Raw genomic sequence first — 84060 nt, 5'->3', positions numbered from 1 at the left:
GCCGCACCCAGTCGAGGGCCTCCTCCCCGTTCATGTGGTGCATGCCTTCTTCGAAGGTGCGGTAGGGCGGGTGGATCGACTCGATGGTCTGCTCGACGTACATGTTGACGCCGCCGAGCGCGTCCACGACCTCGACCAGGCCGGCGAAGTCGATCTCCACGACGTGGTCGATGCGCACGTCGGTCAGTTCCTCGACGGTCCGGACCACGAGGTTCGCCCCGCCCCACGAGTAGGCGGAGTTGAACTTCGCCTCGGTGCCGGTGTACTCGGGGTAGTAGAGCGCGTTGGGATCCTCGGGGATGTAGACGTACAGGTCGCGCGGAATCGAGATGCCGTAGGCCTCGGTGCCGGCCTCGTTGACGTGCAGGATGATCGCGGTGTCCGCGCGCGCGTCGGCCTCGTCGTTGCCCTCGCGGTGATCCGAGCCGAGCACGAGCACGTTGATCGCGCCGGTGCTCTTGTCGGGGCGGTCTTCGATCGAGTCCAGGTTGAAAGCGCGCTCGAGGTCGTCGTTGGCGCCGTTGGCGGTCGTCCACACGGCGGCACCGCCGCCCGCCGCGGCCAGTGACGCCACCAGGCCCACGGCCGAGCCGATCAGTCCGCGCCGGGTGGGCCCGCCGGCCGCCGCGGAGGCGACGCGAGCGCCGCCGCCACCGGAGGGCACCGAGGCGTTGCCCCGGTAATTGGAACCGGAATACGTCATGCCGACAGCTTACGCGGCGGGCGCACGCTAGTGCTGACCACGCACGCGCGCCTGCGGATCGGAGGTGGCGAAGTAGTCGATGGTCGCCTTGAGGCCGGCCTCGTAGGGCACCTGCGGGTGGTAGCCGAGGAGCTCCCTGGCCGCCGTCAGGTCGGGGCGGCGGCGCTCGGGGTCGTCGGAGGGCCGGTCGGTGTACTCGATGACCGACGCCGAGCCGGTGAGGCCGATGATGATCTCGGCGGTCTCGCGCACGGTCAGCTCGTATTCGGCGCCGAGGTTGATCGGCCCGTACTCCCCCGATTCGAGGAGCATGATCAGCCCGCGGACCAGGTCGTCGACGAAGCACAGCGAGCGGGTCTGCGAGCCGTCGCCGTGGACGGTCAGCGGCTTCCCCGCGAGCGCCTGCGTGATGAAGGTGGGGACGAAGCGGCCGTCGTCCGGCCGCATGCGCGGCCCGTAGGTGTTGAAGATCCGCACGATCGCCGCGTCCAGGCCCTTGTGGCGGTGGTAGGCGGCCACGGCGGCCTCGCTGAAGCGCTTGGCCTCGTCGTAGCAGGAGCGCACCCCGATCGGGTTCACATTCCCCCAGTACGACTCGGGCTGCGGGTGGATGAGCGGGTCGCCGTAGACCTCGGAGGTGGACGCCATCAGGAAGCGCGCGCCGTCGCCCAGCGCGCGGTCGAGCGCGTGCAGGGTGCCCACGGAGTCGACGCGGAGGATCTCGACCGGAAGGGTCTCGAAGTCCACGGGGCTGGCGGGGCAGGCGAAGTGCAGCACCGCGTCGAAGGGCTCGTCTCCTACCGGGAGGCCTTCGGTGACGTCGGCTTCGACCAAGGTGAGGTTCGGGTGGTCGGACAGGTTGTCTCGGGACCCGGTTGCGAAGTTGTCGACGGCCGTCACGTCGCAGCCTCGTTCCAGGAAGGCGTCGACGAGGTGCGAGCCCACCAGGCCCGCCCCGCCCGTCACGAGGATCCGGCTGCCAGTTCCGTAAGAAGTCATCAATTCCCCAGATTATCAGGGTTCCCCCGGCGTTTACCTGGGCGTAAGCGGTCAGTAAGCGCCTTTTCGCCGCAACACTACCGCCACGGTGCGGAAGAGGATCTGCAGGTCGGTCGTGAGGGACCAGTTGTCGACGTAGTAGAGGTCGAGCCGGACGGCATCGTCCCAGGACAGATCGCTGCGGCCGGACACCTGCCACAGTCCGGTGATGCCGGGCCGCACCAGCAGGCGGCGACGAACATCACCGAGGAAGTCGCCGTTCTCGGCGGGCAGGGGGCGGGGGCCGACGAGGCTCATCTCGCCCCTGACGACATTGATGAGCTGGGCGAACTCGTCGATGGAGGTGCGGCGAAGGAACTTGCCGACGCGCGTGATGCGCGGGTCGTCCTTCATCTTGAACAGCAGACCGTCGGTCTCGTTGTGCATCATGAGCGCCGCCTGTCGCTCCTCCGCGTCGATGTACATCGTACGGAATTTCCAGCAGCGGAAGGTCTCGCCGTCGCGGCCGACGCGCGCCTGGCGGAAGAACACCGGGCCGGGGCTGTCGACCTTGATGGCGATGGCCACGGCCAGGAACAGCGGCGACAGGATGACCAGGCCGAGCACCGAGGAGGAGATGTCGAGGATGTTCTTGATGAGCCAGCCGATGCCGGAGATCTTGGGCTCTTCGACGTGGAGCAGCGGCAGGCCCTCGACGGGCCTGATGTGCACCCGGGGCCCGGCGATGTCGGTGAGCTGGGGCGCGACGACGAGATCGCGGCCGGTGCCCTCGAGCTGCCAGGCGAGGCGGCGCAGGTCGGAGGCGTCGGCCGAGGCCGTGCCGCACACGGCGAGGGTGTCGGCGCGGAGCTGCTCGGCGCAGGTGACGACGTCGGTGCCGGCGAAGACCGGCACCGGGGTGTCCAGGTTGCGCACCGAGGAGGCGCCCTCGGTGACGTATATGCCGACGGGCACGAGCCCGGCGGCCGGGGCGCGGCGCACCGTCCGGTAGACCTCGAGGGTCTCGGGGTAGGAGCCGATGAGCAGCACGCGCTGGACGGCGCGGCCGACCTTGCGCATCTTGTGCAGGGCCATGCGGGCGGCGTAGCGGCAGGCGGCGATGAGGATCGCGCCCGCGGCGAGGATGACGGCCACCGAGGCGCGCGAGACGTCGGCCTTCAAGGTGAGCGCGAGGAAGGAGACCAGGGCCAGCATGAACATCGAGGCGCGGATGACGCGCTTGAACTCGTCGTTGCCCAGGCCGAGGTAGCGGCGGTCGTAGGAGCCGGTGCCCCAGAGGGTGAGGATCCATGCCAGCGGGAGCAGCAGCCAGACGACGAGGTGGAACAGGGGCATCTGTCCGTCGGTGAAGCCGGCGTCGGCGTGCGGGGTGAGGTTGACGGCGATGGCCGAAGCGGTCAGTGCGGCCGCGAAGTCGACGCCCACCAGCGCGGCCTGGTAGGAGCGGTGCCAGTTGGACGCGCGGACCAGCCGGCGCCACGCCGAGCGGGTGACTCCGTTCGTAACGAGCTTCGGATCACCGTCCTTCTGCGTGCCAGCCACGTGCGTTCCCGTCCGTTCGTACTTCCCGGCTGGGTATTGCTTTGCTGGGCGTTCCAGGCTCGTAGCCACTGCACATCCCTGCGGTCGTCAGCTTACGGTGGAGGTGAGTGTCCGCGGGGGAGATCGAAGTCACCGATCGCTACCGGGCGGCCCGCCGACACGGTACCCGACAACCTACACCTATTCAGCGCCTGAGGTATCTTCGGCCGAGCTGAAAGCCGTGCGCGCCACCCGGAGGCCATGTGAAAATCGTCATCGCCCATAACCGCTACGCATCGGCGCAGCCGTCGGGCGAGAACGTGATCGTCGACTACGAGATCGGCGCGCTGCGGGACGCCGGCGTGGACGTGGTGCCGTTCCTGCGATCCTCCGATGAGATCGGTGGCCTTGCCCCGCATCAGAAGGCGGCGCTCGTGGTCTCGCCGGTGCATGCCGCCCGGACGCAGCGGGACCTCGCGGCGGTGCTCGAGCGGGAGCGGGCGGACGTGCTGCACCTCCATAATCCCTATCCGCTGCTGTCACCCTCGGTGGTCAACACGGCGCACCGTGCGGGAGTGAAAGTGGTGCAGACCATTCACAATTACCGGCACGACTGCGTCAACGGACTGTATTTCAGGGACGGCCACGACTGCACGGACTGCCACGGTCGGCGCTGGAACGCACCGGGCGTGTTGCACGCCTGCTACCGCGGCTCGCGCGCGCAGAGCGCGGTGATGGCGGTGGCACTGGGCGCGCACCAGCGGACGTGGAAGACGGTGGACCGGTTCGTCGCACTGACGGACGCGATCGCGGACTTCTTGCGCGGCACCGGCATCGGGGACGAGCAGATCCGCGTCAAGCCGAACGCCATCGCCGACCCCGGGCCGGTGCCGCTCGGCGAGGGCTTCCTGTTCGGGGCGCGGCTGGTGCCCGAGAAGGGCGTGGAACTGCTGCTGGACGCCTGGCGCCGGGCGGACCTGCCGGGGCGGCGGCTGCGGATCGCGGGCGACGGGCCGCTGCGGCCCCTCGTCGAGGAGGCGGCCGCAAGAGAAGAAGGTATCGAATACCTCGGGCAGCTCGATGCCGACGGCATGCGTGCGGCGCTGGCGGCGTCAGCGGCCGTGGTGATCCCGTCGGTCTGGCGGGACGTGTTGCCGACCACCGGACTGGAGGCGCTGGCGAGCGGGCGCGCGATCGTGGCGACGCGGATGGGCGGGGCGCCGTTCGTCGCGGGCGCCGATGCGGCAGCGCCGGCCGGCGTGGCGGTGGAGCCGAACGCGCAGGCCCTGGCGCGGGGCCTCGAGACGGTGGCGAAGGACCCGGCCTATGCGGCCAATGCGAGGGCCCGCTACGAGTCGACCTTCTCCCCCGATGTGGTCTTGCGCCAATTGATCGGCATCTACGAGGAGCTGCTCGAGGAGGAGGCCCTCAAGTGAACGCCGTTGTAGGGCGACGGCTTCACAAGTAGGCCTCCTGCTCGTGACCGCAGCTAGCAGCCGCAGATGACGATGCCGGGCTCGAAGGCCGCGTTGCGGTCTCGCGGCTCTTCGCCGTGGCCCCAGCCGTCGGTGTGCGCCTTCTCGTGCGCGCCGACCCGGTCCCAGTCCGACTGGCCGGCACCGTAGCGCTCCATTTCGCACTTGTCGTAGACGATGTACCAGTCGCCCTCGGACCACCAGGTCGCGTAGGCCAGGACGCCGTCGTGGCAGTCACCGCCGTAGAAGGTCGGCACGTTGCCGTCGTGGTCGGGCGGGTAGGTGTGCCCCTTGTCGCCGTGGTCGAGGGTGGAGAACTGCTCGGACTCGGCGGCGGCCTCCTGTTCGGGGGTTGGGTCGGTGATGACGGTGAGGGTCAGGATGTTGTCGGCGTGGGCATGCGCATGGTCGTCGGCCGATGCGGCGGGCGGCGCATCGAACGACAGCGTGAACATGACGGCGAGTGCGCCGGCGGCGGCGAGCAGGGCCTTCAAGGGCATATGCGCTCCTTCTGGTTGCGAGGGAAGCAGTGCGATCTTCTCGCCACTGCTTTTATTAAGGTTTGCATACAGATAGCGACATGTCAATGAATTCATACCGATTTGCGATGGTCTGCGGCCTCCGTGGAACGCCCGCGGTCGCTCCAAGATCGACTACGCACTTGCGGCCGAATGATCCGATCCCCTTGATATCGGCGCGTCGACCCCTACGGTGGAAGTGAGGGTCGAGGCTCCTCGCCTGGGAGGGACCGGCCCCGGCTTGTCGCACCGGCCCGGCTTGTCGCACCGGCCCCGCGGCACCGCCGTCGAGACCGCCGACGACCAATGCGGCGGCAGCGGACAAGTCGACGACGTCGTGGCCACGGCCGCGTCGACCGACGACGCGGTCGAGCAGGCCCCGCCGGGCAAGTCCGGTGCGCTGGAGAGGACCGTCACCGACACGGAGGGCAGCCGCTGGGAGACGTGCGCATGATCGTCGAAGGCGGCGTCGTCCGCCGGCTACGAGACCGTCACGGTCGAGCCCGACTCCGCGGCGACGGTCGAGGTGCCGCCGGGACCCGAGTGATCGGCTCCCGGATACGAATCCGGCCTCCCGCCGTTCAGCGGAGCGACGCGCGGGCGGCGGCGGCGATGCTCGCCAGGAGGAACAGGGCGTTGACCCCGCCGAAGAACAGCATGACCGCGGCCATCGCCTCGGGCCAGGCGAGGGCCAAGGCGATGACGACGATGACGAAGCCGTAGTCGCGGACGAGCTTGATCGAGCGGACGACGATGTTGCCCGACTTCACCAGCGAGACGCCGCTGTCCCCCTTGGCCATCACCGAGGTGACGAGGTTGGTCATCCACAGTGCCGCGAAGGCCGCGCCTACCCAGGCCGGAACGCCCGGCGTGTACGCGTCGACGACCGCGACCACGACCGCGACCACCGAGGCCTGGATCGCCACGTCCGTCAGGATGTCGACGCGCGCGCCGGCCTCGGAGCCCGTCTCGGTGGCGCGGGCGAGCTGCCCGTCGGCGCAGTCGAGCATGTAGGCGACCTGCCACAGCACGAGCGCGGCGAGCGCGACCGGCCACCATGGAGCGCCGTCCCGCGCGAGCGGAATGTAGGCGATCACGCCCGCCGACGTGCCCAGCCCGATGATCAGGTTCAGCAGCGTCAGGTGGGTCGGTTTGAGGCCCGTCCGCCATGCGAGGTGGGCGAAGAGGGAAGCGCCCCTCTGGTCGAGCATCGTGAACATGCCGCCGCCTCGGAGGGCGGCATGGAAGTCGGCCGGGCCGAGCCGATGAGCGCGCTGTTCGGTCACGCGCCGATCCTACTTGGTGCGCGGTAACGCACCCACGGTTGCCAAGTGAGACCCGCTTGTGTCAACCTTTTGACACCACTGTCGGTAGTCGATCCCTAATATGTGCGTGAAGTACATCATTTGGGGCGAAACAACATCTCCCTTGGTAGCCATGAAGTGACCTACCGTCTTAAGGTTGATAAACCATCGATTCCTGGGGAGGAAACATGGGCGACGAGGTGAGCGGTTCTGCCTTGGCGCATTGGGATCAATCCGCATACCAAGCGAAACTCCAAGCAGGACGAGAGGCCCTCGCGCAACTCCTGGCCGACCGGCGACTCGACGGCAACCGGCCGCTCACCGGCGTCGAACTGGAACTCGATCTCCTCGAGCACAACGGGGATCCGGCCTTCGCGAACGAGGCCGTCCTGCAATACCTGCACACCGCCGGCGATGAGGAGGCCCTCTACAGCGCCCAGCACGAGCTCGGCGCGTTCAATCTCGAACTGAACCTGCCCCCCAGGATGCTCGACGGGGCCGGGATCTCTTGGTACGAAAGCGATCTGGCCGCCGTCCTCGCCGAGGTCCGCGAGGCCGCCGGCAAGGCCGGTGTCTACTGCTGCCCCATCGGCACGATGCCCACGCTCCTCACCGACCACATGGAAGTGGAGACGCTGTCGAGCGCCAAGCGCTACCGGCTCCTCAACGAGGAGATCATGGCCGCGCGCGGCGAAGACGTCCACATTGACATCTCAGGGGCCGAGTCGGTCCGCTATTCCTGTTCCAATATCGCTCCCGAAACCGCCAATACCTCCGTCCAATTCCACCTCCAGGTCTCCCCCGAGGCATTTCCCCGCTACTGGAACACCGCCCAAGCCCTCGCAGGAGTCCAGGTCGCGCTGGGCGCCAATTCCCCCTATCTGTTCGGGCGCCAGTTGTGGGCGGAGACCCGCATCGCGCTGTTCGAACAGGGCACCGACACGCGCCAGCCCTCCCAGCGCGACGCGGGGGCGATGCCGCGCGCCTGGTTCGGGGAGCGCTGGATCGACAGCGTCCTGGACCTGTTCGACGAGAACTACAAGCACTTCGCGCCGCTATTACCGCTTTGCGGCCCCGAGGACCCGATCGAGGTCGTCGCCGACGGCGGCGTCCCGATCCTGCGCGAGCTGCGGTACCACAACGGCACCATCTACCGCTGGAACCGCCCGGTCTACGACATCCGCTCCGGCCGCCCGCATCTGCGCGTGGAGAACCGGGTCCTGCCCGCCGGGCCGACGCCGGCCGACATCTGCGCGAACATGGCGCTGTTCTACGGGCTCGCGGCGCACTTCGCCGAAGGCGAGACGCAGCTGAGCGACCGACTCGACTTCGAGTCGGCGACGTCGAACTTCCTCGCCGCGGCCCGGCACGGCATCCAGGCCGACCAGGTCTGGCCCGGCCGGGGCCTGGTGCCGGTGCGCAAGCTCGTGCTCGAGGAACTGCTGCCGCTCGCGTCGGACGGGCTCGCCTCGCTGGGCGTGTCGGCCCGCGACGCCGACCGCTTCCTCGACGTCATCGAGCAGCGGTGCCGCCGCGGGGTCAACGGCGCCTCCTGGCAGGTCGCCAGGGTGCAGGTGGCCGAGCACCGGCAGCGCCTTGAGCGGTTCGACGCGCTCCGGGCGATGGTGCTCGACTACGCCGCCCAGTCGGCCGACGGCCGACCGGTCCACGAGTGGGAGGTCTAAGACTCCGAGTCCGAGGAGTCGGAGGAGTCCGCGGAGTCCGAAGCGGCGTCGGGCTCGGCGTCACCGAGCTTGCGCCGGGTGCGCTTCGAAGCCTTGCGGGTGCGCTTGGGCTTGGGCGCGGGCTTCGGATCGGTCCCGGTGTCCTTGTCGGCGGTGAGGGTGCCGCCCTCGCCGACCGGCTTGAGCTCTTGGACCCAGTCGACGTCCGGGTCCGCCGCCTCGGCTTCGGCCGGTCTGCCCGGCATCGACTTGGTCTTGCCGTCGTTCGTGTCGTCGAAGGCCGAGCCGGGCGCCTGCGGGACGGTCCAGCCGGGAGCGGACTCGACGAGCGCGTCGTCGCGTTCGGCCGGCTTGCCGGGCAGGTCGTCGTCGACTTGGCTGCCGGCGCGCGGGATCGCGGTGACGACGAGCGATCCGAGGAGGCCGGCGATGGCCGCGTACGGGCCGACGAGGAAGACCGCCATCGACTCGGGGCTGTCGGCCAGCGGAGGGCCGGCGACCAGGTGCGCGACGGTGACGATGAGCGGCCCGGCGATGCCCGAGGCCGCGGCGATCCGGTAGCCGGAGCTGGTGATCTGCTTGCGGCGCGCCAGGATGGCGACGATCGCGCCGATGAGCGCGGAGCCGACCACGAACGGCACGGCGATGGACAGGCCGCGCTGCCCGAGCGCCGAATCGGGGTCGCCCCACGAACCCCAGACGGCCAGTTCCGTCACCTCGGAGGTGGACTCGCCGATCTCCACGAACGTCGCGAGGATGGCGAGCAGCCAGATCAGCCCGATCGAGGCGCCGACGTTGACCGCGACCGAGCGTGAGCCCAGGCCGATGAGGGTGAGCACGAAGCCGACGGCCGAGCCGACGGCGGCGGCCATGAGCGGGTCCGGCGGGAAGGAGTCGGACACGGCGCTCTGCTGGGCCGACAGCGCCACGAGGGGCCCGACGGCGAACGCGCCTACGGCGGAGGCGGCCACTGCGGCGACGCGGACGGCGGGCGAGCCGGAGACCTCGCCGCGTCCGCCGATGACCCCGGAGGCCAGGCCTCCGACGACACAGGAGGCGGCGGCGAACCACACGACCCAGGCGAGGTTCGCGTTCCAGCGATGGTCGAGGACGGGGTCCGCGGAACCGGGCGCAGCCTCGGCCCAGGACAGCAGCCCGAAGCCGTACGCGAGCCCGAGCTGGGCCAGCGCCGCCATCGCGGCTACCGCGAATCCCACACCGATCGCGTTGGTTGCGGTTTTAGGTGACATACATCGCACCGTACTGCGTGTACGCAATGGAGTCTCGAACGCCCGGATGAGTGACAGGGGAAGGACGCCGCCGGTCACAGTGCCCGAAACGCAGCTGAGCGGGGCCGGGGGCGGCGGTTATGCTCGTGGGGTCAAGGCCACCTGCCCGGTCGCCGTGCTCAGACCATGCCGATCGACAAGGAGCATAAATGACTGACGCCTATGAGGCCCTCACCGCGAACCTCGCGGCCGCCGACCCGGAGATCGAGCGGCTCATCGAGGCCGAGGGACGCCGGGAGTCAGAGAAGATCCGGCTCATCGCCTCCGAGAACTACGTCTCCGAGGCGGTCATGGAGGCCACCGGGTCCATCCTGACGAACAAGTACTCCGAGGGCTACGCGCGCAAGCGCTACTACGAGGGCCAGCAGCTCATCGACGAGGTCGAGGAGGTGGCGATCGCCCGCGCCAAGGAGCTGTTCGGCGTCGACCACGCCAACGTGCAGCCCTACTCGGGGAGCCCCGCGAACCTCGCCGTCTACCTGGCGTTCCTGAACCCCGGCGACACCGTCATGGGCATGGGCCTGCCGATGGGCGGGCACCTGACCCACGGCTGGAGCGTCTCGGCCACGGGCAAGTGGTTCAACGCCGTGCACTACGGGGTCCGCAAGGACACCGGCCGGATCGACCTCGACGAGGTCGCCGAGATCGCCCGCAAGGAGCGCCCGAAGCTCATGATCTGCGGCGGGACCGCGATCCCCCGCACGATCGACTTCGAGGGCTTCGCGAAGATCGCCGCCGAGGTCGACGCGGTCCTCATGGCCGACATCGCCCACATCGCCGGCCTCGTCGCCGGCGGGGCGCACCCGAGCCCGGTGGGCCACGCCCCGGTCATCACGACCACGACCCACAAGACGCTGCGCGGTCCGCGCGGCGCGATGATCATGACCGACGCCGACCACGCGAAGGCGATCGACAAGGCGGTCTTCCCCGGTCTCCAGGGCGGCCCGCACAACCACACCACCGCCGCGATCGCGGTGGCGCTGCGCGAGGCGGCCCGCGAGTCGTTCAAGGCCTATGCCGCGCAGATCGTCAAGAACGCGAAGGCGCTGGCCGCCGCGCTGAGCGACCGCGGTTACGACCTGGTCTCGGGCGGCACGGACAACCACCTGATCCTGGTCGACCTCAGCAGCAAGGAGATCGGTGGGAAGCCCGCGGCGAAGGCCCTCGACGTGGCCGGCATCGAGCTGAACTTCAATACGGTGCCGTACGACCAGCGCAAGCCGTTCGACCCGTCGGGTCTGCGCATCGGCACCTCCGCGGTGACCACGCGCGGCATGACCGAGGGCGACATGGCATTGGTGGCGAACTGGATCGACCGCGCCATCAGCGCCGCGAAGGCCGAGAAGGACGGGGAGCTCGACGCGATCGCCGGCGAGATCCGCGAGTTCACCAAGGCCTACCCGATCCCGGGCTGGCACGCCTAGACCGTTGAGCAGCAAGGGGGTCGGCCCGCACGGGCCGGCCCCCTTTCGCATGCCTCGCTCAGCTCCAGGTGGCGAGCTCGCCGCCCGGCATGCACACCATGCGTTGGCCCGCCGGACCCGTGAGGCTCCAAGCCTCGAAGTCGGGATCGGGCCCGGCAGTCAACTGAGGCCCTGCCGCGAAGTCGATCTCGAGTGTGCCGCCGTGGGCGGCGGCCGTTCGAATGGTCAATCCGTGCAGACGCGCGGCCAGCGCGCGTACCGAATCGGGCTCGTCGCCCTGGAACTCCTGCGGGGCTTCGTCCTCGCCGGCCTCCAGGCTGGATTCGATGGTGATGACCCAACCTCCGCTGGTGCGCAGGGTGAGCGGGGCTTGATCCGAGACCGCCACAGTCTGGCCGGCCAATTCAGTCTCCATCATGTTGCCATCCTTGTGGCTGATCGAAGGTGCCATCCTCGCGGATGGGGATATGGGTGTGCGCCCTTGATCCGGGTCTGCCGTCCAAGCCGACGGGCTGCCCGTGCTGATTGTAGAACCGCACGTATCCGTGGGGATAACGCTCGGTGCCGTCCATGACACGGACCATGTCGGTGTTTCCATCGGCTCCCGGCCGCTGCCAAACGGAGCCCTTGGCATTGTCCGCGGTCCGCGGCGACCAGCTTTCAGGGACGCCCGGCGGGGGTTGGACGTGCCGCTGAGCCTTTCGGGGTGCGCCCGTGCCGCGTTCTCCGCGCGGTTCCGGAACGGTTGCCGGCGCAGCCCCAGTGTGGGCGCTACCCGTGTTGCGAAGGGCCTGCGCTTGCGCCTGTATTCGCTCGGCAGCGTTGACAAGTGCTACCAGTGCGGATCGAAGGCCCTCCAGTTCCGTGCGGATCCGTCCGGCTTCAGTTACTTTGCCTTCGGCACCGAGCGACTGGAGCCGATGTGACAGTTGCTCAGCCTTGTCGATGGCACCGCCAGAGTCCGCGGCGGCCTCTTCGATGGCGGCTTTGGCGGACTCGATCGCCGCGCTCAGGTCGTCGATGGACATCGGGAAGAGTCTCCTCCATGCGCGCTGGCGACAGCGAGGCACGTGGAGTCTCGGCGAGGGGCGGAGGTTCGCAGGATCACAGTGCTGGCAACGGCGGCTGCGGTCCCCGGAGTCCTCGGTACTGATGGCCATCTCATAAGCACCTTGCCGCCGGCTTGGCAGGGGGACCAGGCGACACGTGAGCCGGAGGGAAGGTGCAGCGCGGGCAGGGCCTCCGGGTGCGCCGCGGCTCGTCCGGCCGATCGCCCGCCATGAGAGAGGCCTCTTGAAGCGGCCCGAGCATGACGAAACGCGCTGGCCATTGTCGGCTCAGCGCGTCACGCGTGTGTGTTCTTGAGTTTGCAGTCTTGGCGCGCACCTCGTGGGTGCGTCTAAGCCATTGCCCTACTAGGCGGCGCGGGTCAGCGAACCGCGCTCGACCCGGTCGGCCATCCGGCGCAGGACGCCGGCGGTCGAGAAGCGCACCTTCTCCTGGGCCGTGGCACCAGCGATGTACGGCTTGTTCGCGCGGCCGTCGTCGACGACCGGAGCGTTGGGGAGCGCCGAGGTGGCGGTGGTGTTGGCGGCGTCGACTGCGAGGTATGCACCTACGAACTCGTTCATGATTCTTCCTTCCCGGCATGGTGTGCCGGATAGTGGATTTCTCAGGGATGAACCACTCGTCGATGACGCCTTTGTCGACGGCGGCGGGCCAATGCTGTGGCATTGGGACCGGGAGTTCGAGCTTCAGATCGGGATTGCCGCTTCGTTGCCTTGGCTCCCGGCTTCGATGTCAATCGTATGACTCGTGCGGCTAGGAAATCCAGGGATTTCGCGTGGGTCACATGTATCCCACACCACTGTCCACAGAGATCTAAGTTACCGTTTGGTTATCTTCGCTGACGACCGAGTCGACTCCCGTGGGCGGTAGTCTGTCGATATGTGGGACATGGGGGTTCGGGTCGGCCATTGGACGGGCGAGCGCACCGGCTGCACGGTGCTGCTGTTCCCGACCGCGACACTGGCCTCGGGCGAAGTGCGCGGCGGCGCCCCGGCGAGCCGCGAGATCGAGCTGCTCGACCCGATCAGGTCGAACGCCGGGATCGACGCCGTCCTGCTCACCGGGGGCTCGGCGTTCGGGCTGGCCGCCGCCGACGGGGTCATGCGCTGGCTCGCCGAACGCGGGCACGGCGTCGCCACGCCCGGCGGCGTGGTGCCGATCGTGCCGACGCTCGCGCTATACGACCTCGACGGCTCGGGCGTCGTTCCGGGCCCGGCCGAGGGCTACGCGGCCTGCGAGGCCGCCGACGCCGAAGCGCCGCTGGAAGGCCCGGTCGGCGCCGGGCGGGGCGCGACGGTCGGGCAGTGGCGCGGCGCGGTGCTGCCCTCGGGGCTGGCCGCGGCGACGCTGCGCAGCGGCGACCTGGTCGTGAGCGCCCTGACGGCGGTGAACGCCTTCGGCGAACCGGGGCCGCTCGACCGCAGCCTCCTCAGGCCGGAGGGCTTCCCGGTGGCGTTCGGGCGGAACACGACGATCGGGGTGGTCGCGACGAACGCGCGGCTCACCAAGGTCGAGTGCAAACTGCTCGCGCAGGGCGCGCACGACGGGCTGGCGCGAGCCGTCAGCCCGGTGCACACCCGCATGGACGGCGACGCGTTCATCGCCGCCGCGACCGGCGCGGTGGAGGCCTCGGCCGACGTGGCGAGGGCGCTCGCGGTGGAGGCGGTCGCCGAGGCGATAGGCGGTGGGCGGTCGGCCCGCCGAACATGAGCCGAATCCGGGCCGCGCTCGCGGCCACCGCGTTCCTCGCCGCCGGCTGCGCCGCGCCCGCCGGGACCGACGCTCGCGGCGAGGCGGAGGAGTGGATCTACCAGCTCACCGACTACGACGACGGCGGCCTCGGCGCGATCGCCGACACCTCGTTCGACGTCGCGGTCATCGACCTGGCACGCGACGGCGGCGAGGACTACTTCACCGCCGAGGAGATCGGCGCGCTCCGCGAGGCGGGCAAGACCGTCTACGCCTACTTCACCATCGGCTCGATCGAGACGTACCGGCCCGAGTACCCGGCGGTCGCCGCGACCGACATGGTCCTCAACCGGTGGGAGGCGTGGCCCGACGAGCACTTCGTGGCGTACTGGGACGAGCGGTGGTGGGACCTGGTGATGCGCCCGCGCCTCGACCAGGCGCTGGCGGCCGGCTTCGACGGGGTGTACCTGGACGTGCCGAACGCCTACGAGGAGATCGACCTGGAGCTGGTGCCCGGGAAGGACCGCGAGCGCCTGGCGCTCGAGATGGTCGAGCTGATCGTGAGGGCCAAGGACCACCTGGCGGCGAGGCGGCCGGGCTTCGAGGTGCTGCCGCAGAACGCCCCGGAGCTGCGCGAATTCCCCGGGTACATGGAGGCGATCGACGGGATCGGCGTCGAGGAGCTGTTCTTCCTCGCCACCGACGAACCGTGCGGGCGCGACTGGTGCGCCGAGAACCTCGAGCACGTGCGCGCGATCGCCGAGGCCGGCAAGCGCGTCCTGGCCGTCGACTACGCCGTCGAGGAGGACCACCGGGCCGCGGCCTGCGAGCGGTACGCCGAAGAGGGCTTCACGGGGGCCGTCGCCGGAGTGGACCTGGACGGGATATACCGGCCGTGCGCATGACGTTCAGTGTCACAATGACCTCGTAGTGTTCAATGGAAGCCCGGCTGCCCGTTTTGCGGGGCCACACCCGGATCCGGACTGGCATAGGTTGCAATCCCGTATCGGTGAACGATGCCCGAATCGACGCCGCTTCACCGGATGTCCCGTTCGGGAGGCGGTTGGGAAACACCCAGGCGGGTATAGAAGTCGATATATCGGTAGCGGAGACTCGCCTGGGTGATGATTTCAAGGGTTCTTATGCGATGAGAGCCACTGTATGATCAGCGCCATTGCCCGAAAACCTTCGATTGCGAGGTACTCACATGGTCGATCTATCGGCTCCGATCCTCACGACCTTCATCGCCTATCTGCTCGTCATGGTCCTCATCGGCGTCTGGGTCTACCGGCGGACCAAGACCCTCTCCGACTTCGCCCTCGGCGGGCGCTCCCTCAACGCCCCCACCGCCGCCCTCTCGGCGCAGGCCTCGGACATGTCCGGCTGGCTCCTGCTCGGCCTGCCCGGCGCCATCTACGCCTTCGGTCTCGGTGAGGCCTGGATCGCCGTCGGCCTCGCGATCGGCACGTACCTCAACTGGCTGTTCGTCGCCCCGCGCCTGCGCACCTACACCGAGCGCGCCCACAACTCCATCAGCCTGTCCGCCTACCTCGAATCGCGCTTCGAGGACCGGACCCACCTGCTGCGGATCGTCTCGGCGCTCATCATCGGCGTGTTCTTCACCGTCTACGTCGCCTCCGGCCTGGTCGCCGGCGGCCTGCTGTTCGAGACCATCTTCGACGTCGACCCCACGCTCGCCATCACCGTGGCCGTCATCGTGATCGTCGTCTACACGTTCCTCGGCGGCTTCCTGGCCGTGTCCTTCACCGACTTCATCCAGGGCGTCCTCATGTTCGTGGCGCTGGTCGTGGTCCCGCTCATTGTCGTCGGCACGCTCGGCGGCTTCGACGCCCTGTTCGGCGACGTCGAGCGCACCCACCCGGACCTGCTCAACTGGTTCGACGAGGCCAGCTTCGCCGACGGCGCCTGGACCGACGGCTCCAGCCTGTCCTTCGTGTACATCGCGGGCCTGCTCGCGTGGGGCCTCGGCTACTTCGGCCAACCGCACATCCTCGCGCGCTTCATGGGCATCCGCTCGGCAGGGGACGTCCCGGTCGCCCGCCGCATCGGCACCTCCTGGGTGCTGGTGACGCTCGCCGCCGCCGTGTTCATCGGCCTGGCCGGCATCGCCTACTTCGACGAGCCGCTCGAGAACCCCGAGACCGTGTTCCTCGCGCTCACGCAGGACCTGTTCAACCCGTGGATCGCCGGCATCGTCCTCGCCGCGGTCCTCGCCGCGATCATGTCGACCGCCGACTCCCAGCTCCTGGTCGCCTCGACCGCCGTCACCGAGGACTTCTACCGCCGCTACATGCGCCGCCAGGCCCGCGACGCCGAGCTGGTGTGGATCGGGCGCGGCGCCGTCGTCGTGGTCGCCGTCATCGCCTACGTCCTCGCGCTCCAAGGCGGCACGGTGCTCGACATCGTCGCCTACGCCTGGGCCGGGTTCGGCTCGGCGTTCGGCCCGATCATCATCCTGTCGCTGTACTGGTCGCGCATGACCTGGCTCGGCGCCCTCGCCGGCATGATCGTCGGCGCCGGAACGGTCTTCACCTGGGAGGCGCTCGACTCCCCCGGCGGCGTGTACTCGCTGCTGCCCGGCTTCGCGGCCGGCCTCATCGCCGCCTGGGCCTTCGGCCTGGTCGGTCGCAGGCCCGACCGCGAGTGGATCGGCAAGTACGCGAGCGTCAAGGAGGAGGCCGAGCCCGCGGCTCAGTAGGACTTCCGCGACCGCTTCATCTGGTACATCGCCTGGTCGGCGGCCCACAGCGTCTGCGCGGGGTTGCCGCCGGGCACCAGGCGGGCCCAACCGATCGAGACGTCGACCGGCGTGCCGGGGACTGAGTACTCCCAGTTCTCGGCCGCCACGGCCACACGGATCCGCTCCGAGACCGCGTCGGCGTCGAACTCGGTGGCGCCCGGCAGGACGAGGATGAACTCATCGCCTCCGGTGCGCGCCAGCAGGTCCCCCGAGCGCACCACACTGGACAGCAGCGCGGCCACGCGCTGCAGTATCGCATCGCCCGCCTGGTGGCCGTGCGTGTCGTTGACGGCCTTGAAGCCGTCGAGGTCGAGCACCGCGATCATCCCGTCGCCGACGACCTCGGCGAGGAAGGCGTCGAGCTTGCGCCGGTTCGGCAGCCCTGTCAGGTCGTCGGTGTTCGCCCGGTCGGCCCAGCCCGCGGCGGCCCGCCGCAGCTGGTCGTGGTCGACCAGTGCCGCGGCCGAGTCCAGGTAGATAGTGTGGAACTCGTTGATCTGCTTGTACAGCGCGTACGTCGTCTGGTGCGCGGCCAGGATCGACTCGGCGTGGTCGCCCGTCGCCACCAGCGCCAGCGAGCGCAGGTGCTCGGGCTCCATCACCCCGATCGTCTCGTCCCCGATCTCGCGCGCCTCCAGTGTCGCCAGTGCCTCGGGACCGCGGCCCTGGGCGATGAGCCGGGAGGCGCGGGCCAGGGCCCGCAGGTCGAGGGCCTCGGCCGAAGAGGTCGTCGCAGGCAGCAGCTGCTCGACCGACCACTGTTCGGAGAAGCCGAGGAGGCTCAGACGGCCCAGCGCGTAGTGAATCCATTCAATCTCGCGCGTGTCCAAGTCGTGCAGATGCGGTTTGACGCGGCGCAGCTCCCTGCGCAGCAAGCCGATGCAGGCGTGCGGGTCGCCGGTGTAGTAGGCCAGGAGCGCCTCGCGGACGCGGATCTCGACCCCTTCGACCGAGGGTCTGGGGATGCCGATGCGCTCGGCGAGCATGTGGCACTCGTCGAGCGCCGCGGAGGACTGCTGCTGGTAGCCGCAGTTGCTCATGACCACCGCCAGGTCGTACCAGGCGTCGACCGCGGCCTGGCTGGCCTCGTTCATGGAGCGCAGGGCGCGGGAGGCGAGCACGAGATGCTGCGCGGTGAAGTGGAGGGACTTGACGTGATGGTGGTGGTACCAGGCGGCGAGCGCGTGGAACTTGCCGGTGAGGCGGTAGTCGCGGCAGCGCCGCACGGCCGAGTCGGACTGGTCGAGCGTGTTGGGGATCTCGGCGATGGCCCGCTGGCTGATCTGCCCCTGGAGAATGAAGAGCCACGCTTGGGCACGCCGCTGCGCCGTCGGTGCATTGTAGGCGATCGTGGTGGCGTTGTCGACGGCCTCGGCTACCCGGCCCGATCCCATCAGCGCGCGCAGGCGCCGATACTCCTCGGCATAATCACGCGCAGGTGTGGTCTCCTTCCGTGGCGTCACAGCCCTATCCTGCCACCCCCAAGCGGATATATCTAGTGGCGGTTACCGCCTTCGCACCCCGCCCGCGGGCCGATGCGTTTGAGCCCGAAGCGGTCTCCACGCAGGTGGGATGGCGAACGCGTGGGGCCGGTGGGGCGCGGGCCCGTGGTGGGAACCCGCGATATGCGGTTGCGCACTAGAGTGGAGTCGACCCTGATCTGAAGAAAGGTGTGGAGGCCTTGTTCTCGAAACTCCGCGGTGAATTCGTCGACATCATCGAATGGCTGGACGACTCGCGCGACACCATGGTCTGGCGGTTCCCGCGTTACGACAACGAGATCAAGATGGGGGCGCGGCTCATCGTCCGCGAGTCCCAGACGGCCGCGTTCATCAACGAGGGGCAACTCGCCGACGTGTTCGGGCCGGGCACCTACACCCTCGAGACGCAGAACCTGCCGATCCTGTCGACCCTCAAGGGCTGGCGGCACGGGTTCAGCTCGCCGTTCAAGGCCGAGGTGTACTTCGTCAACTCCCGGCAGTTCACCGACTTCAAATGGGGCACCAAGAACCCGGTGATGGTCCGCGACCCCGAGTTCGGGCCCGTGCGCATCCGCGCCTTCGGCGCCTACAGCGTCCGGGTCGTCGACCCGGCGAAGCTGCTGCGCGAGGCCGCGGGCACCGACGCGCAGTTCCGCACCGAGGAGATCGAGAGCTGGCTGCGCGAGAAGGTCGTGGCGGCGTTCGCGCCCGCGATCGCCTCGGCCGGCATCCCGATCCTCGACATGGCCGTCCACCAAGACCAGATCGGCGAGCAGCTCCGGGGCACGGTCGCCAAGCAGCTGTCGACGCTGGGCCTGGACGTCCCCTCGTTCACGATCTCGAACATCTCGCTGCCCAAGGAGGTCGAGGAGGCGCTCGACAAGCGCACCTCGATCGGCCTGGTCGGCGACCTGAACTCCTACACCCAGTTCCAGGCGGCGAACGCCCTCGAAACGTCCGCGCAGCACGGCGGCGGCGCCGCCGACGGCCTCGGCCTGGGCGCCGGCATGGCCGTCGGGCAGCAGATGGCGCAGAACATGAACAACCAGCGGCCCCAGCCCCAGTCGGCGCCTGCCGCGCCGCCGCCGCTGCCGAACGCCGCACAGTGGTACCTGGGCCTCGGCGGCAGCCAGGCCGGGCCGTTCGACGAGGCGGCGCTGCGGCAGAAGGCCGCCACCGGCGAACTGACGCGCGAGACGCTCGCGTGGAAGGCCGGACAGGCCAGCTGGCTTCCAGCCGGACAGATCCCCGAACTCGCGAGCGTCTTCGGGGCGACGCCCCCGCCCCTGCCCCCGCAATAGGAGCCCTCCGTGACCGAACAGACGACCGGCCAGACCTACCCCTGCACGACTTGCGGCGCCCAGCTCGCGTTCAAGCCCGGCTCGAGCTCGCTCGGCTGCCCGTACTGCGGCACCGAGGTGCACATCGAGCTGGAGCGCCGGCGCGTGGTCGACCGCGACTGGGAGTCGCTGGCCGCCAAGCCGCGCCGCCCCAGGAACCAGGTCCCGGCGCACCTCTTCGTGTGCACCCAGTGCGGTGCGCACACCGAGTCGGACACGTGGTCGGACGTGTGCCAGTTCTGCGACGCGCCGGTCGTGGTCGACACGTTCGATCCGGACCTGGTGCCGCCCGAGGGCGTGCTGCCGTTCCAGGTGGACCGCTCGGCCGCGCGCGAGCGCCTGCGCGAATGGGTGCGCAGCCGCTGGTTCGCGCCGAACAAGTTCAAGCACGTCGACGAGGCCGAGTCGCTCAAGAGCACCTACCTGCCGCACTGGACGTGGGACGCCGAGACGTACTCGCGCTACACCGGTCAGCGCGGCGAGCACTACTACGTGGAAGACGACAAGGGCAACCGTTCCAGGCGCACCCGCTGGTATCCGGCGCGGGGCTCGGTATCGCGCTCCTTCGACGACGTGGTCGTGCCGGCCACCAACCACGTCTCCCGCAAGCACCTGAACGCCTTGAGCGAGGACTGGCCGACGAACGAGGCGCTGGCGTACCAGCCGGAGTTCCTCTCGGGCCACCACACGCAGCGCTACGACGTCGAGCCGGAGGAGGGGCTGGCGCACGCCAAGGAGAAGATGGCGCGCGTCATCGAGCAGGACGTGCGCCGGGACATCGGCGGCGACGAGCAGCGGGTGCATTCGGTCGACACGACGTACACCGGCATCAAGTACAAGCTCCTGCTGCTGCCGGTGTGGCTCGTGGTGTACCTGTTCGGCGGCAAGTCGTGGCAGGTGCTCGTGAGCGGCCAGACCGGGCGGGTCACCGGCGAGCGCCCGTGGAGCGCGTGGAAGATCGCGATCGCGGTCACGATCGGCGTTATCATTGCGGCAGTCGTGCTGTACTTCTGGATTACGTCCGGTTCGTCCGGGGCATCCTCCACCCCAACCGGAGGCTCAGGAGGCTACTGAGAGCGAGTGTTCTATCGTGCTGAGGACGCAACCCCACCTGAGTCCTGCGCGTGTTAGGTGGCAGGAGCGGATCACTCCGCCGCGGCAAAGCGTGCGAGCCGTCACAGAGCACTGGGAGCAGTAGTGAGCGAGCCGATGAAGCATGCGGCCCGAGCGTCGTCGCCCTGGTGGGCGAAGACGATGGTCGTCGTGGGCGCGATGGTCATGGTGGTCTCCGGCGGCGCGGCGATCGCCACGCAGGTGAGCGTGAACCTGGTCAACAACTCGGTCCAGACGGACGACCTGCTAGGCGACCAGCGCGTGGAGTCCGAGGGCGAGGACATCGAGGGCCCGCTGAACTTCCTGGTCCTGGGCACCGACGAGCGGGTGGGCGCCGAGGGGCTGGCCCGCACGGACGCGGACATCATCGTCCACATCAACGAGGACCTCACGGAGATCAGCCTCATCTCGCTGCCGCGCGACCTGCTGGTGGAGATCCCCAGCGGCGTCCCGGCCAACCAGACGAAGCTCACCGAGGCGTTCGCCTTCTCCGAGGACTGGGGCGAGTCGTTCCAGAACACCGCCGAGACGATCACCCACCTCACGGGCGTGAGCTTCGACGGCGGGGCGATCGCGAACTTCGAGGGCTTCCTGGACCTGGTCGAAGAGCTGGGGACGATCGAGCTGTGCCTGTGGCACGAGATCACCTCGATCCACACGGACGTGACCTATCCCGGCGGCTGCGGACGCTACGACAAGGACGAGGCGCTCGATATCGTCCGCCAGCGGTACGTCTGGGACTGGGACGAGGACTACGAGAACGGCACGTGGGGCGACTTCGGGCGCCAGAAGATGCAGCAGCACGCGATCAAGCAGCTGCTGGTCGAGGCCAAGGCGCAGGGCTACCACACGAACCCGACGAAGGCCGTGGAGCTGCTCGAGGGCTTCGGCGAATCGCTCACGATCGACCTGGGCGGCTACCAGCTCACGGACATGATCACGCAGATGGCCGACATCGACCCGAACTCGATGATCTCGATCGGCGTGCCGTCCTCGGCCGAGGACATCAACGGGACCTCCTACGTGGTGACGCACGAGGGCACCGAGCAGATCGCGGCCGAGGCGCTGTACCAGGCGATCCAGAACGACACGATCGCCCAGTGGATCTGCCAGTACCCCGAGTGGACCAGCGGCGACACGAAGCCCGACTGCGGCGGAGGCACCGCCGGCGGCGAGGAGCCCACCGGCGAGACCTCCGAGACCGCGTCGACGAACTGACCCGGGTGAGTCGAGACCGACGCTCGAGCAGACCTAGAGCTGCTTGAGCATCTCCTCGGCCGCCGGCGCCGACGAGGCCGGGTTCTGGCCCGAGACGAGATTGTCGTCGACCTCGACGTGCGAGGCGTACGGCTCGCCGACCTCGACGTTCAGGCCCGCCTCGACCAGGCGGTCCTCCAGCAGCCACGGGGCCTGCTCCGCCAGGCCGCCCATCTTCTCCTCGGCGTTGGTGAACGCGGTGACGCGCCGCCCGGCGAAGACGTTGGCCCCGTCCTCGCCGGCGGCGCTCAGCAGTGCGGCCGCGCCGTGACAGACCACGCCGACCGGCTTGCCGCTCCGGTACGCCTCGGTCACGAGCCGCCCGCAGTGTTCATCGGACGCCACGTCCTCCATGGGGCCGTGGCCGCCGGGCACATAGACCGCGTCGAAGTCCTCCATGCGCACGTCGGCGACCGCGACCGGTTCCTGGAACTGGTGGTGTCCGATGATCGAGTGGATCTTCTCGGCGTACTCCTCGCCGTCGACGGCCTTCAGGCTCGCCGGGTCCACCGGCGGGACCGCGCCGCCGGGCGTGGCGACGGTGATCTCGTGCCCGGCGTGCTGGAAGGCCTCGAACGGAACGGCGGCCTCCTCGGCCCAGAAGCCGGTGCGGTGGCGCGAGCCGTCGGCCAGGGTCCAATGGTCGGCGGCCGTCACGATGAACAGGATCTTCTTCGGCATGGCGTCTCCTTGTCGGTGCTGTCGGTCCTCACCGGCAGGCGTACCCCATCGCGGCCCGGACGACCCGCCTCATCCTGGATCGGCGTCGCTCACCTAGCGAGCAGCGAGCGGATCGCGGCGGCGACTTCGGCGGGGGCCTCCTCGGCCATGAAGTGGCCGGCGGCGGTGGTGCGGTGGTCGAGGTCGGGAGCCCAAGCGCCCCACAGGCCCGCGGCGTCGTAGCCGAGGGCGGCGCCCCAGTCCTGCTGGACGACGGTGACGGGCATGGCGAGCGTGCGGCCCGCGTCCCGGTCGGCCCGGTCGTGCTCGACGTCGACGCCGGCCGAGGCGCGGTAGTCGGCCACGATCGAGTCGACGGCCGACGCCGACGCCCGCAGGTACTCGGCTCGGACGTCGGCGGGGATCGCGTCCGGGTCGCGGACCCAGGCGTCGAGGAAGTGCGTGAAGAACTCGTCGGCGGCCCCGGCGATCATCCGCTCGGGCAGGCCGGGCGGCTGCGCCATGAGGTAGAGGTGCCAGGCGACGGCGGCGCCGGCTCCGTGGAGGACCTCCCACATGTCGAGTGTCGGCAGCACGTCCAAGACGGCCAGGTGCGTGACCGCCTCGGGGTGGTCGAGCCCGGCGCGGAAGGCGACCAGGGCGCCGCGGTCGTGCCCGGCCAGGGCGAAACGCGAGAAGCCGAGACGGGCGGCGAGGGCGACGACGTCGGCGGCCATAGTGCGCTTGGAGTAGGTGTCCGGGTCCTGTTCGGCGGGCTTGTCGCTGACGCCGTAGCCGCGCAGGTCGGGGCAGATGACGGTGTGGTCGGCGGCGAGGTCGGCGGCGACGTGCCGCCACATCAGGTGCGTCTGCGGGAAGCCGTGCAGCAGCACGACGGGGCTGCCGGCGCCGCCGACCGCCGCGTGCAGCGACACGCCTTCGGCGACCTCGATGCGCCGGTGCTCGAATCCGGGAATGGCGATGGACATGAAGGCTCCTTCTCGTCTCGGTTGACCCGTCGAGCGTGCCGACGGCCGATGAGCGTTCGATGAGCGCGATAGTTTGATCCCGAAGGAGGCGCCGTGGAGGTCGGATTCGAAGTGCTGGGGCCGGTGGCCGCCAGGGACGGCGCGGGGCGGCCGATCGGCCTGCGCGGGCCGCGGCACCGGGCGGTGCTGGCGCGGCTCATCGCCGCCCGCGGGCGCGTCGTCTCCGTCGACCGGCTCGCCGACGACCTGTGGGAACAGCCCCCGGACGGCGCGGTGGGCGCAATCCGCACCTTCGTCGCGGCACTGCGGCGCGCGATCGAACCGGACCGCGCGCCGCGCGCCCCGGCACGCCTGCTCGTCACCGAGGGCCCGGGCTATGCGCTGCGGGCCGCGCCGGAAGCGGTGGACGCGTGGCGGTTCGAGGCCGCCCTCGCCGAGGCGGCCACGGCCGCGCCCAGCACGGCGGCGGCCGTCCTCGACGAGGCACTCGGATGGTGGCGCGGGGCCGCGTACGCCGACTTCGACGAGCCGTGGGCGCGCGCCGAGCGCGGCCGGCTCGAGGAACTGCGGCTGACCGCCGTCGAGCGCCTCGGCGGGGCGCGGCTGTCGCTCGGGCGCGCCGCCGAGGCGGTGCCCGATCTCGACGCGCACGCGAGCGCGCATCCGTGGCGGGAGGAGGCCTGGCGGCTGCTGGCCCTGGCGCTGTACCGGAGCGGGAGGCGGCGCGAGGCGCTCGCGGTCGTGCGGCACGCCGGGGCGATGCTGCGCGAGCAGTTGGGGCTCGACCCGGGACCGCGCTTGCGGGACCTGGAGACGGACCTGCTGCGCGGCACCGGCGAGGCCGATGAGGCCGAGCAGTTGTGGTCACGCGCCGCGGCGGCGTTCGAGCAGACCGTCGACGCGAGCTCGCGCTCCCGGCTCGAGTCGACGGCCACGCTGCTGCGCGGCCTGGCCGTGACCGGGGCAGGCGGCCTCGAAGCGGCACGGGCGCAACGGATCGCAGCAGTGGAGGCGGCCGAGCAGCTCGGCGATCCCCACCTCACCGCGCGCGTCATCGGCGCCTGGGACGTCCCGGCGATCTGGACGCGGTCGGACGACCCGGCGCTGGCCTCACGCATCGTCGCCGCGGCCGAGCGGACGCTGGCCGCACTCGGTCCGGCGGCGAGCGAGGCGGTGCGGGCGCGGCTGCTGGCCACCGTCGCGGTCGAGTCGCGCGGCACCAGGGGCGCTCGCGGCCCCGAGGCGGCGCGGGAGGCCGAGCGGATCGCGCGGGATCTCGGCGACCCGACACTGCTCGCGTTCGCGCTCAACGGGCGGTACATGCAGGCCTTCGACCGCGCCGGGCTCGCGCCCGAGCGCGATGCGATCGGCGATGAGCTGGTCGCGCTGGCCCAGCGGCACGACCTGCCGGAGTTCGGCATCCTCGGGCACCTCGTGCGACTCCAGGCGCAATGCGCGCTCGCGGACTTCGCGACGGCGGACGCGCACGCGGCGGCGGCCGAGGCGCTGGCCGAGCGGCACGAGCGTCCGCTCGTGGGCGTCTTCACGGCCTGGTACCGGGCGTTGCGCCTCGCCGCGAACGGTGCGGCTCTCCCGGCAGCGGAGGCCGCGTATCGCGAGGCGGCGTCCCGCCTGCGAGGCGCGGGCATGCCCGGTGTCGAGCGCGGACTGGCGCCGCTCGCGCTGCTGTGCCTGCGCCTCCAGCACGGTGCAGCGCTCAATGTCGGCGACGGCACCGACTGGGGCCCTTACGAGCCGTGGGTGCGGCCGTTGCTCCTCGCTTCGCGTGGGCTTCGCGACGAGGCGGTGGCGGCGCTGCGACGGGCTCCCGAGCCGCCGCGCGACCTGCTCATGGAGGCACTGTGGACGGTTGTGGCGAGGGCGGCCGTCGCAGCGGGCGACGTGCCGGCGATGCGGCGCGCCAGAGAGGCGCTCGCCCCGGCCGCGAAGGAGCTGGCCGGGGCCGGCAGCGGGATGCTCACCGCCGGCCCCGTCGCGCACTGGCTGGACGCGCTCGATCAGTCCATGAGGCCGTAGCACCTCTGACAGACGTCCTTGGCGGTGAGCTCGGACGCGATCGTGCTGCCCGCCAGGAGATGACGATGCAGTGGATCTGGCGGGGTACGGGTCCGGACACGGGTTGCCGATCTCGCGGGAGTGGTCCGCGACGAGCGCGCCGGTCCGGAGTTCACAGGCCTTGATGTCGAACTGGTCGCCGAGGAAGGCGGCGGTGGTGATCGCCCCGTCCGACGACCGATACCGGCAGCTCTCGTGGAAGTCGCCCACTTCGGGGCCTTCGAGGCACCCCACCAGGACTCCCGCGTCGGTCGTGGCCCCCGAGGCTAGAACATGGAGTCCTCGGTGACGACGAGGATCTTGCTGGCGCTGAGCGCGCCCGACGCGAGGTTCGCGAAGGCGGTCGGCCCTTCCTCGAAGCGGGAACGGCCGTCGATGAGCTGCTCGATGCCGTCGGGGCGGGTGGCGACCCAGCGGGCGGTCTCTCGGAACTCGGCCGAGGGGTAGCAGAACGTGCCGATGAGGGCGCGCTCGTCGGTGCTGACGGCGTAGGCCGGGAGCGTGATCTCGGGGGCGTTCATGCCGACCAGCACGACCCGCGCGCCGCGCCCGGACGCTTCGAAGGCGCCGGCGAGGCTGCCGCTGCTGCCGACCGCGTCCAAGACGACGGTGGCCGGGCCGCCGAGGCGGTTCGTCACGAGCTCGCCGAACTCGCCGGAATCGGGTGCGACGGTCGGAAAGCCGATGGCCTCCACCAGCTCCCGCCTGCCTGCGCCGGGCTCGCTGACGACGACGCGATCGGCCCCCAGTCGCCGAGCGGCCAGCGCGCAGGCCTGCCCGATCGGCCCGCCGCCGACGACGAGGACCCGGTCGTCCGGCGCGACCGCGCCGCGCACGGCGGCGTGGTAGCCGACGGCCAGCGGCTCGACGAGCGCGCCGTACTCGACGGGGAGGTCGTCGGGCAGGGCGATGACATTGCGAGCGGGGACGGTCATGTAGTCGGCGAAGGCCGATTGCAGCGTCGGGTCGACACCGATGACGCGGCGCCTGGGGCAGTGCTGCTCGGTGCCCACCGCGCACTGGCGGCAGTCGCCGCAGCCGATGACGGGGTTCACCGTGGCCACCGCGCCGACGGCCAGGCCCTCCTCGGCCTGCACCGAGTCGCCGAGGGCGGCGATGCGGCCGACGGTCTCGTGGCCCATGATCTGGCCGGGGTGCCGGCGGCCGTTCGCGCCGGTGTAGCCGTGCAGATCGGAACCGCAGATGCCGGTGGCGAGGACCTTGAGCAGGACTTCGTCTGCACCCGGGACAGGGTCGGGCACCCGCTCGACGCGCATGTCGCCGGGTCCGTGGAAGACGAGGGCTCGCATCGATTGCTCCTTGTGTCCTGTCGCGTTTGGTCCGAGCGAGATGATGCTAGGCAAGATCAATGTACGCGTCAATATGACCAAGGTCCCGTCCACGCAGGACTTCGAAGCGAACGCTGCGAGGCTGCGCATTTGGCGATCCCGCCGATGCCGGCCAGGAGTAGGCCGTGGCGTCCTCTCGAATGAAGCCACGTCACCCGCACAGGATGCCGCACACACACCTGGCGTGACTGTTCTCCTCCGACGAGGGCGGCCCAATCGAAGTGCGGTGCCCTGTCCTTCGGCGACCGCGTGACCGGTCAAACCGAAGGAGAGAACGTCGTCAGTCCGCGGCTTCGACCGTCGAGCGGTCGGGTTCCCAGCGGAGCAGGTCGCCGGGCTGGCATTCGAGGACCTCGCACAGCGCTTCAAGGGTGGTGAAGCGGACGGCCTTGGCGCGGCCGTTCTTGAGCACGGCCAGGTTGGCGGGGGTGATGCCGACGCGTTCGGCGAGCGTGCCGACGGACATCTTGCGCTTGGCCAGCATCACGTCGATGTCGACGATGATCGGCATCAGATCACCTCGTCCAGCTCAGATTTGAGGTGGCGCGCCTCAGCGTCGCGGGCGACGGCCTGCGTGAGGAGCATCCGAAGGACCAGGACGATGAGCGCGATGCCGGCGGCCATCAATGCCGCCACGCAGATGAGCAGGACCAGTCCCGGCGCGACCGGGGTCGGCGCGAGGATGACGGCGAAGGCGAAGGTGAGCACCGCGGCAGCGGCGAACGCTCCGATGATGATGTCGACGTACCGGAAGGCGGCGTGGGAGAACACGGTGCCCCTCCGCACCATCGTCAGCAGCCGCCAGACGCACACGGCGGTGACCTGGATCGTCACGACGCCGAGTTCGAGGACCGCGGCGATCATGACGCGCAGGGTGTAGGGGCCGCCGGCCTCGGCGATGTCGACGATCAAGAGTGGAATCAACATGGCCTGTACCCACAGCGTGCCGGCGAGTCCTACCGCGAGCACGATGCGCAGCGCGAGGACGGTCAATTTACCCATCGGATCTCCTTCAATCGAGTCACGATAAGAATATATCGATAATCGATAGATGTGGCAAGCGGGTCCGGCGGGCAGCGAAAAACCGGGCCGCCCCGAACGTGCCATCGAGGCGACCCGGCTGGGGTGTGGACTCAGGTGATGGTGATCGTGCCGGTCGCCTCCACGTCGTTGACGGTCGCGGTCAGCTCGACCTCGCCGCCGCGCCAAGCCAGGAGTTCGTTCGTCTCCGGGTCGAACCAGGCGTCGTAGCGCCACCAGTGCAGCGGACCGGGCGGGTTCGCGCCGACGTACAGGTCGCGCGATCCGGTCCATTCGACGCTCATCGGGTAGCCGACCGGCATCACCGTCTCGCCCTGGGTCAGGGAGGCGTCGATCGCGATCGTCTCGCCGGGCTGGAGGCTCGCCGCCTCGACGGTCAGGGCGTCGACCTGCGGGCGGACCTGGGCGGAGAGCCACTGCTCCTGGTGGCCCCAGCGCCAGGGCGAGCCGGACTCGTTCACTCCGAACTCGGTCCAGCCGATGAATCCGCCCTCTTCGGCGCTGCCGTGCGGGGCCTTCCCGGAGTTGCCGTTGACCCAGTACGCGACGCCGTCGGTGTGGTCGGCGGCGAAGTAGCCGGCGTGCGCGCCGATGTAGGCCGCCTCCTTGCCGCTGTCGGCCTCGAAGCCGCTGAGCCACCGCTCGACGACGGCGACTTCGAGCCGGTCGCCGAGTTGGCTGGCCTGCTGGGGGCTGGTGTCGTGCGGCGGCACGTGCGCGACCACCGCGACCGAGTGGATGTCAGGGTCGTCGGCGGCCTCGTCGAGCGCCTGGCGGAGCATGACGATCTGCTCCCAGCCGCCCTCGGCGATGGTCAGCCCCGAGGTGTCGAGCGTGACGAACCTGGTGCCGCCGTGGTCGAAGGTCTGGTAGGCGGGACCGAAGAGCGCCGACCACTGGTCGAGGTCGCAGCCCATCACCTCGTGGTTGCCGGGCACGTAGACCCAGTCCATCGCGTCGCCGAGCTCCTCGTCGAGGATCCGCTCGGCCAAGGCGAGGTCTTCGCTCTCGCACTCGTCGACCAGGTCGCCGTTGATGACGAGGAAGTCGGCCTCGGAGTCCTTGATCTCGCGCAGGGTGCGGCGGGCGGATTCGACGATGGCGCTGTCGGGGTTCTCGCCGACGAACTGCGCGTCGGACATGACCGCGAAGGTCCAGTCGGCGCCGTCGAGGTCGTCGGTGATGAGCGGGTCGGGCCGGTGCTCGGCGGCGGGCAGCTCGACGTCGGGCGCCACATACGCCACGAGGCCGCTGATGGTGATCTCGCCGTGGTAGGAGGCGGTCGGTCCGGTCTCGGCGACGTAGAAGCGGTAGACCTCGACGGGGTAGCTGGTGCCTTCGGGCACCTCGAATTCGACCCAGCGCCAGCCTTCCCATGTCAGGTAGTCGCCGCGCAGGACCACGTTGGCGCCGGTGGCGTCCTTGAGGTGGAGTGAGGGCCATTCGCCGTTGCCCTGCGAGTGGATCCACATGCCGAACCGCTGCGGTTGGCCCTCGACCGCGATGCTCGCCGCGGGCCAGGCGTAGGCGGCGCGGGTGGCGGTGGACTGCGTGAAGTCGTAGCTCATGGTGAGCCCGTCACCGTCGTGTCCTTCGCCGGGCGCGACCAATCCGGTGGCGCGGGCGGCCGTGAACGTCCACTGCTCGGCGTCGGCGAAGTCGCTGACGAGCTGCTCGGTGAGCCCGACGGTGACGGCGAGGCTCGTGGTGTGGCGGCCGACGGTGAGCGTCACGGTGCCCGATCCGCTGTCGGTCTTCGCGGTGACGGTGTAGCCGCCGAGGCCGTCAGGTTCGATCGCGAACAGGCTCTCGTCGTATTCGAGGTCGACGTCGGCCGGGTCGATGGGCGCGGTGAAACCGGCCGCGTCGGCGCCGATGAGCTGGAGCGCGGTCGTGGCGTCCGCGCCGGGCAGGGACAGGAGCCGCTGCGAGGGCTCGATCTGGGCGAGCGGGTCGAGGACCGTCATCTCGGTCGATCCGTCGGCCCACCCGGATCGGGCGGTCACGGTGACGGTCCCGGAGTGGTGGCCGGCGTGGAAGACGGCGTCGGAGTCGACGTAGCCCGACCACGACGGCGTGGTCCGCCAGCGTGGCGTGGCCTCGGCGGGCGCGTACGTGGCGTCGTGGGCGGCGGCCGACAGGGGCCGGCTCAGACCGGGGAAGACGCGGCTGTAGTCGGCTGGGGCGATCGCGCCGGGGTTGAACGGTGCCTGCGGCTCGACCGCGAAACCGGTGGCCTTGCCGTCGCCGGCGGGGACGGTGAGCGCGAGGCCGTTGCCGACCGAGCGCTGGTGGCCGTCGGAGGGGCTGTTCACGGCGATGAGCTCGTCGGTGCCGGGGGCGCGGGCGAGCAGGGTGGAGGAGCCGCCGCCGTCGAGGTTGAGCGCGCTGTGGGCGCCCATCGCGTGGAGCTGCTCGGCGACCTCGGTGAGGGTGTAGCCGCCGCTGGAGGCCTGGCGGCCGTCGAAGGTGACCACGTACATGGTCTGGCCGTCCTCGGAGAAGCCGACGGCGGTGCGCGGGTGGCGGGCCTGGTCGCTGTGGCCGACGACCTCGCCGTCCTCGATGAGCACCTGGCGGCCCGAGACCGCGGTCTCGGGGACCGCCCCGTCGATGACCGGGGCGTAGTCGATCGTGACGGCGTCGCCGATCGCGAGCGCGGCGAGCGACGCGGCGCCGGCCTCGCGTCCGAAGAGGATGACGCTGCCTTCGGCGATGGCGCCCTCCTCGGGCGCGTCGGTCACGGCGGTGACGACGCCGTCGACCACGGTGACCGCGGTGACCTGCGCCGCGCCGTCGGCGACGCGGTCCAGGTCGGCGCTGCCCCATTCGGGCGTGTACAGGCCGATCCGGCCGGCCGGAAGCTTGGTCGTGTTGACGCCGTGCAGCTCGAGCGCGCCGGAGTCCGTGGTGGCCGTGCCGGTGAAGCCGATCGAGCGGACCGATCCGCGGCCCTCGGCGTCGAAGGCGACGGTGTTGGCGGTGCCGGTGTCGGCGGATTTGACGAGCTCGCCGGCTTCGATGACGACGCCTTCCGGGCCGCCGGTGTCGTTGATGTCGAAGAAGTCGGCGTTGAAGGCGAGGACCACGTCCTCATGGCCTTCGATCTGCTCGCGGATCGGGGCGGCGTCGGCGATCGAGCCGGGGGAAAGGTATTCGGGCCGCACGTCGGCGGTGAGGTCGACCGTGGCGGCGTCGGCGCGCAGCCAGCCCTGGTCCTCCCACCGGTCGAAGGACTCGAGGGTGATGCCGGGGGCGAGGGCCGTGCTCTCGCTGTCGACGGTGATGGCGTCGGCGGCCGCGTCCTGGGCCGTCGCGGGTGCGGGAAGGAGCGTCGCGACCAGGGCGGCGGCCGCGAGGATCCAGGGGGTCGTGCGCACGATGGGACCTAGCCTTCGGGGGGTCGTCGGCCGTCGCCCTGGGGGCAGGGCGCCGAGCCGCTGTTCGTCGTCCCACACAAGATCCCATGAAAAAACGCTTCATGGATAGGTCAGAATGCGAAAATATTCTCCAAACTCTGTGCGAACCCGAGCTTGCCGGGCGTCGCTCACGCGCGGCCGACGTAGATGAGCGACTTGAGCACGTGGTGGCCCGGCTGCAGGACCCCTCTGAGGACCGGGAGCACCGTCATCGGCCAGTACAGGTGGGTCCCTTCCCTCGGGCTGATCACCTCGGCCACGCGGCCCCCGTCGCTGTCGATGATCTCGCTGCGGATGCCGCCGCCGCTCACGGCCACGCGGCCCTCGCCGCGCTCGGCGGTGTGGCCCGGCCTCGGCACGCACCAGCCGCCCTCGCCTGTGTGCAGGGTCCGGTCGGTCTGGACGACGTGGACGCGGGCGTGCCACCCGTCCATCGTGCCCTCCAGGGAGGTCGTCACCGCCACGTCGTCCCAGGGCTGCCAGTCGACCGTCAGCACTCCGTTCTCATCGATCATCCCGTCCGCGAAATCCTCGCGGCCCCGCCAGCGGTGGCCGTCGTCGGAGAGCAGCAGCGCGCCGTCCGGCACGGCGCTCTCCAGGTCGAGGCCGGGCGCGGTGTGGGAGAACCCGGCGAGCGTCGAGTAGGCGAGCTTCGCGTACGTCTCCTGGCCGCCGCGGAACAGGCGATTCGCGGCCTGGCCGTTGAGCCTGGTGACATTGCCGCCGGTATCTCTGATGTGGACGGCTCGGGCGGCCTGGTGCGGCTCGATGACCGGGCCGGGCTCGGCGGCCTCCTCGGTCCAGAACGGGTGCGTCGACTCGGCGAGCAGGCCGGTGAAGATCTTCATGGCCCACCAGGGCGATCCGGCGCTCAGGTACTGCTCGACCAGGGCGTCGTTCGGATAGGCGTAGCCGACGGTGAGGCGGCCCTCCGGATCGAGGATCGGCTTGTCCCACCACCAGTCGAGGTGGCGGCGCGCGAAGCCGGCGGCCTCGCCCCACGGCACGGCCTCGATGTCGGCGGCGGCCAGCGCGCCCCACAGCGATCCCTGCGCGAAGCGGTAGCCGAGGCTGCGGCCGTAGGGGACGGCGGCGCCGTCGGCGGCGAACCAGGAGCGGAACCGGCGGGCGAAGGCGGCGGCGTCGGCCACGAAGCGGTCGTCGCCGCCGAGCTTGTAGTGCAGGAGCGCGTAGGTGTGGAAGGCGAAGGGGTTGTAGTAGTCGACGCGACCGCCGACGCCGTCTTCGAATACGGCGTCGTCGAGCCGGAACTCGCCGATGCGCTCCAGGTGCGCCTCGGCGATCGAGCGGTCGCGCTGGACGCCGATCCGGTCGAGGCCGTGCCCGGCGAACACCGGGAAGTAGTGCCAGTTGTTGTCGATCACGCCCGTGGTGTACGCCTGCGACAGCCAGGCGGCGACATGGTCTTTGGCCCTGGGGGCCAGCGGTTCCCACAGGTGCTCGGGCGCGTTGGCGAGGCCCCAGCCGACGGCGGCGGCCTCGACGCGGCGCTGGTTGCCGTCGCGGATGTCGCCGATGTACCACTCGTCGTCGGGATCGAGGGCGCGAGCGAGGGCTTCGGCGAGCTGGGCCCAGAGGTCGCCGGGGACGGCGGCCTTGGCGGGCGCCAGACCCCACAGCGGCCTGGTGAGCAGTTCGAACCAGTTCTCGGCGTGCGAGTGGTTGGACATGGTCACCGGCATCATCTCGGGACCCCGGGCCGCCAGCGCGACCGCAGGGCCGCCGATCGCCAGCGCGGCGGACTGCCAGCCGCTATAGGTCTGTTGCAGCGGCCCGAACACGCGAAGCGGAGAAGTCACAAGGGCTGACGCTATCAACGCCCGCCGCCGAGCTCAAGCCCGAACGCGATACCGAGGCGCCCACGTCAAGCGACGCAGAATTCGTTGCCCTCGGGGTCCGCCATGGTCACATGATGGCGGGGGTACTCCGAGAGCACGGTGGCGCCGGCGGCGGTCAGCCGCTCGACTTCGGCAGTGATGCGTGTCCACCGCTCCTCCGGGCTACCCTGTCCGCCCACGCGGATGTCGAGGTGGAGCCGGTTCTTCACCGTCTTCGGCTCGGGCACGCCGAGGATCGACAGGCGCGGACCCGCACCGTCCGGATCGCAGAGCCAGGCGCCGTCGTCCCACTCCTCCTGCGGCACCTCGTGGTGCCGCAGCCACTCCTCGCGGGTGGCGAACGGCTCGGGAGGCGGCTCGTCGACATACCCGAGCGCCAGCTTCCAGAACTCGCCCAGCCGCTTCGCGTCCGAGCAGTCAAGCGTCAAATCGATCCGCGCCGACACGTTCCGGCCCCTTTCAGTAGACGATCCGACCGTACCGATCCGGTGCGACCAGGCCTGGAAGACGCGAAACGAGGTTCGCGCGCGAGCGTTAAGGTTGTCGCATCCGATGATCGAACAGCAAGGAGTCGAGATGGCCGCCCGGTTCATTCTCGATTGCGACACCGGCTCGGACGACGCGATCGCGATCTTCGCCGCCACGGCGCATCCCGCGCTGGACCTGATCGGCGTCACGACCGTCAATGGAAACGTCGCCCTCGAACACGTCACCGACAACACGCTGCGGGCGCTCGATCACGTCGGCGCCAAGGTGCCGGTGTACGCGGGTGCCTCCCGGCCGCTCACGCGGCCCGATTTTCCGATTCCACGCGCAGTGCTCAACGCGGACAGCGGCTTCCAGAAGTCCAACCTCGACTTCCCCGAAGCGGTGTCGGTGGCCGAGCGGGAATCCGCGGTCTCGTTCCTGGTCAGCGCGTACATGGACGACTCGTACACCGATGTCGCGCTCGTGGCGACCGGGCCGCTGACCAACGTCGCGCTCGCACTCGAGGCGGAGCCGCGCCTCGCCGAGCGCATCCCCCGGCTCGTCATCATGGGAGGGGCGCACGGCAATGGCAATGTCACGGCGTCCGCCGAGTTCAACTTCTGGGTCGACCCGGAGGCGGCCGACGCGGTGCTCGGCGCCGGGATTCGCGACGTCGTCATCGTCCCGCTCGACGCCACGCACAGCGCGCCGCTCTCCGATCGCGACTGCGAGGAGTTCGACAAGATCGGTACTCCTGCGGCGCAAGGGACCGCGATGCTCATCCGCCACCGCATCGCACACGACCAGGCGGCCGTCGAAGGCGCCGCAGAACTGTCCGCGCCCGTCCACGACCCGATGTGCATCGCCTACCTGGTGCGGCCGGACATCGTCACCGAGGACGTCCGTGCCTCCGTGAGCGTCGAGACCACCGGCGGCCGGACGCTTGGAGAGCTGATTGTGGACACCCGTCCGTGGCGCCCCGAGCCGCCGAACGCGACCGTGGCGCTCCGGGCGTCGGCCGAGGCCTACCGGGACTTCCTTCGAGAGGCGTTCTCCTCTCCACGGTTTGTTAGCGATTGTCGGCGGCCGGGCATATATTCACGGCCATGAACGACAATGACGATTGCTGGTGGGAGCCTCCACTGGCGGGCACCGAGACCGAGCATCTGCTCGGAGCCCTCGACCGGCTGCGTGCGACCTTCCGGTGGAAGACCGACGATCTGGACCAAGCGGGTTTGGAAACTCGGATCGGCAGTTCCGATCTCACGCTCGGAGGTCTACTGAAACACCTCGCCGCCTGCGAGGATGTCATGTTCACCGCCAAGTTGTCGGGCGAACTCCCCGGCGAACCGTGGGACTCGCTCGGATGGGACTTCCGCCAGGATTGGGCATTCACCTTCGACACGGCCGGCCACACGGCCGGGGAGCTGTACGCGCTGTGGGATGGTGCGGTCGAACGGAGTCGAGCGAGGCTGGGCGCGGCGCTTGCGGACGGTGACCTCGACCAATCGGTGCACCTGGCATGGCCGGATCAAGGTCATCTGAATCTGCGGCGGCTGGTCTTCGACTTGGTCGAGGAGTACGGGCGCCACACCGGCCACGCCGATCTGTTGCGCGAAGCCGTGGACGGCCGGGTCGGCGAAGACCCGCCGGCGGGTTGGCGGCCGGTCTCTGGCACCGCTGGATAGCAGTCATCGGCTCTGGTCGAACCGCGCAAGCGCACTGTCCCGCTCAGAGACGCCGAAATCGGGACACCGAATCGGGACGCCAAAAGTGGACTACTCACCGAGAGTGACGCTCTGTGATCATTGAGGCGTGAGCACACCATCACTGGCGCAGTGGCGCATCGGCGTCATCCTCCGCGGCTTGCGCGAAGACCGCGGCCTGTCCATCCGCGAAGCGGCGAACATGCTGGGCACCACCAAGACCCGGCTCGAACGGATCGAGAAGTCCGGCAATCAGAAGGCGGATCCCGGCACGGTCGCCGGTTGGGCCTTTGCATACGGCGCCTCCGAGCAGCTCATGCTCGAGCTTCAAGCGCTGGCGAGGCAGACACGCGATGCCGATGCCAACGGCTGGGAGAGCGTCTTCACGACCATGCCGAAATGGTTCGGCGCCTTCCTGACTCTGGAAAGCGAAGCGGCGACCATCGACTCGTACGAAGCCGAATACATCCCCGGGCTGCTTCAGACCGAGCCGTACATGAACGCGGTCGCTGCCACCAACCCGTTCGTGACCACCACCGAAGTGACCGAAGCCAACCGAGTCAAACTCCTTCGTCAAAACAGCGTTTTCAGTCGCCCGCCGGGCAAGCTCGCGAAGATCCGGTTCGTCCTCAACGAGGGATGCCTGCTTCGCATCAGACGCGCCGAGTACTACGAGAATCAGATGCAGCGCCTTCGAGAGATCGCGAAGCTCGAAAGTGTCGAGATCTATGTTCTCCCAATGGATCAAGGACTCCACCCGTCGATGCGGAGCTCCTTCGAGCTGATGTCGTTCGCCGGGTCCTACAGTCCCGAGCTCGTCTACCTGGAGTCGGAGTACGGAGCTCGCTACATCGATGACCGGCGGGCCGTCGGGCGGTTCCGCGAGGTATTCTCGGACACACTGAGTTACATCGTGCGTGTCGAGGAGTACCTGAGCAATGCTGAGCCGTGAATGGCAGACATCCAGCCGCAGTGCGACCCAAGGCAACTGCGTTGAGCTCCGCGAGCACGACGGCGCCGTCCAGGTCCGCGACTCCAAGCTCGGCGACGCCTCGCCGATCCTCGGCCTCGCCCGCACCGATTACGCCTCTCTGATCGCAGACCTCAAGCGCCCCTAGCCGATCCTCGGAGCGGACCCGCTGGCCGAAGCCTCAGACCAGGCCGGCGTCGTGGGCCAGGAGGGCGATCTGCGTGCGGTTGTCCAAGCCGAGCTTCATGAGGATGCTGGAGACATGGGCCTTGGCCGTGGTGATGCTCATGGCAAGTTCGGCGGCGAGTTCGGCGTTGGAGCGGCCTTGGCCGATCGCCAGCGCCACTTCGCGTTCGCGGGGCGTCAGCCCGGCCAATGTGGCACGCGCGCGTTCGTAGGCGCCGGCCTGCGCGACGGTCCGCTCCATCAGCCTCCGGGTGACGCCGGGAGACAGGATCGGGTCGCCTTCGGCGACACGGGTGACGGCCTCCACGATCTGCTCGGGCGGCGTGTCCTTGAGCAGGAAGCCTCCGGCGCCGACGCGCAGGGCGCGCAGGATGTTCTCATCGGAGTCGAAGGTGGTCAGCACGATCACCTCGGGCGGATTCGCGCGGGCGCGGAGCCTGCGGGTGGCCTCGATGCCGTCCACGCGCGGCATGCGCAGGTCCATCAGCACCACGTCGGGAGCGTGGGCGTCGGCCTTGGTGACGGCCTCCCGGCCGTCGGCCGCCTCGGCGACCACGGTGATGTCCGCGGTGCCGTCGAGCATCATCGAGAGCCCGGCTCGGACCAGGGCGTCGTCGTCGACCAAGAGCACGCGGATCACGCGGGCCATGGTAGCCGGGCGTGGAGCCGGAACCGGCCCTCCGCGGCGCCGTGGTCCAGTTCCCCTCCGGCCAGCCGGACCCGCTCGGTGAGGCCGACGAGGCCGAGGCCGCCGCCGGGCTCGGTCTCGGAGGGCTCGGACGGCAGCGGGTTGCGCAGTTCGACGAGCAGCTGCGTCCCGGGTTCTCCCCGCAGCGTGACCGCCACGGGGAGCCCGGAGGCGTGCTTGCGGGCGTTGGTGAGTCCTTCCCGCAGCACGCGATAGGCGGTCCGTCCGACGGAGACGGGCGGCTCCGCGTCCTCGGTGCGCTCGTCGGTCAGGTGGATCAGCTGGCCGCTGCGGCGCGTCTCGTCCAGCAGGGCCGGCAGATCCGCCAGCGTGGGCACGAGCCCCTGCCCGTCGGTATCGTCCTCCTCGTGGAGCAGGCCGATGACCTGTCGCAGTTCGTCGAGCGCCTGGTGTACGCCGCTGCGGACCACTCCGGCGGCCGTGGCGAGCTGTTCGGGCGGGGCGTCGGGGCGGTACTCCAGCGCCCCGGCGTAGGTCGACACCAGCGAGAGGCGGTGGGCCAGCACGTCGTGCATCTCGCGGGCGAGCTCGCGACGTTCGGCGGCGCGGGCCTCGGCGACGCGCCTGCCCTGCTCGGCCTCGGCCCGGCGGGCGCGCTCGCGCAGCGAGTTGAGCAACTGCCGCCGCGAGCGGGCCAGCGCGCCCCATCCGAGCAGCGCGCCGTGCGCCACGACGTCCAGCACGGCCCACCATTCGAAGGAGATGGCCGGGTTCGGATGCAGCAACCGCTGCACCACGTGCGCCGCGATCCCCGCTGCCGCGACGGCGGCGGCGACCGGCAGGCTTCGGCGCTGCGCGACCTGCAGCACGCCGGCCGTCGCGGCCGGCGTCCCGATCGGGGAGACGGCCGCCAGGAGCGCGGCGGCGAGCGTGCCGGTGACCGGTCGCCACAGCTGCACCACCGCGGCGGCCAGGCTCAGGGCGGCCATGGTGACGCCCAAGACGCTGAACATCGATCCCGCCCAGAGCGCGACCACGGTGAGGGCGCCTATCCCGACGATCGTGCCGGTGATGTGGAGGAGCATCGGGTTCCGTGGGGCGCGCATCGGACCAGGCTAGCGCCGGATTCGGGCGGGTCGTCACCGACGAAAGTCGGGGGTGTCCGGGCCCGAGGGAGGGGCCGGTGCGACCGTCGGACCGATGCGGCCGGGCCGCTCCTCGGGCGAAGCTGACCGGCATGAACATCAGACTCAAGCGATTCCTCGCCTCCGTGGTCGTCGCGCCCGCAGCGGCCCTGGCCCTCTGGGCCGTTGCGGTAGGCGTGTTCGGCGTCAGCCTGGTCGCCGGGGCCGAAGACGCCAGGATTCACATCGGGCCCTGGGCGGTCGTCATCGCGAGCGTGCTGGTCGGCCTGGCGGCCTGGGCGCTCCTGGCAGTGCTGGAGCGCCTCACCGCGAAGTCCGGTCGGATCTGGACCATCACCGCCGTGATCGTGCTGGCCCTCTCCGTACCGCTCGGTCCGCTCGGCGCGGAGAGCACCGCCGCGGTGGTGGTCCTGGTCCTCATGCACATGGTCGTCGCGGCCGTCCTGATCCCCGGGCTGCGCCGCTGAGCTCGGCCTGGTGCGGGTGGGACGGATACCATCAACGCATGGCCCCACCGCCCGAACCAGGCGCGCCAACGTTCGACTCGTCGAAACCGCGTCGCCCCATCGACGAACTGCTCACCGAGCTCGGCTCGCGAATCGACGAGATCGTCGCCGGCAGGGAGCGCCTCCGCTCCCTGCTCGACGCCGTGATCAGCATCGGCTCCGGCCTGCACCTCGCCGCCGTCCTCGACCGCATCGTCGAGGCCGGCTGCAAGCTGGTCGACGCCCGCTACGGTGCGCTGGGCGTGCTCGACGACTCCGGCGGTCTGGGGGATTTCCGCACCTTCGGCCTGAGCGAGGAGGAGATCGCGGCGCTCGGGGAGCCGCCGGCCGGCGTCGGCCTCCTCGGCCACATCATCGACGTGCCCGAAGCACTGCGCCTGGTCGATCTCGCCGAGCATCCCGCCTCGATCGGTTTTCCTCCGGGACATCCGCCGATGCGGACCTTCCTCGGCGTCCCCATCATGGTGGGCGACAAAGCCTGGGGGAATCTGTGTCTCACCGAGAAGTGCGACGGCGGCCTGTTCACCGACGATGACGAGGAGATCATCAAGGCGCTCGCGGCGGCCGCGGGCGCCGCCATCGACAACGCCCGGCTCTACCACGCGCTGGCCGCCTCGCAGGCCGACCGGGAGCGGCTGCTGATCTTCCACGACCGGGACCGGATCGGGCGCGATCTGCACGACCTGGTCATCCAGCGGCTGTTCGCCACGGGACTGCAGTTGCAGAGCGTCGTCCACCTGGTCGACACGCCGGAGGCCGCCGAGCGCGTCAATGCCGCCGTCGACGAGATCGACGGTGCGATCGCCGACCTGCGGGCGGCGATCTTCAGCCTCCACACCGACACCGGGCAGCAGCTCTCGGCGAGTGTGCACGGCCTGCTCGGCGTGGTGCGGCACCAGCTCGGCTTCACCCCCGAGGTCAGCTTCGAGGGTCCGGTCGACAGCGCCGTATCCGAGCCGGTGCGCATCGAGGTCCTCGCGATGCTCCGCGAGGCGCTGAGCAACGCGGCCCGCCACTCCGGGGCCAGTCACGTCGCCGTGACCGTCACGGTCGCATCGGGGAGTCTGACGGTGACCATCATCGACGACGGTTGCGGGATCCCGCCGACGGCGCCGCGTCGCGGCCTGGCCAATCTGGCCTCCCGCGCCGAATCGCTCGGCGGCGCGTTCAAGTTCGGCGACGCCGAGCCGTCCGGGACCGAACTCTACTGGAGCATCCCGCTCTGAGCCGTCACTTGACGCCGAAGAGCTTGGCGGCCAGCACCGCCGCCTGGGTGCGCCGCTTGAGAGCGAGTTTGGCGAGAATGCGCGTGACGTAGTTCTTGACCGTCTTCTCCGCCAAGTGCATTCGCTCGGCGATCTCCCGGTTGCTCATGCCCTCGCCGATGAGTCGGAGGATCTTGCGTTCCTGCTCGGTCAACACCTCCAGCTCCGGTGGGACCCGGGACCCGGTGCGGAGCCGTTCGAGGACCGTGCCGGTCACTCTCGGATCGAGCAGGGACGAGCCCGAGGCGATCTTGCGCACCGCGTCGACCAGGTCGGTGCCGCGGACCTGCTTCAACAGGAACCCGGCCGCGCCGGCCTCGATGGCGGCGAACAGCGTCTCTTCGTCCTCGTACGAGGTCAGCACCAGCACGGCGATCGAGTCGTCCACCGCGCGGATCCGGCGGCACACCTCGACTCCGTCGCCGTCGGGCAGGCGGGCGTCGACCACCAGCACGTCGGGACGGCTCGCCGGGACTCGGCGCAGCGCCTCGGCCACCCCAGAGGCCTCGCCGACCACCGAGATGTCGCCCTCGCGTTCGAGCAGCTCGCACAGACCCCGCCTGACCACTTCGTGGTCGTCGAGCAGGAACACCCTGATCGCATCGTTCACTCGTCAAGTATCGACCCGGTCGCCGCGCCGGCCACCCTGCGGAGGTCCGCGGCGGTCGGGACTTTGGTCCCCCGCCCCGGGCCCCGCCCCCGAGGATGGCGGCGGCCCGGCGACTGCTCGTTCATGATCGCGCGGCTGCGAGCCTGTCGGTCTGGCCGGTCGGGCGGACGATGATCTCGTTGACGTCCACGTCGCCCGGCTGCGACATGGCGAAGCTGATCGTGTCCGCGATGGTCGCCGGGGCGATGGCGACCGCGCGATAGGTCTTCATGGCCTCCTTGGCCCCCGGGTCGGTGATGTGGTCGGCGAGCTCGCTCTCGACCACGCCCGGCGAGATGGTCGTGACCCGGATGCTCGGGTCGGTCTCCTGACGCAGGCCCTCGGTGAGCGCCCAGGCGGCGTACTTGGTGGCGCTGTAGACCGCGGAGGTCGGCACCACCTGGTGGGCGCCGATGGACGCCACGGTGATGAAGTGGCCGCCCCCTTGCGACTGGAACTGCGGCAGTGCGGCGGCGAGCCCGTTGTAGAGGCCGCGGACGTTGACGTCGAACATCCGGTCCCACTCCTCGACGAGGAGCGATTCCAGGGGCGACAGCAGCATCACACCGGCGTTGGCGACGAGCACGTCCAGGCGGCCGTGCTCGGCGATCACGCCCGACACGACCGAGTCGAACACCGCCCGGTCGGTGACGTCGAGCTGGCGTGCCTCGGCACGGAGCCCGGCCGCCGTCAGTTCTCGCACCGTCGCCTCGAGCCGGTCGGTCCTGCGGGCCGCGAGCACCACGTGGTGGCCGTCGTGTGCGAGCCGGCGGGCGGTGGCCTCGCCGATGCCGCTGCTGGCGCCGGTGATCAGCACCACCTTCGAGTCCGAGCGTCCTTCGGTCTTCATGGTTTCGTCCGTGCGTTCGTTCGGTGTCATGGGTTCCACTCTCGCCCGCCGACCGCGCTTCGGGAAGGCCGCGATGTGCCTGGGTGCAGCACACCCAGGCTGGCGGCGCCCCGCGGCCATAGACTTGCGGCATGACAGCGACACCACTCGGCGACTACCTTCGGGCGCGGCGCGCCCAGGTCACCCCGGAGGCCGCGGGCATCGCCAGCCACGGGACCCGCCGCGTGCCGGGCCTGCGGCGGGAAGAGGTCGCGATGCTGGCCAAGGTGAGCTTCGACTACTACGTCCGCCTCGAGCAGGGCCGCGAGAACAGCCCCTCGGCGCAGGTCCTGGAATCGCTGAGCCGGGCGCTCCAGCTCGACGACGACGCCCGCCTGCACCTCTACCGGGTGGCGGGCCTGGCTCCGGGCGCGCCTGCGGGCGCGGCGCCCGAGCGGGTCGATCCCCAGCTGCTGCGGCTGATGGACATGTGGCCGCAGAACCCGGCGATCGTGCTCGGACGCGCCTATGACGTCCTGGCCGGAAACCGCCTGGCGTACGCGCTGTTCGACGACTTCGGGGAGGGGTCGAACCTCCTGCTGAAGGTCTTCCTCGACCCGGACGCGCGGCGCTTCTACCCGGATTGGGAACTCGTCGCCGCCAACACCGTGGCGGGCTTTCGGATGCTCCAGGGGAACGACCCGCACGATCCGCGCCTGGGCGAGATCCTCCGGACGCTCACCGAACGCAGCCCGGACTTCGTGCGGCTCTGGGAACGCCATGACGCCCGCGGCAAGCGAGTGGAGCGCAAGCGGTTCAACCACCGCGACGTCGGCGCGCTGACGCTGAGCATGCAGGCCTTCGACGTGAAGTCCTCACCCGGCCAGGAACTGATCGTCTACCAGGCCGAGCCCGGCTCCACCAGCGCCGAGGCCCTCGCGCTGCTCGGCACCCTCGCGGCCACGCGTGCCCAGGAGGAATCCGGCTGAGGCGCGGACCGCCGCACTCCTCGTCAGTGGGCGCCGGTGAGGGTGCCGGTGAGTTCACCGTGGAGGTGGGCGCTGCGGCGGTTGAGGCCGATGATCTCGACGGCCTTGCCGCGGGCGGCGTATTTGGCCTCGATCGCATCGAGCGCGGAGACGGCGGAGGCGTCCCACACGTGGGCGTCGGACAGGTCGATGACGACCTTGTCGGGGTCGCCGTCGTAGTCGAAGCATTGCACCAGGTCGTTGCTGGCGGCGAAGAACAGTTCGCCGGTGACGGCGTAGATCGCGGTCGAGCCGTCGGGGTCGGTGACGCTGGTGACGTCGACCAGGTGGGCGACGCGGCGGGCGAAGGCGACCATCGCGACGATGACGCCGGCGCCCACGCCGATGGCGAGGTTGTGGGTGGCCACGGTGGTGGCGACGGTGACGACCATGGTGAGCGTCTCGCTGATCGGCATCTTGCGGAGGGTCTTCGGTTTGATGCTGTGCCAGTCGAAGGTCACCGCGGAGACGAAGATCATGACCGCGACCAGGGCGGCCATGGGGATCTGTGCGACGACGCCGCCGAAGACGACGACGAGGATGAGCAGGAAGATCCCGGCCGAGAACGTCGAGAGCCTCGAGCGCGCGCCGGATTTGACGTTGATCATGGTCTGGCCGATCATCGCGCACGAGGCCATGCCGCCGAAGAAGCCGACCAGGACGTTGCCGATGCCCTGCCCGGCGGCCTCGCGGGTCTTGTTGGAGCGGGTGTCGGTGGCGTCGTCGACGACCTTGGCGGTCATGAGCGATTCCAGCAGGCCGACCGCGGCGAGCGCGAGCGCGTAGGGGGCGATGGTCGCGAGCATGTCGAGGTTCAGCGGCACCTCCGGAAGCGCCACCCACGGCAGTCCGGAGGGCAGGTCGCCCTGGTCGCCGACGTCGGGGACGGCGATGCCGAAGGCGACGGTGACGATCGTCAGCCCGGCGATGGCGACCAGCGGCGCGGGGATGGCTTTGGTCAGGTAGGGCAGACCGACGATGACGGCCAGGCCGGCGCCGACCATGGTCCACACGATCCAGTTCTCGCCCCAGAAGTAGGGCACTTGGGCCAGGAAGATGAGGATCGCCAGGGCGTTGATGAAGCCGGTGAGGACGCTGCGCGGGATGAACCGCATGAGCTTGGCGATGCCGGTGAAGGCGAGCACGACCTGGATCAGTCCGGCGGCGATGGTCGCGGCGAGCAGGTAGCCGACCCCGTGGGAGGCGACCAATGGGGCGACGACCAGGGCCATCGCACCGGTCGCGGCCGAGATCATGGCGGGGCGTCCGCCGAGGAACGCGATCGAGCAGGCCATGATGAACGAGGCGAACAGGCCGACTCGGGGATCGACGCCGGCGATGATCGAGAACGCGATGGCCTCGGGGATGAGCGCGAGGGCGACCAGCAGCCCGGCCAGCAGCTCGATCCGCAGAAACGGCACCAGCGGGCGCGGGAGGGCGAACCGGGCACGGCCGAGCCGCGGGCGGGCAGGTGAAAGCATGCAGCACCGTTCGAGTCGACGAGCGAGAGAGCGCACCGCGCGACGGTGAGTCGGTGCCAGAACTGAACGCAACCCTACCGTTCCGGATGTTGCTTCTGGGAAATGGAGAAATGAATGGTGTGCGGCATTACAGTCCTCAGTAGACTTCAAGGAGGCGGTGGACACGGACCGGATCAAGGCGGCGCCGTGGTCGCCTCGCCCGCGGCCGACCGTTGTTAGGCTCTGCAGACGCCCTGCGTGGGCGAAGCGGTGGCGGATGACGGCAAGGGGACATCGAATGCGATTCACGGCGTTGCACGGCCCGGGCACCGCCCTCCATCACCACGGGAGCCGGTGATGGCAGAGCCGGTGACCCCGACCACTCCCCGACCGGTCCGCCTCGGTGTGCTGGCGCAATGGTGGCGGCAGGCGACCTTCGTACACTGGGCGGTCGACCCGGATGCGGTGCGGCATCTGCTGCCCGCTGGAGCGCGGCCGGACCTGTTCAACGCGAGGACCTATGTGGGTCTGGTGGCGTTCGAGATGCACCGCACCCGCGTGCTGGGCACTCCCCCGCTCCCCTATCTCGGCAGCTTTCCCGAGACGAACGTGCGGCTGTATTCCGTCGATGAGTCCGGGCGACGCGGGGTCGTGTTCTTGTCGATGGACGCCTCCCGTCTGGTGCCGGTGGCGGTCGCCCGCGCCGGACTGCGCCTGCCGTATCGCTGGTCGCAGATGCGCATGGGGCGCCGCGGCGACCGCGTGGCGTATACCTGCCGTCCCGGCCGCATCGGGCCGCCGAGCCGACTCGAGGTGCGGGTGGGCGAGCCGATCGAAACGCCCTCCGCGCTGGAGCTGTTCCTGACCGCGCGATGGGGCCTGCACCACCGCGGCCGCTACCTGCCGTCGCAGCACGCCCCCTGGCGGCTGCACCAGGCGAGCCTGCTGTCCCTGCGCGACCATCTGGTCGCGGCGGCCGGCCTGCCCGGCGTGACGGACGCGCCGCCCGACAGCGTGCTGTTCTCACCGGGCGTCTACGCCCGATTCGGACCCGCCTCCCCGCCCGGCTGACGGGGCCGCCCAGGGACTCGCGGGCGGCGCGGCCCGAGCCGCGGCCACAATATCGTTATTTGTCAATATATGACATCATTGGAGCGCGGCCGGTGACGTTTCGGCGGTGGTCCGGCCCCCGCCCGAACGGGTCCACCGGTCGGCGACCGCCTTTCGAACACAAGGAAACACCATGCGCCCCACCCCGAAACGCCTGCTCGCCCGAGGCACCGTCGTCGCCCTCGCCGCTGCCGCGGTGATCGCCGGTCTGTCCACTCCGGCCTCCGCACACGCCACGGTCAAGACGGACAACACCGTGGCGGGAACCTACACGGTGCTGACCTTCAGCATCGGCCACGGATGCGAGGGCGAGCCGACCACCGAGGTCGCCATCCAGATCCCCGAACCCATCCTGTCGGTCTCCCCGACCGTCAACGCCGGCTGGGAGATCGAGAAGGTCGACACCGCCCTCGACGAACCGGTCACCGACAGCCACGGCAACGAGGTGACCGAACGAGTCGGCCAGGTCGTCTACACCGCGATCGAGCCGCTGCCCGACGGCTACCGGGACGTGTTCGAGCTGTCGCTGCGCCTGCCGGAGGAGACCGCCGGCCAGACGCTCTACTTCCCGGTGGTCCAGACCTGCCCCGAAGGCGAGCACGCCTGGATCCAGATCGCCGACGAGGGCCACGATCCCGAGGAGCTGGCGGAGCCGGCGCCGTTCATCGAGGTCACCGCCGCCGACACGGCCCTCGAGTCGAGTGAGGCGGCCGCGGCCGAACCCGTCGCCGACGCCGCCGAAGCGGCAACGTCGTCCGACGCGCTCACCTATGTCGCGCTCGCCCTCGGCGCGGTCGGCACGGTCCTCGGTGCGATCGGACTGTACCGAGGACGCCGGTCCTCATGACCGCACGCCCCGGACGCCGCCGGCGGCGAACGGCGACCGCCTTCGCGATCCCCCTCGCCCTGGCGGCGATGCTGCTGGTACTGGTGCCGGCGTCGCGGGCACAGGCGCACGCCTCGCTGCTGGAGAGCGACCCCGAGGACGGCGCCGTCCTCGAAGCGGCCCCGAGCGCGGTCACCCTGACCTTCAACGAGCCCGTCGATCCGGTGGCCGACGCCATGCGGCTGGTGGACCAGGACGGCCGCGACCATCCGGTGGAAGCGACGGCGACCGACCTCGATGTGGTCATCACCGTGCCGGATCTGGACGAAGGCCGGTACGTCCTGAGCTGGCGGGTGATCTCGACCGACGCCCACCCCATCGCCGGCGCGGTCGCCTTCGCCGTGGGGACCGGCACGAGCGCTCCCGTCCATGTCGACCAGCCCGTCGCCGAGGAGAGCGACCGCCTCGCGCCCATGGCCGTCAACGCCCTCCACTACCTGGGTCTGCTCGTGTTCGCCGGCTTCCTGTTCTTCAAGATCGCCATCGCGCGCGGCCTGTGGCCGGGGCGCCCGCGGCACCGGCTCCTGCGCCTCTCGGGCGCGATCGCGGTCATCGCCGCCGCCGCGGCGGTCCCGGTCGACGCCCTCGCCGTGGCGGGCCTGCCGCTGAGCCGGATCGTCGACATCGGGGCATGGAGCGCCACCGTCCAAACCGAAACGGTCGCGATCCTGGTGCTCACCGCCGCGGGAGTCGGCTCGGCCCACTGGTGGTTCACGCGCGGCCGAGGCTCCTGGGCCGCGCCGCTGGCGCTCGGTTCGGCGGCGGCGGCAACCGCCGGTCCTGTCCTGATCGGCCATTCGATGCTGTTCGGCCCGCGCTGGCTCATGGCCGGCGCCGACGTGGTGCACCTGTTCACCGGCGCGGTCTGGACCGGCGGGCTCATCGGCCTGATCGTCCTGCTGCGCCACGCCCGAGGCGCGGGCGCCGGCGCGGCCGGTCCGGCGACGGTCGTGGCCCGGTTCTCCACCTGGGCGGGAGCCACCGTCGGCCTGCTAGGAGCGAGCGGCCTCGCCATGGCCGTCATGATCCACCGCGAATGGGGCGGCTTCTTCGGCTCCGACCACGGCCGGCTGCTGCTGGTCAAAGTCGGCCTGGTGGCGCTGGCAGCGGGGTTGGCGGCCTGGAACCGGTTCCGACTGGTCCCGGCCGTCCAGGGTGGCGCGGAGCGCCGGGACGGGCTGCGGCGGCTCGGCCGGGTCCTGCTCGCCGAGGCCGCCGCCGTGCTGTCGGTCATCGCCGTCACCGCGACCCTGGTGCATCTGAACCCCGACGGCGAGGCGTCCGAGGCCGAGGACACGACCGTCACGCAGCGACACGACCTCGGGACGGGCGAGCTGAGCGCGGTCTTGGCCCCTGGCGGCACCGGGCCCAACACGCTGACCCTCGAACTCACCGACGCGGACGGCCGCCCCATGGAACCGTTGGAGCGACCGATGGTCCTCGCCTCCCTCCCCGAGCAGGACTTCGGACCGATCACCACCGAGGCGAGCCCCGATCCGGACGGCGGCCACCGGGCCGAGCTCGACCTGCCGCTGCCGGGGCGCTGGGAGATCGAGATCCACGTGCGCCTCTCCGAGTTCGAACACCACATCGCCACCGTCACCGCCGACATCTCCTGACCGGCGCGGCCCCGGGGCCTTCGGCGCCGGATCCCCGCCCGCGTCGACGGATATTCGGCACGCATGCGGGAACGATATCCTTCACACGGTCGCGGACAACGGAAGGGACGTCAACGTGCCAGTCTTGGACGAGAAACTGCTCGACATCTACGAGGAAGTGCTCCGACGCAACCCCGGTGAGGCGGAGTTCGACCAGGCCGTTCGCGAGGTCCTCGGCAGTCTCGGAGCCGTCGTGGCCAAGCATCCGGAGTACACCGACGCGGCGATCATCCGCCGACTGTGCGAGCCCGAACGCCAGATCATCTTCCGCGTGCCGTGGGTCGACGACCGAGGCCGCGTGCAGGTCAACCGCGGATTCCGCGTCGAGTTCAACTCCGCCCTCGGCCCCTACAAGGGCGGCCTGCGCTTCCACCCGTCGGTGTACCTGGGGGTGGTGAAGTTCCTCGGCTTCGAGCAGACCTTCAAGAACGCCCTCACCGGCATGCCCATCGGCGGCGGCAAGGGCGGCTCCGACTTCGATCCGAAGGGCCGCTCCGAGGGCGAGGTCATGCGGTTCTGCCAGTCGTTCATGACCGAGCTGTACCGGCACATCGGCGAGCACACCGACGTCCCGGCGGGCGACACCGGCGTGGGCGGCCGCGAGATCGGCTACCTGTTCGGCCAATACAAGCGCATCACCAACCGCTACGAGTCGGGCGTGCTCACCGGCAAGGGCCTGACCTGGGGCGGAGCGCAAGTGCGAACCGAGGCCACCGGGTACGGCACCGTCTTCTTCACCGACGAGATCCTCAGGTCGCGCGGCGACTCCTTCGACGGCAAGCGCGTCGTCGTCTCCGGGTCGGGAAACGTGGCCCTGTACGCGATCGAGAAGGTGCACCAGCTCGGCGGCACCGTCATCGCCTGCTCCGATTCGAGCGGATACGTCGTCGACGAGAACGGCATCGACCTCGAGTTGCTCAAGGAGATCAAGCAGGTCCGGCGCGGCCGGATCGACGAGTACGCCGAGCGGCGGGGCGATGCGGCGCGCTTCGCCAAGGCCGCCTCCCCATGGGAGCTCCCGTGCGACATCGCGCTGCCGTGCGCCACTCAGAACGAGATCAACGCCCGCGACGCCGCGGCCCTGGCCGGCAACGGGTGCGCGATCGTGGCCGAGGGCGCCAACATGCCCTGCACCCCCGAGGCGGTCGCGGTCTTCGCCGAGGCCGGCGTGACCTTCGCCCCGGGGAAGGCGGCCAACGCCGGCGGGGTCGCCACCAGTGCTCTGGAGATGCAGCAGGACGCCACCCGCGACTCCTGGTCGTTCGAGTACACCGAGCAGCGGCTCGCCAAGATCATGTGCAACATCCACGATCGCTGCCTCCAGACCGCCGACGAGTACGGTTCGCCCGGCGACTACCTGGCCGGGGCCAACATCGCCGGATTCACCCGGGTCGCCGACGCGATGCTGGCGATGGGCGTCGTCTGAGGCGGCCCCTCGCCCGCATCGCGTCGGCTCGGCTACGGCAGGTTGTCGACGACGAAGGGCGCGTGCCCGTGCAGGTGGCCGTCCCACCCTCCGGTGACGGGCGCGCCGTCGGACAGCAGGTTCGTGGAGTCGTTGCCGACGTCCAGCTTCCAGGCCGTCCACGAGACCTTGTTGGCGCTCATCCAGTCGACCCAGCGCTGGGCCTCGTCGAGGCAGACCCGCCCGTCGAGCCCGCCGTCGGCGTGGCTCGCGCCCCACTCGGTCACGAACAGTGCCAGTCCGGCGTTCATCGCGGTGTCGCCCTTGGCGCGCAGGCTCGCGCCGTGGGTGCAGGAGTAGAAGTGGAGGGTGTACATCAGGTTGGTGCCCGAGACCGGATCGGAGGCGGCGACGTCGACGTCCTGCGACCAGGTCGGGCTGCCGAGCACGATGATGTTGTCGGGGTCCTGCGAGCGGATCGCCGAGACGACGGCCTCGTGGTACGGCTTGACCGTGCCGGACCATGAGACCTGCTCGGGCTCGTTGTAAGGCTCCCAGATCACGTTCGGCAGGTGCCCGTAGCGGTCGGCCAGGCCGGAGAAGAACGCGACCGCCTCGGACTGGTGCTCATGCGCGTGGTGCGCGTGGAAGTCGACGATGACGTAGACCCCCGCGGTCGCCGCGTTGTCGATGACGGTCTCGACCTCGGCGCGCCAGCGGTCGGGATCGGAGAGGTAGGCGCCCTCGGGCTCCACGCCCATGGCGACCCGGAACACCTCGATGTTCCAGTTGTCCCGCATCCACTCCAGCGCCGAGAGGTTCTGGGCGTAGGGCTGGGTCTGCCAGTGCAGCCACATGCTCGAGATGCCGCGCAACTGGATCGACTGGCCGTGCTCGTCGCACATGTTGGCACCGCAGACGTGCAGGTCCCCGTGCCGCTCCACGGGCGTTCCCGCCGGAGCCGGGTCGGTCGGCTCGGGTTCGGTCGGCTCCGGGTCCGTCGGCTCGGGGTCGGTGGTCTGCTCGCCGCCGCCCTCGCCGTCGCAGCTGACGCCGTTGACGGTGACGTCGGCGATGTCGCCCGCGGTGCCGCCGGCGGTGAAGCCGAAGACCTCCCTGGTCTGGCCGGAGGCGACGGAGCCGTTCCACCCCGCGTCCGATGCGGTGAAGTGCGAGCCGCTCAATGACTGCTCGGTGACGTTCCAGGCGCTGATGCCGGAGACAGCGCTGGTGAAGTCCCACTCGATCGTCCAGCCGCTGATCGCCTCGCCGGCGGTGATGCTGACATTGGCCTGGAAGCCCGAGCCCCACTCGCTGACGACGTTGTAGTCGACCTCGCAGCCCTCTTCGGCACTGGCGCCCGGTGCCGTGACGATCGTCAGTGCGCCTGCGGCGAGCGCGGCGACCCCCAAGCCGATGATCGCCGGCCGGCTCCTACGCCTTCGGTCTCTTCGCATGATGTCGATGTCCTTCGTTCGGAAGCGCTCCCATTTGACACATCGAAGTGTGCCAATTTCCCTTCGCGAAGTCAAGGCCCGGTGCTCTTCCCCGTCGGACACAACGCCGGCTCCACGGCAACGGAGCCCGCACTGCCCTGCCGGCAGTGCGGCCCTGCGAGGCAGGGCCGGGCTCGTTCAGCGGATCCGGTTCTCCCGCTCGGTGCGCTCTTCAGCCGAGCGGGACGACATGGTCCTCATCGGCCTCGCCGATCGCTACGGCGGTCCGAGGCGTTCGTGAGCGCGCCGTCCAGAAGGGGGGTCGCCCACCCACCTCCCGCGTTCACCACCTACCAAGGCAATACGCCTAGGGCGCCCGAGTCGGGGCCGCTTCAGAGGCCTGCTCTATGGCCGTCCGTGCCGTCCATGCGACGAGAGCCGCGCCGGCGAGGACCGAGCCGAGGGCGTCCATGGCCAGATCGGCGATGGTGTCGTCGTAGCCGACGCTGATGGGAATGTCGAACACCCTCAGCACAGCCCACTCGTAGAATTCCCACGCCACGCCGACGGTCAGGCCGAGCATCAGGGTCCACACCACCGTCGCGGCGCGGCGTTGTTCCTCCAGCGGCGGTATGAGCGGCGTGCGGGCCGCCAGCAGGTGCAGCGCGGCGACGACCGCGGCGGTGGCGATGCAGTGCATGACCCAATCGGCCCAGGCGAACTCGCGGTACCACTGCGCCACCGACGCCAGGGCCGCCAGCGGCAGCAGCACACACAGGGCCGCGTCGAAGGGCGTGGGGATGCCGGCCCGCCGTGCGGCCAGCAGGATCACGAACACCAGGCCGAATCGGACGGCTCCTTCGATGTTTCCGGAGAACCCGATGATGACCGTGCCGATCAGCACGGCCGCTCGCAAGAGGTCGGCCAGCAGCCGTGCGGCCCGCGTGGCCGTAGAAGTGTCAGCATCCATCCGAGCGGTTTACCCGCGTGCGCGAGAAGCAATCGCCACGGGTGTCGGCAGGCCCGTCCGCTCCCTCGGCGAGACGCCTGAATACCTGCCTGCGCAGAGCCGCCGATCCGGGTGTCAGCGCAATGGAAGCGGCATCACCACAGCACGAGGCCGCTACGCCTTCGGTTCGCGTGACTCGAGCATGTCCAGATAGGCGCTGAGTCGCGCGGCCGCGTCGAGCATGGCCAGGCCCTGCTGTGTCAGCTTGCGCCGCCAGTCCTCCAGGGCACGGGACAGCGACTCCGTGCCGCCGGCGTTCCGGACCTGTCGGACCACGGCGGCTATGTGGTCCAGCGGGTAGCCGCCCCGTCTGAGGAGATGGGCGAGTTCGGCGTCGCGCACGTCGCCGGCGTCGAAGCGGCGGTATCCGGTGGCCCGATCGCGTTCGGGGGCGAGGACGCCCGCCGCTTCCCAGTTGCGCAGGGTCGCGGGCGTGAGTCGAAGCCGGTGTGCGAGTTCGCCGATGCTGTAGGGGGCGGGCTGCGCCGCTCGGTCCGAGACGGCGTCGGCTCCGGCCGTGAGGCGGTCGACCGCGGCCCTGACCGCGTCGAGGGTGGCCCGGTCGCGGAGCAGCTGCTCGTGGCCGCGGTCGATGACCATCAGGACGTCTTCGCGATCGCCGTCGCCGAGTGCGTGCATGATCTCGGTGCCGGTCGCGTGCCCGTAAGCGCGGGCGAGCGCGAGGAAGGCGCGGAGCGCCGCCGCGTGCATCTCGGTGTACACCCGGTAGCCGCTGCGGGTGCGCCGAGCGGGCGGGATGCATCCGTCGCGCTCATAGTTGCGGACCGCCTGGGTCGACAGGCCGTGCTCCCGCGCGAGATCCGAAGGCCGCAAGTTCACCATTGGTTGAGACTTTACTGCACCTGTTCAATGTCAGACTTCCTACAAGTCTCAACCGATGTTTCAACGATACGTTTGAGGCCATGACTCAGGACATTCGCGACTTCATCAAGGACGCTCCCGATCTGCTCGGCCTCGGCGAGCCGGCGCACGGGGATCCGGCCTTCGGGCGGTTCCGCAACGAGGTGTTCGCCGAGCTGGTCGACTCCGGCTTCAGGTCGTTCGCGCTCGAGACCGACCGGGTGGCCGCACTCGTCGTCGACGACTTCGTCCAGAACGGAGTGGGAAGCCTCGACGCGGCGATGAGCGACGGTTTCTCGCACGGCTTCGGCGCCTTCGACGCCAACCGTCGACTCGTCGCCTGGATGCGCGACTACAACGCCGCTCGGCCCCCGCAGGAGCGACTGGCCTTCCACGGCATCGACGCTCCGCTGGAGTTCAGCGCGGCCAGCCCACGGCGCTACCTCGAATACGGACGCGACTATCTGGGGGCCGAGCTCGAGCTCGCGGGACTGGTCGGCGACGACGAGCGGTGGAGCCGCAACGAGGCGGTCATGGATCCGGCCGAGTCGCCCGGCGCCACCACCGAAGCCGACAGGCTGCGAGCGATCGCCGACGACATGCTCACCTCGCTCTACGCCCGTGCGCCCGAACTGATCGCGGCGACCTCGCGCGCCGACTGGCACCGGGCCAGGATCCACCTCACCACCGGGCTCGGGCTGCTGCGCTACCACCGGCAGGCGGCAGAGCGCATCGACGACAGCGACAGGTGGTCGCGCCTGTCCGGCACCAGGGACGCGCTCATGGCGCTGAACCTCCTCGACATCCGCGACCTCGAGGCCCGCCGGGGCCCGACCTTGGTCTCCGCCCACAACGCCCACCTCCAGCTCGAGCCCAGCAAGATGAGCATGGCCGGCATGGACCTGGGCTGGAACGGCACCGGCGCCATCATCGCGTCGCTGCTGGGCGAGCGGTACACCTTCATCGCCGGCGGTCAGGGCGGCGGCGAAGGGATCGGTCCGGCAGCCGAGTTATCGGCCGCACGCGTTCCCGTCGACGACGACGTGGACGTCCTCCGGACTCGGGGCCTGCCCGGTGCCGATGAAGCCCATCGAGGCGGTGCCGCCTGCGTTGACGGCTGCGTTCCACTCGGTGTTGGCGATGCTGATCGACGAACCGCTCTGCGTCCATTCGGCGTTCCACAGCGCGCTGACAGTGCCGCCTTCGGGCAGGACGACTTCGATCCCCCAGCCCGAGGAGGCCGTGGTGAGCGGCGTGATGGCGATTTCGGCGAGGTAGCCGCTGCCCCACTGGTTCACCGAGTAGGAGTACCGGCAGTAGGGGTCCTCGGGCTCGGCGCCGTCGAGCGTGATGGTCTGCGCTTCGGCGCAGCGCCCCGGCCAGGTCGAGCCGTCGGACCGCCGCTGCTGGCAGACGGCGACCGTGACGGTGTCGACCTCGGTCGCCGCGGCGAACGTGAACTCGAAATCGGTCCCCGAGTCGCTCTCGGGGAAGGGGACGATGTGCTCGCCGAGGGGCAGACCCGAACCGGAGAAGGTGAACTCGACTTGGCGCGGCTCGTTGATGACCGGGTTGCAGGGGTTCGGGAAGCCGGGGGCGACGTCGGGTACGGCGATGGCCTTCCAGCCGGCCACGGCCACGTCATGCTCGTCGGGATGCGTGGCGGGCCAACGGATCTCGCCGATGGTGTGGAAGTAGGTGCAGGAGTCCTCGCCGATGTCCTCGACGGCATAGCCCTGCGGTGCGGGCTCGGGGTGTTCGGCACCTGACGGCGCGGCGACGGACAGCGCCAGCAGCATGCCGGCGCCGGCGGTGACGATGGCCTTCACGGTTCGTGGGCGAGGGGACATGAGCGCTCCGATACGGATCTGGGTGTGGTCGACAGTCCATTATGCGCAAATAAATCGAAGTATGTCAATGTAAAGGCGTCGAGGACCCCGGCGGCCTGCCTGGTTCCGCAGCTGAGCCGGTCGCACAACAGGCGCGACGTAGCCGCACAGCGGCGGCGGGCTCGCGAGGTGATGACGACTCAGAGCGCCAGAGAGCGGCCTGCCGCGTTTGTCGGGCACTGTTGCCCACGTCGTCTCCGTCCTGTGCGGGCCGGCAGCGGGGTTGCGCGGAACGCCGCCGTGCAACGGCGCCCGGTGACGAGGTCCTCCGCCGAGGGGCACTTGACAGTGACCTAGATCGCAGCATCCGCTCGGCTCGCAGCGATGAGTCGGCCCGGCTCGGGGAGTCTCAATATCGTCAGCGCCATGGTCACCAGCGAAGGAGATCCCCATGAGCCAGCTTCTCAAGGTGCAGAACTTCAGCGTCTCGCTAGACGGATTCGGAGCCGGTGAAGGCCAGAGTCTCGAGCGGCCGTTCGGCCACGCCGACCCCGGGGCCATGATCTCGTGGGCCGGCGCCACGGCGAGCTGGCCCAACCGCACCGATCCCGGCGGGAGCCGCGGCCTCGACGACTACTTCACGCGCGACTTCGCCAACAATATCGGCGCGGAGATCATGGGCCGCAACAAGTTCGGGCCTCAGCGCGGCCCCTGGAAGGACCACAGCTGGCAGGGATGGTGGGGCGAGGAGCCGCCGTTCCACACGCCGGTATTCGTCATGACCCACCACCCGCGTCCATCGTTCACCCTCTCGGACACCACATTCCACTTCACCGACGGCGACCCGGCCTCGGTCCTCGAACGCGCGCGGGAGGCGGCGCAGGGCAAGGACGTCCGGCTCGGCGGCGGGGCCACCGTGATCCGGGAGTTCTTGGACGCTGACCTGGTCGACACCATGCACGTGGCGGTCTCGCAGATCGAACTCGGCTCCGGAAAGCGCCTCTGGGAGTCTCCGCACGAGCTGCTCGACCGGTTCCACCTCGAGATCGTGCCCAGCCCGAGCGGCGTGACGCACCACTTGTTCTGGCGGAAGTGACCCCGAATCGATCCGAGCGGCGGCCTCCTCGGTCAGGAGAGCACCACCACTTCGACCCGTAGGGGCGGACCCCGTCGCCGAGGAGTGCAGGCGCGATGTGGAGATCGGGGTCAAGCGCCGTTCAAGTCCAGTGCAGCCGTTCTCGCAGCAGGGCCTGCTCGGCCGGGTCGGCGGTGAGGCCCAGTGCACACTCTCCGGCAAGGCATCTGGCGTCGATGCTGAGCAGGACGGCCACGCTGCGCCCGGCCCCTTCGCCTGCGTGGCCGGACCCCGGCGTGGGGTCAGGTGCATGTCACCCCATCCTAATGAGCAGCCGGGAAAGCGCCGCACGCGAGCGTGACGGTCGCTGAGGTACCGCTGCCGAGGGACGCGGTACTGGTGGCGATCATTCGCGGACTGAGCGTCATCGCTCCCACTCTCGGGCCCGACGGGTATTTACATTGTGCCCATATGTCAGCTATATTTATGGCTGTCAATGTTTCCGTTCCTGGGAGCGCTACCATGCTCAGATCGAGAAAAAACCGCGTCCGAAGCCTCATCCTCGCGTTCGCGGCGGTGGCCATGGCCGGCGCTTCGGCGCTGTTCTTCACCGCCCAGACGGCTTCCGCGCACGGCACGGCGACCTCGCCGGCCGCGCGGCAGTACAGCTGCTGGGAACGCTGGGGCGACGACCACGTGAACCCGGACATGGCCACCGAGGACCCCATGTGCTACCAGGCCTTCCAGGCCAACCCCAACACCATGTGGAGCTGGATGAGCCTGCTCCGCGAGGGCATGCAGGGGCAGCACGAACAACGCATCCCTGACAACCAGCTCTGCTCCGGCGGGAAGTCCGACTACGCTTCGCTCGACGAGCCGGGGAACTGGCACACCACCTCGCTCAGCAACAACTTCACGCTCCACTACGACGACCAGGCGACGCACGGCGCGGACTACTACTGGGTGTACGTGACCCGGCAGGGATACGACGCCACCACCGACGCGCTCGACTGGGGCGACCTCGAGCGCGTCGTCGAGACCGGCGTCTACCAGCCGGGCGAGGCGGTCGACATCCCGGTGAGCGCGCCCGGCCGGACGGGACACCACGTGGTCTACGTGATCTGGCAGGCCAGCCACCTCGACCAGACCTTCTACTCCTGCTCGGACGTGTGGTTCGGCGGCGGCTCCCCGCCTCCGCCCGAGCCCACCGACCCCCCGGACCCGACCGACCCGCCTGAGCCCACCGACCCGCCGGCCGACGGCGAGTGCACCGCCACCTACACCGTCGCCAACGACTGGGGTTCGGGCTTCACCGCCAACGTCGAGGTCGCCAGCACCGGCGGCTCCGGAACGTGGGAGGTGAGCTGGACGTGGCCGGGCGACCAGCAGGTCACCAACAGCTGGTCGGCCACACTGAACCAGTCCGGGTCCTCGGTCACGGCGACCGGCGCGTCCCACAACAACACGCTGTCCTCCGGACAGTCCACCTCGTTCGGGTTGAACGCCACTTACGGCAGCTCGAACACCGCTCCGGACCTGACCTGCACCATCGGCTGACAGGCGAGCGGATATCAGGCGGTCTCGGCCCCAGCGGCCGAGACCGCCTTCATCTTGCGCCGCGTCGGGCCCCGGTCGGTGGCGATCTGGTACAGCCAGGGACGGACCGAGCCGCGGTCCTCGAACCGGCCCAGTCCTCGCCACGCGCACCATCACTTCCTGGACCACGTCGCCGGCATCATCGACGGACCCGAGCATGCGATAGCAGTACGCTTGCAGCCAACGCGAAAGGCTCCGGTCAGGACCCCCACTCGGCTTCGGTGCCCGGCCACGCCTGGAGGTGTCTGCGACCGCAACCGCCTGGCGGGGTGTGGCCCCCATCCGGTAAGTTCCGTGAGCATGGACTGCGACGCGCATAGACCCGGCCCGCTGTCACCATTCCCGGGAGGGACCCTGCGGTGATAGCGGCTTGGCTGCTGGTCGCGTTGACCATAGTCCTCATCTCATTGAACGCCCTGTTCGTCGCCGCCGAGTTCGCGCTCGTCACCGTCGACCGCCCCACCATCGCCCGCGCCGCCGAAACCGGCGACCGGCGCGCCGCCTCGGTCCGCAAGGCCCTGGGCTCGCTCTCGACACAACTGTCCGGCGCGCAGCTGGGCATCACCATCACCAGCCTGGTCGTCGGCTTCATCGCCGAACCCTCGATCGCGACACTCTTGGCCGTCCCGATCGAGGCCGCCGGGCTCCCCGAGGCGAGCAGCCTCGGCATCGCCCTGACCGCGGCGTTCATCATCGCCACCGTGGCGCAGATGGTCTTCGGCGAACTCATCCCCAAGAACTGGGCCATCTCCGAACCGGTTCGCATCTCCCGAGCCGTAGCCGGGGCGCAGCGGGTCTTCACCACCGCGACCCGCCCGCTCATCGTCGTGCTCAACGGCGCCTCCAACGCCATGGTCCGCGCCCTCGGCATCGAACCGCGCGAGGAACTGGCCTCGGCCCGCTCGGCACCCGAGCTGGCCGCGCTCGCGACCCGTTCGGCGGCCGAAGGCCTGCTCGACCAAGGGGCGGCGATGCGGCTGACCCAAGCCGCCGAGTTCGACCAGCTCACCGCCGCCGACGTGATGACCCCCAGGCCCCGCGTTCGTTTCGTCGACGCCGACGCCACCGCCGCCGAGATCCTCGCATTGACCGCGCGCACCGGCCACGCCCGATTCCCCGTCCAAGGCGCGTCGGTCGACCAGATCGTCGGCGCCGTCCACTTCAAGGCCGCCCTCGGCGTCCCCGAAGACCGCCGCGGCGCGGTGCGGGCCACAGCGGTCATGACCGCGATCAGCGCGGTGCCGGCGACGATGACACTCGACGACGTGCTCCCCGAGCTGCGCGGCGGCCTCCAACTGGCCGTCGTGGTCGATGAGTACGGCGGCACCGACGGCATCGTCACCCTCGAAGACCTCGCCGAAGAGGTGCTCGGCGAGATCGACGACGAGCAGGACCGGCCCGCGGGCCGTCCACGCCGCCTCAGCGACGGTTCCTGGTCGCTGCCAGGCCTGATCCGCCCCGACGAGATCGGCGACGTCACCGGCATCGGCCTCCCCGAGGCCGAACACACCGACACCATCGGCGGCATGATCACCGAGGAACTCGGCCGCTTCGCCCAAGTCGGCGACGCGATCGACCTCGACGCGACCGACACCGGCCGTCTCGACGAGGATGGCCTGCCCACCCCGGTGCGAGCCAGGCTGGCCGTCACCGCGATCGACGGGCACCGCGTCGCGCGTGTCCGGCTCACCGCCGCACCCGCATCCGACGACGCGGCGACCGCTGAAGGGAACCGGCGGTAATGGACTGGACCGGACTGGCCATCGGCGTCGCGCTCCTGCTCGGCAACGCCTTCTTCGTCGGTGCCGAATTCGCCCTCATCGCGGCCCGGCGCACCCAGATCGAGCCGCGCGCCGCCGCCGGCGGGCGAGCCGCCCGCATCACCCTCCGCGCCCTGGAGCGGGTGTCGCTGATGATGGCCGGCGCCCAGCTCGGCATCACCATGTGCTCACTGGGTCTCGGCGCGGTCGCCGAGCCCGCGATCGCCCACGCCATCGAAGGACCCCTCGGCGCCCTCGGCGTCCCCGGCGGCCTGCTGCATCCGATCGCGCTGGCCATCGCGCTGACGATCGTGCTGTCCTTCCACATGACCGTCGGCGAGATGGTGCCCAAGAACATCGCGATCGCCTCACCCGAGCGCGCGGCGCTGATCCTCGGCCCGCCCCTGTACATCATCGTCGCGGTGCTGAGGCCGCTGCTGGTGATCATCAACTGGATCGCCAACCACACGCTGCGGCTGCTGGACGTCGAACCGAAGGACGAGGTCGCCTCCGCGTTCACCGCCGACGAGGTCGCCGGATTCATCGCCGAGTCCAAACAAGAGGGACTGCTCGACGCCGAGGCTCACGCTCTCATCAGCGGGGCCTTGTCGATCGGTGAGGACACCGTCGAATCGATCATGGTGCCGGGACCCGACCTCGTCACCGCCGCGACCGACGCGACCATCGGGGAACTGCAGCGACAGTGTGTGGAGACCGGGCATTCGCGTTTCCCCGTCACCGAAGCGGGCGAGATCGTCGGCTACGTCCACATCAAAGACCTGCTCGACCACCCCGGCGACCGGCTGCTCCCCAGCCACGAGATCCGGCCGCTGGTCAGCATCGCCCACACCACGCCGCTCGACCGGGCGCTGGCCGCCATGCAAGCCGACACCACCCACGTCGCGCTGGTCACCGGCGAGAGCGGCCGGGTGCTGGGCGCGGCCATGCTCGGCGACGTCGTCACCCGCCTCACCGGCGAGCGGACCAAGCTGTGACCGGCCAGGCCGGCCTCACGTCACCAGGAGCCGCTCTGCGATAGACCGCGGCGACCACGAGCCCGTCGCAACCCAGGCGCAGCCAGCCTCGGCGCTGGCGCGCCAACAGACCGCCGAGCAACCGTCTTGGGAAGCGCGTGGACCGCGCCCATCAGCACCCCGCCGACGGACCCGGCATCGAAGCCGTCTCGAACACTCCGGTAACCGGCCGGGCACCGAAGGGCAGCCCCCTCCACATCGCCGGGACTGAGCGACGTAGCCGCCGAGAGCAGCGGTTCCCCAAGACGGTGCGAGTACTGATCCATCCTGGATCACGCGTCAGCGCGCGGTCGCTGCCAGGGCCATCGTCCTTCGAGCTCGGCTTCGAGCGAGAAACTCAAGAAGGTGCGTATCGCGACGATGATCGCGAGTACGCCCACGCTGGTGAAAGTCGGGGAAACCGCGACGGTGCGAATGATGTCCCCAGCCACTAGAAACTCCAGACCCAACAGAATCGCCCTGCCGAGGCCTCGCCGATAACGTCGATAACCCGCCTGGAGGTCGCCTCGCCCCGCCACGTCGCGAGCGAAACGGACGGACAAGGCCAGCATTCCGACCACGATGACCGCCACACCCGCGCCCTCGATCGCCATGCCCGTCGTCTCCACTACAGCCTCGAAGTCCACGCCACCCTCCCCGTCGGTATGGATGTGCGCGGGTTTCCCCGCCGGAGTCCGCTCACACCCGGCCGAGCTCGCTCTCCGCGATTCGGCCCATCGGCGAGGGCGCGAACGAGCCGACACGCACCCGTGGCGACGGCGCCGCCGGCATGCACCCGAGCGCACTCTTCGGGCACGCCGCGGTCTACGCGGCCAGCCTCGCCAGGGCCGCCCGACCCCAGGCTGCCCCGCTCGACAGAGCCCGCGGACCGGTGGTGCTGCGCCTCGCCGGCGTCACCAAGCCGCCCCGACCTCATCCTTCTCGACGAGCCCTACCAGGGCTTCGATCAGGACTCCTGTCTGGACCTGTGGGCGCAGGTCTACGCCTGGCGCGACGCCGGCGCGGGCGTGCTCGTCGTGACCCACCTGCTCTCGAGGCGCAAATCGGTACAGCAGCGGGATGGAAGACGCTCCCGAGGCGGCGTCCCATGGCCGTGCGGCCGGGACCGAACGTGTCGGCCCCGGCCTCTGAGCAAGGCGGCCCCCGGTCAGCGCAGGCCGTAGGAGCGGATCGTGGTGTGGACGACCTCCGTGCCCGCGTCGTCGGTCGCGGTCATGCGGGTCGAGACGTACTCGGCGGCCTCGGGATGTTCGAGGACGGCGGTGGCGCCGCTTCCGTCGCGCTCGATGTCGACCGAACTCCAGCTCCGCCCGTCGTCATAGGAGACCTCGAAGGTGATCGCCTGCGCCCGCACCGCTTCACCGGCGTGGTCGACCAGCGTGAGCCGCACCTCCTGTTCGCAGTCCTCAGCCCAGCCGCCGTCGACGCCGTCGGCGGTGAGACGTACGGCCGGGAGGCTCAGCGAGCGGTACTGGCCGGGTTCGAGCGAGGCGGGGTCGAGGTCGAACGCCCACTCGATGGCCGATTCGGTGGCGAACGGCCCTGTCGTGGGCTCGCGGGTCCCCTCGACGGCCAGCGTGTAGCGGCCGGCGGCCGGTTCCGCGAGCTCGAAGCCGAAGCCGCCGTACGGGTCGAAGTCGTCGAACCGGCCGACCTTCTCGTCGTCGAGGACCAGGACCGCATCCCCGGTGTATCCGATCAGGTCCACGCGTTCGTCGTTGGCGCCGGTCCCCAAGGAGACGAAGGTGTCGAAGCGGGCGAACCCGTCGGTGTTGGACAGCACGGCCTCGGTCGGCCCGGCCGTCACGGGGCCGTGCGGGAAGGTCCGCTCACTCGCTCCGGGTTCGAAGAAGTGCTCGTCGAATTCGTGGAAGCCGTCGAGCAGTCGGCGCCCTTCCGGGTCGTACCGCCCGCCTTCGATGAGGCTGTACCAGCTGATCTCGGGATCGGCGGTGTAGAGGTTCAGGCGCTCGGAGGGGAAGGGCGTGGCGATCATCTGGCACAGGCCCATGCCGATCCGTTCGGCGGCGAGGTCGCCGTTGTCGCAGGTGTAGCCGTCGACGGCTGCGCCGAAGCCGGTGTATCGGGTCGTGACCGCCGCGAGTTCGTCGTCGGTGACCCTGAAAGCGGTGTCGTCGGGGTAGCCGCCGGTCTGGGCGAAGGCGAGGTTGTACTGGTAGGGCTCGGCCGAGCCTTCAGGACCGGCGAGCGTCGGCTGGTACTGGAAGCCGAAGTCGTACCCGGGCATGTCCGGTTCGGGCATGAGGAAGAGGTCGATGCCTGGCCCGTTGAAGTCACCGGCGCCGATGCCCGAGCCGTCGGGGGCGCTGGCCATGACGGCCGCGCCGTAGCTGACCAGTTCAGCGTCGGACCGTTCGACCTCGACGGAGATCGGTCGGGCCTGGCCACTGTCGAGCAGGAGGTCGACGTTCTCGTCCTCGATGACGACGTGGCTGAGCCCGTAGGCGGTCTCGCCGCGGTCGGTGGCGGTGGGGTCGTTCCAGACCACGTGCGTGAGGGTGTACTCGCCCGGCTCGAGGGCGACGGTGGCGGAGCCGTCCGCGCCGAATTCCATGGTGCCCCTGTTGCCGTGGTCGTCGGCGTCGTACCAGTTGACCCAGTTGCCCTCCGGGACGGCGCCGGAGCGGTCCCGGATCGTGACGCTGAGCGTCGGTGCGGCGGCATCGGTGTGGCCGGACGTCGGCGGGAGGCCGGCGTAGCGCTCCAGCTCGGAGGCGCTGAGGTCGGCGGCATGGGCGTGGTCGTCGGCGATGAGCCGGGAGACGTTGTAGCGGCGAGCGTCTTCGGCTCCCGAACGCAGCTCGTCGACTCGGTCGCGGGGGAGGATGAGGGTGTCGCCGCCGTTCGCCGCCGGGACGGTGAGGAAGCCGACGTCGTCGCGGCCCTCACCGGGCTCGAGCCCGAAGGTGCCGTCCGGCAGCTCCCACACCCGGTCGCCGGTCGGGAGGACGACGGTGTCCGCCTGCTCCCGCGACGCGTCGAGTGCGCCCGGTCGGTCCTCGTCGCTCTGCGCGTTGGCGGTCACTCCACTGGTGACGATAGTGCTGCCGAACGCCACCGCCACCGCGATCGCGCCCACGGCTCTTCGTCGCTGCATCATGGCTCCTTCTGGCTCGAATCCGGACGGATCGGACGATCCTTCCGCACTCCAGGCGCGGCGCGATATCGGAATGGTTGCATACCGGGTCTCTACGTGGCTCAGCGCCGGGGTCCCCGCTGCCCAGGCGCCGAGTGGGACGGGCACAGCGTGGCCGTCCTTCTCCGGATCTACGCCACGTGAATGCTCGGACAGGACGAAGCCAGCACGGCGGCGCATCGATGAAGCGCTGAAGGGAGGCTGAAAAGGAGGCGCAGATCAGTAGCGAGGGGCTTGGCACTGCTCCAGCGGCGCCCGCCATGCGACTGCCGCTTATGACTTCTGGTGCGAGTGAACGGCTGAGCGGGATTCCGAACGTCGGACCTTGAGCAGCAGAGCCGGGTCGCGGTCCACCGGTTCGTCCTCGACCGCTTCGTCGCCTCCGACGAGCGTGGTGAGGCGTCGGCGGTGTTCAGTCAGCTGCGCCAGCTGCGAGTCGATGCGATCCAACTCCTCCATCAGCAGCGGGTCCAGGCAGGGCTCGACGTCGCCGGTGCCGCCGCAGACGCAGGCCAGGATCTGGGCGATCACAGCGGTCGAGAGACCTGCGCTGAGCAGCCGCCTGATACGCGCCACCCGCTCGAAGTCGGCTTCGATGTAGAGACGCTGGCCCGTCGCCGACCGCTCGGGAGACAGCAGACCCTGCTCCTCGTAATACCGGAGCAGCCGGGGGCTCACACCAGTCACCACCGCGACATCTCCCACACGGAATGTGGTGCTGCTCATAGACACTTGCCCCTCTCATGCATGTCAGCATCCAGCATAGAACCCATGACAGCGACGAACCATCTCATCGGCGGCGCCCTTTCCGTACGCCGGATCGGACTCGGCACCATGCGTTTCACCGACACTCCCGGCGTTCGCCACAGCGGCACCGCGCCGGTCTGGGAACCCCCTACCGATCGGCAGACGCTCGTCCGACTGATCCGCACCGCGGTGGACCTGGGAGTCAACCTCTTCGACACCGCCGACGCCTACGGGCTCGGTGAAGGAGAACGACTGCTGGCGGAGGCGCTGTCAGAAGCGCCGGATGACGTCGCGGTCGCGACGAAGGTCGGCGTAGTCCGCCCCGGCCCGGGCGGTTGGGTGCCGCTGGGGCATCCGGACTATCTCCGCCAGCAGATCGAACTGAGCCGGCGCCGACTCCAGCGGGAGACCCTCGAACTGGTCTACCTTCACCGCATTGACGACGCCTTCCCGATCGCCGACCAGGTCGGAGCGCTCGCCGAGAGCGTCGCCGCAGGCAAGATCCGCCACATCGGACTCTCCGAGGCCAATGTCGAGCAACTGGCCGAGGCCGTCGAAGTAGCGCCGATCGCGGCCGTCCAAAATCTCTACAACCTTGCCGAACGCGGACACCAGGACGTCCTCGACAAGACCGAGGAGCTCGGGATAGCATTCGTGCCCTTCTTCCCACTGTCGTTCGACACCGGAGCCTTCCCCGGGCTGGCCGAGGTCGCGAAGGACCACGACGCCACGGTCCAACAGATCGCGCTGGCCTGGCTCCTGCACCGAGGACCCAATGTGGTCCCCATTCCCGGGACCACCTCGGTCGCCCACCTCAAAAAGAACCTGGACGCGCTCAATCTTGCCCTCACTGAAGCGGAACTTGCGCAGATCGGGCGTCAGTAGCCTCGCGGGCGCACATTCGCCTTGGGAGCGCCCGGGCAGGCCACGCAGATGATGCATGCGGCTACCGGCAAGGTCATCCATGTGGTAACGAAGGGGCGAGGCTCGATGGTGAGGAGATCCGGCTCGCTGGTTGGTTCGTCAGTGAGGTCGTGTTGAACGATGGCAGCGTGCGCCGCCGGATGGGCCGTACCCGCCATTGCTCACCGGTTGCTCGAGATCTTTGGAACGCTGTGGACTGCAAGGGAAAATCGAGCAGGGATGCACCGTGTACGCCGAATCCGATGCGAGCCTGCTCGGGCCTGCCACGGTGGTCCGGGAGTTCCACGACCGCACCGCAGAGCCGTCCGGCCCCAGAGTCGCCGTTGCCTGCCTGGCCTGGCGATATCCGGAACCGGTCGGGGCACTGTCCAGACCGCGAAAAGGTCAGGTCGCCCGAGGCGGTGCGTTCCCGCCTCGCAGAATTGGCTGAACGCTGCACCTCCGAGGTGTGGTCGCTCAATCCGGACGGTGGCCAGACTGAAGAGGCCATCGCTGCCGCCAGGCCACTGACCAAGAAAACCATCGAAAGCGGCGTCGAAATGCGCAGCGTCTACCTGGAGGGCGCCTGCAACGACGAACCGACCCGCAGAACTCTCAAGTGGGTCTCGGAGCAGGGAGCGCATGTGAGAGCGAACGGTGAATCTCCGTGAGCCGTTCCGGCCCTTCGCCCGAACGGCACGATAGAGCACCACACCGACCGATGGGAGTCGATGCGCCGGCCCTTCACCGCCGAAACCGACGTCCGGCTCGGCGGGGCCGGCACTGATCGCCTGATAGAACCATAACTTCACCAGTGCGTGCTTCATCTGCTATGCCGACTTCGCCGAGGCGTGCTTCGGCGGCGTCGCCGACTTCTTCCACACACTCTCCGAGGGGAGGGCCGACTTCAGACTTGCCTTTTCAAAGACCGAGCGTGGTTCGGCGAGCTCCGGTTCGGGTCACTCGCGGCCTCAGCCGAAATCGCGTTCACATGCGGCCCCGATATGGAGGAAGCCATCGTCCACAAGATCGAATTCGATCGCGTAGTCCTCCCAGCGGGCGTAGGACTCGCACGGAGGCGAGGGCGGGCGGGGCGCTGGTCAGGGGAGGAGCCACCGCCCACGGCTTCACGTTGTGACGAGTTCGGTGCTTGAGCTGGATGCCCCCGGCATCACGAAGGATGTTCGGTGCGGCACGATACGGGTTCCGAACCGGCCTGGTCCTCCGCGCGACACTCAAGTGGGTCGACAACGGACGTATAGCGGACGGGTCTCGTCCTGGATGAAAAAAGAACCCCACTGGTTCTGCGTTGATGCAGGTCAGCAGGGCTCCGATCTGGTGGCCAGGGCCGGGGTCGAACCGGCGACCTTCCGCTTTTCAGGCGGACGCTCGTACCAACTGAGCTACCTGGCCATGCGTGAATGCTCTGAACACTTTACAGCACCGGTGCGTCCTGGTGCGACACGGTATTGGGGTGGGAGTGATCTGCACCGTGATAGCGGTTCCCAACCGGCGGTGACGGCTGTCCCATACCCCGGGTACCGTACAGGGCAAGCCATCTCCGAGGAGGATTCCGTGACCCGACTCGCTGCCACGCCCCCGATGGGCTGGAACTCTTGGGACGTGTTCGGCACCTCGGTCACCGAGGCCGAGACGCGCGCCAACGCCGAGTTCCTCGCCGAGCGCATGGCCGAGCACGGCTGGGAGTACGTCGTCGTCGACATCCAGTGGTACGAGCCCGCGGCCCGCCCCGGGGGCTACAACTCCGGCGCCAAGCTCTGCCTCGACGAGTACGGCCTGCCCCAGCCGGCTCCGAACCGCTTCCCTTCTGCCGCGAACGGCGCGGGCTTCAAGCCTCTGGCCGACTTCGTCCACTCGCTGGGCCTGAAGTTCGGCCTCCACATCCTGCGCGGCGTCCCCCGCCAGGCCGTCGCCGCGGACACGCCGATCAAGGGCTCCGAGTACTCGGCCTCGCAGATCCCCGACCGCGAGCGCGTCTCCTCCTGGATCGACGACAACTGGGGCATCGACCATGCGCACCCGGGCGGCCAGGCCTACTACGACTCGCTCGTCCGCCGCTTCGCCGACTGGGGCGTCGACTACATCAAGGCCGACGACATGATCGCCCCCTACCACGAGGACGAGGTCGAGGCGTTCTGGAAAGCCGTGCAGAAGGTCGACCGCGACATCGTCCTGAGCCTGTCGCCGGGCATGAACCTGTCGGTGTCGCACGCCGAGCACCTCAAGGCGCACTCGCACCTGTGGCGCATCTCGGCGGACCTGTGGGACCGCTGGCGCGACATCGACGCCCAGTTCGACCTGCTGCGCGACTGGGCCGCGCACTCCGGGCCGGGCCACTGGGCCGACGCCGACATGCTGCCTCTGGGGCGCATGGGCCTCCGTGCCGAAGTCGGCGAGCCGCGCGAGTCGCTTCTGACGCCCGACGAGCAGCGCACGATGGTGACGCTGTGGTGCGTGGCCCGCTCCCCGCTCATGGTCGGCGCCGACCTGCCGAACTCGAGCCCCGAGACGATCGAGCTGCTCACCAACGACGAGGTCCTCGCCGCGCAGCGCAGCGAGTCCCCCGCCAGGGAGGTGTGGCGCGACGGCAAGCATGTGGCGTGGGCGTCGGAGGACGGCTCGCACGTGGCGGTGTTCAACCGCGGCGCCGAGCCGGCCGAACTCACGCTGCCGTGGGAGCACTTGGGAGTCGAGCGCCCGCGCTCGCTCTGGGACTGCTGGGCGCACGCCGACGTCGAGTCCGGTCCCGAGCTCCGCGTCAAGCTGCCCGCCCACGGTTCGGCCCTCTACCGCCTGGCCTGAACGCGACCGAGGGCCGTCCTCCGGCGAGCCGTTCGGCGGCTCGCGTCGAAGGAAGGCCCTCGCGTCCCGAACGATCGCGGCGCCGGGTCTAGCCTCGCGCGTCGTTCCTGACGTTCTCGGAGGCGCGCTGCGATTCGCTCTTCACGCGCTCGCCCGAGCTCTGCGCCTCCTGCTTGACGTCATCGGCCCGGTCCCGAGCCTCCTCCTGCAGGTGCCGCGCCGATTCCTTGGCGCTGTCGCCGACGTTCTCCCCGATCGACTGCCCGGCCTCCTTGGCCTCGGCCTTGGCTCGTTCGGCGACGGGCCGGCCCCGCTCGGAGAGCTGCTGCGCGGCCTCGCGGGAGGTCCGGTCGCCGGGCAGCAGCGACGCGACGAGCGCCCCCGCCCCGAACGCGATGAGTCCCGCGGCGAGCGGGTTGCCCTTGATCTGCTCGCCCATCTGCTCCGAGTCGACGTCGACCGAGCCCATCACCTTCTCCCTGGCGCTGTTGACCCGTCGCTGCACGCGCTCCTTGCCGCGCTTGGCGATGCTGCCGGGCCGCACCCGGTCGCCGACCTCGTCGAGGGTCTCGCCGAGGTCCTCCCTCGTGCGTTCGATCTCGTGCCTAATCTCGTCTGCTCGCGCGCCCATGTCGCATCCTCCTTCAACGTCTCCACGGTCTGCCGGGGCATCGGCGAAATCTTGCGGAACTGCTTGCGGCCATTGATGAACAAGACGGTCGCTACGATGGCGTAGACCACGGCGACGATGAGGAACGCCCACCCGGCGGGCATCACCTCGGCGAGCCCCCACGCGATCGCGAACGACGCCAGGAGCAGTGCGAGGTAGCCGATGACGGACGCCGCACCGAGCTTGGCACCGGCCTTCGACGCCTTCGTCGCCTCCTCGCGCAACTCCGCCTTGGCCAGTTCGACCTCCTTGCGCAGCAGGTCGCTGACGTCGCGGGCGGCCTCGCTCACCAGCTGACCGATCGACTGCTCGTCACGCGGGTCGTCTCCGCCGGTCGCGGTGGCCTGGCCCGCGGCGGGCCGCTGTGTCTGGTCGGTCATCGCAAGGTCCCTTCCGATCCGGTCGGCACGTCCTCGCCGGGCGGGCCCAGCTCGGTGCGCGGATCCGTGCCGCCGACCTGCTCGGTGCGGTCCTGCTGCTGGCGCGCTTCGGTGCCGCCGCGCAGGAGCCGGCCGGCCGCGAAGCCCGCGATGGCGGCCACGCCCAGGAACGCGGCGGGGCGCTTGCGCGCGAAGCGCTTGGTGTCCTCCACCAGGCCTTCGAAGCCGCGCTGCTGCATCTTGCCGGCCGCGCTCTGGATCTCCTCTGCCGCCGAGTGCGCGTAGTCGGCCAGCGGTCCGGCTTCCTGCGGGCGGCCCTCGGCCAGCGCCGCGACCTGCTCGCCGAGCCGACGCAGCGAGTCGCCGGCCTTCGAGGCCTGTTCGGAGGCCTGCTCGCGCAGTTGCGATCGCGCGTCCTCGGCGACGTGCCGGGCCTCGGCCTTTGCCTGGCCGGCCAGCTGCCGTCCCTGTTCGCGTGCGGCGCCGGCGACACCCTTGGCCTCGTCGGCGGCCGTGTGGGCCACCTCGGAGCCCTCCCGTCGCGCCGTATCGGTCGCGCTCTCGGAGGTGTCCGCGTTGTCGCGTGTGTCCACGGATCTCATGCTCGCCTTCCCTTCCCGTCATAGCGACGATTTCGTCGATGCATGGTGCGGGACCGGAGCTGGCATACCCGGAAGGCGAAGGTCCATTCACATTCGCCTGTGCCATGTAAAGCCGCTCGGGCGCCTCCGGCGGGCCAGCAAGAGGCGCCCGATCGTCGGTTCTGGGCTATCGACCTGCGCTTTCGGGGGTGTCGACCCACTGGACGAGCTGGATGACGACGCCGTTCGGATCGGTGACCTGGAAGTAGCGCTCGCCCCATTCCTCGGTCTCGATCGGCGTGGTGATCGCCACACCTTCGGCTCGGAGGCGTTCGTATTCGGTGTCGATGTCGTCGACGACGAAGACGAGGAGCAGGCCGTCGGCGCGGCCGGCGACGCTCGCGGGCTTGAACGTGGGCAGCCCCGTGCGCAGGTAGATGACGTTGCAGCCCGCGTCGGGGCGCGAGAGGGAGACGAAGCCGTCGGCGGCCATGTCCTGGGTGAAGCCGTAGTGGCGCCCCAGGAATTCGGCGGATGCGGCCGGGTCGGGGACGTTGAGCGAGACGGCTGAGGAGGTGATCTGCATGCGGAGCTCCTTCGATTTTTATCGTACACAGTACATTATACGTAGTACGGTGTACGGCGTACAACTGCTTCGGTTAGGATCGCCCCGTGACTTCCGCGATAGCCGACGCCGCCGAACCGAGCCTCCTCGACCTGCTCTGGAGGCAGGCCCCCGCCGCGCCCCGGCGCGGGCCCCGCAAGGGGCTCACCGTCGACGCGGTCGTCGACGCCGCGATCGCCGTCGCCGACGCCGAAGGGCTCGAGGCGGTCACCATGCGCCGCGTCGCCCAGTCTCTCGGCGTCGCCCCCATGACGCTCTACACCTATGTGCCCGGCAAGGCCGAACTCATCGTCCTCATGCTCGATGCCCTCTTCGCCGCCATCGACCGCATGGAACCGGCCGGCCCCACCTGGCGCGAACGCCTCGCCGCCGTCGCCCGCGACAACTACGAGATGTACCGCGCCCATCCCTGGGCCGCGGCCGCCTCCCCGAGCCGCCCGCCGCTCGGCCCCGGCCAATGCGCCAAATACGAGTACGAACTGCGGGCCCTCGAGGACACCGGCCTGAGCGACGTCCGCATGGACGACGCGCTCGCCTTCGTGCTCGGCTTCGTCCGCACCGCCGCCGCCGACGCCGCCCAGTCCGACTCCGAACGCCTGGCCAGCGGAATGAACGAACAGGAGTGGTGGGAGGCCAACGCGCCCCTGCTCGCCAAGGTCCTCGACACCGAGCGGTTCCCGACCGCCGTGCGCGTCGGCCGGGCCGCCGGGGAAGCCTACGACGCGGCCTACGATCCCGAGCACGCCTTCGACTTCGGGCTCGAGCGGGCCCTCGACGGGCTCGCCTCCCTCATCGGACGCTGAGACTCACAGCCGCAGCGGCGGGTGCAGCCGGTCGGCGTTCCACCCGCGGCGCAACGCCACCACGGCGCTCGATGCCGCCAACGTCGCCACCAGGTAGGCGCCGAGGACGACGACCGCGCGCACCAGATGCGAGGCCTCGCCGCCGCTGACGGTCACCCGCAGCGCGTCGACGACGTACGTCATCGGCAGCCACGGATGCAGGGCCTGGAAGAACGCCGGCGTCGTCTCCACCGGGTACAGACCGCCCGCGCTCGTCAACTGGAGCATGAGCAGGACGAGGAGGAGCAGGCTTCCGGCGGCCCCCGCGGCGAGCCTGAACAGGTGCGCCATCGCCGAGAACACCGCGACCGTCAGCACGCACAGACCGATGGTCGCCATGACGTTCCGCGGGTTCAGTCCCAGGCCGACGTCGACGGCCACGTACAGCACCAGCGCGCCGGCCGAGCCCAGGAGCGCCCCGGGCATCCAGCCGCCGATCGCGATGAGCGGCGAGCGCAGCGGCCCGGCGAGGGCTCGGGGGTTCGCCGGACGCAGCAGCAGGTAGGCGACGAGGCCGAAGACCCACAGTGCGGTCGCGATGACGATCGGCGCCAGGCCCCGGCCGTAGGTGCCGGCCGCGTTGCGGACCTCCTCGTCGATCGAGACCGGGTTGCCGTAGACCTCGGCGTCGCCGGGGTCTCCGGTCGGTTCCGCCGGCGGGATCTGCGCGACCGCGTGCGCGAGCTGTGAGGCGAGCGTGTCGGCGCCGCCGGCGAGATCGGCGAGCCCGTCGACGAGTTCGCCGGCGTTCGATTCGGCGTCGGCGGCGCCGGTGGCGACCTGCTCGGCGCCCTCGGCGACGTCGGCCGCGCCCGACTGGAGCGTCGCCAGCTCCTCCGAGGCGTCCTCCAGGGAGCCGGTGGAGGTGGCCTGGACGGCGGCGTTGGCGTTTTGGACGTCGGTGTTGCGCTCGTCGGCCCGGTCGAGGTGCTCCCTGAGGGCCGCGCAGGCGTCGGCGTCGCCGGCGCCGTTCCCGCACAGGGCGCTGTAGGCGTCGTCGAGGCCGGTGGCGGCGTCGTTGACGATGTTGGATGCGGCGGCGGAGCCGGCCTGGACCTGGTCCCAGTCGCCGGCGAGGCCGTCGACGACCGGCTGGGCGACGCCGACGACCCGGTCGACATCGCTGGAGACCCGGTCGGCGCCGTCGGCGACGTCGCTCGCCCCGGCGGCGAGGTCGGACAGTCCCGAGTGGAGGCCGTCGGCTCCGGACTCGGCGTCGCCGATGCCGTCGGCGAGGTCGTCGGCTCCGCTCTGGGCCTCGCGCAGGCCGTCGCCGAGCTCGGTGAGGTCGCCGAAGAGCGTCTTGGCGAAGGCGACGTGGACGGCGGTGTTGATCTGGTTCTGGAGTTCGCGTTCGGCGGTGGCGGCCATGACGCCGGCGACGTGGCCGTTGGCGTCGTCGAGCTCGAGTTCGACCGTCGCCTGGGCGGGTTCGGTGCCGGCGAGACCGGCGAGCTTCGCCGAGAAGTCCTCGGGGATGGTGACGACCATGTGGTAGTCGCCGTCGCCGAGCCCTCGGGCGGCGTCGTCGGCGTCGGTGAAGCGCCAGTCGAAGACCCGGTTCCGCTCGAGCTGCTCGACCAGCTGAGCGCCGCCGTCGACGTCGGTGGCCCGCCCGTCGCGCTCGACGGTCGCGCCGGCGTCCTCGTTGACGACCGCGACGGGCATCTCGTCGAGCGATCCGTACGGGTCCCAGGCGAACCACAGGTACAGGCCGCCGACGACCAGCGGCAGGAGGACCGCGGCCGCCAGAGCGGTGACGCGCAGCGGATGACCGCGGAAGCGGCGCAGTTCGGTGAGTGCGAGTCTGAACGGGCTCACAGCTGGACTCCGTTCGGGTCATGGCCGCCGCGGATGTCGACGACGGTGTCGGCGGCGGGCGGGTCGTGCCTGGCGCAGGCGGCGATGACGAGCTGGCCGGCGTCGGCGACGGTGCGGAGGGCCTCGAAGACGCGTTCGCCGCCGGCGTCGTTGAGGCGGTCGTCGGCGTCGTCGACGACGATCGCGGGCGTGCGCGTGGCGGCGGCGCAGGCGATCGCGAAGCGGGTCTGCTCGATGCGCGGGAGAAAGCCGTAGGTGTCGCCGGTGTCGACGTCGACGGCGAGGCGGTCGAGCCAGGCGTGGACGTTGTGACGGGTGGCGGCCTTCCCCGAGACGGCGACCGTCTCTTTGATGCAGTCGGCGACGGTGTGGTACTCGTCGAAGGCGATCGCGGGAGCGGCCTGGGCGACGGCGAAGCGGCGGCGGATCTCGCCGGGGCGGGTGTCGCCGTCGACGGTGAGGGTCCCCGACGCCAGCGCGAAGCGGCCGGTGAGCGCGAGCAGGAGCGAGGTGCGGCCGTCGCCGCCGTCGCCGGAGACGGCGACGAGCTGGCCGAGGTGTGCGGTGACGGAGACGCCGGTGAACACCGGGCCCTGGCGTCCGGCCGCCGAGATCGCCTCGGCGGTGAGGAAGGGCGGGCCGCTGCTCTCGGGGCGTTCGAAGACGAGAGTGCTGTCGGGCGAGGGTTCGTGCGGCGGCATGTACTCGGGCCACGGATATGACAGCGTCTCGCCCTCCGGCGGTTCGGGCGCGGGGTCCCGGTCGCCGGGGACGTAGACCGGCGGGTCCCTTTCGTCGGGCTTGTCGCTCATGCAGACCATCCTCACAGGCCGGTGCGCCGCACATGGACCGATTTCACGGTTTTTCGAACCGCCGGAGTACCGCTCGGAGGCGATGCGGGCGGTGCGCGCGCCGGCCGGTGGCGCACCGCGAAGGCCTTACAGTTGGTGTCATGTCAGAAGAGCAAGCTGTCCGGCCGCCGGTGGCGGCGCGCCGCGACCACCCGCGAACCCACCACGGCGACACCGTCAACGACGCCTACGCGTGGCTCAAGGATCCCGAAGACGCCGAGGTCCTCGACTACCTGCGCGCCGAGAACGCCCACACCGAGGCGCGGACCGCCCACCTGGAGGGGCTGCGCAAGACGATCTTCGGCGAGATCAAGGACCGCACCCAGGAGACCGACCTGTCGGTGCCGGTCCGCAACAAGGGCTGGTGGTACTACGGGCGCACCGAGGAGGGCAAGCAGTACGGCATCCAGTGCCGCCTCGCCGCCGAGAGCGACGTCCCGCCGAGCGTCCAGCCGGGCGTGCCGGTGGACGGCGAAGCGGTCCTGCTCGACGGCAACGAGCTCGCCGAGGGCCACGACTTCTTCGCGCTCGGCGTCAGCGACGTCTCCCCCGACGGGAAGCTGCTGGCCTTCGGCGTCAACTACTCCGGCGACGAGCGGTTCACGCTGCGGTTCAAGGACCTGCGCACCGGCGAGGTCTTCGCCGATGAGATCGAGGACGTCTTCTACGGCGGCGCCTGGTCGGCCGACGCCTCGGCGTTCTTCTACACGAAGGTCGACGACGCCTGGCGGCCCTACCAGGTGTGGCGGCACGTGCTCGGGCAGAGCGAGGACGTCCTGGTCTATCAAGAGGACGACGAGCGGTTCTGGACCGGGATCGGCCTGACGCGCTCCGAGCGGTACCTCATGATCGAGTCGGGCTCGAAGATCACCACCGAGATCCGCTATCTGGACGCCGCCGACCCGCTCGGCGAGTTCACCGTCTTCGGCGCCGGCCGCGAGCACGGCGTCGAAGTCCAGGTCGACCACCAGGGCGACCGGTTCCTGGTGCTCCACAACAAGGGCGCCGAGAACTTCACGCTCGGCTGGACGCCGGTCGACGACACGACGCGGTTCAACGAGATCCTCCCCCACGACCCGGCCGTCCGGCTCGAATCGGTCGACGCGTTCGCGGGCCACGCCGTGGTCTCGATGCGCCGCGCCGGGCTCTCGCAGATCGCGATCTTGGACGGCGAGGGCGCACTCACCGAGATCGCCTTCGACGAGCCGCTGTACGCGGTCGGCCTCGGCGAGAACCCGGACTACGGCTCCCGGCTGCTGCGCTTGGGCTACACCTCGATGGTGACCCCGGCGTCGGTGTACGACTACGACATCGACGCGGGCGAGCTGCACCTGCGCAAGCGCACCCCGGTGCTCGGCGGCTTCGACCCGGCCGACTACCGGCAGTACCGGGAGTGGGCCACCGCGGCCGACGGCACGAAGGTGCCGATCTCGATCGTCGCCCGCGCCGACGTGCGGGCCGACGGCACCGCGCCGTGCCTGCTGTACGGCTACGGCTCCTACGAGCACTCCATCGACCCGTACTTCTCGATCGCGCGCCTGAGCCTGCTCGACCGGGGCGTGGTCTTCGCGATCGCGCACGTCCGCGGTGGCGGCGAGATGGGCCGGCAGTGGTATGAGCAGGGCAAGCTCCTGCACAAGAAGCACACGTTCACCGACTTCGTCGACGCCGCCGGGCACATGGTCGACTCCGGCTGGGCGGCGCCGGACCGGATCGTCGCGCGCGGCGGCTCGGCCGGCGGCCTGCTCATGGGCGCGGTCGCGAACCTCGCGCCGGAGCGCTTCGCGGGGATTCTCGCGGACGTCCCGTTCGTGGACGCGCTCAACACGATCCTCGACCCGACGATGCCGCTGACGGTCATCGAGTGGGAGGAGTGGGGCAACCCGCTCGCCTCGAGCGAGGTGTACGAGTACATGAAGTCGTACTCGCCCTACGAGAACGTCACGTCGGTGCGCTACCCGTCGATCCTGGCGGTGACGAGCCTGAACGACACCCGCGTGGGCTTCCACGAGCCCGCGAAGTGGGTGGCGCGGCTGCGGCACGAGAGCCCGGAGTCGGACGTGCTGCTCAAGACCGAGATGGAGGCCGGGCACGGCGGCCGCTCGGGCCGCTACGACGCCTGGGAGGAAGAGGCGTTCAACCTGGCCTGGGTCCTCGACCGTCTCGGGAACGCCGACGAGTGACGCCGCCGCCCCGCGCGGGGGTCACTCCGCGTGGGGCTCGTCGTCCTCCACGGGCACCTCCAGCGCCTGTTCGGCGGCGTCGGCGGGGTCCGCCTCGTCGGGGACCGCGCCGGCTCCCTCGCCCGGGGTGTACGCCTCCGGGTCCGCCGCAACGTCGTCGTCCTCGGTCGAATCCACGAGGTCGAACTCCGACGCCTCGTCGAAGTCGTCGGTCCTCTCCTGCTGATAACCCATGCCTACTACCGTAGAGGCCCGGACGCCGCATGGCGAGTGAACCACCGCTTGGCCTCCGCTCCGCCCTGAAGGGACGGAGACGCCCGGCTTGCGGCCCGGCGCGTACCGGATGCGGACGGGTCGGGGTGCCGCGAGCAGGCGTTCCCCGTATTCACCTGCGGCCCGAAGGCGCGGCGCGCTTCGAAAACCCGGTAGCCTAGTTGCTGCGTTCACATGCGCGTGGGCGATACTTCATCGTGACGCAACACTTCGATGGAGTCATCAGACAGCGGCGTCTGAGTCACGACCCCCGGTCGGGGAGTAATCAACGACGTATCTAAGGAGCAGGCAGCATGCCTATCGCAACACCCGAGGTTTACAACGAGATGCTCGACCGGGCGAAGAGGGACTCCTTCGCCTACCCGGCCATCAACGTCACCTCGACCCAGACGCTCAACGCCGCCCTCGCCGCTTTCGCCGAGGCCGAGTCGGACGGGATCGTGCAGGTCTCCACCGGCGGCGCCCAGTACCTCTCGGGCCCGACCGTGAAGAACATGGTCTCCGGCGCCGTCGCGCTCGCCGCCGCCGCGCACGAGATCGCCAAGAACTACCCGGTGAACATCGCCCTGCACACCGACCACTGCCCGAAGGACAACCTCGACAAGTTCGTCCGCCCGCTGCTGGCCGTCAGCGAGGAGCGTGTCGCGCGCGGCGAGAACCCGCTGTTCCAGTCCCACATGTGGGACGGCTCGGCGGTGCCGCTGCAGGAGAACCTCGAGATCGCCCAGGAGCTGCTGGAGCGCACCGCGAAGGCGAACATCGTCCTCGAGGTCGAGATCGGCGTCGTCGGCGGCGAGGAGGACGGCGTGTCCGCCGCGATCGACGACAAGCTGTACACCACCGTCGCCGATGCCCGCGCCACCGTCGAGGCCCTCGGCTCCGGTGACAAGGGCCGCTACATGGCCGCGCTGACCTTCGGCAACGTCCACGGCGTGTACAAGCCGGGCAACGTGCGCCTGCGCCCGGAGATCCTCAAGGAGATCCAGGACGAGATCGGCAAGGAGCTCGGCAAGGAAAAGCCGTTCGACCTGGTCTTCCACGGCGGGTCCGGCTCGACCGAGCAGGAGATCGGCGACGCGGTGGACTACGGCGTCGTGAAGATGAACATCGACACCGACACGCAGTACGCGTTCACCCGCCCGATCGTGGACCACATGTTCCGCAACTACGACGGCGTGCTCAAGGTCGAGGGCGAGGTCGGCAACAAGAAGGCCTACGACCCGCGCGCCTACGGCAAGCTCGCCGAGGCCGGCATGGCCGAGCGCATCGTCGAGGCCTGCCGCCAGCTGCGCAGCGCCGGCAACAAGATCAAGTAAACCTCGAGCGTCGCACGGGCCCGGACGCGCGCCGTCCGGGCCCCTCGCCGTCCGGTGCGCGATCGCAGGGACCGACTCGGGCCGCACCGGCCGAAGCCGGGGGCCGCGGCGCGTCGGCGATGTGCTATCTCTGTTGCATGATGCATACCGTGAGGGTCGTCCGGCGGTATCCGGTGACGGTGATGTTCTCGATGCTGGGGCTCATAGCGACCGGAGTGATCACCCAGCTTGTCGACCCCGACCGCCTGAGCCTCTACGTGATCGCCTGGGGCGTGATCGGGGGGACGCTGGCCGTCGTGTTCCGGAACGCCGCCGTCATCAAGGTCGAGCCGCACCGCATAGTCAGCCGCATCCACCCCTGGGGGACCACGGTGCCGATCCATCCCGGCGACCGGCTCGCGATCGAGCTCGGCAGGTTGTACGTGGTCCGCCACGACGGCACATGGGATGAGGTCCGGGTTCCCCTGCAGATGCGGCGGGAGTCGGACTGGAGGGCCCTCCAGGAGGCGATCGCCCGCAAGTGGCCTCCCGAATCGCTCCCGCGACGAGGCGGCGAAACGGGGCCGGAGCGTTCGCCCGGCCCCGCGCTCAGGCCGTTATTTCCGGAACCAGACCGCCGAGCCGGCCGGGAGGGTGCCGTTGTTGAGCGGGCTGCTCGCCAGGAGCACCTCGCCCTCGTAGCCGGCCACGGGAACCGGCTCGTCGCCGAAGTTCACGACGCACACCACTGCGCCGTTGTCGAACGCGAAGGCGTTCTCGCCCGGGTCGTCCAGCCACGCCAGCACGCTCGGCCGGTGCGCCTTGCGCAGCGCGATGGCCTCGCGGTAGAACTCGAGCGTCGAGCCCGGGGCGCCCTCCTGGGCCTCGACCGACTTCTCGGCCCAGCCCTCCGGCTGCGGCAGCCAGCCTTCGGCGTCGCCGAAGCCGAGGCTCGGGCCTTCGCGCTTCCACGGGATCGGCACGCGGCACCCGTCGCGGCCGATCTGCTCGCCGCCGGTGCGGAAGAACGTCGGGTCCTCGCGGACCTCGTCGTCCAGGTCGAGCACCTCGTTGAGACCGAGCTCCTCGCCCTGGTAGACGTACACCACGCCCGGCAGCGCGAACAGCAGCTGCGTGGCGGCCTTCGCCCGGGCCAGGCCGATGTCGCCGTCGCCGTAGCGGGTGACGTGCCGCTGCACGTCGTGGTTCGACAGCACCCACGTGCACGGCGCGCCGACGCCGGCGTTGTTGGCGATCTCGGCGTCGATGGCCTCGCGGAAGTCCGCGGCGTTGAATGGCGCCAGCACCAGGTCGAAGTTGAACGCCTGGTGCAGCTCGTCGGGTCGCAGGTACAGCGCCCGGCGCTCGGCCGAGTCCGTCCAGGCCTCGGCGACGAAGATGCGGTCGCCGTCGTACTCCTCGATGATCGGGCGCCACTCGCGGTAGATCTCGTGGACGCCGTCCTGGTCGAAGAACGGCGCCTGGGTCGTCCCGATCATCTCGATCGAGCCGTCCCCGCCGGTGTCCGGCAGCCCCTCGGCCTTGACCATGCCGTGCGCGACGTCGATGCGGAAGCCGTCGACGCCCCGGTCGAGCCAGAACCGCAGCACCGACTCGAACTCGGCGTGGACCTCGGGGTTGTCCCAGTTCAGGTCCGGCTGCGAGGAGTCGAACAGGTGCAGGTACCACTGCTTGCCGTCGGGCGCCAGAGTCCAGGCCGGGCCGCCGAAGATCGACTGCCAGTTGTTCGGCGGCACCTCCGGCGCCGCCGGGTCGACGTCGCGGAAGTGGTAGCGGGCGCGCTCGGCGCTGCCCGGGCCGGCGGCTAGCGCGGCGGTGAACCACTCGTGCTCCGAGGAGGAGTGGTTGGGGACGAGGTCGACGATGAGGCGGATGCCGGCGCCGTGGGCGGCCTCGAGCATCGCGTCGAAGTCGTCGAGGGTGCCGAAGCGCGGGTCGATCGCGCGGTAGTCCGACACGTCGTAGCCCGCGTCCTTCTGCGGCGAGGCGTAGAACGGCGACAGCCAGATCGCGTCGACGCCGAGCTCGGCGAGATAGGGGATCTTGGAGCGGACGCCCGCCAGGTCGCCCATCCCGTCGCCGTTCGCGTCGGCGAAGGAGCGCGGGTACACCTGGTAGATGACCGCCTCGCGCCACCAGTTGTCACTCATGAGTGTGTCCTCTCTTACTGGGCTGCCGCACCGGTGGAGCCGCGTACGACGAGTTCGGGCCGGAACAGGTATTCCGACGACGGCGTGGGCTGCCCGGCGATCTCGTCGAGCAGGGCCCGGGCGGCGGCGGTGGCGATGTCGCGCACCGGCTGCCGCACGGTCGTGAGCGGGGGGTTGGTGTGGGCGATGAGCGGGGAGTCGTCGTAGCCGACCACGGAGAAGTCGCCGGGGACGTGCATGCCGCGTTCTTCGGCGGCGCGGATGGCGCCGAGCGCCATCATGTCGGAGCCGCACACGACGGCGGTGGCGCCGCGGTCGATGAGCCGGGAGGCGGCGGCGTGCCCGCCCTGCTCGCCGAACAGGGTCAGCTCGATCAGCTCGGGCCCGAGGCCGTGCATGGCCGCGCGGTAGCCGCGGATCTTGCGCTGGACGGGCCAGTAGCGGTCGGGGCCGGAGACCAGGCCGATGCGGCTGTGGCCGAGCCCGGCGAGGTGGTCGACGGCGATGCGGGCGGCGGCGGTGTCGTCGCAGGAGAAGGAGGCCGCTTCGACGCCCTCGGGGTGCCCGGTGATGAACGCGACCGGGAGCCGCTTGTCCTTCAACTCCTGGTAGCGGTCGGTGCTGGCGGCGGTGTCGGCGTGCAGGCCGGAGACGAAGATGATGCCCGCGACGCTCCGTTCGCGCAGCATCTCCACGAATTCGTCCTCGGAGACCCCGCCGGGGGTCTGGGTGCACAGCACGGGCGTGTAGCCCGAGCCGGCGAGGACGTTGGAGATCGTCTGCGCGTACAGCGGGAAGATGGGGTTCTCCAGCTCGGGCACGACCAGGCCGATGAGGCCGATGGCGTGTTTACGAAGGGTCTGGGGCCGTTCGTAGCCCAGGACGTCGAGCGCGGTGAGGACGGATTGCCGGGTCCCAGCCCCGACACCGGGTTTGTCATTGAGCACCCGAGACACCGTTGCCTCACTGACGCCGGCCTGCCGGGCGATGTCGGAGAGTCGAAGCCGCATGATGACAGCGTAGCGTATCTGAAAGTTGGCAACATTTTGGTTGCAAGTCTTTCCCGCATATGAAACATCTTGCTAACCTTCGAGAGTCAGGGCGCCAGCCCATGACCCGCGTCACGGCCTCGCCCCGGGGCCGCTCAATGATGAGAGGGAAGAATCATGCGCAGAAGGACCATCGGTACCGCGGCGGTCTCGGCCGTCGCGCTCGGCGCGGCCGCCGCGTGCGGATCGGACGACGAATCCGGCGACGGGAACGGCAACGGCTCCGGCGAACAGGAGTTCTCCGGCGAACTGGTCATCTGGGCCGACGAGACCCGCACCCCCGTGCTCAAGGAGTTCGTGGCCGACTTCGAGACCCGGGTCGGCGTCAAGGTCACCGTCGAAGAGCACGTCGAGCAGCTGCGCGAGGACTTCACCGCCGCCGCCGAGCAGGGCCAGGGACCCGACATCATCGTCGCCGCCCACGACGGCACCGGCCGCATGGTCGCCGACGGCGTCATCAGCCCCATCACCCTCGGTGACGGGCAGCGGTCCGCCCTCAGCGAGGCCTCCGTCGCCGCCATGACCGTCGAAGGCCAGATCTGGGGCGTGCCCTACGCCCTCGAGAACATCGCGCTGCTGCGCAACACCGCGCTGGCGCCCGAGGCCCCGACCACGTTCGAGGAGCTCATCCAGATGGGCCGCGACGCCGGCACCGAGCACGCCCTGCTCATCCCCGTCGGCGTGGACGGCGACCCGTACCACGCGTTCCCCATCTTCACCTCCATGGGCGGCTACCTGTTCGGCGACGACGGCTCCGGCGGCCCCGACCCGAGCGACGTCGGCGTCGACTCCGAAGGCGGCATCGCCGCGTTCGAGAAGTTCGCCGAGCTCGGCGAGGCCGGCATCCTGTCGACCTCCATCGACGGCTCCAACGCGATCCCCTTCTTCACCGAAGGCCGCGCCCCGTTCCTCATCTCCGGTCCCTGGGCGCTCACCGACGTCCAGACCGCCGGCATGGAGTACGAGGTCACCGCCATCCCCGGCTTCGAAGGCCAGGACCCGGCCGCGCCCTTCCTGGGCGTCCAGGGCTTCTACGTCTCCTCCGCCGCCTCCAACGCGATCTTCGCCCAGGAGTTCGTCACCAACTACGTCCTCACCGAAGACCTCCAGCTCAAGCTCGCCGAGGCCGGCGGCCGCCTGCCCGCGCTCACCGCCGCCGCCGAGGCCTACTCGGACGGCAACGCCGACGTCCAGGGCTTCGCCGCCGCGGGCGAGCACGCCACGCCGATGCCGAACATCCCGGCGATGAACGCCGTCTGGACCCCCTTCGGCCGTGCCGAGGCCGACGCCATCGACGGCACCACGCCCGGCGCCGAGGCCGCCGAGACCGCCGCCGAGGGCATCCGCGACGCCATTGCGAGCGCCTGACCCGACCGCCCTCGACAAGCGAAGGAAGCTGGCATAGTGCTCGACCGACCTTCCCGGACGGCCGGATCCACCACCGCCGCGGGCCTGATCGTGAAGATCGCCCTGCTCTCGGTCGTGGCGGCCCTGGCCGTCTGGGCGGCGTTCCCCCTCGTCCGCGCCGAGGCCTGGTGGGGCCTGGCCGTCGAGGCGGCAGTCGTCGCCATCGTCTTCTACACCTACCTGCAGCGCCGGACCATCCCGGTCAAGTACCTCGTGCCCGGCGCCCTGCTGCTGATCGCCTTCCAGATCATCCCGGTCATCATGACCGCCGGCACCTCCTTCACCAACTACGGCGACGGACACCGCGTGGGCAAGGAGCAGGCCATCGACGCGATCGGCGCCGCCGGCGTCCAGCCGACGCCCGGCGGGACGACCTACCTCCTCGCCGCCGGCGAATCCGCCTCCGGCGAGCTCACCCTCCTGCTCACCGACACCGCCGACGGCTCCACCTGGGCCGGCACCGAAGAGGGCCTCACCGAGCTCCCCGGCGCCGAGACCGACGACTCCGGCCGCATCACCGCCGCCGAGGGCTACACCGTCTGGGACCTGGGCGAGCTGGGCGAACGCCAGGACGAACTCGGCGAGCTGGCCGTGCCCACCGGGGAGGACACCGGCATCAAGGTCCAGGGCCTGTCGGCCTTCGAGGGCGTCTCGACCCGCAGCTACGACGAGGACTGCGACTGCATCACCGACACCGCCACCGGCACCGTCTGGCACGCCGACGACGAGACCGGGACCTTCGTCACCGAGGACGGCGACGCCGGCCTGGTCGGCTGGCGCGTCAACATCGGCTTCGACAACTACACGCGGGTGCTGACCGACCCCGACATCCGGGGCCCGTTCTTCGGCGTCTTCGTGTGGAACCTCGCCTTCGCCGCCGGCAGCGTCCTGCTCACCTTCGCGGTCGGCCTGGGGACGGCCATGGCCCTCAACCAGCCGGGCATGCGCGGCACCAAGCTGTACCGCGCGGTCATGATCCTGCCCTACGCGATGCCGTCGTTCGCGATGATCCTGGTCTGGTCCCAGATGTTCAACCGCGACTTCGGGCTGGTCAACGAGATGCTGAACCTCGACGTCAACTGGTTCGGGGAGACCTGGGCGGCCCGCACCATGGCCCTGGTGACCAACACCTGGCTGGGCTTCCCGTACATGTTCCTCATCTCCCTCGGCGCACTCCAGGCGCTCCCGGCCGACTCCCTGGAGGCCGCCCGGATCGACGGCGCGACCGGCGTCACCGCCTTCCGCAAGATCACGCTCCCGCTGCTGCTGGTGGCGCTCACGCCCCTGCTGATCTCCAGCTTCGCGTTCAACTTCAACAACTTCAACGCGATCGAGTTGCTCACCGGCGGCAACCCCTTCCAAGCCGGCGAGAGCGTCGGCGGCACCGACCTGCTGATCACCTACGCGTTCCGGCAGGCCTTCGGCTCCTCGAACGCCGACTACGGCTTCGCCAGCGCGGTCAGCGTGTTCATCTTCCTCATCGTCGCGACCATCTCCGCGGTCATGTTCCGCACCACCCGCAAGCAGGAGGACGTGTACTCATGACCCGCACCGAAACCCCTGCCCCGCCGAAGGCCCGGGACCCGCTGCGGCCGCGCGGGCGCACACCGTCCTTCGCCACATGGGCCGGCGCCACCGGCTGGCGGCACCTGGTCGCCATCGGCGTCCTCGTGTTCGCCCTGGTCCCGATCGTCTATGTCGTCTCGGCGGCGTTCAACGCCCACGGGACGCTCTCGGCGACCAGTCTGCTGCCGAACTCGTTCAGCCTCGACAACTTCGAGCGGCTGTTCACCGAGGACAACATCCCGTTCGGCCACTGGTTCGCCAACTCGCTCATCATCGCGCTCCCCGCGGCGTTCATCTCGGTGTTCATCTCGTCGCTGGCCGCGTACGCGTTCAGCCGCTTCAGATTCAGCGGCCGCCGGCCGCTCCTGCTGTTCCTGCTGCTCATCCAGATGTTCCCGGCGTTCCTGGCCGTGGTCGCCCTGTACCTGATCTTCGGCGGCATCGGCGAGTACTACCCGGTGGCCGGGCTGAACACGAAGCTCGGCCTGATGCTCGTCTACATGGGCGGCGCGCTCGGGGTCTCGACGTGGCTGATGAAGGGCTTCTTCGACACCATCCCCAAGGAGCTCGACGAGGCCGCCACGGTCGACGGGGCCTCCCACGCCCAGATCTTCTTCGGGATGATCCTGCCGCTCGCCGCGCCCATCATCGCCATCTCCGGCATCCTGGCGTTCGTCGGCACCATCAACGACTTCATCCTCGCCAGCCTGTTCCTGACCGACCGGGAGGAGATGACCCTCGCGGTCGGCCTGAAGACGCTGGTGGCCACGAACGCGCCGGCCAGCTACTTCGGGGTCTTCGCCGCCGGGACGCTGCTGACCTCGGTGGTGACGGTGACGGTCTTCATGAGCCTGCAGCGCTACATCGTCTCAGGGCTCACCGGCGGCGCGGTGAAGGGATAGCCGGACCCGCTCGCGCGGGCCGCGGGCCTCACCAGTGCGGGGGGCGCTCGTCGAGCAGTTGGATGTCGCGCGGCGTCAGCTTGCGTTTCGCCCTCGTCGGGCTCGGGGCGGGGGCCTCGCCCCAGCCCAGCTCGGACTCGTCGGAGGTCTGGTCGGGGAGCACCGCGTAGTCGTCGTCGCCCAGTTCGACGGCGCGGTCGTCATCGGAGACTGCCATGGCGACGACTCTACGCCAGAGGGGTGAACCGATGGCAACCCGAAAACGGCGTCGGGG

Annotated in this window: 74 protein-coding genes, 1 tRNA gene and 3 pseudogenes; 36 read left to right on the top strand and 42 right to left on the bottom strand. The window is 70.0% G+C overall.

The features are described from left to right. The 3 genes from ACYVK3_RS06815 to ACYVK3_RS06805 all read right to left on the bottom strand — a co-directional run. The coding region (locus ACYVK3_RS06815) for an LCP family protein (RefSeq protein WP_460496535.1) at positions 1–703 on the bottom strand (703 nt) is incomplete at its 3' end. Positions 704–730: 27 nt separating this feature from the next. Continuing rightward, positions 731–1702 carry a UDP-glucuronic acid decarboxylase family protein gene (locus ACYVK3_RS06810; RefSeq protein ID WP_460496534.1) on the bottom strand — a complete coding sequence of 324 codons (972 nt, stop codon included), beginning with the start codon at positions 1700–1702 and terminating at the stop codon, positions 731–733. A 51-nt stretch (positions 1703–1753) separates the two neighbouring features. After that, positions 1754–3313, bottom strand: a complete 1560-nt coding sequence (locus tag ACYVK3_RS06805; RefSeq protein ID WP_460496533.1) for a sugar transferase — start codon at positions 3311–3313, stop codon at positions 1754–1756. Positions 3314–3486: 173 nt separating this feature from the next. Here ACYVK3_RS06805 and ACYVK3_RS06800 point away from each other — a divergent pair, with 173 nt between their 5' ends. Beyond that, on the top strand, positions 3487–4659 hold the full coding sequence (locus tag ACYVK3_RS06800) for a glycosyltransferase family 4 protein (RefSeq protein WP_460496532.1): 1173 nt from the start codon (positions 3487–3489) through the stop codon (positions 4657–4659). Between the two features lie 53 nt (positions 4660–4712). Here the strand turns inward: ACYVK3_RS06800 and ACYVK3_RS06795 are convergent, their stop codons facing one another. Beyond that, positions 4713–5198 (bottom strand): hypothetical protein, encoded by a 486-nt coding sequence (locus ACYVK3_RS06795; RefSeq protein ID WP_460496531.1) that lies wholly within the window; start codon positions 5196–5198, stop codon positions 4713–4715. A gap of 277 nt (positions 5199–5475) precedes the next feature. On the opposite strand from ACYVK3_RS06795, the gene ACYVK3_RS06790 reads away from it, so the two are divergent. Beyond that, entirely contained in the window at positions 5476–5670 is a 195-nt protein-coding gene (locus ACYVK3_RS06790; RefSeq protein ID WP_460496530.1) for a hypothetical protein, read from the top strand. A gap of 127 nt (positions 5671–5797) precedes the next feature. Here the strand turns inward: ACYVK3_RS06790 and ACYVK3_RS06785 are convergent, their stop codons facing one another. After that, positions 5798–6436, bottom strand: a complete 639-nt coding sequence (locus ACYVK3_RS06785; RefSeq protein WP_460496970.1) for a CDP-alcohol phosphatidyltransferase family protein — start codon at positions 6434–6436, stop codon at positions 5798–5800. Between the two features lie 272 nt (positions 6437–6708). On the opposite strand from ACYVK3_RS06785, the gene ACYVK3_RS06780 reads away from it, so the two are divergent. Next, the gene (locus ACYVK3_RS06780) at positions 6709–8205 is read left to right on the top strand and encodes a glutamate-cysteine ligase family protein (protein ID WP_460496529.1); all 1497 of its coding nucleotides are present in this window, start codon (positions 6709–6711) and stop codon (positions 8203–8205) included. Here the strand turns inward: ACYVK3_RS06780 and ACYVK3_RS06775 are convergent. Next, positions 8202–9455 (bottom strand): hypothetical protein, encoded by a 1254-nt coding sequence (locus tag ACYVK3_RS06775; protein ID WP_460496528.1) that lies wholly within the window; start codon positions 9453–9455, stop codon positions 8202–8204. The genes ACYVK3_RS06780 and ACYVK3_RS06775 overlap by 4 nt on opposite strands. Positions 9456–9643: 188 nt before the next feature. On the opposite strand from ACYVK3_RS06775, the gene glyA reads away from it, so the two are divergent. Then, complete coding sequence (gene glyA, locus ACYVK3_RS06770; protein WP_460496527.1) at positions 9644–10918, top strand: serine hydroxymethyltransferase; 1275 nt, start codon at positions 9644–9646, stop codon at positions 10916–10918. A gap of 58 nt (positions 10919–10976) precedes the next feature. On the opposite strand, the gene ACYVK3_RS06765 is transcribed toward glyA, so the two are convergent. The 3 genes from ACYVK3_RS06765 to ACYVK3_RS06755 form a co-directional block, all read right to left on the bottom strand. Continuing rightward, positions 10977–11336, bottom strand: a complete 360-nt coding sequence (locus ACYVK3_RS06765; RefSeq protein ID WP_460496526.1) for a DUF6188 family protein — start codon at positions 11334–11336, stop codon at positions 10977–10979. Beyond that, positions 11323–11946, bottom strand: coding sequence for a hypothetical protein (locus tag ACYVK3_RS06760; RefSeq protein ID WP_460496525.1), 624 nt, complete (start codon positions 11944–11946; stop codon positions 11323–11325). The genes ACYVK3_RS06765 and ACYVK3_RS06760 overlap by 14 nt, the downstream gene beginning before the upstream one ends. Positions 11947–12333: 387 nt before the next feature. Next, complete coding sequence (locus ACYVK3_RS06755; RefSeq protein WP_460496524.1) at positions 12334–12549, bottom strand: hypothetical protein; 216 nt, start codon at positions 12547–12549, stop codon at positions 12334–12336. Positions 12550–12865: 316 nt separating this feature from the next. Here ACYVK3_RS06755 and ACYVK3_RS06750 point away from each other — a divergent pair, with 316 nt between their 5' ends. The 3 genes from ACYVK3_RS06750 to putP all read left to right on the top strand — a co-directional run bounded on the left by ACYVK3_RS06750 (position 12866) and on the right by putP (position 16394). Continuing rightward, the gene (locus ACYVK3_RS06750; protein WP_460496523.1) at positions 12866–13696 is read left to right on the top strand and encodes a P1 family peptidase; all 831 of its coding nucleotides are present in this window, start codon (positions 12866–12868) and stop codon (positions 13694–13696) included. Continuing rightward, positions 13693–14580: an endo alpha-1,4 polygalactosaminidase gene (locus ACYVK3_RS06745; RefSeq protein WP_460496522.1), complete on the top strand. Its 888-nt coding sequence runs from the start codon at positions 13693–13695 to the stop codon at positions 14578–14580. Before ACYVK3_RS06750 ends, ACYVK3_RS06745 begins: the two co-directional genes overlap by 4 nt. A gap of 302 nt (positions 14581–14882) precedes the next feature. Continuing rightward, on the top strand, positions 14883–16394 hold the full coding sequence (gene putP / locus ACYVK3_RS06740) for a sodium/proline symporter (protein ID WP_460496521.1): 1512 nt from the start codon (positions 14883–14885) through the stop codon (positions 16392–16394). Here putP and ACYVK3_RS06735 read toward each other — a convergent pair. Then, complete coding sequence (locus ACYVK3_RS06735; RefSeq protein WP_460496520.1) at positions 16388–17899, bottom strand: GGDEF domain-containing protein; 1512 nt, start codon at positions 17897–17899, stop codon at positions 16388–16390. The two genes, putP and ACYVK3_RS06735, sit on opposite strands and share 7 nt — an antisense overlap. A gap of 218 nt (positions 17900–18117) precedes the next feature. On the opposite strand from ACYVK3_RS06735, the gene ACYVK3_RS06730 reads away from it, so the two are divergent. From ACYVK3_RS06730 to ACYVK3_RS06720, 3 genes are all read left to right on the top strand, one after another. After that, positions 18118–19218, top strand: coding sequence for an SPFH domain-containing protein (locus tag ACYVK3_RS06730; RefSeq protein WP_460496519.1), 1101 nt, complete (start codon positions 18118–18120; stop codon positions 19216–19218). A 9-nt stretch (positions 19219–19227) separates the two neighbouring features. After that, complete coding sequence (locus ACYVK3_RS06725) at positions 19228–20331, top strand: TFIIB-type zinc ribbon-containing protein (RefSeq protein ID WP_460496518.1); 1104 nt, start codon at positions 19228–19230, stop codon at positions 20329–20331. A 123-nt stretch (positions 20332–20454) separates the two neighbouring features. Further along, positions 20455–21588 (top strand): LCP family protein, encoded by a 1134-nt coding sequence (locus ACYVK3_RS06720; protein ID WP_460496516.1) that lies wholly within the window; start codon positions 20455–20457, stop codon positions 21586–21588. A gap of 33 nt (positions 21589–21621) precedes the next feature. On the opposite strand, the gene ACYVK3_RS06715 is transcribed toward ACYVK3_RS06720, so the two are convergent. Together ACYVK3_RS06715 and ACYVK3_RS06710 are read right to left on the bottom strand one after the other, a co-directional pair. Continuing rightward, on the bottom strand, positions 21622–22308 hold the full coding sequence (locus tag ACYVK3_RS06715; RefSeq protein ID WP_460496515.1) for a type 1 glutamine amidotransferase domain-containing protein: 687 nt from the start codon (positions 22306–22308) through the stop codon (positions 21622–21624). An 89-nt stretch (positions 22309–22397) separates the two neighbouring features. Beyond that, positions 22398–23276, bottom strand: a complete 879-nt coding sequence (locus ACYVK3_RS06710; RefSeq protein ID WP_460496513.1) for an alpha/beta hydrolase — start codon at positions 23274–23276, stop codon at positions 22398–22400. A gap of 93 nt (positions 23277–23369) precedes the next feature. Between ACYVK3_RS06710 and ACYVK3_RS06705 the strand changes: the two genes are divergently transcribed. After that, the gene (locus ACYVK3_RS06705; RefSeq protein WP_460496511.1) at positions 23370–25313 is read left to right on the top strand and encodes an AfsR/SARP family transcriptional regulator; all 1944 of its coding nucleotides are present in this window, start codon (positions 23370–23372) and stop codon (positions 25311–25313) included. 305 nt (positions 25314–25618) lie between these two features. Here the strand turns inward: ACYVK3_RS06705 and ACYVK3_RS06700 are convergent, their stop codons facing one another. The 6 genes from ACYVK3_RS06700 to ACYVK3_RS06675 form a co-directional block, all read right to left on the bottom strand. Next, positions 25619–26662 (bottom strand): zinc-dependent alcohol dehydrogenase, encoded by a 1044-nt coding sequence (locus tag ACYVK3_RS06700; protein WP_460496510.1) that lies wholly within the window; start codon positions 26660–26662, stop codon positions 25619–25621. 319 nt (positions 26663–26981) lie between these two features. After that, a complete protein-coding gene (locus tag ACYVK3_RS06695; RefSeq protein ID WP_460496509.1) occupies positions 26982–27212 on the bottom strand; it encodes a helix-turn-helix domain-containing protein in 231 nt (76 codons plus the stop codon). Then, on the bottom strand, positions 27212–27703 hold the full coding sequence (locus ACYVK3_RS06690; protein ID WP_460496508.1) for a DUF2975 domain-containing protein: 492 nt from the start codon (positions 27701–27703) through the stop codon (positions 27212–27214). Before ACYVK3_RS06690 ends, ACYVK3_RS06695 begins: the two co-directional genes overlap by 1 nt. 131 nt (positions 27704–27834) lie before the next feature. After that, complete coding sequence (locus tag ACYVK3_RS06685; RefSeq protein ID WP_460496507.1) at positions 27835–31122, bottom strand: phosphodiester glycosidase family protein; 3288 nt, start codon at positions 31120–31122, stop codon at positions 27835–27837. A 167-nt stretch (positions 31123–31289) separates the two neighbouring features. Then, positions 31290–32981 (bottom strand): DUF2264 domain-containing protein, encoded by a 1692-nt coding sequence (locus ACYVK3_RS06680; protein ID WP_460496506.1) that lies wholly within the window; start codon positions 32979–32981, stop codon positions 31290–31292. A gap of 65 nt (positions 32982–33046) precedes the next feature. Then, positions 33047–33466 (bottom strand): VOC family protein, encoded by a 420-nt coding sequence (locus ACYVK3_RS06675; protein WP_460496505.1) that lies wholly within the window; start codon positions 33464–33466, stop codon positions 33047–33049. Positions 33467–33572: 106 nt separating this feature from the next. Here ACYVK3_RS06675 and ACYVK3_RS06670 point away from each other — a divergent pair, with 106 nt between their 5' ends. From ACYVK3_RS06670 to ACYVK3_RS06655, 4 genes are all read left to right on the top strand, one after another. After that, positions 33573–34598: a nucleoside hydrolase gene (locus ACYVK3_RS06670; protein ID WP_460496504.1), complete on the top strand. Its 1026-nt coding sequence runs from the start codon at positions 33573–33575 to the stop codon at positions 34596–34598. Next, complete coding sequence (locus ACYVK3_RS06665; RefSeq protein WP_460496503.1) at positions 34595–35176, top strand: DinB family protein; 582 nt, start codon at positions 34595–34597, stop codon at positions 35174–35176. The genes ACYVK3_RS06670 and ACYVK3_RS06665 overlap by 4 nt, the downstream gene beginning before the upstream one ends. Before the next feature lie 127 nt (positions 35177–35303). Then, positions 35304–36146, top strand: a complete 843-nt coding sequence (locus ACYVK3_RS06660; protein ID WP_460496502.1) for a helix-turn-helix domain-containing protein — start codon at positions 35304–35306, stop codon at positions 36144–36146. Continuing rightward, entirely contained in the window at positions 36133–36312 is a 180-nt protein-coding gene (locus ACYVK3_RS06655) for a DUF397 domain-containing protein (protein WP_460496501.1), read from the top strand. The genes ACYVK3_RS06660 and ACYVK3_RS06655 overlap by 14 nt, the downstream gene beginning before the upstream one ends. Before the next feature lie 33 nt (positions 36313–36345). On the opposite strand, the gene ACYVK3_RS06650 is transcribed toward ACYVK3_RS06655, so the two are convergent. Both ACYVK3_RS06650 and ACYVK3_RS06645 read right to left on the bottom strand, forming a co-directional pair. After that, positions 36346–36999: a transcriptional regulator gene (locus ACYVK3_RS06650; protein WP_460496500.1), complete on the bottom strand. Its 654-nt coding sequence runs from the start codon at positions 36997–36999 to the stop codon at positions 36346–36348. Then, positions 36987–38105: a sensor histidine kinase gene (locus ACYVK3_RS06645; RefSeq protein ID WP_460496499.1), complete on the bottom strand. Its 1119-nt coding sequence runs from the start codon at positions 38103–38105 to the stop codon at positions 36987–36989. Before ACYVK3_RS06645 ends, ACYVK3_RS06650 begins: the two co-directional genes overlap by 13 nt. 131 nt (positions 38106–38236) lie before the next feature. On the opposite strand from ACYVK3_RS06645, the gene ACYVK3_RS06640 reads away from it, so the two are divergent. Both ACYVK3_RS06640 and ACYVK3_RS06635 read left to right on the top strand, forming a co-directional pair. Continuing rightward, a complete protein-coding gene (locus tag ACYVK3_RS06640; protein WP_460496498.1) occupies positions 38237–38611 on the top strand; it encodes a DUF6069 family protein in 375 nt (124 codons plus the stop codon). A 38-nt stretch (positions 38612–38649) separates the two neighbouring features. After that, positions 38650–39876: a GAF domain-containing sensor histidine kinase gene (locus tag ACYVK3_RS06635; RefSeq protein WP_460496496.1), complete on the top strand. Its 1227-nt coding sequence runs from the start codon at positions 38650–38652 to the stop codon at positions 39874–39876. 4 nt (positions 39877–39880) lie between these two features. Here the strand turns inward: ACYVK3_RS06635 and ACYVK3_RS06630 are convergent, their stop codons facing one another. Both ACYVK3_RS06630 and ACYVK3_RS06625 read right to left on the bottom strand, forming a co-directional pair. Continuing rightward, a complete protein-coding gene (locus ACYVK3_RS06630; protein WP_460496495.1) occupies positions 39881–40525 on the bottom strand; it encodes a response regulator in 645 nt (214 codons plus the stop codon). 121 nt (positions 40526–40646) lie between these two features. After that, positions 40647–41444 carry an SDR family oxidoreductase gene (locus ACYVK3_RS06625; RefSeq protein ID WP_460496494.1) on the bottom strand — a complete coding sequence of 266 codons (798 nt, stop codon included), beginning with the start codon at positions 41442–41444 and terminating at the stop codon, positions 40647–40649. Between the two features lie 101 nt (positions 41445–41545). Here ACYVK3_RS06625 and ACYVK3_RS06620 point away from each other — a divergent pair, with 101 nt between their 5' ends. Continuing rightward, positions 41546–42382, top strand: coding sequence for a helix-turn-helix transcriptional regulator (locus ACYVK3_RS06620; RefSeq protein ID WP_460496493.1), 837 nt, complete (start codon positions 41546–41548; stop codon positions 42380–42382). A gap of 23 nt (positions 42383–42405) precedes the next feature. Here ACYVK3_RS06620 and ACYVK3_RS06615 read toward each other — a convergent pair whose 3' ends face one another. After that, the gene (locus ACYVK3_RS06615; protein ID WP_460496492.1) at positions 42406–43902 is read right to left on the bottom strand and encodes a SulP family inorganic anion transporter; all 1497 of its coding nucleotides are present in this window, start codon (positions 43900–43902) and stop codon (positions 42406–42408) included. Between the two features lie 336 nt (positions 43903–44238). On the opposite strand from ACYVK3_RS06615, the gene ACYVK3_RS06610 reads away from it, so the two are divergent. The 4 genes from ACYVK3_RS06610 to gdhA all read left to right on the top strand — a co-directional run bounded on the left by ACYVK3_RS06610 (position 44239) and on the right by gdhA (position 48961). Continuing rightward, on the top strand, positions 44239–44952 hold the full coding sequence (locus ACYVK3_RS06610) for a YqjF family protein (RefSeq protein ID WP_460496491.1): 714 nt from the start codon (positions 44239–44241) through the stop codon (positions 44950–44952). A gap of 172 nt (positions 44953–45124) precedes the next feature. Continuing rightward, positions 45125–45838, top strand: a complete 714-nt coding sequence (locus ACYVK3_RS06605) for a YcnI family copper-binding membrane protein (RefSeq protein ID WP_460496490.1) — start codon at positions 45125–45127, stop codon at positions 45836–45838. Next, positions 45835–47496 (top strand): copper resistance CopC/CopD family protein, encoded by a 1662-nt coding sequence (locus ACYVK3_RS06600; protein ID WP_460496489.1) that lies wholly within the window; start codon positions 45835–45837, stop codon positions 47494–47496. Before ACYVK3_RS06605 ends, ACYVK3_RS06600 begins: the two co-directional genes overlap by 4 nt. Positions 47497–47611: 115 nt before the next feature. Continuing rightward, positions 47612–48961, top strand: coding sequence for a glutamate dehydrogenase (gene gdhA, locus ACYVK3_RS06595; protein WP_460496488.1), 1350 nt, complete (start codon positions 47612–47614; stop codon positions 48959–48961). A 32-nt stretch (positions 48962–48993) separates the two neighbouring features. Here gdhA and ACYVK3_RS06590 read toward each other — a convergent pair whose 3' ends face one another. The 3 genes from ACYVK3_RS06590 to ACYVK3_RS06580 all read right to left on the bottom strand — a co-directional run bounded on the left by ACYVK3_RS06590 (position 48994) and on the right by ACYVK3_RS06580 (position 52228). Then, positions 48994–50397 (bottom strand): cellulase family glycosylhydrolase, encoded by a 1404-nt coding sequence (locus tag ACYVK3_RS06590; protein WP_460496487.1) that lies wholly within the window; start codon positions 50395–50397, stop codon positions 48994–48996. Positions 50398–50743: 346 nt separating this feature from the next. After that, positions 50744–51346 (bottom strand): hypothetical protein, encoded by a 603-nt coding sequence (locus tag ACYVK3_RS06585; RefSeq protein WP_460496486.1) that lies wholly within the window; start codon positions 51344–51346, stop codon positions 50744–50746. A 153-nt stretch (positions 51347–51499) separates the two neighbouring features. Continuing rightward, on the bottom strand, positions 51500–52228 hold the full coding sequence (locus ACYVK3_RS06580) for a TioE family transcriptional regulator (protein ID WP_460496485.1): 729 nt from the start codon (positions 52226–52228) through the stop codon (positions 51500–51502). 80 nt (positions 52229–52308) lie between these two features. On the opposite strand from ACYVK3_RS06580, the pseudogene ACYVK3_RS06575 reads away from it, so the two are divergent. Next, a pseudogene (locus tag ACYVK3_RS06575) lies at positions 52309–53172 on the top strand (erythromycin esterase family protein); the annotation flags it as partial. An 84-nt stretch (positions 53173–53256) separates the two neighbouring features. Here the strand turns inward: ACYVK3_RS06575 and ACYVK3_RS06570 are convergent. Next, complete coding sequence (locus tag ACYVK3_RS06570) at positions 53257–54096, bottom strand: cellulose binding domain-containing protein (RefSeq protein ID WP_460496484.1); 840 nt, start codon at positions 54094–54096, stop codon at positions 53257–53259. A 430-nt stretch (positions 54097–54526) separates the two neighbouring features. Here ACYVK3_RS06570 and ACYVK3_RS06565 point away from each other — a divergent pair, with 430 nt between their 5' ends. Both ACYVK3_RS06565 and ACYVK3_RS06560 read left to right on the top strand, forming a co-directional pair. After that, the gene (locus ACYVK3_RS06565) at positions 54527–55171 is read left to right on the top strand and encodes a dihydrofolate reductase family protein (RefSeq protein WP_460496483.1); all 645 of its coding nucleotides are present in this window, start codon (positions 54527–54529) and stop codon (positions 55169–55171) included. A gap of 501 nt (positions 55172–55672) precedes the next feature. Continuing rightward, positions 55673–56707: a lytic polysaccharide monooxygenase gene (locus ACYVK3_RS06560; protein WP_460496482.1), complete on the top strand. Its 1035-nt coding sequence runs from the start codon at positions 55673–55675 to the stop codon at positions 56705–56707. A 62-nt stretch (positions 56708–56769) separates the two neighbouring features. Here the strand turns inward: ACYVK3_RS06560 and ACYVK3_RS06555 are convergent. After that, a pseudogene (locus ACYVK3_RS06555) lies at positions 56770–56926 on the bottom strand (sigma factor); the annotation flags it as partial. Between the two features lie 206 nt (positions 56927–57132). On the opposite strand from ACYVK3_RS06555, the gene ACYVK3_RS06550 reads away from it, so the two are divergent. Then, on the top strand, positions 57133–58488 hold the full coding sequence (locus ACYVK3_RS06550) for a hemolysin family protein (protein WP_460496481.1): 1356 nt from the start codon (positions 57133–57135) through the stop codon (positions 58486–58488). Further along, the gene (locus ACYVK3_RS06545; protein WP_460496480.1) at positions 58488–59501 is read left to right on the top strand and encodes a hemolysin family protein; all 1014 of its coding nucleotides are present in this window, start codon (positions 58488–58490) and stop codon (positions 59499–59501) included. Before ACYVK3_RS06550 ends, ACYVK3_RS06545 begins: the two co-directional genes overlap by 1 nt. Positions 59502–59812: 311 nt before the next feature. Here ACYVK3_RS06545 and ACYVK3_RS06540 read toward each other — a convergent pair whose 3' ends face one another. From ACYVK3_RS06540 to ACYVK3_RS06530, 3 genes are all read right to left on the bottom strand, one after another. Then, positions 59813–60166 (bottom strand): DUF1622 domain-containing protein, encoded by a 354-nt coding sequence (locus ACYVK3_RS06540; RefSeq protein WP_460496479.1) that lies wholly within the window; start codon positions 60164–60166, stop codon positions 59813–59815. Between the two features lie 521 nt (positions 60167–60687). Next, complete coding sequence (locus ACYVK3_RS06535; RefSeq protein ID WP_460496478.1) at positions 60688–62658, bottom strand: hypothetical protein; 1971 nt, start codon at positions 62656–62658, stop codon at positions 60688–60690. A 312-nt stretch (positions 62659–62970) separates the two neighbouring features. Further along, a complete protein-coding gene (locus tag ACYVK3_RS06530; protein WP_460496477.1) occupies positions 62971–63423 on the bottom strand; it encodes a MerR family transcriptional regulator in 453 nt (150 codons plus the stop codon). A 45-nt stretch (positions 63424–63468) separates the two neighbouring features. Here ACYVK3_RS06530 and ACYVK3_RS06525 point away from each other — a divergent pair, with 45 nt between their 5' ends. Together ACYVK3_RS06525 and ACYVK3_RS06520 are read left to right on the top strand one after the other, a co-directional pair. Beyond that, complete coding sequence (locus ACYVK3_RS06525; RefSeq protein ID WP_460496476.1) at positions 63469–64329, top strand: aldo/keto reductase; 861 nt, start codon at positions 63469–63471, stop codon at positions 64327–64329. A 461-nt stretch (positions 64330–64790) separates the two neighbouring features. Beyond that, positions 64791–65018: a hypothetical protein gene (locus tag ACYVK3_RS06520; RefSeq protein WP_460496475.1), complete on the top strand. Its 228-nt coding sequence runs from the start codon at positions 64791–64793 to the stop codon at positions 65016–65018. Between the two features lie 665 nt (positions 65019–65683). On the opposite strand, the gene ACYVK3_RS06515 is transcribed toward ACYVK3_RS06520, so the two are convergent. Further along, positions 65684–65760: transfer RNA gene (locus ACYVK3_RS06515), tRNA-Phe, on the bottom strand. A 162-nt stretch (positions 65761–65922) separates the two neighbouring features. Here ACYVK3_RS06515 and ACYVK3_RS06510 point away from each other — a divergent pair. Then, a complete protein-coding gene (locus ACYVK3_RS06510) occupies positions 65923–67170 on the top strand; it encodes a glycoside hydrolase family 27 protein (RefSeq protein WP_460496474.1) in 1248 nt (415 codons plus the stop codon). A gap of 88 nt (positions 67171–67258) precedes the next feature. On the opposite strand, the gene ACYVK3_RS06505 is transcribed toward ACYVK3_RS06510, so the two are convergent. The 4 genes and pseudogenes from ACYVK3_RS06505 to ACYVK3_RS06490 all read right to left on the bottom strand — a co-directional run bounded on the left by ACYVK3_RS06505 (position 67259) and on the right by ACYVK3_RS06490 (position 69387). After that, the gene (locus tag ACYVK3_RS06505; RefSeq protein ID WP_460496473.1) at positions 67259–67801 is read right to left on the bottom strand and encodes a DUF3618 domain-containing protein; all 543 of its coding nucleotides are present in this window, start codon (positions 67799–67801) and stop codon (positions 67259–67261) included. A gap of 53 nt (positions 67802–67854) precedes the next feature. Then, positions 67855–68220, bottom strand: a pseudogene (locus tag ACYVK3_RS06500) (phage holin family protein); the annotation flags it as partial. After that, positions 68217–68813 carry a hypothetical protein gene (locus ACYVK3_RS06495; protein ID WP_460496472.1) on the bottom strand — a complete coding sequence of 199 codons (597 nt, stop codon included), beginning with the start codon at positions 68811–68813 and terminating at the stop codon, positions 68217–68219. The gene ACYVK3_RS06495 and the pseudogene ACYVK3_RS06500, both read right to left, overlap by 4 nt. 175 nt (positions 68814–68988) lie before the next feature. Beyond that, positions 68989–69387, bottom strand: coding sequence for a VOC family protein (locus ACYVK3_RS06490; RefSeq protein WP_460496471.1), 399 nt, complete (start codon positions 69385–69387; stop codon positions 68989–68991). An 86-nt stretch (positions 69388–69473) separates the two neighbouring features. Between ACYVK3_RS06490 and ACYVK3_RS06485 the strand changes: the two genes are divergently transcribed. Then, on the top strand, positions 69474–70229 hold the full coding sequence (locus ACYVK3_RS06485) for a TetR/AcrR family transcriptional regulator C-terminal domain-containing protein (protein WP_460496470.1): 756 nt from the start codon (positions 69474–69476) through the stop codon (positions 70227–70229). Between the two features lie 3 nt (positions 70230–70232). Here the strand turns inward: ACYVK3_RS06485 and ACYVK3_RS06480 are convergent, their stop codons facing one another. Then, the gene (locus ACYVK3_RS06480) at positions 70233–72089 is read right to left on the bottom strand and encodes a YhgE/Pip family protein (protein ID WP_460496469.1); all 1857 of its coding nucleotides are present in this window, start codon (positions 72087–72089) and stop codon (positions 70233–70235) included. Beyond that, positions 72086–72901 carry an ATP-binding cassette domain-containing protein gene (locus tag ACYVK3_RS06475; protein WP_460496468.1) on the bottom strand — a complete coding sequence of 272 codons (816 nt, stop codon included), beginning with the start codon at positions 72899–72901 and terminating at the stop codon, positions 72086–72088. Before ACYVK3_RS06475 ends, ACYVK3_RS06480 begins: the two co-directional genes overlap by 4 nt. Positions 72902–73041: 140 nt before the next feature. On the opposite strand from ACYVK3_RS06475, the gene ACYVK3_RS06470 reads away from it, so the two are divergent. Then, positions 73042–75123 (top strand): S9 family peptidase, encoded by a 2082-nt coding sequence (locus ACYVK3_RS06470; RefSeq protein ID WP_460496467.1) that lies wholly within the window; start codon positions 73042–73044, stop codon positions 75121–75123. Between the two features lie 21 nt (positions 75124–75144). Here ACYVK3_RS06470 and ACYVK3_RS06465 read toward each other — a convergent pair whose 3' ends face one another. Next, complete coding sequence (locus ACYVK3_RS06465; RefSeq protein WP_460496466.1) at positions 75145–75357, bottom strand: hypothetical protein; 213 nt, start codon at positions 75355–75357, stop codon at positions 75145–75147. A 332-nt stretch (positions 75358–75689) separates the two neighbouring features. On the opposite strand from ACYVK3_RS06465, the gene fbaA reads away from it, so the two are divergent. After that, complete coding sequence (gene fbaA / locus ACYVK3_RS06460; RefSeq protein ID WP_460496465.1) at positions 75690–76712, top strand: class II fructose-bisphosphate aldolase; 1023 nt, start codon at positions 75690–75692, stop codon at positions 76710–76712. Between the two features lie 596 nt (positions 76713–77308). Here fbaA and ACYVK3_RS06455 read toward each other — a convergent pair. Together ACYVK3_RS06455 and ACYVK3_RS06450 are read right to left on the bottom strand one after the other, a co-directional pair. After that, a complete protein-coding gene (locus ACYVK3_RS06455; RefSeq protein ID WP_460496464.1) occupies positions 77309–78862 on the bottom strand; it encodes a glycoside hydrolase family 13 protein in 1554 nt (517 codons plus the stop codon). 14 nt (positions 78863–78876) lie between these two features. After that, the gene (locus ACYVK3_RS06450) at positions 78877–79872 is read right to left on the bottom strand and encodes a LacI family DNA-binding transcriptional regulator (protein ID WP_460496463.1); all 996 of its coding nucleotides are present in this window, start codon (positions 79870–79872) and stop codon (positions 78877–78879) included. Positions 79873–80028: 156 nt separating this feature from the next. Between ACYVK3_RS06450 and ACYVK3_RS06445 the strand changes: the two genes are divergently transcribed. Genes ACYVK3_RS06445 through ACYVK3_RS06435 form a run of 3 tightly spaced genes read left to right on the top strand, consistent with a single transcriptional unit; the run spans position 80029 to position 83786 of the window. After that, on the top strand, positions 80029–81279 hold the full coding sequence (locus ACYVK3_RS06445) for a sugar ABC transporter substrate-binding protein (RefSeq protein ID WP_460496462.1): 1251 nt from the start codon (positions 80029–80031) through the stop codon (positions 81277–81279). Positions 81280–81315: 36 nt separating this feature from the next. After that, entirely contained in the window at positions 81316–82863 is a 1548-nt protein-coding gene (locus ACYVK3_RS06440) for an ABC transporter permease subunit (RefSeq protein WP_460496461.1), read from the top strand. Then, positions 82860–83786: a sugar ABC transporter permease gene (locus ACYVK3_RS06435; RefSeq protein WP_460496460.1), complete on the top strand. Its 927-nt coding sequence runs from the start codon at positions 82860–82862 to the stop codon at positions 83784–83786. The genes ACYVK3_RS06440 and ACYVK3_RS06435 overlap by 4 nt, the downstream gene beginning before the upstream one ends. Before the next feature lie 28 nt (positions 83787–83814). On the opposite strand, the gene ACYVK3_RS06430 is transcribed toward ACYVK3_RS06435, so the two are convergent. Next, entirely contained in the window at positions 83815–84003 is a 189-nt protein-coding gene (locus ACYVK3_RS06430) for a hypothetical protein (RefSeq protein WP_460496459.1), read from the bottom strand. Positions 84004–84060: the final 57 nt, after the last annotated feature.

It is taken from the genome of Glycomyces tarimensis, assembly GCF_054776215.1.
The sequence above is the reverse complement of the archived record's forward strand: the minus strand, read 5'-3'. Positions and strand labels throughout refer to the sequence as shown.

Bases quoted from the DNA above. Each gene is read 5' to 3' on its own strand.
- ACYVK3_RS06810 (WP_460496534.1), bottom strand. From the start codon at position 1,702: ATGACTTCTTACGGAACTGGCAGCCGGATCCTCGTGACGGGCGGGGCG.
- ACYVK3_RS06795 (WP_460496531.1), bottom strand. From the start codon at position 5,198: ATGCCCTTGAAGGCCCTGCTCGCCGCCGCCGGCGCACTCGCCGTCATG.
- ACYVK3_RS06785 (WP_460496970.1), bottom strand. From the start codon at position 6,436: ATGTTCACGATGCTCGACCAGAGGGGCGCTTCCCTCTTCGCCCACCTC.
- ACYVK3_RS06780 (WP_460496529.1), top strand. From the start codon at position 6,709: ATGGGCGACGAGGTGAGCGGTTCTGCCTTGGCGCATTGGGATCAATCC.
- ACYVK3_RS06775 (WP_460496528.1), bottom strand. From the start codon at position 9,455: ATGTCACCTAAAACCGCAACCAACGCGATCGGTGTGGGATTCGCGGTA.
- glyA (WP_460496527.1), top strand. From the start codon at position 9,644: ATGACTGACGCCTATGAGGCCCTCACCGCGAACCTCGCGGCCGCCGAC.
- ACYVK3_RS06765 (WP_460496526.1), bottom strand. From the start codon at position 11,336: ATGATGGAGACTGAATTGGCCGGCCAGACTGTGGCGGTCTCGGATCAA.
- ACYVK3_RS06760 (WP_460496525.1), bottom strand. From the start codon at position 11,946: ATGTCCATCGACGACCTGAGCGCGGCGATCGAGTCCGCCAAAGCCGCC.
- ACYVK3_RS06755 (WP_460496524.1), bottom strand. From the start codon at position 12,549: ATGAACGAGTTCGTAGGTGCATACCTCGCAGTCGACGCCGCCAACACC.
- ACYVK3_RS06750 (WP_460496523.1), top strand. From the start codon at position 12,866: ATGTGGGACATGGGGGTTCGGGTCGGCCATTGGACGGGCGAGCGCACC.
- ACYVK3_RS06745 (WP_460496522.1), top strand. From the start codon at position 13,693: ATGAGCCGAATCCGGGCCGCGCTCGCGGCCACCGCGTTCCTCGCCGCC.
- putP (WP_460496521.1), top strand. From the start codon at position 14,883: ATGGTCGATCTATCGGCTCCGATCCTCACGACCTTCATCGCCTATCTG.
- ACYVK3_RS06715 (WP_460496515.1), bottom strand. From the start codon at position 22,308: ATGCCGAAGAAGATCCTGTTCATCGTGACGGCCGCCGACCATTGGACC.
- ACYVK3_RS06710 (WP_460496513.1), bottom strand. From the start codon at position 23,276: ATGTCCATCGCCATTCCCGGATTCGAGCACCGGCGCATCGAGGTCGCC.
- ACYVK3_RS06700 (WP_460496510.1), bottom strand. From the start codon at position 26,662: ATGCGAGCCCTCGTCTTCCACGGACCCGGCGACATGCGCGTCGAGCGG.
- ACYVK3_RS06695 (WP_460496509.1), bottom strand. From the start codon at position 27,212: ATGCCGATCATCGTCGACATCGACGTGATGCTGGCCAAGCGCAAGATG.
- ACYVK3_RS06690 (WP_460496508.1), bottom strand. From the start codon at position 27,703: ATGGGTAAATTGACCGTCCTCGCGCTGCGCATCGTGCTCGCGGTAGGA.
- ACYVK3_RS06670 (WP_460496504.1), top strand. From the start codon at position 33,573: ATGATCGAACAGCAAGGAGTCGAGATGGCCGCCCGGTTCATTCTCGAT.
- ACYVK3_RS06665 (WP_460496503.1), top strand. From the start codon at position 34,595: ATGAACGACAATGACGATTGCTGGTGGGAGCCTCCACTGGCGGGCACC.
- ACYVK3_RS06655 (WP_460496501.1), top strand. From the start codon at position 36,133: ATGCTGAGCCGTGAATGGCAGACATCCAGCCGCAGTGCGACCCAAGGC.
- ACYVK3_RS06650 (WP_460496500.1), bottom strand. From the start codon at position 36,999: ATGGCCCGCGTGATCCGCGTGCTCTTGGTCGACGACGACGCCCTGGTC.
- ACYVK3_RS06645 (WP_460496499.1), bottom strand. From the start codon at position 38,105: ATGCGCGCCCCACGGAACCCGATGCTCCTCCACATCACCGGCACGATC.
- ACYVK3_RS06640 (WP_460496498.1), top strand. From the start codon at position 38,237: ATGAACATCAGACTCAAGCGATTCCTCGCCTCCGTGGTCGTCGCGCCC.
- ACYVK3_RS06635 (WP_460496496.1), top strand. From the start codon at position 38,650: ATGGCCCCACCGCCCGAACCAGGCGCGCCAACGTTCGACTCGTCGAAA.
- ACYVK3_RS06625 (WP_460496494.1), bottom strand. From the start codon at position 41,444: ATGACACCGAACGAACGCACGGACGAAACCATGAAGACCGAAGGACGC.
- ACYVK3_RS06620 (WP_460496493.1), top strand. From the start codon at position 41,546: ATGACAGCGACACCACTCGGCGACTACCTTCGGGCGCGGCGCGCCCAG.
- ACYVK3_RS06615 (WP_460496492.1), bottom strand. From the start codon at position 43,902: ATGCTTTCACCTGCCCGCCCGCGGCTCGGCCGTGCCCGGTTCGCCCTC.
- ACYVK3_RS06610 (WP_460496491.1), top strand. From the start codon at position 44,239: ATGGCAGAGCCGGTGACCCCGACCACTCCCCGACCGGTCCGCCTCGGT.
- ACYVK3_RS06605 (WP_460496490.1), top strand. From the start codon at position 45,125: ATGCGCCCCACCCCGAAACGCCTGCTCGCCCGAGGCACCGTCGTCGCC.
- ACYVK3_RS06600 (WP_460496489.1), top strand. From the start codon at position 45,835: ATGACCGCACGCCCCGGACGCCGCCGGCGGCGAACGGCGACCGCCTTC.
- ACYVK3_RS06590 (WP_460496487.1), bottom strand. From the start codon at position 50,397: ATGCGAAGAGACCGAAGGCGTAGGAGCCGGCCGGCGATCATCGGCTTG.
- ACYVK3_RS06585 (WP_460496486.1), bottom strand. From the start codon at position 51,346: ATGGATGCTGACACTTCTACGGCCACGCGGGCCGCACGGCTGCTGGCC.
- ACYVK3_RS06580 (WP_460496485.1), bottom strand. From the start codon at position 52,228: ATGGTGAACTTGCGGCCTTCGGATCTCGCGCGGGAGCACGGCCTGTCG.
- ACYVK3_RS06570 (WP_460496484.1), bottom strand. From the start codon at position 54,096: ATGTCCCCTCGCCCACGAACCGTGAAGGCCATCGTCACCGCCGGCGCC.
- ACYVK3_RS06565 (WP_460496483.1), top strand. From the start codon at position 54,527: ATGAGCCAGCTTCTCAAGGTGCAGAACTTCAGCGTCTCGCTAGACGGA.
- ACYVK3_RS06560 (WP_460496482.1), top strand. From the start codon at position 55,673: ATGCTCAGATCGAGAAAAAACCGCGTCCGAAGCCTCATCCTCGCGTTC.
- ACYVK3_RS06545 (WP_460496480.1), top strand. From the start codon at position 58,488: ATGGACTGGACCGGACTGGCCATCGGCGTCGCGCTCCTGCTCGGCAAC.
- ACYVK3_RS06535 (WP_460496478.1), bottom strand. From the start codon at position 62,658: ATGCAGCGACGAAGAGCCGTGGGCGCGATCGCGGTGGCGGTGGCGTTC.
- ACYVK3_RS06530 (WP_460496477.1), bottom strand. From the start codon at position 63,423: ATGAGCAGCACCACATTCCGTGTGGGAGATGTCGCGGTGGTGACTGGT.
- ACYVK3_RS06525 (WP_460496476.1), top strand. From the start codon at position 63,469: ATGACAGCGACGAACCATCTCATCGGCGGCGCCCTTTCCGTACGCCGG.
- ACYVK3_RS06505 (WP_460496473.1), bottom strand. From the start codon at position 67,801: ATGGGCGCGCGAGCAGACGAGATTAGGCACGAGATCGAACGCACGAGG.
- ACYVK3_RS06490 (WP_460496471.1), bottom strand. From the start codon at position 69,387: ATGCAGATCACCTCCTCAGCCGTCTCGCTCAACGTCCCCGACCCGGCC.
- ACYVK3_RS06475 (WP_460496468.1), bottom strand. From the start codon at position 72,901: ATGAGCGACAAGCCCGACGAAAGGGACCCGCCGGTCTACGTCCCCGGC.
- ACYVK3_RS06470 (WP_460496467.1), top strand. From the start codon at position 73,042: ATGTCAGAAGAGCAAGCTGTCCGGCCGCCGGTGGCGGCGCGCCGCGAC.
- ACYVK3_RS06465 (WP_460496466.1), bottom strand. From the start codon at position 75,357: ATGGGTTATCAGCAGGAGAGGACCGACGACTTCGACGAGGCGTCGGAG.
- fbaA (WP_460496465.1), top strand. From the start codon at position 75,690: ATGCCTATCGCAACACCCGAGGTTTACAACGAGATGCTCGACCGGGCG.
- ACYVK3_RS06455 (WP_460496464.1), bottom strand. From the start codon at position 78,862: ATGAGTGACAACTGGTGGCGCGAGGCGGTCATCTACCAGGTGTACCCG.
- ACYVK3_RS06450 (WP_460496463.1), bottom strand. From the start codon at position 79,872: ATGCGGCTTCGACTCTCCGACATCGCCCGGCAGGCCGGCGTCAGTGAG.
- ACYVK3_RS06445 (WP_460496462.1), top strand. From the start codon at position 80,029: ATGCGCAGAAGGACCATCGGTACCGCGGCGGTCTCGGCCGTCGCGCTC.
- ACYVK3_RS06435 (WP_460496460.1), top strand. From the start codon at position 82,860: ATGACCCGCACCGAAACCCCTGCCCCGCCGAAGGCCCGGGACCCGCTG.
- ACYVK3_RS06430 (WP_460496459.1), bottom strand. From the start codon at position 84,003: ATGGCAGTCTCCGATGACGACCGCGCCGTCGAACTGGGCGACGACGAC.